Raw genomic sequence first — 113,188 nt, 5'->3', positions numbered from 1 at the left:
CCCGCCTTGGCCAGGTCATCCTCGTTGCCGTAAACCTTGGCGTGATTGAGCTCGAGCCCGAAGCCAAGCGTCTCGGTCCGCCACCAGGTTGCACGAATGCCGTAATAAGGCGGTGCCTCGCCGGATTTGCCGTCCCATTCGATCAGTTCGTCGAAATCGCCGCTCGCATTGTCGCCCTCAATTCGGCTGTGCGGAGCGGTCTGGTAGCCCAAATAGACGCTCAACTCGATCTCTGCCGCAGCCGGAGCCGCGAGGGCAACCAAGGCCGGGATAGAAAGCAGACGGTGCATGAAACCAACTTTCTGGATTGGAATAATGAAAAATTGATCTAGCTCTGACACGTATATAAGACAACTGGATAGGCGGTTCGGCACTGAATATACGCGTCCTCTAAGAGATCCGGCACTGACCCTGTGGTGCATTGTCGTCTGGACGCGCGCTACTTCGCCTTCTACATAGCCGCGAGATTGCGGAATATAACGGTTTCACGGACCGTCGCCCGCGATGCACGACAAGGACGAAAGCGATATAATGGCTCACGCAGACGATACCAGTGATACGACGCGCCGGGACTTCATTTATTACGCCACCGCAGGTGCCGGAGCGGTTGTGACCGGGGCCGCCGTCTGGCCCTTGATCAACCAGATGAACCCGTCGGCGGATGTCCTCGCGCAGTCCTCTATCCCGGTCGACGTCTCCGGCATTTCGCCTGGCACGCAGATTACGGTCCTCTTCCAGGGCAAGCCGGTCTTTATCCGTCTGCGCACCGAGGAAGAGATGGGCACGCTGAACGATGTTGATGTCTCGTCCCTACCCGATCCACTGGCGCGGAATGCCAATCTCGAGGATGGCGTCGAGGCCACCGAGGAAAACCGTGTTCTGGGCGAGAATGGCGAATGGCTCGTGATGATGGGTGTGTGCACCCATCTTGGTTGCGTGCCGCTGGCCGATGCCGGTGACTTTGACGGCTGGTTCTGCCCGTGCCACGGCTCGCACTACGATCTGGCTGGCCGGATCCGCCGTGGTCCTGCACCCCGAAATCTTCCTGTTCCTGTCGCGTCACTTATAGACGAAACGACAATTCAACTCGGTTAAGGAGTATCCCTTATGGCCGGAATTCCACACGATCACTACGAGCCGAAGACGTCGGGAGAGAAGTGGCTGCACAAGCGTCTCCCCATCGCAGGTATCGCTTATGATACGCTGATGATCCCGACGCCGAAGAACCTCAACTGGATGTGGATCTGGGGCATCGTCCTGACCTTTACTCTGGTTCTGCAGATCGTGACCGGCATCGTTCTGGTCATGCATTACGTTCCGCATGTCGACATGGCCTTTGCCTCGGTCGAGCATATCATGCGCGATGTGAATGGCGGACATATGATCCGTTACTTCCATATGAACGGCGCGTCGCTCTTCTTTGTGGCTGTCTATGCGCATATTTTCCGGTCGCTTTACTACGGCTCGTATAAGGCGCCGCGCGAAGTGACATGGATCATCGGCAACCTGATGTTCCTGCTCATGATGGCCTCCGCCTTTATGGGATATGTTCTGCCCTGGGGTCAGATGTCGTTCCATGGAACGGCTGTGATTACCGGCCTGTTCGGTGCTATCCCGTTTGTCGGAGAAGCCTTGCAGACCTGGATCCTTGGCGGACCGGCTGTCGGCCAGGCTGCGCTGAACCGCTTCTTTTCGCTACACTATCTGATGCCGATGCTTCTGCTGGGTCTGACGGTTGTGCACATCTGGGCGTTCCACACGACGGGCAACAACAACCCGACCGGTGTGGAAGTCCGCCGCAGCTCGAAAGAGGAAGCAGAGCGCGACACGCTGCCGTTCTGGCCCTATTTCGTGATCAAGGACCTGTTCGCCCTGGCGATCATCATCGCGGTCTTCATGGCGGTTGTCGGCTTCATGCCAAACTACCTTGGCCACCCGGACAACTATATCGAAGCGAACCCGCTTGCGACGCCGTCGCATATCGTTCCCGAATGGTACTTCTTGCCCTTCTACGCCATCCTGCGGGCCTTCACCCCGGATGTCTGGATCGTGATGTTCACGAGCTGGATCACCTTTGGCATCGTAGACGCCGCCTTCTTTGGGGTGCTTGCCATGTTCGGCTCGCTCGTCGTGCTGGCGCTGGCGCCTTGGCTCGACACATCGAGCGTGCGGTCCGGCCGGTATCGGCCAATGTTCAAGTGGTGGTTCGCTGCGCTCGTGGTCGATTTCTTCGTCCTGATGTGGGCCGGTGCCATGCCGGCAGAGGGGATCTATCCGATCATCGCCTTGATCGGAGCGACCTATTGGTTCGCCTATTTCTTGGTGATCCTGCCGCTTCTTGGTGTCATCGAACGGCCCCTGGCGCAGCCCCGTACGATCGAAGACGACTTCAAGGCCCATTACCGCTCTGACCAGGGATCGGGTGGTGCGACCGCGCCGACCCCGGCAGAGTAAGAAAGGACGTATCCAAGATGATCCGTACCACGTTCACAGCGGCCCTCATCGCGCTGGGCCTCTCCGCATCCGGCGCCATGGCCGCGGGTTCGTATGACACGAAAATCATAGATTATGATTTTCCGTTCGAAGGGCCGTTTGGAAGCTACGACCAGATGCAGCTTCAGCGGGGCCTTCAGGTCTATACGGAGGTCTGCGCGGCCTGCCATGGATTGAGATATGTAGCGTTCCGCAATCTGCATGATGAAGGCGGCCCTGGCCTGCCGGAGGATCAGGTCGCGGCCTATGCCGACTTCTACGAGATCTGGGATCCGACGCTTTTCGACGGAGAGGGCGACTTTCGCGCGGCCACTCCGAATGACAAGTTTCCGCAAAGCTCCCTGTCGAACGCTCCCGACCTGAGCCTGATGGCCAAAGCGCGAGCTGGCTTCCACGGCCCTTACGGAACCGGGATCAGTCAGTTCATCAACGGAATGGGCGGCCCGGAATACATCGCATCCCTGCTCACCGGCTATACCGGTGAGGACAAGGAAGAAGCGGGTGTGATCCTTTACGAGAACACGGCCTATCCGGGCGGCTGGATCGCCATGGCACCGCCGCTTTACGGGGATGATGTGATCTATGCGGACGATGCGCCGACGGATATCGACTCGGTGTCGAAGGATGTTGCGGCGTTCCTGATGTGGACGGCCGAGCCGAAGCTGAACCAGCGCAAGCAGGCGGGTCTGACTGGCGTGATCTTCCTGTCTGTGCTGGCCGTGCTGCTTTACTTGACGAACAAGCGTCTTTGGGCGCCGATCAAGCGTCGGACAAAGGACGAGTAAGGCTGTCAATCATATCTGATCAGAGGCGCTCTTCGACGGAAGGGCGCCTTTTTCTTTGGGCGAATGCAATTGGAGCGCACCCCGCAGATAGGGTCAGGCGCGGCCATGTCTTTGATTTTTCAATGACTGAGGGGAGATGGAGAGCCTAAGCGGAGGCGGTTCGAGCACGAGCTCTCATCGTTTCTACGAAACGACTGTCGCCCAGAACATTGTTTGGATGTTGCTCGCTTCTATCGAAACAATTTTGGTGCCCAGGAGAGGACTCGAACCTCCACGTCCATACAGACACCAGCACCTGAAGCTGGCGCGTCTACCAATTCCGCCACCTGGGCCGGTGTCGTGAGAGCGCCGTTTAGAAGGCTGCTGCGTCGCTGTCAACGCCTCTCGGGGCGCTTTCGCCTTGTTTGGGTTCATGCCCATCGGTAAACCGCCGGAGTGGCATCGGGTGAGGAACGCGACATGGACAAGCTGGTCACGGTATTCGGCGGATCAGGCTTTATCGGCCGGTACATCACAGAAGAGCTCGCGCATCGGGGCTGGCGTATTCGCGTTGCCGTTCGGCGCCCGAACGAGGCCGGATTTGTACGCACCTATGGAGATGTCGGTCAGGTCGAACCGGTCTTTTGCAACATCCGGGATGACGACAGCGTCCGGGCCGTGACCCATGGGGCGCGGGCAGTCGTGAACTGCGTCGGGATCCTCGCCGAAAGTGGCAAGCAAAGCTTTGACGCCGTCCAGGACGAGGGTGCGGAACGGATCGCCCGCATCGCCGCCGAGGCAGGCGTGAGCCGCATGGTGCAGCTTTCCGCCATCGGGGCCGATGCCGGATCAGAGAGCGATTATGCGCGGACGAAGGCTGAAGGCGAGGCCGGGGTTCTGAAGCACATGCCGGATGCCGTGATCCTGCGTCCGTCGATCGTGTTCGGACCGGAGGATCAGTTCTTCAACAGGTTCGCAGGTCTGTCGCGCCTTGGTCCGGTCCTGCCTGTTGTTGGAGCAGATACGCTGTTCCAGCCGGTCTATGTCGAGGATGTTGCGAGGGCCGCCGTTCTGGGTGTCGAGGGGGAGGCCGCGGGCGGTATCTACGAGTTGGGCGGGCCGGATGTGCGGTCATTCCGCGAGCTGATGCAGGAGATGCTGGAGGTGATCCGCCGGAACCGGTTGGTTGCGAATATTCCCTTCGGTCTGGCCAATCTGATGGGATGGGGTTTCGGGATCCTCGAAACGGTGAGCCTTGGTCTGGTGCAGGCACCGATCACGCAGGATCAGGTGCGCAATCTGGCGCGCGACAATGTTGTGTCGGACGGAGCGAAGACCTTTGCAGATCTCGGGATCGAACCGCTCGCGATGGAGGCGGTCCTGCCGGATTACCTGTGGCGGTTCAGACCTTCGGGTCAGTACGACGAGATCAAGGAAAGCGCCAAGAACATGCGCTAGCTGTAGGCGATGACCAGCAGCAGGGCGCCCAGGATACAGCGATAGATCACGTAAGGCGTGAAACTGATGCTTTTGAGCAGGCGCATCATGATCACCAGGGCGCCCAGAGCGGCGAGGAAAGCAAGTGCGGTTGCGATTGCGATGTCGCGTAGTTGATCGCTGGTAATTGTCGGTGCGGCCTCAAGGCCCGTGAGCGTACCGGAAGCCAGGATCGTTGGGATTGACATCAGCATGGCGAGCCGCGCGGCGCTTTCCCGGTCATAGCCTAGATGGCGGGCAGCGGTGATCGTGATGCCGGACCGCGAGGTGCCGGGGATCAGGGCCACTGCTTGCCAGAGGCCCATCCGCAGAGCGTGGCCCAGCGTCCAGCTTTGCGCAGCGCGGGTTTCGGGCTGCCGATCCGCCCAATAAAGAACGAGGCCGAAGATCAGCATGGCCCAGCCGATGACGGCCATGGATCTTAGGTATTGCGTCAGGTCGAAGAGGGTCAGAAGCGCTCCGACGATGATCACGGGGAGGGTCGCGACGATCAGGCAGAGCGCCAGAAAGGGCGGCCAGCCATCGATCCGCCCTTTCAGCAGGGACGGTAGGCCGGACAGGGCCAGCCGGACATCCTGCCTGAAGTAGAGAATAACCGCACCGAGTGTCCCGATATGGACCGCGACGTCGATTGCCAGACCCTGATCATCATATCCAGCCAGCTGCGGCAGCAGGATCAGATGTCCCGACGAAGATACGGGGAGAAACTCTGTAATGCCTTGAATCAAAGCCACAAGAATAAGCTGGAGCAGAGGCATGGATCTCACCCGAATCGTGTATAATCGGTGTAGACGGCCTTTCCGGTGGGATGAATCCCCAAGATAGGTCCGGTTCGGATATTGTTTCTCCTCTCACGGTTGGATCTTCTGCCTGTCCATCCGAAGAAATCTGTATTTAGGACAGCATAGCTGACTTTTATTCCCCGCAGGAGTTCTGTAAGCAGCAATCTCCTGACGAAGAGGGACCCCATGGCCAGCCAAACGATGTTGAAGTTCACCAAGATCGAACGAGACATGCCCGAAAAGCGAGCCGCCGACGAGCGGAACAGAGATTTTCGGGAGATCTATGCAGACTATGCCCGGCAGAAGGCGGAAGAGCAGTCTGCGCGCTGTTCACAATGCGGTGTGCCCTATTGTCAGTCCCATTGTCCATTGCACAACAACATCCCCGACTGGCTTCGCCTCACGGCGGAGGGGCGGCTGCAGGAAGCCTATGAGATCAGTCAGGCCACGAACACGTTTCCAGAGATTTGCGGGCGGATTTGCCCCCAGGACAGGCTGTGTGAGGGCAATTGCGTGATCGAGCAGTCCGGTCACGGAACGGTTACGATCGGGTCCGTCGAGAAATATATTACCGACACCGCCTTTGAAGAAGGGTGGGTCAAGCCGATCGCTCCGCATATGGAGCGGACGGAGAGTGTCGGCATTATCGGCGCTGGACCCGGCGGGCTGGCTGCTGCGGATATGCTGCGCCGGGCTGGCGTGCAGGTGACGGTTTATGATCGCTACGATCGTGGCGGCGGTCTGATGACCTACGGAATTCCTGGCTTCAAGCTTGAGAAAGACGTGGTGATGCAGCGCATGACGCAGCTTGAGGACGGCGGCGTCACGTTCCGGCTGAATTGCAATGTAGGTGAGGATATTTCGTTTGAGGAGATCCGCGAGACGCATGACGCGGTTCTGATTGCCACCGGTGTTTATAAGAGCCGGGAGTTAGCGGCCCCCGGACGCAATGCCGGCGGGATCGTGCGGGCGATCGATTACCTGACGGCCAGCAACCGCAAATCCTTTGGCGATGCGGTCGAGGCGTTCGACAGCGGGGAGCTGGATGCGAGCGGCAAGCGGGTCGTGGTCATCGGCGGCGGCGATACCGCGATGGACTGTGTGCGCACGGCCATTCGGCAGGAGGCCGCATCGGTCAAGTGCCTTTACCGCCGGGATCGCGCCAACATGCCGGGATCCCAGCGGGAGGTTGCGAATGCCGAGGAGGAGGGCGTGGAGTTTCTCTGGCTGTCCGCGCCGAAAGGCTTCACCGGGGACCTGCGGGTTACCGATGCAGGCAACCCGGCCGATGTTGCGGGTCCGGTCAGCGGCGTGATGGTCGAAAAGATGCGGCTGGGTGCTCCCGATGCGACGGGGCGCCAGGTGCCGGAAGTCATCGAAGGGTCGGACTATGTCGAGGAGGCGGATCTTGTCGTCATGGCGCTCGGGTTCGAGCCCGAGGATATCCCGACGCTGTGGGGGACCGAGGAGCTTCAGGTGACGCGTTGGGGCACGATCAAGGCTGATTTCCAGACGCATGAGACCAACCTGCCCGGCGTCTACGCCGCCGGGGACATCGTGCGCGGTGCAAGCCTTGTCGTCTGGGCCATTCGCGATGGGCGCGAAGCGGCGGAAGCGATGCTTGCGCAGTTTGCGGCTCAGACCAGCGTTGCGGCGGAATGAGTTCGGTGCGGTCCTGGGTTCTGATCGGTGCTTTGGTCGCGTCATCCGAGGCGGCGGCGTTTTCGGCGCCTGCTGGATGCGAGGGCAAGCTGACCATTCAATTCCGCAACTGTCTGATGACCAATATCTGGACTTGTGAAGCCGATCCGGACGGCGAACAGTGGATGGCCCTTTTCAACGAGACCGGACCGAGCCGCCTGCGCAAGGTCGATGCGGAGTTCCAATGGCTGGAGACCCATTACTTCAGTCCGATCCGGACCGAACGGATGGTCGTCCCGGCCGAGGATCCCGAAGATATGACCGAGCTTTTCGCGAACGGCTACGACACCTATGACTTCACGATCCGGGACGCGGACGGCAACGGTCTTCGTTACGTGGGTTACGACAAGCTGACAGGCGAAGAGACTGTCGTCGATGGAGAGGTTCTCAGGAATACTGAATACGCGTTCGATGTCATGACCGAGAATGGCATCATTCTTGAGCAGATGGAGGGCCGGCAATTCGTGAGCGAGGCGCACCGGATCTTTCTCTTCGGCGAGAGCTGGCAGCGGGATGCGCCCGATCTGGTTCGGAATTCCTCGCCTGTCGATTTCATCTATCCCGGAGAGCCCGGGTTCTTTCCGAACCGGCCCATCTATGATTGCGGAGCGATGTTGTCATCCTGGGAGGTGAGCCGATGAGATATGCGGTAGTCGGCCTGATCCTGGGCTGCGCCTCCGGTGCGCATGCCGGACAATTTGCCTTGCCCCGGGGCTGTGAAGCCTATCTGACGGTGCAATACGACAACTGCAGCCTGTCGCATCACTTTACGTGCGCGGTTGATCCCGATGGCCATCAGTGGGCCGTCTTCACCGATCGAAACGGGCGCGGCAATGCCAGCCGGATCGATCGGGAGACGCGCTGGGTGCAGAGCTTTTCGTTGCCTGCCGCCACGGCCCGGCGGACCGTGAGCGAGACGGATCCTTTTTCGTTGTCGGAGCTTTTGGAAACCGGGGAGGATCAGTTCGATTTCATGACGCGGTCCGCTGATGGGGAAGAGCTGCGCTGGACCGGCGTCGACCGGCTTGAGAAAGAGACCGAGGTGATCGACGGCGTCGAGTTCGGCGTGATCTCGTTCCAGAACCGCGTGGCGAACGGTGAGGGCGAGGTTCAGCGTATGGAAGCGGGGACGAATTTTATCTCGCGGGAATGGCGGATGTACCTGCCGCGTACGCACCAGGTCTGGGATCCCGAAGGGACCGTCATTCACGAAGAAGAGCGGCGGCCTGTTGATATCGTCTTTCCGGAGGACGACGGATTTCTGGCGCTGGAGCCGATCCATGGTTGCGCGATCGACGTCGCGTTCGATGCGGAATAATGGAGTTTGATATGCATAAGATTTCGCTCGCGCTTGCCCTTGTTCTTCCCGCGCCTGTCCTGGCGCAGGATGTGCTGGATGTGCCCGAAGGCTGCACCGCGCAGGTCACGGTTCAGCAAAAAGACTGCACAGTCTCGCATCACTTCACTTGCGAGGCGGACGAGGATGGAAGCCGCCGCCGTGCGGATTTCGACCTCGAAGGGCTGACCTATGCGGGTCTGATCGACAACGAAACGCAATGGGTCGAAAGCTACCGTCCGTTTTCGAATACGACCGACCGGTTGTTAAAATCGAAAGATCCGGCGTCCTTCTCGAACTTGGTCGAGAAGGGTGAAGACAGTTTCGACTTTACCACCGAATCGACCAACGGGACGATCACTCGCTATATCGGCTCGGACCGGCTGACGGGCGAGACGGTCGAGATTGACAATGTCGTGCTTGATCGGACGGAATATGAGGTTCGCGCGTTCAGCGAAACCGGCGAGCTTATGTGGAAAAGCGTCGGGCGCGAGTTCATTCAGCAGGATTGGCGCACTTTTCTTGGCGGTGTTTCGACGGTGTCCTCGGGCGAAGAGGATACCGAGTTTGAAGCGACGGAAGACAGCTCTCCGGTCGACTTTATCTTTCCGGGGGAGACGGGCTTTCTGTCGTTGACCCCGATCCATGGATGCGCGGTTCAGGCAATCTCTTTCAGCCTGGACACCGCGCAATAACCGAACACGATCTGCCGCCCCGGATGGGGCTTGGTAATGGGGGAGATGCCTCGTGAGATACGATGAAAACTGGGTGCGTGCGGAGCATGCGAAGCGGGATCGCCTAGAGCGGGAGGGTCTATGGAGGCCCGAAGACGAGAAGGCGAACTGCGGTGTTGGCCTTGTCGTGTCGATTGATGGCAAAAAAAGCCGGGCCGTTGTGGAGAACGGTATTTCAGCGCTGAAAGCGATCTGGCATCGCGGTGCGGTGGATGCGGATGGCAAGACGGGGGATGGCGCGGGTATTCACGTGCAGATCCCCGTGCCGTTCTTTCTGGAGCAGATCGAGCGTACCGGACATCAGCCGCGCAAGGGCGAGATGATCGCGGTCGGGCAGATCTTCCTGCCCCGAACTGATTTTGGCGCTCAGGAAAAGTGCCGGACCATCGTGGAATCTGAAGTTCTTCGGATGGGGTATTACATCTATGGCTGGCGGCACGTGCCGGTGAACACAAGCGTTCTGGGCGCTAAGGCGAATGCGACCCGGCCCGAGATCGAGCAGATCCTGATCTCGAATGCCAAGGGCGTGGATGAAGAGACGTTCGAGCGCGAGCTTTACGTCATCCGCCGCCGAATCGAGAAGCAGGCCGCCGCCTCCGCCATCCCGGAGCTTTACCTTGCCTCGCTGTCGTGCCGGTCGATCATCTACAAGGGCATGATGCTCGCCCAGGACGTGGCAGAGTTCTATCCCGACCTTCTGGACGACCGGTTCGAGTCCGCCTTCGCGCTGTATCATCAGCGGTACTCGACGAATACGTTCCCGCAGTGGTGGCTCGCCCAGCCGTTCCGGATGCTGGCGCATAACGGCGAGATCAATACGCTCAAGGGCAATCTCAACTGGATGAAGAGTCACGAAATCCGTATGGCTTCTTCGGCGTTTGGCGACATGGCGGAGGATATAAAGCCGATCGTTGCCAACGGGTCTTCGGATTCCGCCGCTCTCGATGCCGTCTTCGAAGTGCTGGTCCGCGCGGGTCGCAATGCGCCCATGGCGAAGACGATGCTGGTGCCCGAGAGCTGGTCCAAACAGGCGACCGAGCTGCCGAAGGCGTGGCGGGATATGTATTCCTATTGCAATGCCGTGATGGAGCCCTGGGATGGCCCTGCCGCGTTGGCCATGACGGATGGCCGCTGGGTCTGCGCTGGCCTTGACCGGAACGGGTTGCGCCCGATGCGCTACGTGGTGACCGGCGACGGGCTGTTGATCGCAGGTTCCGAGGCGGGGATGGTGCCGATTGACGAAGCAGTCGTGCGCGAGAAGGGAGCGCTGGGTCCCGGGCAGATGATTGCCGTCGATATGGTTGAGGGAAAGCTGTTCCACGACGAAAAGATCAAGAACCAGCTTGCCGCGACGCTGCCCTTTGGAGATTGGGTCGGTAAGATCACTGAGTTGGACACACGTCTTGCCTCAGTCACTGAAACCCCGATTTTTGCCGGTGACGAGCTGCGCAAGCGGCAGATCGCAGCCGGGTATTCCATCGAAGAGCTGGAGCAGATCCTTGCGCCCATGGCCGAGGACGGCAAGGAGACGCTGGCCTCTATGGGGGATGACACGCCGTCGGCGGTTCTGTCCGAGAAATATCGCCCGCTGAGCCATTATTTCCGCCAGAACTTTAGCCAGGTCACCAACCCGCCCATCGATAGCTTGCGCGAATACCGCGTCATGAGCCTCAAGACCCGGTTCGGGAATCTTAAGAATGTGCTCGACCAGTCCTCGAGCCAAACCGAAATCCTCGTGCTGGATTCGCCTTTCGTCGCGAACGCGCAGTTCGACGAGCTGATGCAAAGCTTCAATGCCGAGCTGGTCGAGATCGATTGTACATTCGAGCCGGGTCAGGGGGCGCTTCAGCAAGCCTTGGGCCGGATCCGGGGCGAGGCCGAGGATGCGGTGCGGTCGGGTGCCGGGCATATCATCCTGACTGATCAGCATCAGAGCGACAGCCGCGTTGCAATGCCGATGATCCTCGCGACATCGGCGGTGCATTCCTGGCTGACGCGGAAGGGGCTTCGCACCTTCTGTTCGCTCAACGTGCGCTCGGCTGAGTGCATCGATCCGCATTACTTCGCGGTTCTTGTGGGCTGCGGGGCGACGGTCGTGAACGCCTATCTGGCGGAGGATTCCATCGCCGACCGGATTGACCGGGGTCTGATTGACGGCACCCTGACCGAGGCGATGGCGCGCTATCGCAATGCGATTGATCAAGGCCTTCTGAAGATCATGGCCAAGATGGGGATCTCGGTGATCTCTTCCTATCGGGGCGGTCTTAACTTTGAAGCGGTGGGCCTGTCGCGGGCCATGGTTGCCGAGTATTTCCCCGGGATGCAGAGCCGGATCAGCGGGATCGGCATCGGCGGTCTGCAAAAACAGGTCGAGGCCGTTCATGCACTGGGCTGGCAGGGAGCGACTAATATCCTGCCCATTGGCGGCTTCTACAAGGCACGGCGCACAGGCGAAACGCATGCCTGGGAAGCCCAGTCGATGCATATGCTGCAGGCGGCCTGCAACAAAGCCTCCTATGCGATGTGGCAGCAGTATTCGGCGAAGATGAAGAGCAATCCGCCGATCCATCTGCGCGATTTGCTGGACATCAAGCCATTGGGCAAAGCGATCCCGATCGAGGAGGTGGAGAGCATCACTGCGATCCGCAAGCGGTTCGTCACGCCCGGCATGTCGCTGGGGGCGCTGAGCCCTGAGGCGCACAAGACGCTGAACGTCGCGATGAACCGGATCGGAGCGAAGTCGGATTCCGGCGAGGGCGGCGAGGATCCGGCGCATTTCGTGCCGGAGCCCAACGGCGACAACCCGTCGGCGAAGATCAAGCAAGTGGCCTCGGGTCGGTTTGGAGTGACGGCTGAGTATCTGAATCAGTGCGAAGAGCTTGAGATCAAGGTCGCCCAAGGCGCAAAGCCCGGCGAGGGCGGGCAGCTACCCGGCATGAAGGTGACCGAGCTGATCGCGCGGCTACGGCATTCGACACCGGGCGTGACGCTGATCTCTCCACCGCCGCATCACGACATCTACTCGATCGAGGATCTGGCGCAGCTGATCTACGATCTCAAGCAGATCAATCCGCGGGCCAAGGTGACGGTCAAGTTGGTGGCTTCCTCCGGGGTCGGAACGATTGCGGCAGGCGTGGCCAAGGCGAAGGCGGATATCATTCTGATATCGGGCCACAACGGCGGCACCGGGGCCTCTCCGGCGACATCGATCAAATATGCGGGTTTGCCGTGGGAGATGGGCCTGACCGAGGCACATCAGGTTCTGTCGATGAACAATCTGCGGTCGCGCGTGACGCTTCGCACCGATGGCGGGTTGCGGACGGGACGCGACATCGTGATGGCCGCGATGATGGGGGCCGAGGAATATGGCATCGGCACAGCGGCGCTGATCGCGATGGGCTGCATCATGGTCCGGCAATGTCAGTCGAACACCTGCCCGGTTGGGGTCTGCACGCAGGATCCTGCGCTTCGGGACAAGTTCACCGGCAATGCGGATAAAGTGGTCAACCTAATCACCTTCTACGCCACCGAAGTGCGCGAGATCTTGGCTGAGATCGGAGCGCGGTCGTTGGATGAGGTCATCGGGCGGGCGGATCTGCTGAGCCAGGTGTCTCGCGGATCGTCGCACCTTGATGATCTGGATCTGAACCCGCTTCTAATCACCATCGATGGGGCCGAAGAGATCTCGTATGATCGGCTGCGTCCGCGCAACGCTGTGCCCGACACGCTCGATGCCGAGATCGTGGCCGATGCCGACCGCTTTCTTGCAGATGGCGAGAAGATGCAGCTTCACTATGCTGTTCAGAACACGCACCGGACCGTTGGAACGCGCACTTCGTCCGAAATCGTACGTGCGTTTGGGATGCGCAATACGCTGCAGCCCGATCATCTGACGGTGAAACTGAAGGGCAGCGCGGGCCAGTCGCTCGGGGCCTTTGCGGCGCCTGGGCTCAAACTGGAAGTGTCGGGCGATGCGAATGACTATGTCGGCAAGGGCTTGTCGGGGGGCACGATTGTCGTGCGCCAGCCGATGGCTTCTCCGCTTGTGGCCGATGAAAATACAATCATTGGCAACACGGTCCTTTACGGGGCGACGGACGGGTATCTCTTCGCCTCTGGCCGCGCCGGGGAGCGTTTTGCGGTGCGCAATTCGGGGGCCAAGGTCGTCGTCGAGGGCTGCGGATCGAACGGCTGTGAATACATGACCGGCGGAGTGGCCGTGATCCTAGGGGGGATCGGGGCTAATTTCGGCGCCGGGATGACAGGCGGCATGGCCTATCTTTACGATCCCGAAGGCCAGACCGCTCCTTTGATGAACATGGAGACGCTGGTGACCTGCCCGGTGACGATGGAGCATTGGGAGACGCAGCTCAAAGAGCTGATAGAGCGGCATCTGGGCGAAACGGGAAGCCGCAAGGCCGAGGCGATCCTTCAGAACTGGAGCGAGGCGCTCGGCCATTTCGTTCAGGTTTGCCCCAAGGAGATGCTGATTCACCTACCCGTTCCGCTGACCGAGGAGGACATCCGGGTGCCTGCGGAGTAGCGGGTCCCTGTGACGTGCGCGCCTCCCCGCGCTCAAAACTGCCTATGAATCGAAGCGGGCGTCTTGGACAAAGGCGCCTGCTGCTTTTTATGGTGCCCAGAAGAGGCAAGAGATCGTGGCACGACAGGCAGCTAAGAAGAAACCGACGCGAAAGAAGAAGACCAAGGTCAGTTTGCGGCGGCGGCTGACCCGCTGGATTGCGCGCGGGGTTTTGGCGGTTGTCGCTGTGGTCGCTTTCTTTATCGCGCTTTACGGTATCGTGCCGCCGCCGGCGACGCCTTACATGATAGCGGAGCGGTCGCGCGAGGGTCCGCTCAAGCGTGATTGGGTTCCGATGGAGCGGATTGCTCCGGTGATGGCCCGCAGTGCGGTCGCGGCGGAGGATGCGAATTTCTGCCTGCATTGGGGGCTCGATCTCGATGCGATCCGCACCGCGCTGGAAGGTGGCGGCGGGCGCGGGGCGTCGACGATAAGCCAGCAGACGGTCAAAAACGTCTATCTCTGGCATGGTCGGTCCTGGACGCGCAAAGCGCTTGAGGCGGTTCTGACGCCCACGGTGGAGGCTGTTTGGACGAAACGACGCATCCTGGAAGTGTACCTTAACGTGGCCGAGTTCGATGCGGGTGTCTTCGGCATCGAGGCAGCGGCTCGCCATTACTTCGGCGTCTCGGCGATGGAGCTGTCTGCCGTGCAGGCCGCGCGCCTAGCTGCGATCTTGCCGGACCCCAAGGGCCGCTCTGCCTCGCGGCCATCGGAATTTGTCAGGCGGCGGGCGGCAGGGATCTTGGACGGCGCGGCGACGATCCGGGCGGATGGGAGATCGGCCTGCTTCGAGCGGTGATCCGTCCATCTGCCGAATTATCGGCGCATCACGGTTGAAAAATACGCGGGTCCACGGCATGACAAGTCGATCCCGGACCCCCAAGCAGGCCCCATGAATCGTCTTTACCATTTCCCGCTCTCCCCGTTTTCCCGAAAAGTCCGCCTGACGCTGGCGGAGAAAAAGATCGAGGTGGAGCTTGTCGAAGAGCGATACTGGGAGCAGTCACAGGAATTCCTGAGACGCAATCCTGCGGGGAAGGTGCCAATCTTGCGGATGGATGGCCGCTTCTTGCCCGACAGCCTCGCGATCTGCGAATACCTTGAAGAGACTGTGCCGGACCCTGCTTTGCTGCCCGGCAAGGCCGAAGCGCGCCACGAGGTGCGCCGGTTGGTTGCTTGGTTTGACGGGAAGTTCAACGATGAGGTCACGTCGAAGCTTTTGGGCGAGCGCGTTTTCCGCAAACTGATGTCGACCGGATATCCCGACAGCACTCGCGTCAAGGAAGGCGCTAAGGCGATCAAGTTCCATCTCGATTACATGGCTTGGCTGCTCGAGCAGCGGCGCTGGTTGGCTGGTGATGTCATGACCCTTGCGGATTTCGCGGCGGCGTCGCATCTGAGCTGTCTGGACTATATCTCGGATGTCGACTGGGACAGGTCGGAAGCGGTGCGTGATTGGTACGCGAAGATCAAATCACGCCCGGCTTTCCGGTCCTTATTGGCCGATCAGGTCTCGGGCTTTCCGCCCTCGCGCCAATATGCGGATCTGGATTTCTAGACCATCCATCAACAACAGGAGCTGTCGGTGTCCGAGGATCTCAAGGCGACGCTGACCTCTTTTGCGCTGGAGGCGGGATTTTCCGCGGTTGGGATCTGCCGTCCGACGGCGGTTCCTCAGCTTCCGGAACGGCTCAACACGTTTCTTGAGACCGACCGGCACGGTCAAATGGCGTGGATGGCCGAGCGTACCCATTGGAGGAGCGATCCGGCCGCTCTTTGGTCCGAGGCGCGGTCGGTCATCATGATGGCCGAGAGCTACACACCAGATTACGACCCGCTTGACCTTCTAAGCCTGCGCGACCGAGGCGCGATCAGCGTCTATGCGGGCGGGCGGGATTATCATGACGTCGTGAAGAAGCGTCTGAAACGGGTCGGGCGGTGGCTGCTGGAGCAGGCGCCCGGAGAGCAGATCAAGGTCTTCGTCGATACGGCACCCGTTATGGAGAAACCTCTTGCCGAGGCGGCTGGTCTAGGATGGCAGGGCAAGCATACCAACCTGTTGAGCCGGGATCTTGGGAACTGGTTCTTTCTCGGCGCAATCTTCACGACATTGGATCTGCCTCCCGATCGGCCTGGGGAGGAGCATTGTGGGTCCTGCCGCGCCTGTCTGGACATTTGCCCGACGGAGGCTTTCCCGGCGCCGTTCCAGCTCGATGCGCGGCGTTGCATTTCGTATCTGACAATCGAACATCATGGACCGGTGGACGAGGATCTTCGCCCGGCACTTGGCAACAGGATCTATGGCTGCGACGACTGTCTCGCGGTCTGTCCGTGGAACAAGTTCGCGGCCACCGCCCGGGACCAGCGCCTGTCGATGCGACCCGAATTGAAGGCGCCGTCGCTGTCCTCTCTTGCAGCACTGACGGACCCGGAGTTTCGTACGCTATTTTCCGGGAGCCCAATCAAGCGGATCGGTCGCAACCGGTTTGTCCGGAACGTGGCCTATGCGATTGGAAATTCGGGCGATGGGTCCCTTGCGTCGTCGGTCGGTCAATTGACCGACGATCCCGATCCAGCGGTGGCGGATGCGGCACGCTGGGCTGCCGTTCGGCTGGCAAAGGCCGACTGACATGATGTGATTGCCATGGACGGAACTGCTTTGGTGACACGCCGTTGCCTTATCAGATGCTGTTCAACCGGAGCTTTCCGATGTCGCTACCCCGCCTTTTGCCTCTCGTCGCCCTGTGTCTTGCCGGGCCTGGTCCTCTTCTTGCGCAGACGGGGGAGCCGGTCGTGCAGGGTGAGAAGAATGTACCCGGGTTCGAGCCCGCTTTTCCGCTTCAGACAAGAGCACCCGCGATGACCTCGGACGCAGAGTTCGAGCAAAGCGTTCTAGCAGGGCCGCTTGAGCATCCCTGGGGTATTGCCGAACTGCCAGGTGGCAGCTTTCTCGTGACGGAACGGCCCGGGCGCATGCGCTCTGTCACCGCCGATGGTACGATCTCGGATCCGATTTCGGGTCTGCCGGAGATCCATGCGCAAGGACAAGGCGGTCTCTTGGATGTCGAGGTCGGCCCGACATTCGCCGAAGATCGCCTGATCTACTGGACCTATGCAAAACCGATGGAGGGCGGCAGAAGCGTTACGGCCGTCGGGCGGGGTGTTCTGAGTGAAGATCTGGCTTCTTTGACCGAGGTGGAGGATATCTTCGTACAGGATCCCCCCTCCCCCACATCGATGCATTACGGCAGCCGCATCATCTTTGATCAGAACGGTCTGGCCTTTATCACGACGGGCGAGCATTCCTCGCTGGAGGAGCGCGTTTTTGCGCAGGATCTGGACAAGACCTATGGCAAGGTCATTCGCGTTCGTCCGGACGGATCCGCTCCGGAGGATAATCCCTTTGTCGGTCAGGCCGATGCAATCGATACGATTTGGTCCTATGGCCACCGGAATATCCAGGGGGCGGATATCCATCCAGAGACCGGAGAGATCTGGACGCTGGAGCATGGGCCCAAAGGTGGAGACGAGTTGAACCAGCCGGAGGCGGGGCTGAATTACGGGTGGCCTGTGATCTCGTACGGAGAGCGCTATTCCGGACAACCGATCGGCGCGGGCGAGACCGCGCGCGACGGGATGGAGCAGCCGGTTTACTACTGGGATCCCGTGATCGCGCCGGGCGGGTTCATCTTCTACAGCGGGGATGCCTTCCCCGATTGGCAGGGCGATGTGCTGGCCGGATCGCTTTATCCCGGGGCGCTTGTCCGGCTCGAGATGGACGGTGAGACAGTTGTCGGGGAAGAGCGGCTTTTGCGTGATATCGGACGGGTCCGGGATGTGGAGCAGACATCGGATGGCCGCGTCCTGCTTTTGACGGACGAGCCCAACGGCGAGATCATCGTTCTGGCACCCAGCTCTTCCTCGTAAAATGAGCGCTCTCAAGACACGGCTGGCGCCGGTTGCGGCCCGGCTGGAGCGAGTGATCGAGCCGCTTTTCACGTCCAAACGGACCGATGCCCCGCTGATTGAGCCCTATATCGGTTACAGCACTGCGGATACGATCGTTGCCCGGGGGCGTGTCCTGGGGTCGATCCGGCGCAAGAGCCCGCGTGCGGATCAGAGTTGGTTCACCAATCTCAGGCAGATGATTTCCCTTTTTCTGACCGACGAAGTGGCGGATGTGACGGTTAGGTCCGGCGAGCACAGCGCCGTGAGCGATGAGGAAGGGTACTTCACTCTTATCCTGCCCCGGGCGGATGTGTCTCCTGGATGGGCGGATGTGAAGGTCGAAGAGCCGGTCGAGGTGCATTTGCCGGTCTTGGTCAGCCATCCCAAGGCGGAATACGGTGTCATCTCGGATATCGATGACACGATGATGGAGACCGGGGCCTATTCGCTGTGGCGTAACCTTTGGACGTCGATGACCGGCAACGCGCTGACCCGGCATGTCTTTCCCGATGCGGTGAAGCTGATGCAGGTGCTGCATCGCGACCTTAACCCGATTTTCTACGTGTCGTCCTCTCCCTGGAACCTGCATCAGTTTCTCGAGGATATCTTCGAAAGAAACGGGCTGGTACGCGGCCCTAAGTTTCTGCGCGATCTGGGTATCAGCGAGACAAAGCTGATTACCGGCACTCACGGCGATCACAAGGGCAGTGCGGTGGATCGTATCCTTGCCGCCAATCCCGACCTGGGCTTTGTCCTGATCGGCGATACGGGTCAGCATGATGCAGAGGTCTACCTGCATGCGGTCGAACGACATCCGGGGCGTATCGTCAGGGTCATCCTACGCGCACTTGGCCCAGGGGCTGATGCAAAGGACATGGACTTTGCGCGGAAGATCGAGCGGATGGGCATCCCGGTTCATGTCGGTGCGGATTACAGCCGGGTGATTGCGGCACTGGAAGAGGGATCCGTCCTGCCGTAGATCATCCGCTATGACAGCCGCGGCCCCCACGACACACGATCAATCTCTTGGACGTGGGATCCTTCTGATGGTTCTGGCCGTGACGATCTTTACGGCCATGTCCGCCCTCATCAAAGCTGCGGGTCGTATCCCGCCGGGCGAGGCGATCTTCTTTCGGTCGGTCTTTGCGATGCCGGTGATTTTTGGCTGGCTGGCGCTGCGCGGTGATCTGGCAAATGGCATCTCGACACGAGATTGGAGGCCCCATGCCGTGCGCGGTATCGCAGGCACCTGCGCCATGGGCCTTGGCTTTGCAGGTTTGCGCTACCTGCCGTTGCCTGAGGTGACCGCGCTAAGATTCGTAACGCCGGTCTTGCTCGTGGTCTTTGCCGCCCTGTTTCTGGGCGAGCGTTTTCGCTTCATTCGTCTTCTTGCGGTTCTCATCGGTCTTGTGGGCGTTGTGGTGATTTCGCTTCCCCGATTTTCGGCCGGTGGGACGAGCGGGGAAATGTTCGGTTTGATCGTCACTCTGGCTTCAGCATGCCTTGCCGCTTTGGCGCAAACCTTTGTGAAAGCCATGTCGGGCAAGGAGAAGACGGCGGCGATCGTGTTCTACTTTTCGCTGACCTCCGCGACGCTGTCCTTGCTGACGATCCCCTTCGGATGGGTCTGGCCGGTCGGCCTTGAATGGGTCTGGCTGATCGGTGCAGGGCTATTGGGCGGGTGCGGGCAGATCCTCCTGACCTCGAGCTATCGGTTCGCCGATGCGGGTGTGCTTGCGCCCTTTACCTATGTGTCGATGATCTGGGCGCTGCTGATCGGCTATCTTGTCTTCAGCGAAGTGCCGACGCTTCCGATGCTGGCCGGGGCCACGCTGATCATCGGGGCCGGGGTCATGATCGTGCTGCGGGAACGCCAGCTGGGCCTGCGCCGAACAGCCGAGCGGAAGGTGCGTGCGAAAGGCGAGATGTGAGCGCAAACAACGGCGATCTGCGAAAGACCCGCGAATCTATTATAGTGCGTCCTGCCAACAGCGAGGGGAACCACACCATGACCCGCCATATCGTCGACCGGGGCCACGACACCCGCGCCGGGCAACGGACCCGGCACTTTCTCGAGCAAGCGCATCGCAAGACACTGCATCCGGCCACCCAGATGATCCGCCGCAAACCGCGCGGCCTGAGCGAGACGCTTCGCATGACGCGGTTCCTTGCGATCGCGCGGAGACGGGATGGCGACGCCTAGCTTCTGACCAGCGTCTCGTAGTCGTCCGAGATATCGCGCGCCATCTGACCGACTTCGAAATTGTAGTCGCCGATCTGCCCGACCGGCGTCACCTCGGCCGCTGTGCCGGTGAGCCAGCATTGCTCGAACCCTTCAAGTTCTTCCGGCATGATGTGGCGTTCGTGCACCCGGACCTGCCGATCCTCGAGCATGCCGATAACCGTCTGGCGGGTGATGCCGTTGAGGAAGCAGTCGGGTTTGGGGGTATGAACCTCGCCGTCCTTAACGAAGAAGATGTTCGCGCCGGTCGCCTCGGCGATATAGCCGCGATAATCGAACATCATCGCATCCGAACAGCCTTTTGCCTCTGCGGCATGCTTTGACATCGTGCAGATCATGTAAAGCCCAGACGCCTTGGCGAAACAGGGGATCGTCTCGGGGGACGGGCGCTTCCACTTCGAGATATCGAGCTTGGCGCCCTTGTGCTTGGCATCGCCATAATAGGCGCCCCATTCCCAAGCCGCGATAGCGAGCCGGACCGGGTTCCGGGCGGAGGCGACGCCCATATCCTCTCCCGCGCCGCGCCAGGCAACGGCGCGGACATAGGCATCGGTCAGGCCGTTGACGGTCAGCACTTCCTGCTTGGCCGCCTCAATCTCGTCGACGGTATAAGGGATCTCGAAGTCGATATAGTTGGCGGAGGCGTGCAGACGCTCTGTGTGTTTGCGGCTTTCGAAGATCTTGCCGCCATAGGCGCGCTCTCCCTCGAAGACAGACGAGGCATAGTGGATCGCGTGGGTCAGGATATGTACGTTGGCCGAACGCCAATCGACAATCTGTCCATCCATCCAGATCTTGCCGTCGCGATCATCATATCCTGCCATAGCACCCTCCATCTTTGCCTATATTGCGCAAATTGATCCGTATCTGTCATAAAATTGCGCAAAATCTGATTTGAGCTATCAGTTGAGTCTTGGAATGTCAATAACGCTGACTTATTCTCCAGTTTGAAGGACGGAGGACGACCATGCCGGACACCGGAAGTACGACTGGAGGGCAGAGCCTCCTTTTCCTGACAGACGAACAACTCAGGCAGGGCATCGAGGCGATGTTCTTTGCCTATCGCGGCTTTACGGCCGATCCGGACCGCATCCTCGCGGATAAATCCTATGGACGCGCCCACCATCGGGCGCTTCATTTCATTCACCGGTCGCCGGGGACGACCGTCAATAACCTTCTTGGGATTCTTGGGGTGACAAAGCAGTCGCTTAACCGAGTCCTGAGGACGCTGGTCGCCGACGGTCTGGTGGAAAGCCGGGTGGGGCGGCGCGATAAGCGCGAGCGGCATCTGCATTTGACCGATGACGGGCGCGCGCTTGAACAGGAGCTCAGCGATGCCCAGCGCAGCCGGATGCGCACGGCCTATCGCGCAGCGGGTCCCGATGCGGTCGCGGGCTTTCGGCAAGTGCTTGAAGCGATGATGGATCGCGACCTGCGCCGGCGCTATGATGCCCTGACCGAAGAGGGAGGACAGGATGGATGAAGCGCATCTGCTGATCGTCGACGACGATGAGCGTATCCGGGGATTGCTGCAGAAGTTTCTGATGCGCAACGGCTTTCTGATTACATCCGCCCGGAACTCCGACCATGCCCGCCGGATCCTGTCAGGTTTGGAATTCGATCTGATCGTGCTCGATGTCATGATGCCGGGCGAGGACGGTCTGACGCTCTGCCGGTCATTGCGAGAAAAGATGACCACGCCAATTCTGCTTCTGACCGCGAAGGGCGAGACCGAGGATCGGATCAACGGTCTGGAGGCCGGGGCCGACGACTATCTGGCCAAGCCGTTCGAGCCGAAAGAACTTTTGCTGAGGATCAATGCTATCCTGCGCCGGGTGCCCGCGACCGAGCCGGATCAGGCAGTGCCGAAGGTTCTTCATCTGGGCGGGATCCGGTACGATATCGAGCGCGGCGAGATGTGGATGGGAGAAGATCCTGTCCGTCTGACCGCGACGGAGAGCCAGTTGATGCGTATTTTCTCCGGCAACCCCGGCGAAGCGCTGAGCCGGGAGCGGCTTGTCGAGGAGCTCGGGCGCGACGACGGTCAGGCACAGGAACGGGCGGTCGATGTGCAGATCACACGGTTGCGCCGCAAGATCGAGGCCGATCCCAAGCAGCCGCGATATCTTCAGACCGTTCGGGGCGCGGGCTACATGCTTGCGCCGGACTGATCTGACCAAAATCCATTCCGGAAGGATCCCGCCATGGCCACCGCGCTGATCTCTCATGAGGCTTGCCTCAACCATGTCACGCCCGACGGTCATGCAGAGCGGGTCGGCCGGCTCAAGGCGGTGATGGCCGCGCTGGAGCCGCTCGAGCTGGTGCGCCGGGAGGCGCCGATGGCGGCGGAGGACGATCTTCTGCGCGTGCATCCTCAGGCGCATATCGATGCGATCCGGGCGGCTGCGCCCGAGACCGGTCTGGTCGCGCTCGATGCGGATACGTTCATGTCGCCCGGCTCGCTCGAAGCGGCGTGGCGCGCGGCGGGGGCGGTCGTCAAGGCGGTCGACATGGTGCTGTCAGGCGAGGTGGCGAACGCATTTTGTGCCGTTCGCCCACCGGGACACCACGCGGAGAAAGAAACGCCGATGGGCTTTTGCCTGTTCGGCTCTGTCGCGGCGGGCGCGAAACATGCGCTGGACCATCACGGTCTGAGCCGAGTGGCGATCGTCGATTTCGATGTCCATCACGGAAACGGCACGCAGGATCTTGTCGAGGAGGATGCCCGCATCTTCTTTACCTCCACCCATCAGATGCCGCTTTATCCGGGGACCGGCTTCGCTCATGAGACGGGGGCTCATAACAACGTTCTGAACATGCCCCTCGCGGAAGGGACTGGCGGGGCGGCGTTCCGCAAGGTGATGGAGCAGCAGGTCTTTCCGCGCATCGAAGCGTTCAAGCCTGATCTCCTCATGATCTCGGCGGGCTTTGACGCGCATCGCGACGACCCGCTGGCCGGTCTGACCTTCGAGGTCGAGGATTTCCGCTGGGCTACGGAGCGTCTTTGCGATCTTGCACAAACGCTCTGCAAGGGACGTGTGGTGTCCTCTCTGGAAGGCGGATATGACCTTGAGGCGCTGGCGGCCAGTGCCGCAGCCCATGTCGAGGTGTTGAAGGAGCGAGGCGAATGAGCGAACCGGACGTCGAGACGATGAGCTTCGAAGATGCCATGCGCGCTTTGGAAGAAGTCGTGGGCAAGCTGGAAAGCGGTAGCGTTCCGTTGGAGGAGTCGATCGCGCTTTATGAGCGCGGCGCGGCCCTGAAGGCCCGTTGCGAGACGAAGCTGAAAGAAGCTGAAGAGAAGGTGGCCAAGATCACACTGAGCGAAGATGGGCGTCCGACAGGAACGGCGCCGCTCGACGCTGAATGAGTGACGCCGCAGTGCAGTCGCCCACAGGCCTGTCCTTTCCGGATGCTCTATCCCGCGCTCAATCGCAGATAAGCCAGCATATCGAGAGGGTCTTGCCCCCGCGCGAAGACGACCTGACCCAATCGATGCGCTATGCGCTGGATGGCGGGAAGATGCTGCGGGGTTTTCTGGTCCTGGAAGGGGCGGTTTTGCATGATGTCGCTCCAGAGACGGCTCTGCCCGCTGCTCTCGCGATCGAATGCCTGCACGCCTATTCGCTGATCCACGACGATCTGCCTTGTATGGATGACGACGATCTGCGCCGTGGCAAGCCCACCGTTCACAAGAGGTGGTCTGAAGCGCTTGCGGTTCTGGCGGGAGATGCGCTCCAGACGCTTGCCTTCGATCTTTTGTGTGACCCTGCGATAGGACCGCCTGCGCGCCAGATCGCTTTGGTCCGCTCGCTGGCAAAAGCGGCGGGACATGACGGTATGGTCGGGGGGCAATGGATGGACATCCTCGCCGAAACGCGCACCGCGCCGTATAGCCTGGAAGAGATCACCGAGTTGCAGCAGGGCAAGACCGGGGCGCTCTTGCGCTGGTCCGCGATGGCTGGGCCTCGGATGGCCGGGGCAGATCCCGAGCCGCTGGATCGGTATGGATCCGCTTTGGGGCTCGCGTTCCAGATCGCGGATGACATTCTGGACGTGGAAGGCAGCGCGCACTCCGTCGGGAAGGCGGTGGGCAAGGACACGGCATTGGGCAAGGCAACTTTCGTGTCGCTTCTTGGTCTGGATGGGGCCAAGGCCCGCGCGGCGGCACTGGTGAAGGAGGCCAGTGATGCGCTAGGCTCCTATGGCAGCCGGGCTGACACGTTGAGAGACGCCGCGCGTTTCGTCGTTGACCGGGACCGATAAGACAAAGGCCAGACCATGACCGACCGTCCTAATACTCCGCTTCTCGATACCGTGCATGTCCCTGCCGACATGAAGCGGCTGAGCGACGCCCAGCTTGAGCAATTGGCTCATGAGGTTCGTGCGGAGACGATCAGTGCGGTCAGCCAGACCGGCGGACATCTAGGAGCCGGACTAGGTGTTGTCGAGCTGACGGTCGCGTTGCATGCGGTGTTCGATGCGCCGCGCGACCGGATCATCTGGGATGTGAGCCATCAATGCTACCCACACAAAATTCTCACCGGACGGCGGGACCGGATCCGCACGCTCCGTCAGAAAGACGGGCTCAGCGGGTTCACCAAGCGTTCGGAAAGCCCCTATGACCCGTTTGGCGCGGCCCATAGCTCGACCTCGATCAGCGCATCGCTGGGATTTGCCGTGGCCCGCGATCTGGGTGGACGTCCCGAACATGGCATCGGCGATTGCATCGCAGTAATCGGCGACGGCGCGATGAGCGCGGGCATGGCCTATGAGGCGATGAACAATGCCGGCCATCTGGGCAAGCGGCTGATTGTCATCCTTAATGACAACGAGATGTCCATCGCCCCTCCTGTCGGCGCGATGTCGTCCTATCTGTCGCGCCTTTATGCCGGACAGCCATTCCAAGAGCTCAAGGCCGCCGCGAAAGGCGCGGTCTCACTTTTGCCCGAGCCGTTCCAGCAAGGTGCGCGCCGGGCCAAAGACATGGTCAAGGGCTTCGCCTTTGGCGGGACGCTGTTCGAGGAGCTTGGCTTTTCCTATGTCGGCCCTATCGACGGTCACGATATGGAGCAGCTTTTGGCCGTGCTACGCACCGTCAAAGTTCGTGCGGATGGCCCGATCCTGATCCATGCGATCACCAAGAAGGGTAAGGGGTATCAACCTGCCGAGGATGCCTTGGATCGTGGGCATGGCGTCGGCAAGTTTGATGTCATCACCGGTGAGCAGAAGAAGGCTCCCTCAAACGCGCCCTCCTATACGAGCGTGTTCGCGAAGGCGCTCATCGATCTGGCTGAAACGGATCCGCGCATTTGTGCCGTGACAGCTGCAATGCCTGACGGAACCGGTCTGAATAAGTTCATGGAGCGCTACGCATCGCGGTGTTTCGATGTCGGGATCGCGGAGCAGCATGGTGTGACCTTCTCGGCTGGTCTAGCGGCTGGCGGGATGCGTCCGTTCTGTGCGATCTATTCGACCTTCCTTCAGCGCGGCTACGATCAGGTCGTGCATGACGTAGCCCTGCAGCGTCTTCCTGTCCGCTTTGCCATCGACCGTGCGGGTCTTGTGGGCGCGGATGGCGCGACCCATGCGGGCGCCTTCGATGTGGCTTATCTGGCCAACCTTCCCGGGATGGTCGTCATGGCCGCTTCCGACGAGGCTGAGCTTGTGCGCATGGTAGCCACCGCCGCGGAGCATGACGAGGGACCCATTGCGTTTCGGTTTCCCCGCGGAGAAGGGGTGGGCGTCGAGATGCCGGACGATCCTGAACCGCTCGAGATTGGCAAGGGGCGGATCGTTCGCGAGGGCTCCCGCGTCGCCCTGCTCAGCTTCGGGGCGCGCCTCAAGGAGGTGTCGGAGGCCTGCGACGCGCTTGCCCAAAAAGGGGTCACACCGACCGTGGCGGATGCCCGGTTCGCGAAACCGCTCGACCGGGATCTTATCCTGCAGCTGGCCAGCGATCACGAAGCGCTCATCACCATCGAGGAAGGCGCTGTCGGTGGATTCGGCAGCCATGTCGCGCAGCTTCTGGCCGAAGAGGGCGTATTCGACGAAGGGCTGATCTACCGGTCCATGGTCCTGCCCGACATCTTCATCGACCAGGCCAGCCCCCGGGACATGTACGAGGTCGCCGCTTTGAATTCCGAGGATATCGAGCGGAAGGTTCTGGACACGCTGGGCGTTGCCACGCTCGAGAAGCGAGCATAGATCCGGGTCACTTCATCTCGTTCAGCCGCTTTTCGATCGCTTCGAGGCGTACGAGCACCTCGTCGCGGTAGGCGTCCGTTTTCACCATGTCTTCCTCGTGGTGGGCATCCTGCATCGAGTTGACGATCAGACCCACGATCAGGTTCACAACGGTGAATGTCGTCACCATGATGAATGGCACGAAGAATGCCCAAGCCGCGGGATGAATTTCCATGATAGGCCGGACAATGCCCATGGACCAGCTTTCCAGCGTCATGATTTGGAAAAGCGAATAGGCGGACAGGCCCAGCGTCCCAAACCACTCCGGGAAAGTCGGCCCAAAAAGCTTCGTGGACATGACCGCGCCGATGTAAAAGATCATCGCCATCAGCAGAAAGACCGATGCCATACCGGGCAGCGCAGTGAGAAAACCCTCGATCACCCGGCGCAAACGCGGGGCGACCGAGATGACCCGCAAGAGCCGCAGGATCCGCATCGCGCGCAGGACGGAGATTCCCTCTGCCAGCGGCAAAAGCGAGATACCGACGATGAAGAAGTCGAAGAGGTTCCAGCCCGAGCGGAAGAACTTGAAGCCACGCGCATAGATCTTGGCCAGGATCTCGAGCGTGAAGATGCCCAGGCAGATGCGGTCTAGGGTGAAGATCAGCTCGCCTGCGGCGCCCATAATCGTCGGCGAGGTTTCCATACCCAGAAGGATCGCGTTGAAGATGATGATCGCAATGATCGCGTTCTGGACGTCCGCTCTGTCAAGGAAGGCGTCTATGCGGGCTCGAAGCGTCATGATTTTCCCAAACCTTGGAGTTGAGCCGCGATATGGTGGGCTGCTTGCTCCTTAGCAAGCGCATCACGCAAGGTCACGGCATTGAGGCTGGACTGGGATCGGCGGGTTTGTGCACTCTGCCTTAAAGGAGACCCAAGCGATGCCTTTTGTGACGATCTATCGGTGGATCACCTTTCTGCTGGCCGGCGGATATGTGATCCGCATGATCCTCTTTTCCGACTATGACGAGGGGCTCGGCCCGCTTCGGTATCTGACGATCTGGGCGCTGATCGGATCGTTCTTTTGCGCAAGCCGCATGATGGCGCTTCTGGAGTATCGCAGCGAGCGGCGGTGGGATGGCTTTATCTCGGCCGTCGCCGTCATCAATGCGATGGTCGTCATCCTGTACTGGCGTCTCTATTTCGACGATCCGACCTCCGTAACCCGCGATGGCACACGGGCGGTCTGGTATCTCGACTACTACCTCCACGGTCTTGGTCCAGCGCTGCAGATCTGCGACGCGCTTTTCATCCATCGCAGTTTTCGCCGCCCTGCCACGTCCGCGCTGTGGCTTGTCGGAATTGTCGCGGTCTATCTGTTGTGGTCGGAATTTGTTGTGCAGCCGATGCATTCGAGCCCGGCGGGCTCTGTTACCAGTGGTCTGCCCTATCCGTTTTTGAACAATCTGGCCCTCACCGATCGGCTTGGTTTCTATGCGACGAACATCGTGACGGCGCTTGTTCTTCTGGCTGTCTTTGCCGGGCTCGCTTGGGCGATCAGGCGCGCTTTGCCTCGAGGGTCAGAAGATGAGGCAGCCCCTCCCGATAGCTTGGATAGCGAAGATGCACACCAAGCTCGGTCTTGATGCGGTCGTTTCTGACCTTCTTGGATTCGCTGTAGAAGCTGCGCGCCATCGGTGAGAGATCCGCCTCTTCGAACGGGACGGCGGGCGGGACCGGGACGCCCAGAAGCTCGGCGGCATGCGCGATGACATCCTGCGGCGGGGCGGGATCATCATCGCAGACATTGTAGACTGCACCGGGGTTGGGCTGCGCTATCGAGGCGGCAAGGACCTGTGCGATATCCTCGACATGGATGCGGGAGAAGACCTGCCCGTCCTTTATGATCCGCCGTGCTGTTCCAGCGCGAACCTTGGAGAACGGACCTCGATCGGGTCCGTAGATCCCCGCCAGACGAAAGATATGCAGCGGCAAGCCGGGAACCGACGCCCAAGCCGTCTCTGCGGCGACGCGCATTTCGCCGCGTTTAGTGGCCGGTGTCAGAGCGGCGCTTTCGTCAACCCAATCGCCCTCATGATCGCCATAAACGCCGGTGGTTGAGAGATATCCGACCCATTGAAAGTTTGCGGCGCGTGCCGCGATCTCTTTGCGCAGATTCATGAGGACAGGATCGCCCTCCTCTCCTGGCGCCGCCGAGATCAATAGATGTGTCGCAGCCTCCAATGCAGGGCGAACATCCTCGCCCGGCCAGATCAGCGGCTCCACACCTCTCTCGCGAAGGCGCGCTGCACTGTCCTCGGATCGGGTAGTTCCTATGACACGCCAGCCCTGTGGCAGGAGCAGCTCATCGAGGGCTTGCGCCGAATATCCGTGACCGAAGGAAAGAAGGGTGCCGGGCATAGATCTTGTCGTGCCGGGAAACCGGTCTGCCTGCAAGCGCTCAGTCGCGGCAGTCAGGCGCGCAGGTTGCGCATCCGTTCACCTTGCTGAACGCGTCGCGGGCGTGATCCATCGCCGTTTCGCATTTCGCGTAGTCGCCGAGCGCCTTACGCTTGTCTTCGTTGGGAAGAAACTGGCACTCTTCGTTGTGCACGACATGGATGCCGTCGTCTCGCGCCTCTGTGTTGACATAGTACTTCATCGGCTTTCTCCTTTTGCCCGTTTTAACGCAGCTATCCGGCCTCAGGGTTTCATCCAGAACGGAGATTTCGCACATGCCCGACCCTTTCCCGAGCTGGCCGGATGTGGCGCCTCTCCTGATTGCGGTCGCCGCCGGACGCGCGCCGGCCGATCGCGTCATCCGGGGCGGCAAGCTGATCAACGTGCAGACGAGAGAGATCCTGGACGGCTGGCAGGTGGCCATCGCGAAGGGCCGGTTTGCCTATGTCGGGCCGGACGCCTCCCATTGCATCGGTGCCGGAACCGACGTGATCGAGGCCGAAGGGCGCTACCTGATCCCTGGCCTGTGCGATGCGCATATGCATATCGAGAGCGGTATGCTGACGCCGGCCGAATTTGCGCGGGCGGTCATTCCCCATGGCACCACAACGATGTTCGTAGACCCGCATGAGATCGCGAATGTTCTGGGTCTGGACGGCGTGCGTCTGATGCATGACGAGGCGTTGATGCAGGCGGTTTCGATCTTCGTTCAGATGCCGTCCTGCGCGCCGTCGGCGCCCGGGCTCGAAACGACGGGCCGCGAGATCACCGCAGAGGATGTCTCTGAAGCGATGTCCTGGCCGGGCATCGTCGGACTGGGCGAGATGATGAACTTTCCCGGTGTTATTGCAGGCGATCCCAAGATGCTGGCCGAGATTGCCGCGACGCAGGAGGCACGGAAGACCGTCGGTGGACATTATGCGTCGCCCGATCTTGGCCCGCCGTTCCATGCCTATGCCGCAGGTGGCCCCGCCGACGATCACGAGGGCACGACCGAAGCCGATGCCATCGCGCGGATGCGCCAGGGGATGCGCGCGATGCTTCGGCTGGGGAGCGCATGGTACGACGTCGAACGCCAGATCACGGCTGTGACCGAAAAGGGGCTCGACCCTCGCAACATGGTTCTGTGCACGGATGACTGCTTTGCGAAGACGCTTGTCGAGGACGGGCACATGAACCGGGTCGTACGGCACGCTATCGCCTGCGGGTGTGATCCGCTGGTCGCGCTTCAGATGGCGACGATCAATACGGCAACCCATTTCGGTCTGGAGCGGGAATTGGGGAGTATTGCCCCCGGGCGTCGTGCCGACCTGATCTTGACTAGCGATCTGACGGCGCTGCCGATCGAGGAGGTCTTTGCCCGGGGGGAGCGTGTGGCGAAAGACGGCGATTGCCTTGCCGATTGTCCGCATCTCGATTGGCCGGATCATGCGCGCCAGACCGTCAAACTAGGCAAGGTCCTGACGGCGGACGACTTTGATATCCCCGCACCGGACGGCGCCAATCGGGTCCGGGCCAAGGTTATCGGTGTCGTCGAAAATCAGGCGCCGACTAAGGCACTGACTGCCGATCTTGCCGTAGAGGGCGGCAAGGTTGTCCCGGAGGGAGAGATCTGCCGCATCGCCTTGGTTGAGCGGCATCGTGCGACCGGCGGCGTCGTGAACGGCTTTGTCTCAGGCTTTGAATATCAGGGGAAGATGGCGATCGCCTCGACCGTCGCCCATGACAGCCATCACATGATCATCGTCGGCACAGACACAGCGATGATGGCTCAAGCAGCCAATCGGCTCGGAGAGGTCGGCGGCGGTGTGAGCGTCTGGAAAGACGGCACCGAGGCTGCCTTGGTCGAGCTTCCGGTGGCTGGGCTGATGTCCGACAGCCCCGCAGAAGACGTCGCCAAGAAGGTCGACCGGATGATCGCGGCGATGACCGATTGCGGCTGTACGCTGAACAACGCTTTCATGCAGCATTCGCTTCTGGCCCTCGTTGTCATCCCGGAGCTTCGGATCTCTGATCTTGGCCTCGTCGATGTGACACGGTTCGAACTGACAGACCTGCTCGAGACGCCATAGCCCGCAGAGCATCCCTTGGCCGTGTCGGGCGACGGTGCTATGGCCGGATGCAATCAAGAATGGAAGAGACGAGGCGGGACATGAATATCGTAAGGGAAAGCATGGATCCCAACCTTCCCATCGACAGTCCCGATCTGGGCCCGCCCCGCGCCTTCAGCGATCCCGCCGATGCGGTGGATCATCTGGCGGAGCTTTATGAAAGCGGCACGCGGTTCCTGCGCGATCAGTTTTCAGACGTCGTGGTGAATGGCAAGCCCGACCGCAGATACCGCGCCTACTATCCGGAGATACGGATCACAACGACGACGTTTGCCAAAACCGACAGCCGCCTCAGCTTTGGTCATGTCGCCATGCCGGGAACCTATTCAACGACGATTACGCGGCCCGATCTGTTCCGCTCTTATTTGATTCAGCAGATTGGCCTTCTGGTCGAAAATCACGGTGTGCCGGTCGAGATCGGTCTGTCGCTAACGCCAATCCCGGTTCATTTCGCCGTTACCAACGATGCCTCCATCAATATCCCGCAGGACGGGGCGATGGCCTTCCCGTTGCGGGACATCTTCGACGTACCGGATCTAAGCACGACCAACGACGATATCGTCAACGGCATGGAGTACGTGAACGAAGACGGATCAGGCCCGCTTGCCCCGTTCACGGCCCAGCGTGTGGACTATTCGCTCGCACGGCTGGCGCATTACACCGCGACCGATCCCTCGCATTTCCAAAACCACGTTCTTTTCACGAACTACCAGTTCTACGTGGACGAGTTCGAAGGCTTCGCCCGAAAGGTCCTCGCAGATCCCGAAAGCGGGTATACGAGTTTCGTCAGCACCGGGAATGTCGAGATCACGGACCCCGAAGCCTCGATCGCGCCGGTCGCGAAGATGCCACAGATGCCAACCTACCATCTCAAGCGGGAGAATGGGGCAGGCATTACCCTTGTTAATATCGGTGTCGGACCATCGAACGCGAAGACGGCCACTGATCATATTGCGGTTCTACGGCCCCATGCATGGCTGATGGTCGGACATTGCGCAGGGCTTAGAAACTCCCAATCGCTTGGGGATTTCGTTCTTGCCCATGCGTATCTGCGCGAGGATCACGTCCTCGACGACGATCTTCCTGTCTGGGTGCCGATCCCCGCTCTGGCCGAAATTCAGATCGCACTGGAGCAGGCGGTTGCAGAGATCACACAGCTTGAAGGCTACGAGCTCAAGCGGCTGATGCGCACGGGCACTGTAGCCACCATCGACAATCGAAACTGGGAGCTGCGCGATCAGTCCGGGCCCGTCAAACGCCTCAGCCAATCGCGCGCCATCGCTCTCGACATGGAAAGCGCAACGATTGCCGCGAACGGGTTCCGGTTCCGGGTGCCCTACGGGACGCTACTTTGCGTCAGTGACAAGCCGCTTCACGGAGAGCTCAAGCTGCCCGGAATGGCGTCTGACTTCTATAAAACGCAGGTCTCCCGTCATCTGGAGATCGGAATTCGGGCGATGGAGAGGCTTCGCGAAATGCCGCTCGAGCGCATTCACAGCCGGAAATTACGCTCTTTCGAGGAGACCGCCTTCCTCTGATTAGTAGAAAACCCATACAAAATGGGGTTTTCGCGCCACAGATGTGTCACTAATTGTTGTGTGCCTCCGCTAGATACCGTTAGAAATAGCCATCTGAGGCCCTAAGCGGGCAGATCAAGGAGACCAGAAAAATGGCAACCAAGCCTATGACCAAGACCCAACTCGTCGCTGCGCTGGCCGAAGAGATGGATACTGACAAGAAATCTGCAGGCGCTGCGCTTGACGCAATCACCGGCATCATCACCAAGGAAGTCTCCGATGGTGGCGCCGTGACCCTTCCAGGTGTCGGCAAGATCTATTGCCGCGAACGCCCCGAGCGCATGGTCCGCAACCCGGCCACCGGCGAGCAGATCAAGAAAGAGGCCGACAAGGTTGTAAAGATGACGATTGCCAAAGCGCTGAAGGACAGCGTGAACGGCTGATCACCAGTTTTTGAACGAGAAGGGCCGCCTATTGGCGGTCCTTTATTTTTTCGAGCTTAGCGGACGCGTCGTCTCGACAAGAAAGCTGACAAGGTCCTTCCGGTTCAGTCCCGGTGACAGACGCGCCGCGAGATCTTCGAAATTCCCAATCCCGAATGGGTTCGCCTGTCCGAGATACTTCTCGAACACCGGATCATAGAGAGGGCAAAGCGTCTCCAAAAGGTGCCGCAATGTCTCCACCGTAATCGCCGGCAAGGCTGCGCGGTCCGTGAACCAGCCCGCAGCTAAGTTCTGCGCACGCTCGCAATCCTCTTGGGAATAGCCAGCCAGCCTGGCAAGGCGGACAAGTTCGACCGCGCGAGGGTCCAGCGCTGCATTGGCCAGAGGCGCGGGGTCCTCCCTGAGAAGGCCGGGATCGATCCCGATCTCCGCGACGATATCCGCAACAATGTTGCCCTTTCTGTACGGAACCAGTTTCACCGAGCTGTCGCCGAACCGGGTCGCCCAAGCAGCAAGCCATCTGTCCATGTCTAACCCTGCGACCCGGGACAGAGCATTTGCGGCAAATGTCTCAACGTTTTGCTTGAAGGTGCTGTCTGGCTTGATGATGCGGTGGATATAGGCCGAGAAGAGCAACTCGACCGGGTGCCGCACAACAGCGACGATCTCTGGCGTCTCAAGATCGAGCGTCTCCGCGAGACGTGCGATATGGTCCGACCTTAGAACGGAAAACTCTTCACTGGACAGGATCAGAAGATCCGGTTTGGTCCGTTCGATTTCATCTTTCAGAGCAGCCGCCTCTGCCGAAAGGTCGGGAACATCGCCCCGATGTGGATCGGTCCGATCCAACAGGGCGAACGGAAGCCTGTGCTGCCCGAAGATGAAACTGCCCGAGACTGGGTAAAGGATGCCCGCCTTGGCCAATCCATCGCGATTGGCGTGGAGACGGTGCTGAAACGAGGTTGTGCCGGTCTTGTGCGGCCCAATATGCAGAACAGTCCTCATTCGGCGGAAAACGAACCTATTTTACCGCGCTGGCCTCCGGTTTGAGCCCTATCTAGGAGGAAATGGTCGAGCAGCACACAGGCCATCATGGCCTCGGCCACTGGAACGGCCCGGATACCGACGCAGGGGTCGTGACGGCCTTTCGTAACGATCTCGGTTTCTTCGCCTGTTTCGGTAATGGTCTTGCGTGGCGTAAGGATGGATGAGGTGGGTTTGACGGCGAAGCGAACCAGAAGTGGCTGGCCGGTGGAAATGCCGCCGAGAATCCCGCCCGAATGATTATCGCTGAAAACGGGTCCTTCGGAGGACATACGGATCTCGTCGGCATTGGCTGTGCCGCGAAGCTGGGCGGCCTTCATTCCCTCGCCGATCTCAACGCCCTTGACCGCATTGATTGACATCATGGCAGCGGCCAGATCGGTGTCGAGCTTGGCGTAGACAGGCGCGCCGAGACCCTGGGGAACTCCGGTCGCAGTGACTTCTATCTCAGCGCCGACCGAGTCCCTTGATTTGCGGATTTCGTCCAAATAACCTTCCCATTCCTGCGCGGATTTTGCATCCGGCGTCCAGAACGGGTTGCGGTCGATTTCGGCCATGTCAATCCTGCTGCGATCGATCTTATGTTCTCCGATGCGGGTCATATAGCCCTTGATCCTGAGATCGGGAACGAGCGCTTCCAAAACTGCGCGAGCAAGGCCGCCGGCGGCAACGCGTGCGGCGGTTTCCCGCGCCGAGGAGCGCCCGCCGCCGCGATAATCGCGCAATCCGTATTTCTGGTGATAGGTGATATCGGCGTGACCGGGGCGGAAGGTTGTCGCAATCTCCCCATAATCCTTCGATCTCTGATCGGTGTTCTCGATCATCAGCTGGATCGGCGTGCCGGTCGTCCGGTTCTCGAACGTCCCCGACAGGATGCGCACCAGATCGGCCTCGCGCCGCTGTGTCGTATGGCGCGACTGGCCCGGTTTGCGCTTGTCGAGCCAGTGCTGGATCGCCTCTTCGGTGATCGCGATGCCCGGCGGACAACCATCGACCGTCGCGCCCAGCGCGGGGCCGTGGCTTTCGCCCCAGGTGGTCACGCGGAAGACATGGCCGAAGGTGTTATAGGACATCGCGTTCTCCTTGCGAGAGGGTTGGTAAGGGGCGGGGTTGCCGCGGGCAAGAGGCCGGATTAGGTAAACGTCATGAACCTCGGGGTGCCCATCAGGGCTGAGATGCGACAGCGAACCCGTAGAACCTGACCCGGCTAGGACCGGCGGAGGGAAGGTGACGGCATCCTCATGCCCCCCTTTCGTCCGGGCGTTTTGGAGGATGACATGCGTCTGGCTTTGACTTTGACCCTGTATGCGGGAGCCGCTGCTGCGGACTCACTGACCGTTTATGTGCCTGACTATTTTGGATCCGAATGGGGACCAACCCCGGCGATCAAGGCGGCGTTTGAGGAAACCTGCGACTGCGAGATCGAGTTCGTCGCCGGTGAGGTGTTGACGCGTCTGCGCCTTGAGGGAGAGCGCACAGAAGCGGACGTTGTCCTTGGTTTGAATACGGATGTCGCCGCAGAGGCGCGAGAGCTTGATCTTTTTGCGCCGCATCGGCTGGACACAACGGATCTGACATTGCCGATCGACTGGACCGACGAGACGTTCCTGCCATTCAACTGGGGCTATACCGCGTTCGTTTACGATACCGATGTCATATCAAATGCGCCTGGCAGTTTCGCCGAGCTTCTTGAGATGGACGATGATATCCGCATCGTCATTCAGGATCCGCGTTCCTCAATCTCCGGTCTTGCGCTGGCCTATTGGGTCGATGCTGTCTTTGGTGATGGCGCGACTGAGGCCTGGACGCAGCTTGAGCCGAAGATCCTGACGGTCACAAAAGGCTGGTCGGAGAGCTACGGGCTTTTCACCAGCGGCGAGGCCGACATGGTTCTGAGCTATACGACGTCGCCAGCCTATCACATCAGCGCGGAAGGCGATGAGACAAAGGTCGCTGCGATCTTTGAAGAAGGACATTATTTCATGGCCGAGGTCGCGGCCAAGGTAGCTGGCACCGACCAACCTGAACTAGCAGATCAGTTCATGGCCTTCATTCTGACACCCGCCTTTCAGGAAATCATCCCCGAGGGCAATTGGTCCTACCCGGCAAAGTTGCCACGGGACCAATGGCCAGAGGTTTTCCGTAATCTTCCCGAGCCGTCGACTGCGCTTTTCTATACCGAGCAAGAGGCCGCAGAGCGCCGGGATGATGTGATCGAAACCTGGCGATCCGCGCTCACGCAGTGAGACGTCTTGCAGGATGGAGCGCTGCGTTTCTAATCGTGGCGCTCGTATTCGGAACATTGGGGGCCATTGCTTGGCGCGCCGACTGGACCGGAGGACTGCGACCTGCGGACTGGCTGGTGATCCGCTTCACGGTCTGGCAGGCTGTCCTGTCGGCGATCTTGTCGGTTGTTCTCGCCATTCCCGTTGCACGCGCTTTGACACGGCGCCGCTTCGTCGGTCGCGGTCTTTACGTCGCGCTTCTTGGCGCGCCGTTCATCCTTCCGAGTATCGTAGCGATCTTCGGTTTGCTAACCGTTTTTGGCCGGTCCGGTTGGGTGAACGATCTTCTGGGTATCCTCGGCCTATCTGACATCTCGATATACGGGCTTCAGGGCATCGTTCTGGCGCATGTCTTCTTCAACTTGCCGCTTGCGGTTCGTTTCCTGCTTCAGGGATGGCAGTCGATCCCGCTCGAACGCTTCCGGCTGACGGAAAGTCTCGACGGATCGATCTGGACCCTTCTCGAACGACCGATGCTTGTACGGGTAGTGCCGGGAGCGGCGGCCGTCATCTTTCTGATCTGTCTAACCAGCTTTGCCGTTGCTTTAACCCTTGGCGGAGGGCCTCGTGCCACGACGGTGGAACTCGCGATCTATCAGGCCTTCCGGTTCGATTTCGACCTCGGACGAGTGGCCCTCCTCGCCATCGTGCAAGTCGCGCTTTGCCTCGTAGCGCTTGGTTTAGCGGCCGCTGTTCCTGTCGGCGACGGTGTTGGAATCGGACATGACAGGATCATACCGCGGCGCGACCGGTCTGCGCTTGACTGGATCTGGATCGGTTTCGGAGCGGTCTTTCTCGGTGCGCCTCTTCTGGCGATCGCCTTTGCGGGACTTGGAGGACTAACTGATCTGCCCAGTGTTGTCTGGCCCGCAGCGCTGCGCTCAGTGGTGGTTGCCCTAACGGCCACCGCTCTGTCGCTTGGCCTTGCCATGGCCCTGATCCTTTGGTCACACGGCGCGCGCTGGATCGAGGCGATGGGCGCGCTTCCTTTGGCGGCCTCCGGTCTTGTCATGGGAGCCGGTCTGTATCTTTGGCTGGCGCCTCTCGCGCCTCCGGCCGCGCTTGCCCTACCGCTAACGACCATCGTCAACGCAGCGATGGTTCTGCCTTTTGCAGTACGGGTCTTGGCCCCTGCCTATCGCGATATCGAAAACGGCTATGGCCGCCTCGCCGACAGCCTGTCTTTGACATCCTACGCTCGTCTCAGGTGGCTGATCCTCCCACGGATGCGCCGGCCAATCGGTTTTTGCGCAGGATTGGCGGCGGCTCTCTCTATCGGAGATCTTGGTGTCATCGCCCTGTTTGCAGGTACCGAACAAGCAACACTTCCCCTCGCGATCTACCAACTGATGGGAAGTTATCGGATGGAAGGCGCTGCCGGGGCCTCTCTTATTCTGGTGGCCTTGAGCTTTGGGCTCTTTTGGCTGTTTGACCGAGGAGGACGCATCGATGCTGACGTTTGATGCAGTCACCGTTGACCTCGGCGATTTTCGCCTGACGGCGACGCTTGCCATAACCGAAGGCGAGCGGGTCGCAATTATCGGTCCTTCCGGCGCGGGAAAGTCCACTCTTCTTGGGGTTGTCGCGGGTTTTACGCCCCATACCGGGCATATCTCGTGGAAAGAGGACAGAATTGATCGTATCGCACCCGGTCAAAGGCCGGTTGCGGTTCTCTTTCAGGACAACAACTTATTCCCCCATCTGACAATTCTGCAGAACGTCTCGCTGGGCATACGGACTAAAGGGAAACTCGCATCCAGCGAACAGCAGGCAGTCCGTCAAGCCATCGCACGCGTTGGATTGTCCGGCTACGAAGATCGCAAGCCTGCTGCTCTCTCAGGTGGACAGCAAAGCCGAGCAGCGCTTGCTCGTCTTTTCGTTCAGGCCAAGCCGGTGTTGCTTCTCGATGAGCCGTTCTCGGCACTGGGCCCTGCCCTCAAAGACGAGATGCTCGACCTCGTGTCAGAGGTGGCCGATATGTCCGGTGCCACTGTTCTGATGGTGACACATGATCCTGTTGACGCGTTGCGTTTGGCAAGCCGTACGATTGTGGTCAGCGACGGCCAAGCGGCGCCGCCTGTCCCGACGAAAGCTCTCCTGAAGTCCCCCCCCGAACACCTCGCGTCCTATCTAGGCCGACGCATTGCTCTGGGAGAGGGACAAGAAACATAAGGTTCAGATGAAACTCTCCTCGAATGACGCAGTTCTATCTCGGCAAGGTGGGCCACTTCCTGAACGCGACCCGCCCATTGACTACGCAAAAGGAGATATCCGATGCCCGAAGCCTTTGTCGAAGGGCTCGACGCCCAGGTTCGCACGAAGATGGCCACGCTTTTGAATGCGCGACTGGCTGATGCCGTGGATCTTACCCTTGCCGTTAAACAAGCGCACTGGAACGTCAAAGGACCTGGCTTCATCGGGTTTCACGAGCTGCTGGACGAAGTTGCCGACCGCCTACGTGAACATGTGGACCTCATGGCCGAGAGAGCCGTGATCCTAGGCGGCCACGCTCGCGGAACGCTCAACGTTGCGGCAAAGGAGACGACCCTCGAAGCGTACCCCGTCGAACTTCAGGACCTGCAAGGCCATGTCGACGCTCTCAAGGCGCGGTTCATGGACCTTGGCGAGAAGATCCGCAAAGCGATGGACGAAGCCGGAGAGGCAGGCGACGAAGACACGGCAGACCTTTTCACGGAAGTCAGTCGTGCAATCGATAAAGACGCCTGGTTCATCGGCGCCCACGGCGCGCAGACCTGAGCCAGCGCTAAAAGTATTTCATATCAAATGACAGATGGCGGAGCATGAGAAAGCGTACTGGTTTGCTCATGCTTCGCCAATTGAGCAGAGACGTCATCAGTATTAATCGATCCCGTATACCTTCTCTTGCATCGCGGATCTGGGAGAAGAGATGACATCGGACAAGCTTACGTTCCGCGTCACATAAACAGTGCTGCCATAGATAGCTTCTGCCCTCCAAATACCCCTGAGCCAGCTACAATTTGCAGAGCTGGGCGAGTGCAGCGCGCTGGTTTGCCTCTGCACAGAGGGGAGGGCCCGCTCCCCCAATTCTGTGTCCAACCCAAAGGACGTTTCGCTCGTATCAGGCTTAGCTCCACACCGGTCTTCCAATATCACAGAAGCCGTCGCAGTCTGGTTCCACGCAAACGAACGAAGGACAGGCCGTCACCCGACCCCTGTCCTCCGGGAAAGAAAACAGAGATGAACAATCCTGTCCGCCTTGATCTAGAGAACGGTATCGCTGTCGTTACGATCGACAATCCACCGGTCAACGCGCTCTCGCATGCCGTTCGCGCCGGTCTGCTCCGCATGATCGACACAGCCGAAGCGGGCGGCGCACAGGCAATCGTTCTAATCGGCGCAGGTCGCGACTTCATCGCGGGAGCGGATATCAGCGAGTTCGGCAGTCCGCCGAAGGAGCCCTATCTCCCCGATCTTTGCCGCCGGATCGAAAAATCCTCCTGCCCGGTGATTGCCGTTCTGCATGGAGCGACCCTTGGTGGCGGCCTGGAGGTCGCTCTTTCCGCTCACTACCGTGTTGCAACACAGACCGCTCGGATTGGCCTGCCAGAGGTGCTTCTTGGCATCATTCCAGGCGCCGGAGGCACCCAACGTTTGCCGCGATTGACAGGAGCGGAGGCAGCGCTCGATCTGATCACGACAGGACGCCACGTGACTGCCAAGACTGCGCTAGAGCTGGGCATTGTCGACCATCTTGCCAATGCGCCGCCCAAGGAGGCCGGACTTGCTTTTGCGGAAAATATCAAAGGACAGGGGCAAAGACCCACATCTGATCTTCCGCAACCGGATGCCGCGGATTTCGACGCCTGGTACAGCCGCATGGAACAAGTACATCGCGGCCAGAGCGCGCCAAAGACCGCCGTCCGTGCTATCGAAGCAGCCTCTTCTCTTCCGTTTGAGGAAGGTCTCCTTCGCGAACGTGACCTCTTCCTCACCCTGATGGACAGCCCTCAACGCGCGGGGCTGATCCATGCCTTCTTCGCTGAACGCGCCGTTTCGAAGCTTCCCGAGCTGAAGGAGACCAATCCCCGCGACATCCACACCATTGGCATTCTTGGCGGTGGTACGATGGGCGCCGGGATTGCGGCGGCTTGTCTGCTGAAGAGCCTTCCTGTGACGCTTGTCGACAGGACTAGGGCTGCCGCAGATGCCGCCCGCGAGCGGATCGCGCAGAGCATCCAAGGCGCTGTCAAACGGGGGAAGCTGGAAGATGCCGCGCCTGTCATGGACCAGCTTGTGACCACGGCGGAGGACCTCGATCTGGCAGATGCAGATCTGATCATAGAGGCTGTTTTCGAAGATATGGAAACCAAGCACGAGGTTTTTGCCCGGCTTGACGCCATCTGCAAACCGGGCGCCATCCTTGCGACAAATACCTCCTACCTCGATATCAACGTCATCGCAGCCCGGACCTCGCGGCCCGAGGATGTGATCGGACTGCATTTCTTTTCACCCGCTCATATCATGAAACTGCTCGAGATCGTTGTCGCCGACAAAACGGCTCCGGACGTCATCGCGACAGGTTTCTCGTTTGCGAAGCGATTGGGTAAGACGGCAGTGCGGGCTGGAGTATGCGATGGCTTCATCGGCAACCGAATTCTGTCACGCTATCGAATGGCTATGGATAACCTCGTTCTTGACGGGGCGAGCCCATACCAGATCGATAACGCTTTGACCGAGTTCGGCATGGCGATGGGGCCGTTCGCAGTGGCGGATCTGGCGGGCCTCGATATTGCGTGGGCCGCAAGAAAGCGTAAGGCCGCAAGCCGCACTCCCTATGAGCGCATTCCGACCTTTGCCGACCGGCTCTGCGAGATGGGCCGTTTCGGCCGGAAGACGGGACAGGGGTTTTATCTTTATTCCGAAAAGGCACCGCAAGGCATTCCTGACCCGGAGGTAGAGGCGATCATCGCAGAGGAACGCGCCAAGGCCGATATCATCCCGCGCGACTTTCGCGACGACGAGATCGTCCTCCGGTTCATGCTCGCGATAGTAAACGAGGCGGCCTACATCCTTGACGACGGCATTGCCCGCCGCCCGCTTGATATCGATGTCACCCTTGTCTACGGCTATGGATTTCCTCGCTGGCGCGGGGGTCCCATGCATTGGGCAGACCAGGCAGGACTAGGACGTCTTCTCGACAGCTTGCACACGCTCCAAGACGAAGACCCTCATTTCTGGGCCATCGCTCCATTACTCAGCCGCCTTGCCCAGAGCGATCAAAGCTTCGCCGACTTGAATAAGGGGATGTCCCGATGAGGGAAGCCGTCATTCTTTCAACCGCCCGGACCGGCCTTGCCAAGGCACATCGCGGAACGCTGAACCGAACGCATGGCGCAACTATGGGAGGTCATGTCATCCGTCATGCTGTCGACCGGGCGGGAATTGATCCAAGCGACATTGAAGATTGCGTGATGGGCTGCGGCTATCCCGAAGGCGCAACCGGTCGCAACATCGCGCGCCAATCCGCGATCAGGGCCGGGCTGCCGGTCACTGTCGCCGGTATGACGGTCAACCGGTTCTGCGCTTCAGGTCTTCAAGCGATTGCCATGGCAGCCCAAGCCATCACGTCCGACGGCGCTCGGGCCATGATCGCGGGAGGCGTCGAAAGCATTTCGCTCACTCAACCGCCGCCTGTCGATCCGCGCGAAGACTGGATCGACGGGAACAAGCCAGAGCTTTACCTGCCTATGATCGAGACAGCCAATATCGTCGCGGAGCGCTACAATGTGAGCCGAGAAGATCAGGACATTTACGCTTTGCGCAGCCAGACACGTATCGCTAAGGCGCAGGATGCCGGTCTTTTCGACGATGAGATCGTTCCGATGGATGTGACGATGGCCGTCAAGGACCGAGAGACCGGGGAGATCACGGAGACGCAGGCGACGCTTGTCGGCGATGAATGCAATCGCCCGGGCACAACGCTCAAGGGTCTCGCATCTCTCGATCCCGTACGCGGCCCCGGAACGTGTGTAACCGCAGGCAATGCAAGCCAGCTATCAGATGGAGCCGCCGCCTTGGTTCTAATGGATGCAAAATCAGCAGAGCGGCGAGGGCTCGAGCCTCTCGGCGCATTTCGCGGCTTTGCCGTCGCTGGCTGCGAGCCGGACGAGATGGGGATCGGTCCGGTCTTTGCGGTTCCGCGCCTTCTGGAGCGGCACGGTCTGACAGTGTCCGATATCGATCTATGGGAGCTGAACGAAGCCTTCGCATCTCAGGCGCTGTATTGCCGTGACAGACTGGGGATCGACGATGCGATCTGCAATGTAAACGGCGGTTCAATAGCGATTGGCCACCCGTTCGGTATGACAGGAGCCCGGATGACCGGCCATCTCCTGCGCGAGGGCCACCGACGCGGCGCAAGACTCGGCGTCGTGACCATGTGCATCGGCGGCGGTATGGGGGCCGCTGGCTTGTTCGAGATCTACTAGGAAGAGCAGTCTTATCAGTTCAGGTTGCGCACACCAGAAGTTGTCTTTCGGAAAGCAGACCAACACCCTTACCGGAAAGTGATGTACGACGCTTTTACGCTAGTCATATGGAAGCGATCGGTTCTTAGTGATCAACCTGAAGATATCAACTATCCGAAATCTTATAATGTCTAACATCATCCTTGATATGCTCTTTATATAACATGTTCTTTTTATAATTGTAATATTCTAATCTAAAATCATATGATAACCATAAAGAATATCTATAGGAACACAAAGAGTAGGAAATTATTCATAAGAATAAATATAACTATAAAAAATTCTTTTCTTGAGATATACCCATTAAAAATAGACGGCTATAAATAATAAAGTAAATAGACCCCTTATTAATGTGCTAGATTGAAAAATATTATTTAAATAATTCGTGTAATTAAGCTAACTATGATATATCCTTTAAATTTTACCCGGTAAGGTAGAAGTAGTAATGATTTACAACATGAACCATGTTGTAGATATTAATCTTCTACATGTTTCTTTACAAACTATTTTAATTAGTATGCGCCATACCGCAGAGTAATTTTCTAAATATATATCAATATAACTTCCTAGGTATGCTTACGTACAAATATAGGTAAATAATATTATATCGGAGTAGTGTTTTATTCATTGCTTGCGATAATATATACTACTAAACAATAAGCAAAAACCTGGTCTTTTCACAGCGGCTTAAGGGTCGATCGTAGACGCCGGCGTATGAAGTTATAACGCCGTAGATTATTGGAGACGATTGCGATGTCCGATATATTTAATAGTAGCAGTCTATCTTTCGATCCCGCATCTCAAGAAATTATCGATGAAGATGATCCGCTCGCGATAGAGTTTGCTTTAACTGATAGGAAAGTCTCACGATCTCAGCGTCGCCCACCAGCAATGAGTGAGAATGAGGATGATATCGACAATGGTGAAGATGAGTTGATCGAAGATATTACTGCCGCAGTAATTGACTCACTAGAAACACAGCTTGATAGTGACCAAGGTAGAGAGAACCTTGCAAATGATATTGATGGCTTGCAATCAAACGAGCGGAACGATCTCGAAACTCAAGCCATTGAGAGAACGCTCCAGGAGTTCGATAATGCGAATCCTTTAATCTCTAAGATTATTTTTATTGAAAGAGATCAACGAAATAAAATTATCTCCGATTCTGGTCAAGAGAGAATAATAGAACTAGGTCATTCAAAGGATTCACAGACTTTCAAGATGAAAAATAGAGACACCGTTCTTGTTGTTGCAGGGGATCTGACTCTATCGGAAGCTCTAAACGAAACGATAGATACTCTAATACTTATAATTGAGGATATAGCAATCGCCAACGGCGTGAATACGAATGAGTCTAATTTAAGATATTCACTCGAGAGATCAGTGGCGCTTCTCGCTCTTGATTACGTATTATCTTATAACGGTCCGAAATTCGATTTTCTTATTATTAAAGAGGAAATACAGAGCTTATTAAAGGTTCCACTTCTTGACCTAGATTCTCACTAGATATGCCTACTGCTCAATAAGTAGCTTACTTCGAAGATGGAGTTGTTCCAGTGGCGAAGTAAGCTCTCCAGACAGGAGCTCGATTTTATCTAAGGCACGAAGGCAGTCCTGATAGTTCTTTAACCGCGAGGCTACAATAGCACTTAACTCAAGCGCTTTGATACTCTCAGGATTAATCCAAAGCGCGAGAGCGAGAAGCTTCCGACAAGACTCGAAGCGATGAAAGGTGTAGTGAGTCGCCGCCAAAGAAATCAGGAGCTTCAGATCAGTGAGGTCACGGACGGAAGCAGGAGAAACGGCGTCCTCTTCCGAAGTCTGATGGACAAGCATTTGCTAGCTGACCCCGCTATTTGGAGATGTGATAAAGAGAAATTCCATCATTCTAGCGAGATCTGCCATAAGGGCATGACCTTCCTGTGCGCTAGGATCGCAGGATGCACTAACTTCCGCCTCCCGCCGAACGACAAACTCTGCGATGGCATATGCCATATCGAGCGTTCCGCCATTCAGCGTCGGTTCAATCTCACCCAGCATGATAGCGTCAAGCGGAGCGTTCTCCTCCGAAATATCTCTGAAAAATTGAAGCTCAGGAGGGCGACGGACAGTAGAAGAAATCGTCGGAAGCGGCTCTGGCATGAGGATGCTGAGAGCTGATGTCAGTCCAGCTCCCGCTTCAATGTCCCGAGCTGCCCTTTCCGATGCAATCCCACTGAGATCCTGATGACCTCGCTCAACCCGGCTCATAGCTTATCCACTCTCCAAAGCTTAGATCAATAGCCAACTGTCATTTGCTCGCCACGTCGAGCAAGCATCAATCCGTCAGGTGTGATTTCCTTTATGACCCACTCATCGATGATTTTATCACCAACGCGCAAACGCTCTCCACTTGATAGAATCAACTGAGGTTCGCCGCTTAGCTTTACGAGCGAGATCGCAGGCAAACCAATCAAGTCACGGCTTACCGATACCGCAGAGAGAATGAAATCGTCGAACCCCTGACGATCATAATTCGCACGAAGATCGTTCCATTCATCGATACGCGAAGGAGGGAGTGTTCCGGTTACAGAGATTGAACCTGGCCGTTGCTGAACGATATCAACGTAGTCGGAAAGACCCGCCCGCGTCACAAGGTCATCCAAGACAGTGAGAGCGCTCTGCTTCATAACGGTCTCATGGATAAGTGACGGGTCGGGTTCAGACGAAATTTCACGGACGAGAGCATCGCCGGGCCACGATGTTGTTTGCCAAATGAAGAACCCCATCGCAACACAGCTGATGACTGCGAGGCTGCCGAAGAGCGCTGCTTCGCGATGATCTTTCTTCAAAGAGGTATCGGGGTCGAAAAGCTCAACTTCAACGCCACCAAAAAAGAGACGAGCCGGAAGACACACCTCAGTTTCTGATTTTAGCGGCTTTCCGTTGAGCTTTGCGTCGGCACGGTATGTCGATACACGAACAATCGTGCCGAGATATGACGCCTCGCATTCTACGCGTATCTCAGGCCCAACTACCTCTTCGTCTACGAGCATCACATCGTAGATCGGTTCGCTTCCTATACGAAATCTTTGAGTGTTGAGTACGGTTTCGCTTCCTTCGTGAAGTCCAGAATGGATACGTACCCCGATAGCGCAATTGACCGAGATACGCTCGACTAGATCGCCACGCATCTCTGCCAGTTTTATGCCGACAAATGATCTATAGGTGCTGAGCGCTGTCATTAGATTATTAATTACCTCGGAGAAGCTGAGAGACATCTTGTTGTGTTCGACGCGCGATCGCCCAAGCGACCTGGAAGTTTGTTAGTTCCAGATAGAGCTTCTGAAATCGATCTTCGATCTCTGCAGTTTCTTCGCCTGGCGTTGCTTCCTTTGACGGCGTACCAGGACGGGTCACATCAGACATCATCTCGTTCTTGACCTCTCCAACCGATCCCTGACGCAGTTCATCCATAAGGTTTTGATTGGACGCTTCGGTTCCCGGCGGCACAGCGACCTTACTTGCCGCCAACTCCATCGCACTATTGAGATGACCTATACTTTTCGCCTCACGTGAGGCTTCGCGGGTCAGATCGGCAAGTTGTGTTTGTGTCGCGGAAGGATCAGATTTACTTGCTCCATCGATCGAATCAACATTTCCGTCCATGATATGCCCCTATTCATTCATCTCATTGATCGTGTCCCACATAAATTCGTCAACAACAACGATCTGAATTATAGCTAACAAAGCCTCCTCCAAGATAATTTCATCTTCGGGTGTAAGCTGATTATTTTCCGAGTTCTCAACCGATAGCGGTGACATTGAAGCGTCCTTTCAAGGCATCGAGTCGCTTGATGCATAGAGGCGAGCTTACGACCCACATCTAGAGATCTACATCCGTCGTAGTCCGTAATTCTCTACGTAGTCACGGTCTATGTCGTTAAGGACGCGAGTCTGTTTTCAGAACGTTGGCGCACGATCGTGGCGCCCGTTTCGCATACCAGAGCAGTGGCATCTCTTCTTAATATGAAGCAGCAGCCAAATTTCTTGAAGGCGAGAGATGTTAAGACAAGTTTCAAAAGCATTTTCAACCTGTGCCTATGGTCTTTTTGGCATCAACAGCGTCGTACAGGCGGAGGGTATACCTGCATTTCAAATTCTAGACGACACACCTTATACCTATGATACGATCGGTAATCTCCCAGACAAAGGGAACATCTTTACGGTAATTCAGAACGAAAGCCTTACACAAAAAAACGAGCGATATGAGTTTCAAAACTTAGGTGTTCGATCACCCGATGTGAATGGTTCCGATAATAGTAATTCTAGCTTAACGAACACTACTTTCATTGTAGAAAGCCAACTGACTGACCCAAATGACTCCACAGCTTACAAGGTAGACGAGAATATCGCACGTGAAGCAGAAGCCCAACAACCTCATGATTACTTTGTCGTCAATCAGTCATTGAAAGACTTTATCTCTATTTTAGCTGGAAGTACGAGTAGCCGGATAAATGTCAGTGAGAATATCCGAACTAAAATTTTCAATAGCCGCGTCACCGGAAATCTAGACGAGATTATGAGTTGGATTGAGGCGCGTCATGACGTTGACTGCTTCGAGTTTAACGGCACCTACTATCTCTCTGCTCGCAGTGAAGCAAAGACCCGCGTTGTGCATCTTGGAGACATGACGGCAGAGGATGCACGAGCATCACTGACCGATGCCGGCCTCAACGATACAGATTACGCACTTCACATCACCGCAGGAGGAAGTGCGGTTGCCCTATCGGGGCCGCCTCGGCTGCTAGCAGTAGCAGAAACCATCATTGAGGCCTTTCCTGCTGCGAAAGACGGACCGCCTGGTCCCAAGATTCGGGTTCGTCGTGGAATTGAATTGTCTCTCGAAAGTATTCTAGATCCAGACAGTTAACTTCGAGGAGATCGATCTTCGTGAGACCGTATATCTTACGAAATGCCCTAAATATAAAAGGGCGTAATCGCCGGATTAAATCCGGCACATTCGGCCAAAAGGCCTAACTAAGGAGAAGACCATGGGAACCGTTACCTCACCAGAGCACAATGCTGGAAGCCCCGAGGAAGTAAACGATGCAGCTGCCCAAGATCTTGAGGATCGGGCGAATACGCTGTACCTCAAAGTCATGGATATGAATATGGATTTTCAGGAAGCCACCGCTGGCGCTAAGGTTGCGAAGGATCAATCCGGTAAGGTTCAAGGCTAAACTGAGGAGTATGGAGCGCATTATTGCGCTCCATATATCGCCGGAAAGATATGGCAATCGCTGCTCTGGACTGGATTTATGGTCCACGCTTTCAGGGCACATAACATCTGGCCTGATGATGTTGAAGTTGCGTCATCCCCAGAATTAGATGATGGAGTTCAAAATGAGTGAGGCCCACCCGATTGCTGGGAGTCCAGAGCCAACCACTAACCATGATTATGATAACGCTGAACAGATAGTTCAGGCTCTTGTCGATGGCACAGACCTTCAAGGTGTCATTAATTTCGAGGGCTTGAGCAATTTTGTTGAATTGATCCGGCCTAACGTTGATACGCTGCAAGGAGAATCCTTAAAGGCTCTTGTGACACCAGGTCAGAATGTCGGGAACACGCTGACAAACGGAGTCCTTCTTGCCGGTGATTACCTCCTATCTGACAACGGCCAATACAAAGTAGTTTTTCAGGAAGACGGTAATCTCGTTGTGTATAATACCACGACAGGGGAGGCGACATGGAGTTCTGGAACACACTTCAACGCTATTGCTGGACAAATGGTAGTTCAATCAGATGGGAACCTCGTAGTTTATGACTACTCCGGTGAAGCTGAGTGGAACAGCGAAACCTATAGCAGTGAGGGGAACGTGAACCGCAGTTTCACGCTCGCTATGCAAGATGACGGAAATCTAGTTGTCTACGACGATCCGGGAGTTGCTCTATGGTCGAGTCAGACTGGAAAGATTGGTGAGGCGGCTATCAAATCGGACGATTGGTCCGATCTCCAATCGCTGGAATATATCGCCAGTTACACTGACCTTATGGATGCTTACGGCGCCGACTCCGACATGGGCCGGACCCACTATAGCTCCAGCGGCGAAGTCGAAGGACGGGAGACTACCTTCTCGAGCGCAGACTACCTCGCTGCCAACCCTGACGTTGACGAGTACTTCGGCGGCGATCTTGAGGCGGCGGCTCGTCACTATATCGATACCGGCCGAAACGAAGGTCGTGACATAGCTCTGCCCGAGGCAGAAACTGCTGAAGTCGACGAGGGGACTGTTGATTCACCTGAACACAACTCTGGATCCCCAAATGAGGTCAACGATGCAGCTGCCAGCGATCTCGAGGACCGAGCGAACAAACTCTACCTAAAGGTCATGGATATGAACATGGATTTCCAAGAGAATACTGCAGGCGCTAAGGTTGCAAAGGATCAATCTGGTAAGGTCCAAGGCTAAAACTAGAAGGCAACGAGAAGGGGGCTATACGCCCCCTTTTTCTTTTTCCAACCGTTCATCTCGGGGGAGTTAAGATGCGCAAGGACCTGCTTCTGATTGCCATCATCGTCGCTACGTTGACACTGATGGTCATCCCACTCAGTCAGGACATAATCGATGTTCTTCTGGCGTTGAACATCTCGATTTCCGTTCTTCTTCTCATGGTCGCTCTTTACCTGAAGCATCCCTCTGACTTTTCCACCTTTCCATCGGTTATCCTGATCGGAACGGCGTTTCGCCTGGCCTTATCCGTCGGTACAACACGTCTTATTCTCAGCGAAGCGGATGCTGGACAGATCATCGAAACGTTCGGTGATTTCGTCGTTAGCGGATCTGTGGCCATTGGCCTGGTCATTTTCCTGATCATTACGGTTGTCCAGTTTCTGGTTGTCACCAAAGGCGCGGAAAGAGTCGCCGAAGTGGGCGCGCGTTTTGCTCTCGATGCGCTACCCGGCAAACAACTGAGCATCGATGCCGAGCTTAGAGCCGGAAATCTCGAGGCCGATGAGGCGACCGCCATGCGTCAGCGCCTCGATAAGGACAGTCAGTTCTTTGGCGCTATGGATGGTGCGATGAAGTTCGTTAAGGGTGATGCCATTGCAGGCCTCATCATCATCTGCATCAATCTTCTTGGCGGCATTGCCGTTGGCATGAGCTTGCACGGATATGGCTTTGGAGAAGCTGTAGGCGTTTTCTCACTGCTTACTGTCGGCGACGGACTTGTAGCACAAATTCCGGCTCTCCTCATGTCTCTGTGCGCAGGTATCATCGTTACTCGCGCTGCGGGTAAGGACAACGACGATCTGGGTACAGATATCTCGAAGGAGCTTGTCTCTGATCCCAGAGTTCCGTCGGTTGCCGCCATGGTCGTGCTGGCCATTGGCTTTATTCCCGGCTTCCCGACTATGGTTTTTACAGTGATGAGTATGGTCCTTGTGATAGCGGCCGTTCTCTTGCGGCGTCGCCTTGCTGCGATCGAGCCAGACGGGACAGAGGCTCTCGACGGAGAGATCGAGCTTCAGGACGATCCAGGATCTGCGGCAGCCACGGACGAAGTGTCATTGTCTGTAAGCGATCGTTTCAAGCTTATTCTCTCAGAGGATGCAGCTGAGACACTCGATCTCGCCAGCTTGGAGCGTCAGCTGTCCGATGCCTTTCAACGTCTCACCGCGACGAGAGGCGTCCCCTTCCCCCGCGCCGCGGTCACGACATCTTCGATTATCGGAGGGACCGGTTTCATTATTGAACTCGATGAAGTTCCCATTTTTCAGAACAGCTTGGAGCCAGACTGCATTCTCGTTCAGGGTGGCAATGACGTGCCGCGGCTCTTGAATAGGGATCCGGCTAGCGTGGTCGATGTCGATTGGCCAAGCTTTCACGGCGTTTGGGTTGCCGATGCCTTCAAAAGCGAACTGGAAGGACTCGGTGTCGAGGTCGAGTCTGTCGAACCGGTTCTGGCTCGACTGACCTTCCGCCTCTATGAACGCAATCTCGGAACGCTCTTTTCGCAAGCTGTTTTCTCGGAAGTTGTCGAACACGCTCGTCTGGCGGAGCCGGGTCCAATGGAAGAAGTCGAAGCAAAGCTCGCCCGGCCTGCGCTCTATCAGGTCCTGCGTTATCTCATTGAGGACGGGATACCCATCCGCCCAATCGGCCTCCTCGTTACGTCGCTGCACTACTGGCTTCATGCCGATAACAACAATCCGACACCGGTTATCCTTGCAGAATGCCTTCGGGGTGCCATGAAGCGTCAGCTTTGCTTTAGAATCTCCGGGCCTGACCGGATCTTAGGCGTGGCCCTTCTGGATCCGAGCATCGAGACATTGGCGCGGCAGGGCCTTGCCCAAGCGAAGCGTACCGAAACCAATAGCGTGGTGAACGACGGTCTTATCTTCGAGCCTGAAGTAAATGACGAGCTTTTGACGCAGTTTCGGGCGCTGATCCCATCCGAGGGTGAAGGTGGTCGCCATATCGCTATCGTCGCTGCGGCAGACTTGCGCCGCAGGTTCCGGAACTACCTTGCCTCGCATAACCTACACATGTCGGTTCTAGCCCCACATGAACTTTCGTCGGAGATAACGACCTACCCGGTAGAAGTAATAAAGCTCGAACGCACTCGTCGGCGCGTGTCAGGCGACTTGAAGAAGTCGGCATAAGCGACTAGCGCTTCGAAAAGAGAGCTCGAAGCGCTAGTGCAAATTCCTCGAAGATCTCTGAGTCGATCGCATCGCCGGGAGATTTCTTGAGGCACGTCTTTACAATGAAGTCATGCTGCATCTCGGGCATTCCGCGCTCCCGAACATTCTCTCTGAGATCGCGAACCTTCTCAGAGCTCGTTCCCTTTGCGGTCACCCTGGGAAGCGGCGCATGCTCCGGATGATATCGGATAGTGACCGCTCCCTCGGGAGAGAAGAAGCACATATTTGCCCGCCCTGGACCAATGGCATCTGCAGACTTGCTGTCCTCGGATGCACGCCGACGGCGCTCCTTCCGGATCTCGGGTGTTCCACCTTGCTCCTTTCGCTCTTGCTTGACCTCACTCTTGGTCATCATCTGCTCCGATAGAAAGAGTGAGCGCTGAACAATCATATCAGCTCCAGCAGATAACAAAAAAACCATCACAGCTCCCAATACATAGAACCATGCAAGTGGTTCGACTACTTTTGTACTGCAGCCGATTGAACAGCTAAAAAGGCTGAAGAGATCTGGAATAATGAGGTATGCGCAAAACGACGCGAAAGTTAGCCAAATGACAAGACGAACAGACGAGATACCGGTTTCAACCCAACCACGCTTTCCATAGATTCGCTTCAAACCGGTCATTGGCGAAATACGATCGATTTGGGGAGTCACTGGTTTAAATGCAAATACGATTCCTTTGTTGTAGATAATGGCAACTATAACTGAAACAAAGATACTCAAGCCAAGTATTGGTCCGAGAATGAGCGTCATCAGCCTCGAATATGTAGATGCTGCAGAATCTAGAGCATCAAGAAAGTTCTCCTGCATCATCTCGAAAGGAAATCGATAGAAATCAAGAATTCGCCCAAGAAAAACAGCCGCCAAGCCAGCTAGGACAAGAAGACCGACTGCAGCACCTACAAGACCAGACAGCTCTTGCGAGCTTGGCACTGATCCATCTTCGCGCTGCTTTCTTAGCTTTCGAGCACTTGCCTTCTCCGTCTTTTCTTCACTTTCGCTCATTCGATAATCGCCTCGAACATGTTTTGAAGGATAGAAAGATCAACGACACTCGTTTCAGAGAATGACGACACAAACCATGCTACGATAGGCAGGGTAAGTATGGCGGCAGTATTCTTGATAGGGAAGGCCATATCATAAAACCCGAACTTCCGAGCCAATCTTGCTGCAACAGAAATAGCAATCTCAATAGTAACAAGAAGAGCTAAAAGAGGGATTGAAATTTGTATCGCCGTTACGAGGGTTATTTGCAGAAGATCGACCATAACCAAGCCAGCCTCCATCGTGAAAGCCGGTAAGGCACCCGATACTGGCCATACGCCATAGGTTGCATAGAGAAGACCAACGAGGTCCCATAGTCCTCCCATGGAAAAGAAGACTGAGAACCCGATAACGAGATAGAGAACAGAGAATGTCTGTAGCGTGCCGCCCGTCGGATCGGTTTGCCCTCCATCGCTCTCTCCCCTGAAAGAGTCTGTAATCGCGCCGGCATACTGCAGTGCGAAGAAAGGCAATGACGCAAGAAAACCAATTCCGTACCCTACTCCAAACTCCTTTACGGCGGCAAGCGCCGACAATAGTGGAAGTGTCGCTTGGATAATCTCCTCGACCCCCGGCGCATTCACGACAAACATTGGAAGGCCCAATGCCAGAGCGATAGACATCCGAAGCAAAACTGCCTGCCCCACACCCCAACTGATTGGCAAAAAACCGAAAAGAAATCCGAGTGGTCGAAGGACTGTATAAAGTAGCATCGCATAGAACCCCTCAAACCCATTTCGAGTGAGGATATCCACAATCTCTTCGTTCATAGCGAGCTATCGAACAATCATATGGAAGTCATTGAAGACGGTTCGAGTTGAAGTCAAAAGAGGACCGACAAGAGCACTACTAAAAGAGATCAGAATAATCGCGATGGCGGCAATCTTCACCGTCTGAGATAGTGTTTGATCTTGTATCTGCGTGATGGCCTGAAAGAACGCCACAAGCAGTCCACTTACTGTCGCAACGGCGAGCGGAATACCTGCCAGAATCGCCACATCCAACATGAACGCGATCAAGAGAGTCGCGAAAGACTCTTCAGGCACGGGTCAGGCCGTATAGGTCAACACGAGACCCTCCACTAAACGAGCCCATCCGTCCACAAATACAAAAGTCAGCAGTTTAAAAGGAACAGCAATGATATTGGGTTGTACCATCTGCATACCTAGAGCCATGAGGATGCCTGTAACTGCGAGATCAATCGCAATGAACGGGAGATAGAGTAGAAACCCGATTCGAAAGGCTTCTGTGAGCTCTGAAATCATGAATGCGGGGACCTGTATGACAAAGTCGTTCTCCGACCCTGTGATACCGGATCCGCTCCAGACTTCGTTTGAGATATCAACGAAGAAACCAAGGTACTCGGCATCTATGTTCGCCACCAAAAACCGCTGAAAAGGAGCGACCCCAGCATTCCAAAGGTCGAACATCCCCTGAACTGTCTCGATACTGGCATCGCTTTCGATAACGGCTCCAAGAGAGGCCGAAAACACAGGCATTGAGATGAATATCGAGATAAAGAGGGCAAGAGCGAGCAAGATGATGTTCGACGGGACTTGCTGTAGGCCCAATGCCTGCCGGACTACCATCATTACAATCGAGATTTTTGCGAAGGACGTAAGGGTCACTATTGCAAGCAGAAAGAAGCCCGCGACGAAACCAAGTATGAGAGGGCCGGAAAACTCCATGTTCAGACGAAACGAACCACACGAACACCGAACCGGTCATCTAGTTGGACAAGCTCGCCGACCGCGATCGCGGATCCGTTCACCATCAGCGTGACTTCGCTTGGGAGATCGGTCGAGAACGGTAAAACTGCTCCTTCTGTGAGCGCGCGGACCTCCGCCAGGTTCATCTCCTTTCGGTCAAGCTCCACTGAGATCGTAACGGGCAGATTTTCGATAGGGCTAGCGCTGTGCTGAGCCGGGGCCTCCGCTAAGGTCGTCATATCCATTGTTTCCTTGTTGTGTGATGTCTTGTATTCAAACGGCCCCTTTTGCCGGAGCTTTCCGTCTTTCGGTTCAATGGAACCCGTAAGAAAATCCGCAACACGAAGGCGAAAGGCAGAGGGCTTGCGCCAAGCTGGATCGAGCGTAAGGGCGTCCCCGAGCTCGAGAGCCTCGTAGTCTCTGACCGACAAGGTCAGATCGGGAGCCATGAGGCTGACAGAAAACTTCGTGTCGTTGAGCGCTTTGGGAATGGGCAGGTCTCTACCGGTAGGAAGTAGGTTCGAAATCCTATCAATAAGAGCGTCATCGCATTTTAGAAGGACCGGAATTTGCGGACGATCTGGGATCTCCACAAACATCCCGAATCCTTTTTTTGGTCTCTTACCGACCGACACCTCCGTCAATGTGATTGGAAGATCCAGCAATGATTCAAGACGGGAAATCGGAAGCGAGAGCAGGTGTTCTAGCACAAGAGCCAAACGCTTTTCGCAAAGGACAGCAATATCCTGATCGCAGCCGTATACTTCCAGCAAAACCTGCAGGAAATCTTCCGGCATAGCGATGGTGAATGATCTGTCGCCAACACTCCCCGCGACCTTGAGACAGCCTTTGGAGGTCCACGTCACCTCCCCCGCTTTCAAAACCGATCCAGATGTACCGAGTTCGACACTCAATCCCTTCAGACGAGCTTGAACATCGTTTCTCTTTTGATCCGCAGAGGTAACCCGCTTGAGTTTTGGCCAACGAAAGCCCCGTATACGCTGCTCCGCTTTGTCGATCTCCTCGTGAAGTCCCACTATGACATCCTCCAGCCGGCCATTTCCGCGACTTCATCCTCTGCAGCCAAATTCAATCGGCGCTCGAGAATGCGTTTCTCTTCAACCGATAGACGTTCGAGCCGATCTCTCCGATTGCTCAATGCTTGGCATATTCGAGCGGCACTGGTGCGCTCGCCTTGCGCTTCCTTCACCCGGGTTTGCGACCGAACGGCGGTGAGCTCGGCGCTAGCGGCGACCTTCCGTGCTTCAGAAGCACCTGCAATTATGCCCGTAAATGCATTTGCTGGATCGGTCGTCTCACCCATGTCGAGGAAGCGCTCGCTGACATAGCTATCCGCACGCTCGGTCAAGCTGTCGAAATCCGCTTCTGCCTGCTTTGCTGTATCTTGGCGCTGTTGGTAAAGCTGATGGGCCACGGACAGTTGCGCTTCTGCTCGTTTGAGACGCGCTTGAGCCAATGCCTGCAGACGTTTAATTTGTCCGATTTTTCCGGTGGTCATATCGCCCGCCCCAGTTGCTCGATAAGCTCGCTAGGCACCGTTTTTTCGTCAGCACTCTGCCTTAGAAATGCGTCGATCCGAGGTTTTGCGGAAACTGCCGCATCTGCATCTCGATCCCCTCCAGCCTTATACTCACCAACCTGAAGCAGGATCTCGATTTCCTTATATTTCGTCAGATGGCGACGTAATTTGATCGCCATATCCTGATGATCCTTAGCGGTGACCGCAGACATGATCCTGCTCAGCGATGCAGAGATATCAATCGCCGGGTAGTGCCCCGCGGCTGCAAGCGCAGGGCTAAGCATCACGTGTCCATCTGTGAGACTTCGTACCTCTTCGGCAATTGGATCGCCTTCACCGTCCCCTTCAATCAACACCGTGTAGATTGCGGTGATATCGCCAACCTCGCTTCGTCCCGCTCGTTCAATCAGGGCGGGTAAAGCGGGGTAAACCGACGCCGGATATCCACGCCGTGTCGGGGGCTCGCCAGCGGCTAAACCGATCTCCCGTAACGCTCTTGCTGTCCGGGTCAGGCTGTCGATGAGCAGAAGGACCGACTTTCCCTCATCTCTGAACCGCTCGGCCACCGCAGTTGCGCTTTGCGCGCAAAGGGCTCGCTCGACAGGAGACCGATCAGACGTCGCAGTGACCACGACAACCTTTCTCCTTTTATCAGCCGGAAGCTCTCTCTCGGTAAACTCGCGCACTTCCCTGCCGCGCTCACCGACCAAACCGATCACGATAACATCTGCCTCTGAGTATCTCGCGATAGCCGCCAGAAGCGTCGACTTACCAGCCCCTGGGGGACCAAAGAGCCCAATGCGCTGACCACGACCCAAAGTCAGGATCCCATCGATGGCCCGTAGTCCCGTTGCAAACTTGGTATCGATCAGAGGGCGCGATGCCGCGCATGGTGCTGCGGCACGTACTGCTTGCGCCTTCGTGTCGCCAGTTACAGGGCCGCTTGCATCGATTGGCTCGCCAAATGCATCAATCACTCGACCAAGAAGGCCAGATCCGACCGGAATTGTCAGCGCGCTGTCCTGAAGTCTTACAGGTGCATGAGCTTTAAGACCTTCCATCGAACTGAAGGGACTTAGGATCGCATGCGGACCGGACACTCCGATTACCTCTGCCAAAAGCTGTCCATCGCCTTGGTCGATCTTGCACAGCGCGCCGATACTAGCATTCTGAAGAGCGGCTCGAATGATCGGACCAGATATTTCGATCACTTCGCCAAAGATCTGTCGAAGGGTCGCTCGTGGGACAAGCGTTGTCATCCGTTCGACTGCCTGCACAACTTCGGAAGTCATTTGGGCGTATCCGAGTCACGATCAGCTTCATCCGGGATTTGCTCTTTGATCCATCGGGTCAGCGCAGATAGCTGGGTTTCGAGATCGATCTTAACTGAGCCCCCACCTCCATTCAGAATTAGAGACCCTTGCGCGATCGACCCATCAAAGCAGACTTCTTTGATCGCTTCGAAATGGTTTGGAAACTCATCCATTGCCGCGCGTGTCACATCACTGTCATCAGGATGAATACGCAAAGCAAGACCGCCATCGCTCTGTAGATCTCCAACGCCTTGCCGAACAATCCGCGCGATCACTTCAGCATCCGACAGCGTGCCGATGATCCGCCGGACCGAGCTTTCAACGAAATTCTCAAGCCAAGGAGTGAGAGCCTCGAACTCACGGCGGAGATCGGCGGCTTGCTCAAGCGCGGCGGCAAAAGCTTGAGCGCTGCGGGTGATCGCTTCCTGATCCATGAATTTCTTGAGCTGATCATCCGAAATCGATCTGATAAGTTCGGATTGCTCCTTTCTGGTCGCTTCAGCCCTTCGCAAAACGTCTTGAGCCTTGGCCTTTGCATCAGCGATGATGCGGTCGGCTTCTGACTTAGCAGCCGTTACGGTAGAGTTTGCGGCATAGATCTGATCCACCTCTTCCTTCGAAAGGCGGACTGCATGAAAGGCCTTCGACTCGCTCATGTTGCTTTCACTTCTTCAAGCTTGAGCTCAGAGATAACCGCCTCGAAAATCTTCGCACGCGCAACGGAAAGCGTTTGATCTTCTGCGGGCCCTACGACGCGCGGGAGGCGCAGAACACCATATTCCGCAAGAGGAGATGGAAACTGGCGCACCCAAGCGAAAAGACATAGACGCCCTTCCTCTTCGATCTCTGTCATCGTGCTTGGGGCGTTGATCAGGTTTGGCGACAAATGGTTGCGGTAGGAAAGCACCATCTGCAGGTCTTGCTTGTCGAAGGAGAACGGAGTGTCCGCTCGCCCTGGTCCGAGCACATTTTGAGCTAGTACCGGGGAACACCATGCTCTGCCGATAGCAAGGAAGACATGTTCATCGACACACCGGAGAATACGGTCCAACTGATTTACTTCATCGGAGTCGCATTCGCCCTCCAGGACGGTGCTGATCTCCGCCTTAACGAGATCACGCTCGATCCTTGACCAGAGCCGCCTATTCGCCCTGATCTCTTTCCTTAGTTGGGGATTTACGATTTCGGGAGCCCAACTTTGAAACCAAGTGCCGTGTATAGGTGTTTCGAGCTGCATTACTTTAGCTCCGCTTCGCGCGCGCCATCCATTTGCGCTCTGCTCGTACGTTGCTGACAGATCGCGAAGTGCGTGAGATCAAGCTGATAGTAAGAGTAAGTAGAACGATGAGCGGAAGCAGGAATTTTATGATAGGACCAAGATCCGTGCCGCCCCAACTGAGCGCCGACAGGATAGACATCTGCTGACTTTCTGTCTGAGGACCCATCGACGGAAGCTCAGTGGCCTTCACCTGAGGTCCTCCTGCGAGGAAGGACGCGACCGCCACATCATCATAGCTCAGATTGGGCATAGCATATGCCACGATCAGCTTGATCGAAGGAACATGCTCCTTGATATCAAGCTCGGGCTCATAATGAACCGTTACTGATGCCCGGGCTTTCGGCAGCTCTCGGTCATATCGTCCGCGAGGTGGTGACGTGACCAGAACACGTGCGTTCCGAATGCCATCGATCGATGTGATGGTGTTCGATAGCTCTTCATTCATCGCGTGCAGATATCGAGCTTGCTGCTCAAAGGGCGTGCCCACGATCCCCTCGGTGCTGAACACATCACCTAGCGAAAGAAACTGAGCTTTCGGATACCCTGCGTTTTTTAAAACTGTGACCGAGACAGGAACCTGGTCAGCCGATACAAGTATCGAGTACGCGCCTTTCTTTGTACGTTCCCGAGACGTATCGATGTTGACCGCAGCAAGCACGGCAACCATTTCGTTTGCTTCTCTTTCACCAAGATCCGAATACAGGACCTCTTTGCATCCAGATATGAACAGAAGGGAGAAGCCGACAAAGAAAACTCGTATCAAAGACTTGATTGAGGTTCGCACTATGGAATGCCCTCTCCTGCTCTAGATCTCGCCGAGATGGCGACTCTCCTCTAGAGCTTGAAAGAGGCAGGGACAAAATTCATTAGCGAGCAATACGTAGGGAAAGAGAAACTACGTAGACCGTTAAGTAGAAATTACATGTTGTGTTTATCTAAAGACCGCGTCGAGCAACTCTCCTTCCATCAGAATCTCTCCACGAGGTCGATTTCCGCCATGTTCAACTCCGGCGATGCCGCTCCCAAGCCTCAGGCTTTCCGTCAGTCTTGCCCCAATATCACCGCTGGCAAGCTCTACCCCAACGGTCTCGGCATATCCGGCTATCGCATCTGCATAGGCCTCTTGAGAAATAAGTAGCGTGTCCTTAAGCCCTAGACCTGACGCGACGAGGATTTGCGCGGGTTTGTTTTTCGGGAATACGATTGCCGCGCGGATACCGCTTGGAAGGCTTGCGATACCGTCCGCTACATTCGCGTCCGATGGAATCAAAATGAACTCCGGTTGGTGAAATGTCGTCTCCGCGGTCACTTCGACGTTGTCAGGCCTCGCAAGGTCACCAGTGATTTGATCGATAACAAGCTGTGCCTCCGGCGATCGGCCTTCACGCAGGTTCCCGTCGAGAACGTAGCCTATGATTTCGGCACCTTCCTCGGTTGCTGCAAAGTGTCGGAAACTGCGTCGCGCCAGTTGCGCCGCCTCCGAAAGGTCTTCCATTTCTTCATCGAATTTGGTGGCAGCTTCGCTGCTCGAGAAGTCCAGATGAGATAGATCAAACGGATCCAGATCGGTCCTGCCGTTAGACCTCATACGAAGGTCGCTATCCTCAAAGGAGAGGAAAATCTTACTGTTATCACTGCCACCGATTGTCGACATATCCGAGTTTCCCAGTCCCGTCATATGACGAGCAGCCTAAGCTGCTTGCCTGTTCAAGACTGCAGTTGACTACGATTTGCCGATTAAGTCTACGATTTAGACTACTCAAATCTATCGGTGCGCACCCGAGATTTCCCAGGAGCGGCGCAATTTAGTTCTGTAAAGGTACTGGAGCGAGCAATAAATTTGGCCTACAGCTGGTTCACTATTCGTGAAAGATCGCTGAGGCTACGGCTGTTCGTCTTGCGGTAGATAGAGTTCCGATGCGTCTCCACCGTCCGTACGCTGATCGATAGGTTTTCGGCAACTTCCTTAGTCTTCTGTCCCGATGTGCAGGCTTCAAGGATCTCGATTTCGCGCGGGGACAGACCGTAGATATTACCCGTACGGGTTATATTGCGTCGCAGACTAACGAACTCTGCAAGGTACTCGGTCGGTAGTAGAGTGTACCCCTCTGAAGCGGCTCGGATCGCATTCACAAAGTGAATACCCCGTGCCTGCTTCGGCATGAATGCGACGGCTCCTGCAGCAAGCGTCGAAAACGCGTCCGATGTTGTCGCATCCGAAGATAGGACGACAATCTTCATGTCCGAAAGAGTGCTACGAAGCTTCGATAGGGTCTCTGCACCTGACGGACGCTGCAACGAAAGATCCATCAGTAAGATATCTGGACGACAGCTCCGACAGACCTTTATGGCTGTGTACCCATCGGAAGCCTGACCGACAATTTCAACATTGCAGCTTGCAACAAGACGATTTGCAATACCTTCCCGAACAATCTCGTGGCTGTCTGCAATTACGACGCGAATGGCTGATTCTTCCGACATTTTCCCCCTCAAGTCAGACCGTGACACAGAAAGAAAAAACTCTCGATTCTGCGCATCCGTTAAGACACGATAACCATTCAATCACTTCTTACTTTCGTCAAGACCGGTCATAGTTCCGCCTAGAGTTAGACACGAAGACTGGCCCCTTCTCGCCGAAAGTCGCTCTGTATCGATCTGACGCTTTACGGGGAATCTTCTATATTTCAGAAACTTTATTGAGACTTGCGAGTAGTAAAGCACATCTTGGAGAAGTAACGCTCCCTAGCGAACACCGCATATCAATCGTGGATACTGATTAATTAATCAGATTTCTTAAGTGTCGAAAATAAGGCGATCTTCGAATCGACCAGTGGAAAATTTTGCCTTCATTCTCGCATACCGGTTATCGATGTATCGCCGCCCCTCCGGTCGGCATCTTGGCTCTCATGCCGCGGAGCATATCTCTCACCCCCACGAACTTCGCATCCCTTCACCGGTCTTTGCGCGCGACAATTTTAGGCCAGGCATGTAAAGTTCAAAACAGCTAAGATCCGTACCGTACTACGAAGGGAAACGAGAGCCCGTGTCCGACCCGAAGATCAAAAATATGGAGCACTTCGCCGAGATCAGCGGCCTTTCCCGTCCTACCGTTTCGAAGTATTTTCACGATCCGAAGAGCGTTCGCGCCAGTACTCGCGCTCGTATCGAAGCGACGCTCGAACGGTATGACTATCGCCCAAATATCTTCGCGATGAACCAGAACCGCCAGCTCACCAAAAACGTGGGCATCGTCGTCCCCTACCTCGCCGATCCTTTCTTTGCCGAAATCGTCCGTGTCATCGAACGCCGTTGTGTTGAGGCCGGGCTGTCGCCCTTCCTCTTCAATTCCCACGGTCAGCGCGATTACGAGATCGACATCCTGAACACCCTTCGGTCGATGAAGCCTGCCGGAGTTCTACTGGCGCCATTGGGACGCCAGTCCGACAAATCTGCGATCGAGGCGTTTTGCAAGGATGTCCGGACGGTTCTTTTCGATAGTAATCTCTATGACCTCGGACAGGCGTTCGTCGGATCGGATAACCGTAGCTTCGTGTCACAGACTGTGGAGTATCTGACGCGGACCGGTGAACCACCTTGCTTTTTCGAGATGGAAACCCCTGCAAACCCCAACGCGAACAAACGCCGCCTCGCCTATATCGAACTGATGGAGGGCCTGAATGTCGAACCACGCTTCGTCCGGGTCAAAGGTAGCGGCTGGGCATTCGAGGAGATCGGTCGCCAGGGCGCGCTAAAGGCTCTGGACGAGCGAGCCTTCACCACAGACACGGTCCTTTGCAGCAACGACCGCCTCGCAATCGGACTGCTATCGGCCTGCTTTGAGCGAGGCATCAAGGTCGGACGCGGGAACGATTGCGACCTGCGTGTCGCATCCCACGACGACCACCCGTTCTCTCGCTTTACTTGTCCGGCGCTCACGACGGCGGCTCATGACTACAGCGCAGTCTCGGACGAAGCCGTCGCAACCCTTTTTCGATTGATCGAGAATGGATCGCGAGAGGATCAGCGAACCGAGACACTTTTCCCGGCCAGACTTGTCATGAGAGAGTCCGCCTGACTTTTGGCTTCAGCTATAACTTTACGCGCGTAAAATATTTAATTGACGCGGCGATCCATCAGCTTCTACGCTGATGGATATAGCATCCAATGTCAGGGAGGATTCGGATGTCTTTGAGGAACGCACTTCGTGCGGCCACTGCGGTTGTCACTTTGACCGCGACCGGCGCACTTGCTGAGACACTTACTATAGCGACGGTGAACAACGGCGACATGATCCGCATGCAGGGTCTGACCGACGATTTCACCGAAAAGACTGGCCATGAGGTTGAGTGGGTTACGTTGGAGGAAAACGTCCTGCGTCAGCGGGTCACGACCGACATCACGACCAATGGCGGTCAATTCGATATCATGACGATCGGCATGTACGAGACCCCAATCTGGGGCGAAAACGGTTGGCTGGTACCGCTCGATGATCTGTCGGACGAATACGATGTCGACGATATCCTGCCGGCCATGGCGGGCGGTCTAAGCTTTGACGGTACGCTCTATGCTGCACCGTTCTATGGTGAAAGCTCGATGATCATGTACCGCACCGATCTGATGGAGCAGGCCAGTATGGAAATGCCCGAAGCACCCACCTGGGAGTTCATCGGCGAAGCTGCCCGCGCCATGACGGATCGCGACAACGAGATCTATGGCATCTGCCTGCGAGGTAAGGCAGGCTGGGGCGAGAACATGGCCTTCCTGACTGCGATGTCGAACGCCTTTGGCGCACGTTTCGTGGATGAAAACTGGGCGCCTCAGTATGACAGCCCAGAATGGAACGAGACGCTGACCTTCTATCTCGACCTGATGAACGATGCGGGCCCTCCGGGTGCGTCAAACAACGGTTTCAACGAAAACCTGTCGCTGTTTCAACAGGGCAAGTGCGGTATGTGGATCGATGCCACCGTCGCTGCGTCCTTTGTGACGAACCCCGAAGATTCGACCGTTGCTGATAGCGTGGGCTTTGCTCTGGCTCCGAATACCGGACTGGGTAAGAACTCCAACTGGCTCTGGGCCTGGGCCCTGGCGATTCCCGCCGGAACCGAGAAACAGGACGCCGCAAAAGAGTTCATCGAATGGGCAACTTCGAAAGAATATATCGAGCTTGTGGCTGAGAACGAGGGCTGGGCGAATGTACCTCCGGGTGCCCGTCAGTCTCTTTATGAGAACGCCAACTATAAAGACGTTCCGTTTGCGCAGATGACGCTAGAGTCGATCCTTTCTGCAGATCCGAACAATCCGACCGTGGAGCCTGTGCCGTATATCGGCGTGCAGTTTGCCGCGATCCCGGAATGGGCAGGTCTTGCCGGTCAGATTGGGCAGGAAATGTCCGCTGCGCTTGCCGGTCAGCAAACTGCCGAAGAGGCTCTTGAGAAAGCTCAAGCCATCGCGACCGAAGAATTGGAAGCCGCAGGCTACTAAGCCGCGCGTCCAACGAGGGCGGCAGCTTGCCCTGCCGTCCTCATCCCAGACCGAAGTTTTGCACGATTGCTCAACCACCGAACGCGATAGCGCGCTCATAGGAGAGGTGCACTTCCATGGCGACGAAAGCCTCACGTTCTGCCGCTCGTCTGATGATGGCCCCTGCCGTCATCCTGCTCTTGGGCTGGATGCTAGTGCCGCTGACCATGACATTGTGGTTCTCTTTCCGGCGCTACCTGCCGCTACGCGGAGGGGATCAGGGATGGACCGGCTTCGACAACTATGTCCGGTTTGTCACCTCATCCGCGTTCTGGCCTGCCGTCCAGGCAACGCTAGTCATTGTCGGTGGTGTGCTGATCATCACGGTCTGCCTCGGTATATTGCTCGCCATTTTGCTGGATCAGCCGATGTGGGGTCAGGGCGTCGTCCGCATTCTCGTCATCGCACCGTTCTTCGTTATGCCGACCGTGTCGGCATTGGTCTGGAAGAACATGTTCATGGATCCTGTGAACGGTCTTTTCGCACATATCTGGAGGTTCTTCGGAGCTGAACCTCTATCTTGGCTCAGCGAAGCTTCCATGCCATCGATCATCCTGATCGTTTCCTGGCAGTGGCTTCCTTTCGCGACACTGATCCTACTAACGGCGATCCAATCGCTCGATAGCGAACAGCTTGAAGCCGCCGAGATGGATGGCGCACCTAAACTCAAGCAGTTCTGGTTTATCATCCTCCCGCATCTGTCGCGCGCGATCACCATCGTGATCTTGATCCAGACGATTTTCCTGCTGTCGATCTTTGCCGAGATCTTCGTGACCACCGGCGGCGCCTTCGGAACGCGAACGCTGACCTACCTGATTTTCCAGCGTGTGCTCGAAAGCCAGAATGTGGGTCTGGGATCGGCAGGCGGTGTCTACGCTATCATTCTCGCCAATATCGTTGCGATCTTCCTGATGCGCATCGTTGGCAAGAACCTGGATAACTGAGGAGGATCGCAGATGGCACGCGCAGTCACGGCAAAACGCAAAGCGATTAACACTGCCATCGCCTGGACGATTGGTCTTCTGATCTTCTTCCCGATCCTTTGGACGATCCTGACCAGTTTCAAGACAGAGGCCGAGGCAATCGCCAGCCCGCCCTCGCTTCTGTTCTTCGACTGGACGCTAGAGAATTATGCCGTGGTGCAGGAGCGCTCGAACTACATGCGGTTTCTCTGGAACTCAGTCATCATCGCGGTCGGCTCCACACTTCTTGGCATTATCATCGCGGTCCCCGCCGCCTGGTCCATGGCCTTCGTTCCGTCCAAACGGACAAAGGACATCCTTCTCTGGATGCTGTCGACGAAGATGCTACCGGCTGTCGGTGTCCTGTATCCTATCTACCTGATCTTCATTCGGATGGGTCTGCTCGACAGCCGGGTGGGTTTGGTCGTTGTCCTGATGCTGATCAATCTGCCGATCATTGTCTGGATGCTTTACACCTACTTCAAGGAAATCCCCGGCGAGATCTTGGAAGCCGCCCGGATGGACGGCGCCACGCTCAGATCAGAGATTATCTACGTGCTGACGCCCATGGCGATCCCGGGCATCGCATCAACCGTGCTGCTCAATATCATTCTCGCCTGGAACGAGGCCTTCTGGACCTTGAACCTTACGGCGGCAAATGCAGCTCCACTAACCGCCTTCATTGCAAGCTACTCAAGCCCCGAGGGTCTTTTTTATGCCAAGCTCAGCGCCGCCTCGACCATGGCGATCGCACCGATCCTCATCCTTGGCTGGTTCAGCCAGAAGCAACTCGTCCGGGGTCTGACCTTCGGCGCGGTGAAATAGGACGCAGACATGGGACGTATCACACTCGATAAAGTGACAAAGAGCTTCGGCGACGTAGAGGTGATCCCTCCACTGGACCTGACGATCGAGGATGGCGAATTCACCGTCTTCGTCGGGCCGTCCGGCTGCGGCAAGTCGACATTGCTGCGCCTGATCGCGGGGCTTGAAGACATCACGAGCGGCCAGATCCGCATCGACGGCAATGACGCAACGAATGTGCCTCCGGCCAAGCGGGGTCTGGCGATGGTGTTTCAGTCCTATGCGCTTTATCCGCATATGTCGGTCCGCAAGAATATCGCCTTTCCCCTTCGCATGGCGAAGATGGATCAGGCCGAGATAGACAGACGCGTGGACGGAGCCGCCAGCGTCCTGAACCTCGCCGACTACATCGACCGCAGGCCGGGTCAGCTGTCCGGCGGCCAGCGCCAGCGGGTTGCCATCGGGCGGGCGATCGTGCGGGAACCTGCGGCGTTTCTCTTTGACGAGCCGCTCTCGAACCTCGATGCCGCGCTACGAGTGGGAATGCGTCTGGAGATCTCGGAGCTGCACAAGCGGCTCGAGACCACGATGATCTACGTCACCCATGATCAGGTTGAAGCCATGACGATGGCCGACAAAATTGTCGTGCTGCGCGCGGGTCATATCGAACAGGTGGGCTCTCCGCTCGAGCTTTATAAAACGCCGCGCAATCTGTTTGTCGCGGGCTTTATCGGCTCGCCGCGCATGAACCTGATTTCAGGGCCTGAAGCTGAGAAGCATGGGTGCCAAACGCTTGGTATTCGTCCTGAACATATCGAGGTGTCAGCCGATGGTGGACCCTGGAGCGGCGTGGTCGGTGTGTCCGAACATCTCGGCTCCGATACGTTCTTCCATATTCATGACACGGGCCTGGACGACATCATCACCGTCCGTGCCGATGGTGAGGTGGGCTTTCGCCACGGCGACCGGGTTTCGCTGACGCCACGCGAAGATGTCATGCACCGGTTTGGCGCAGACGGACTGCGCATGGCATGAAGCGACTGGACGGAAAATCCGCCCTCATCACTGGGGCGGGGCGCGGGATTGGGCTGGCCTTCGCCGAGGCTTATGTCGCCGAAGGCGCCCGGGTGGCCGTTGCGGATATCGACATGGATCGCGCTCAGGCAGCTGCCTCCGAAATCGGAGACGCTGCGATCGCCGTCGAGATGGATGTCACCGATCAGGCCAGCATCGACGCTGCGGTCACTACGACCGTGGAGGCTCTTGGACAGATCGACATTCTCATCAATAACGCTGCCATCTTCTCAGCCGCCCCGATGGTCGAGATCGAGCGAACAGACTACCGAACCCTCTTTGACATCAATGTCGGAGGTACCCTTTTCACCCTTCAGGCCGTCGCGCGACACATGATCGACCGGGGCATCAAAGGGCGGATCATCAACATGGCCAGCCAGGCCGGACGGCGGGGAGAGCCACTTGTCGCGGTCTACTGCGCGACCAAGGCCGCTGTGATCAGCCTCACGCAATCGGCAGGGCTTAACTTGATTGAGCATGGGATCAACGTGAACGCAATCGCTCCGGGTGTTGTGGACGGCGAGCATTGGGACGGTGTTGATGCCTTCTTCGCGAAATACGAGAAAAAGCCTTTGGGCCAGAAGAAGAAAGAGGTCTCTGCGAGTGTCCCCTATGGACGCATGGGACGTCCTGACGATCTGACCGGGATGGCCATTTTCCTTGCCAGCGATGAGGCTGACTACATCGTTGCGCAATGCTATAACGTGGATGGCGGGCAATGGATGAGTTGAGGTCAAATGCGCAGGAGCATCCTGCGCTAATTCCGCTTCGCGATGGGACGCTGAACGAGCTTTCAGCGCCTTTAGACTGCCCGACCTATGACCGAAGCCGTCTGTTGCCGGGCATTGTTCATATTGGAGTCGGCAATTTTCACCGCGCCCATCAGGCTTGGTATCTCCACCGTCTTATGCAGGCTGGCAAAGCGCTCGACTGGGCCATTATAGGGGCAGGCGTGCGCCCGGCCGATGCAGCCCAACGCGAAAGACTTCTGGCGCAGGATTGCCTTACGACCCTGGTCGAACTTGATCCCTCCGGAAAGTCTGCGGAAGTCATCGGGCCGATGATCGATTTCCTGCCCGTCGAGGCTGACAACGCGGCGCTGATCCGGCAAATGGCCGATCCCTCCACGCGCATTGTGTCTCTGACCGTCACGGAAGGCGGATATTACCTTCATCCCGCATCTGGCGGGTTTGATGCCGACCATAAGGATATGCAGCACGATGCGGCGCATCCGCAGGCTCCGCGCACGGCATTCGGCGCTATGATCGCGGCCCTGCGCTTGCGTCGCGATCAGGGGAACGGACCGTTCACGGGCCTGAGCTGCGATAACCTACAGGGCAACGGCGCCATCCTGCGCCAGACGCTCGTCTCCCTCGCCCGCCAGTCCGACCCGGAACTTGCTGACTGGATCGATACCAATTGCAGCTTTCCCAACGGAATGGTCGATTGCATCGTGCCGGCTACTGGTCCCACTGAGATCGCGCTCGCCCAGAGTTTCGGGATCGAGGATGCGGCGCCAGTGACCCATGAGAATTACCGTCAATGGGTGATCGAAGATAAATTCTGCGCAGGTCGCCCGCCTTGGGAGGACGTTGGCGTGACCATGACGGACGAGGTTCACGTCTTCGAAGCGATGAAGCTTAGAATACTCAACGGTGGACATCAGATCATTGCAGATCCCGCCGAGATCCTTGGCATTCACACCATCGCCGCGTCGATGACGAACCCGCTGATCCGGGCGTTTCTGCGGAAGGTTGTTACCGATGAGATTGCGCCGCATGTAAAGCCCGTGCCGGGTATGACGCCGGACGGCTATCTCGATTTGATCGACCGCAGGTTCTCGAACCCTGATATCAAGGACACGACCCGCCGTGTCGCCTATGACGGATCTAGCCGCCATCCCGGATTCCTCATACCCTCCATCCGGGAGGGCATATCAGCTGGTACGCCCGTGAGCGGGCTCGCCCTCGCCTCCGCTCTTTGGGCTCGATATTGCCAAGGAACGCGGGAAGACGGATCGGCGATCGCTCCGAACGATCCCAATTGGGACGAGTTGCACGCTGTAGCCCAGCGCGCGCAGGCAAGACCGGCTGCCTGGCTCGAGATGCGTAAGATCTACGGGGATCTGTCCAAAGAGAGTTCATTCGCGCAGGCCTTCTCGGTATGGCTGGACACGATCTATGCGGAGGGGGTCGAAGAGGCCCTTCGGCGCTATCTAAACTGACTTCTAGTGCCGAGTTATGCGACGTTGGGAGACAGGATGCCCGGCGATCGCGTCACGCTCGTTTCAAAGGCTTTGTAGAAACAGGATGAAACCCTTACGAGGTCTTTGAAGAGCTGCGGCTCTCTTGACTGGAAGGGTGAACATCATGCCCCCTGAAACCACTCTTATGCGCAAGGAAATCCTTGAGATCCCGAACGCTGTGGAACGCCTGCTGACGCATGGAGAGACTGCAATCCACGCAGCCGCAGAGGCGGCTCGCGCGGCGGATCCAAGGTTCTTGATGTCGGTTGCGCGCGGATCCTCGGATCACGCCTGTACGTTTCTGAAATATGCCAGTGAGTTGCTGCTGCGTCTGCCGATGGCGTCGGTCGGACCATCGGTCAAGTCGATATACGACGTCGATCTGCTGTGCCGAGATGCCCTCGGCCTCTCGGTTTCACAATCGGGAATGAGCCCAGACATTGTTCGAATGACGGATGCGATTTCCCGTGTAGGCGGACTGACAATCGCGATCACAAACGATCCCGGATCCGATCTTGCTCGGGTCGCGTCGCGCGCTTTACCGCTTCATGCCGGGCCGGAGTTGAGCGTTGCGGCCACCAAGACGTTTGTCACGTCGCTGGTCGCGGGACTTTGGCTGATTGCGAAGATCAAGAAGGACGACGCCCTGATAGCCGCGATAAGACACCTGCCCAAGCATCTGGCGGCGGCCATTTCCTGCGATTGGTCGGAAGCGGCCAAAGCCATGACCAAGAGCTCACTCTTCACGCTCGGTCGGGGGCCGTCTTGGGCCATCGCGAACGAAGCGGCCCTGAAGTTCAAGGAAACCTGTCTGATCCACGCCGAAAGCTATTCCTCGGCGGAGGTTTTGCATGGTCCCGTCTCGATCGTAGAGCAGGACTTTCCGGTTATCGGCTTTGCGGCCGGTGACGCCGCCGAAGAGAGCCTGGCGAGCGTTGCCGATGCGCTGGCGGACAAGGGCGCGACGGTGTTCGCGACGACACGCCTCGTCAAAACGGCGACCGCGTTGCCTCATATTCGGACGGATCACTGGTTGACCGACCCGATCGCAACCATCGTGTCCTTCTACGGCATGGTGGAGGAGGTCGCGCTGTCGCGGGGCATCGATCCGGATAGACCGCGGCATCTAAAGAAAGTCACCGAAACGGTATGAGCGGGGCGGATCGCATCTTTATCGGTGGACGGATCTTCGATGGCAATCGGCTTCGGGATGGGATCGCGGCCTGCTTTCGCGACGGGGTTTTTACCGAATACCTTGCAGCAGAAGACGTCCCGCAAAGTGCGAGCTGCGTTGATCTGGACGGCGATCTTCTGTCTCCCGGCTATGTCGATTTGCAGGTCAATGGCGGCGGCGGGATCATGTTCAACGACGATCCGTCGACGGCGACGCTCAAGCGGATTGCCGATGCGCATCGCCGCCTTGGAGCGGTCACGATCCTGCCGACCCTGATCACGGATACGCGAGAGAAGACCGAAGCGGCCATCGATGCTGCAACCTCTGCCATCAGCGAGGGTATTCGTTGGATTGGCGGCCTTCACCTCGAAGGCCCTCATCTTTCGGTAACGAAGAAGGGGGCTCATGACACCGCGCTCATCCGTCCGATGGATGACGCCGATCTGGAGGTCCTGCTCGAGGCAAAGCGCGATATCCCCGTACTGAAGGTGACGATTGCGCCGGAGGCAGTAACATCAGAGCAGGTCACCACCATGGCTCGGGCGGGCATCCTCGTGTCGCTCGGTCATACGAATGCGGATTTTGAGACCTGCTTGAGCTATGCCCGCGCCGGAGCGCGCTGCGTGACGCATCTGTTCAATGCGATGAGCCAGCTTGGAAGTCGGGAGCCCGGCCTCGTGGGGGCTGCCTTGTCGTCCGGGACCCTGTCTGCCGGGCTGATCGCGGATGGCGTCCATGTGCATCCCGCCTTAATGCGGATGGCATTGGCGTCGAAGGCGAAGCCCGGCGGGCTGTTCCTTGTTAGCGATTCAATGGCAGTTGCGGGGACCGAGCAGACGGAGTTCTTTCTGGACGGGCGCCGGATCTCCCGCAAATGCGGGCGACTTACGCTCGACGACGGAACTCTGGCTGGGGCAGATCTTGACCTCACAACAGCGATCCGGGTGCTGACCGAAGAGGCCCAGGTCCCTCTTGATGCCGCGTTGCGGGCCGCGACGACTGTTTCCGGAGATCTGATTGGCCTGCCCGCGCCGATGGCGCCGGGCAGGACCAGGATCTCGGATATGATCCGCATTTCATCCTGTCTGAGAAAGCTGACGCCTCTGGATCATTTTCAAGCGGCGAGCGACTAGGCCGACGGCCTTCTTAATCATTCCGCGGCTTCAGCATACTCTTCCATCGGAGGGCAGGTGCAGGTCAGGTTGCGGTCGCCCCAGACATTGTCGACTCGGTTGACCGGAGGCCAGTATTTGTCGACCCGGAACGCGCCCGGAGGGAAACAGCCGATCTCGCGGCTGTAGGGGCGATCCCAGTCCTTGACGAGATCCTCCATTGTGTGAGGCGCGTGTTTGAGAGGATTATCTTCGGGGTTCATCTCTCCGCTTTCGATGGCGCGGATCTCTTCACGGATCGAGAGCATGGCATCGCAGAACCGGTCCAGCTCAGCCTTGGTTTCGGATTCCGTCGGTTCGATCATGAGTGTTCCGGCGACAGGCCAGCTCATTGTCGGAGCGTGAAAGCCATTATCGATCAAACGCTTGGCAACATCGTCGACCGTCACACCCGCGCTATCACTGAAGGGGCGCGTGTCGATGATGCATTCATGCGCAATCCGGCCCGAGGGCCCTTTGTAGAGTACATCAAAGGCACCCTCGAGGCGTTTGGCGATGTAGTTGGCATTGAGAATGGCGACGCGCGTGGCCTGGGTCAGGCCCTCCCCGCCCATCATCAGGCAATAGGCCCACGAGATCGGCAGGAGCGACGGCGAGCCATAGGGCGCGGCAGAAACAGCGCCGTCGCCGGCATTCGGGTCCCCTGGCAAATGCGGGATAAGGTGCGACTTAACCCCGATCGGACCCATGCCGGGACCCCCGCCGCCATGGGGAATGCAGAATGTCTTGTGCAGGTTCAGGTGGCTGACATCGCCGCCTAGATCACCGGGGCGCGACAGACCGACCATCGCGTTCATATTGGCGCCGTCGATATAGACCTGCCCGCCGTGATCATGAGTGATCTTGCAGACCTCTGTCACAGTCTCCTCGAACACACCGTGGGTTGAAGGATAGGTGATCATGCATCCGGCGAGCTTCTCCGAATGATGTTCGGCCTTGGCGCGAAAATCCTCCACATCGATGTCGCCGTTCTCGGCGGATTTCACAGCGACGACCGTCCAGCCGACCATCTGCGCAGAGGCGGGGTTCGTGCCGTGTGCGGACATGGGTATGAGGCAAACGTTACGATGACCCTGACCCTGCGCACGGTGGTAGCCCGCGATGCTCAGAAGGCCGGCATATTCGCCCTGCGCGCCGGAATTGGGCTGCATCGAAATGGCGTCGTAACCGGTGACGTCGCAGAGCTTGGCGGAGAGATCGTCGATCATCTGCGCATAGCCCTGCGCCTGATCGGCAGGGCAGTAGGGGTGGAGCGATGAGAATTCGCGCCAGCTGACCGGCATCATCTCGGCGGCGGAGTTGAGCTTCATCGTGCAGGAGCCAAGGGGGATCATCGCACGGTCGAGGGCTAGATCGCGATCAGCGAGGCGGCGCATGTAGCGCATCATCTCGGTCTCGGCCCGGTTCATGTGAAAGACCGGATGCGTGAGGTAGGCCGAGCGTCGGGCCAGTGCGTCCGGGATGCGGTATTCGGCGGTCAGATCGGTGTCGCGCCCTTCGATGCCGAAGGCGCGCCAGACCTTCTTGATCGTCTCGGGCCGGGTGCATTCGTCCAGCGTGATGCCGACCTTGGTTTCGCCGACCGCGCGCAGGTTCACGCCTTCATCGACCGCCGATTTCATTACCGCAAGCTGGAGCGGGCCAACCTCGACGGTGATCGTATCGAAGTAAGATTTCGGCTCGACGCTAAAGCTCGCCTCTTCCAGCCCGCGCGCCAAGCGGACGGTCTTGCGGTGGATGCGCTGGGCGATGGCCTTGAGTCCCTCGGGGCCGTGGAACACAGCGTAAAAGCCTGCCATCACGGCCAAAAGCGCCTGCGCGGTGCAGACGTTGGAGGTGGCTTTCTCGCGGCGGATATGTTGCTCGCGCGTCTGGAGCGACAGGCGATAGGCGCGGTTGCCGTGGCTGTCGATGGAGACGCCGACGATCCGGCCGGGCATGTTGCGCGCATAGTTGGCCTTGGTCGCCATGTAGGCTGCATGCGGGCCGCCATAGCCGAGTGGGACGCCGAACCTCTGGGTGGAGCCAACGGCGATGTCGGCGCCCATCGCGCCCGGCTCCTTAAGAAGCGTCAGCGACAGCGGGTCGGCGGCGATAATGCCGATCGCCTTGTTTTCATGGAGCTTGGAGATCTCCTCTGTCACGTCCCGCAGGTGCCCGTGGGTGCCCGGGAACTGGAAGATCGCGCCGAAGACCTGCGTCGGATCAAGCGTGTCCGGATCGCCGATCGTGATCTCGATCCCCAGCGGGGCGGCGCGGGTCTTCATCACAGCGATGTTCTGCGGATGGCAGTTTTCGTCGATGAAAAAGCCCTTGAGCTTGGACTTCGAAATGCGCTGCGCCATCGTCATCGCCTCGGCGCAGGCGGTGGCCTCGTCAAGAAGTGAAGCGTTCGCGATGTCGAGCCCGCTGAGGTCGGACACCATTGTCTGATAGTTCAGGAGCGCCTCGAGACGACCTTGGGAGATCTCAGGCTGATAGGGAGTATAGGCTGTGTACCACGCTGGATTCTCGAAGATATTTCGCTGGATCGCGGGCGGCGTGACCGTCCCGTGGTAGCCCTGACCGATCAGCGAGACGAGGACCTTGTTCTTGGCTGCCGTCAGCCGCATGTGGTGCAGAAGCTCGCGCTCCGACATGGCTTTGCCGAACTCGAGCGGCTCTTTCTGGCGGATGTTTTCGGGCAGCGTATCGTCGATGAGGGCGTCCAGATCCGTAGCTCCGACAACGGCCAGCATCTCGTCCATCTCGGCCGGAGACGGGCCTATATGGCGGCGGTTGGCGAAGTCGTAGGGCAGGTAGTCGGTGGGGGTGAAGGTCATCCGGGCGCTCCTCGTCGGATCAGTCGATCATCGCTTTGTAGGCGGCTTCGTCCATGTAGCCGTCCATGGGGCTGAGATCGGCGGCCTTTATCTTGAAAAACCAGCCTTGGCCGGTCGGGTCCTCATTGGCGAGGGCGGGATTTTCGGAGAGGGCCTCGTTGACCTCGACGATCTCTCCGGCCAACGGAGACAGGATATCGGAGGCCGCTTTGACGCTTTCGATGACGACCGCTTCGCCGTCTTTTTCGACCTCGGTGCCGGTGTCGGGGAGCTCCACAAAAACGATATCGCCCAGCTGCGTGGCGGCGTGTTCGGTGATGCCCACGACGACGATATCGCCGTCGACGCGGAGCCATTCATGTTCTTCTGTGTATTTCATCGGGGTCTCCTCAGCGTTTGAAATTGGCGGGGGTGAAGGGCAGCTTTGTTACGGTCAGAGGCAGGCGTTTGCCGCGCAGATCGCCGTAAAGCGTGGTGCCCGGAGCGGTATGGTCGGCGGTGACGTAGCCCATGGCGACGGGGTGACCGACCGTGGGACCGAAACCGCCGGATGTAATTGATCCGATTGGGGTTTCTGACCTTTCGGAGACGTAGATCTCGACGCCCTCGCGCATGGGAGCGCGGCCTTCGGGTTTGAGGCCGATGCGTTTGCGCGATGCTGTGCCGCCGATCTGGGACAGGATGATATCGGCTCCGGGAAAGCCGCCTTCGTGGTCGCCTCCGGTGCGGCGGATCTTTTGGATCGCCCATGTGAGGGCCGCCTCGACAGGCGTGGTTTCTGCCGTGATATCATGGCCGTAGAGGCACAGACCCGCCTCGAGCCGGAGGCTGTCGCGCGCGCCGAGGCCGATGGGTTCGACGTCGGGATGATCGAGAAGGCGGCGGGCGAGGCTCTCGGCCTGATCGGACGGAACGGAGATCTCGTAGCCGTCCTCGCCTGTATAGCCGGAGCGGGAAACCCAGGCCTCGACACCGCCCAGAGAGAGGGTTGCGACGTCCATGAAAGACATCTGCGCGGCGCTTGGATCAAGGGTGGAGAGGACCGCTTCGGAGGACGGACCCTGAAGTGCGAGCAGCGCCCGGTCCGGGAGGGGGGTGACGGTCAAGCCCTTGTTCAGGCTGGATTTAAGGCGAGCGATATCCGCGTCCTTGCAGGCCGCGTTGACGACGAGGAAGACGTGGTCGCCGCGATTGGCGAGCATGAGGTCGTCTTCGATGCCGCCGGCGTTGTTGGTGAAGAGACCGTAGCGCTGGCGATTTTCGGGGAGGCCCAGGATATCGACGGGGATCAGCCCTTCGAGGCCGAGCGCAATGGTCTTGTAATCGGGGCCGTCCACGCGGATCTGACCCATATGGCTGACGTCGAAGAGGCCCGCCTTATCGCGCGTGTGCTGGTGTTCCTTCATCACGCCGAGAGGGTATTGGACGGGCATGTCGTAGCCCGCGAAGGGGACCATCTTTGCCCCGAGCTCCAGATGCAGCGCGTGCAGCGGCGTGTGTTTCAGTTCGGACATCCGGCCCTTTAACCCCCTGACCGCGCTGCGTTTTACAGGCTTGCGGCATCACGTGTGTTTCAGCGGCTGACCGCTGGAGTGATGCCCCCTTCTGTCCTTTCGCCTGAGATCGTTATCCCTTCGGCGGACGCTTTTGCGCCTCTCTCCAGATCTGTCGTCGGATCGGCGGTCCTTGAGGCCTGAGAGTTTCCGGGGGCGGTTGCTCCTTCGGCACCGGTTGCCCGGTTCTCCCGTCGATCTGCGCCTGAACGTAGGACCGGATGGCGCGGGAGGCAAGCGTTTAGGAGGCCGCATTCCGGCGCGGCGACTCGAAGGTTAATACGATGCCGACGGGCAAATCGGGGTTTCGGTATCCGGTCGGTATCACGTCGGTATTTGGTCGGTGGATTTTCGGTACGACTCGAAGTTAACGGAGCGCGCGGCCTTTGTTGCGCGAGATCCCAGATAGCGAGACGGTCGACCTTTGGGAGGCCCCGAGCGGGAGGTCCCGGCTCGGGGCCGGGACGGCGTCGCGCGTCGGACCTCAGGTGAATTTCCGGAAGAGCTTGGTCCGGTCGAACATGTCTTCAAGCGTCTCCATCCGGGGGCGGGTGTCGTCCCAGTTGAGGGTCTGGACGGCGGAGATCATCGTTTCGATCAGGAGCAGGATCGTAACGTTCGAATCCCAGGCGGAGGGAACGACGATGCGGCTGCTCAGACAGATCTCGGACAGGGTATGGACCGGGGAGCGCCACTGGTCGGTGACGAGGATGATCCGGGCGCCGCGCTCGCGAGCCATGCGGGCGAGCTTGAGCGTGTTCGCCTCGTAGCGACGGACGTCGAAGATGGCGACGACATCGCCTTCGCGCAGATCGAGAAGGTCGTGCGGCCATGTGTTGGAGGTCGAGCGGATATGCGTCACGTCGCGCCGGATGACCTGCATGTGCAGGAAGAGGTATTCGGCCATGGTGTGAGTGATGCGCCCGCCGACGATATGGAGCCGATGATCGGTATCCGCGAGAAGGGCGCAGGCGGCATCGAAATCGGCGGTGTCGATCTGCGCCAGAGAATGGCGGATGTTGTCGATCACCGCATCGGTGAACCGGTTGAGCACATGGGCGGAGGGAGCGCCTTCGGCCCAGGTGTCGTGTTTGGCTATGGGGGTCGTGCCCTTGGCCTTAAGCTCTTCGCGCAGGTCGGACTGGAAGTCGGGATAGCCCTTGAAACCGAGCTTTTGCACCATGCGCGCCACGGTGGGTGCCGAGACGCCCGCATCGCTGGCCAAAGCCGAAAGCGGCCCCAGACCCGAGGCCGGGTAGTTGTCGAGGATCGACTGGGCCAGCTGACGTTCGGCCCGCGTGAGCCGGTCGAGCTGACTTTGGATGCGGTCGGCGATGGTCAGCGGGCTGTCGGACACGGGATGCCTCTTTTTTGAAGAGTTTTGTTTCAGGCGCGGCCACTCTGAACGGAATCTTACACTATTTTGTTGACAGCGGGGCGTCAGGCAAGACCTTTGTTCCTTAAGGGGATCATGATGACGCCAGGGCACCGCGCAGATTACGAGCCTAGATCGGGGGCGGCGGTCTATCGATCGACGGTCGATGGACGCTCTTCGGTGCTGCTGGTCTGCGAGCATGCGAGCCGGTTCATCCCCGAAGATCTGAACGGGCTAGGACTGCCCGAGAATCTGCTCGAGGCGCATATCGCCTGGGACCGGGGCGCGTTCGGGGTTGCGGCGCGGCTGTCGGAGCGGCTGGACGCGCCGCTTTTGTCGGGCGGGATCTCGCGGTTGGTCTATGACTGCAACCGGCCGCCGACGGCGGAAGATGCTATCCCGGTTGTCAGCGAAGTGCATGAGATTCCCGGAAATAACGGGCTGCTGACGGAGGCGATCCTCGAGCGGATCGACGAGATCTACCGTCCGTTTCACGCTGGCGTCGAGGCCGCTTTGGAGGAGCCGGGGCGGCGGGTTCTGGTGACGGTTCACAGCTTTACTCCGGTTTATCGGGGCGTGCCGCGGGCGGTGGAGATCGGCGTGCTGCACGGGGCGGATGCGCGGCTGGCCGATGCGCTGCTGGATCTGGCGCCGGAGGATCTGCGAGTGGAGCGGAACGCGCCTTATGGGCCCGAGGACGGGGTGCTGCATACGCTGGAGGAACATGCCGGACCGCGCGGTTTGCTCAATGCGATGATCGAGATCCGGAGCGATCTGATCGAGAGCCCGAAGCAGCAGGACGAGATGGCGGGACGGCTTGCGGATTGGCTCGAGGCGGCTTTGGCACGCTGCGAGGTGCCTGCATGCTAGGGGCGGTGCGAGGCTATGTGCGGGCGGTGGATGCGGTGAATTACCGGATCGGGCGGATCGTGATGTACGGGATCTTCGTGCTGATGGGGATCCTGCTGTGGTCGTCGGTGTCGAAGACGTTCTTTGTGCCGTCGCTCTGGACGCTGGAGCTCGCGCAGTTCGCGATGGTCGCCTATTACGTGCTGGGCGGTCCTTATGCGATCCAGATGGGATCGAATGTGCGGATGGATCTGCTCTATGGCGGCTGGTCGTTGCGGCGGAAGGCCTGGGCGGATCTGATCACGGTGCTGTTCCTCATCTTCTATCTGGGCGTGATGCTTTATGGGGCTCTGGGCTCGACCGCCTATTCGCTGGGCTATTGGGGCAGTGAGCCGCTGTCCTTCTTTGCCGGGTTGGTGACCGGCAGCGAAGAGGTCGGGCGGATGGAGCAAAGCCCGTCGGCTTGGCGTCCTTATCTCTGGCCGATCAAGGCGGTGATGGCTTTGGGGCTGTTCCTGATGCTGCTGCAATGCCTGTCAGAGCTGGGCAAGGACGTGCTGCGTCTGAAGGGCGAGGCGGTCTGATGCCCTATGAGCTGATCGCGACGCTGATGTTCGCCTCGATGATGCTGATGCTGATGACGGGGCAGCGGGTTTTCGGGGCCATAGGGTTTGTCGCGGTGGTCGCGGCTTTGCTGCTGTGGGGGGATCGGGGCGGGTATGACCTGGGCTTTGCGGCGGCGATGAAGCTGATGAAATGGTATCCGCTGCTGACGCTGCCGATGTTCATCTTCATGGGCTACGTGCTGTCCGAGAGCCGGATCGCGGATGATCTTTACCGCATGTTCCATGTCTGGATGGGCGGTCTGCGCGGCGGGCTTGCGATCGGGACGATCGGGCTGATGGTGCTGATTTCGGCGATGAACGGGCTGAGCGTTGCGGGGATGGCCATTGGGGCGACGATCGCGTTGCCGGAGCTGCTCAAGCGCGGATACGACAAGCGGATGGTGACGGGCGTCGTGCAGGCGGGATCGTCGCTGGGGATCCTTGTGCCGCCGTCTGTGGTGCTGGTGCTATATGCGATGATTGCGCGGCAGCCGGTGGGGCAGTTGTGGCTGGCGGGCGTGATCCCGGGGCTGATGATGGCGGTGCTGTTCGTTGTCTATATCGTGGTGCGCTGCCGGGTGAACCCGGTGCTGGGACCCGTTCTGAACGAGGATGAGCGCAACCTGCCGCGCGCGGAAAAGCTGCGGCTGCTCAGGGCCGGGATCCTGCCGATTGTGATCTTCGCGACGATGATGGTGCCCTTCGTCAACGGCTGGACCTCGCTGGTGGAAAGCTCGGCCATCGGGGCGCTGGCGGCGTTTATGGCGGCCGTGCTGAAGGGGCGGATGACGCGGGAGGTGTTCGAGAACTCGGTGCGCAACACGCTGGGGATCACCTGCATGTTCATGTGGATCATCCTGGCGGCGTTGGCCTTTGGCGCCGTGTTTGACGGGCTGGGCGCGGTGAAGGCGATCGAGGCGCTCTTTACCGAGCAGCTGCATCTGGGGCCGTGGACGATCCTGATCCTCATGCAGTTGAGCTTTATTATCATGGGCACGTTTCTGGATGACACGGCGATGCTGGTGATCGTCGCGCCGCTTTACGTGCCTTTGGTCGGAGAGCTGGGCTTCGATCTGATCTGGTACGGGATCCTTTATACGATCACGACGCAGATCGCGTATATGACGCCGCCCTTCGGCTATAACCTGTTCCTCATGCGCGCGATGGCTCCGCCGGAGATCGGGCTGCGGGATATCTATGCGTCGATCACACCGTTTGTCCTCGTGATGGTTCTGGCGCTGGCGCTGGTGATGAGCTTTCCGGGGCTCGCGACATGGCTGCCGGGATATGTCTATGGGAATTGAGAATTTTGGCAGCACGATGAACGAAGGGCAGCCCCCGTCTGCGGGTGTGGGTGAAGCCCCCGCCCATGGGGGCGGTCGGGGCTGCCCGGAGGTGCCGGGCAAAGCAGTAGGCACGAGCGCCCACCCAGGGTCGGGCGCGTCCCTCATCACGAAGCAGATGACCAAGATCCGCACTTAAGCGGGCATTCCATTCAGCAAGGAGAAGATCCATGACGACAAGACGCAAGTTTCTGACCGCCGCGGCGGCGGTGCCGGCGGCGGGCCTCGCGGCGCCTGCCATTGCGCAGAACAAGATCACCTGGCGGATGCAGACCTATGCCGGTGCGGCCTTGGCAGCCGAGGTGATCGATCCGGCGATCCGGATGTTCAACACCATCGCGGGCGACCGGATGGAGATCGAGCTGTTCTATGCCGATCAGCTTGTGCCCACGGGCGAGCTGTTTCAGGCGCTTCAGCGCGGCACCATCGATGCGGTGCAGTCGGACGATGACAGCATGGCCTCGCCCACCGAAGTGACGGTCTTTGGCGGGTATTTCCCGTTCGCCAGCCGCTACAGCCTTGATGTGCCGGTGCTGTTCAACCGCTACGGGCTGAACGAGATCTGGGACGAGGAATATTCCAAGGTCGGGGTCAAACATGTCTCGGCGGGGGCGTGGGATCCGTGCCATTTCGCGACCAAGGATCCGATCCGGTCGCTTGCCGATCTGGAAGGCAAGCGGGTCTTTACGTTCCCGACAGCGGGCCGCTTCATGAGCCAGTTCGGCGTCGTGCCCGTGTCGATCCCGTGGGAGGACGTGGAGGTCGCGCTGCAGACCGGGGAGCTGGACGGCATCGCGTGGTCTGGCATCACCGAGGATTACACGGTCGGCTGGGCGGATGTGACCAACTATTTCCTGACCAACAACATCTCGGGCGCGTGGATCGGGCATTTCTTCGCCAACATGGAGCGCTGGAACGAGTTGCCGGAGGATCTGCAGACCCTCTTCCGGGTCTGCTGCGAGCAGTCGCATTACTATCGCCAGCACTGGTATTGGGGCGGCGAGGCGGATCTGCGCGTGAACGGGCCCAAGATGGAGCTGACCTCGATCCCCGACGAGGAATGGGCGACAGTCGAGGCGAAGGCCCGCGAGTTCTGGGACGAGATCGCGCAGGAAAGCGAGACCAAGGCGCGGGTCGTGCAGATCTTCAAGGACTACAACGCGCTGATGGAGTCCGCCGGGCGGCCCTACCGCTACGGCTGAGACGACGCTATCCGGGGGCGGCGCGCTGCCCCCGGCCCTTTGACGAATTGGACGATCCCCATGCCCGGCACATTGAGTTTTGACGATCTTTCGGCCCGCGTTCTGGAGGGCAGCATCGATACGGTGCTGGTCTGCCTTGTGGATATGCAGGGCCGCCTGATGGGCAAGCGCTTTCACGCGGCCAATTTCATCGAGCATTCCCATGCGGAGACGCATTGCTGCAATTACCTGCTGGCCACCGACCTCGAGATGGCGACGCCGGATGGCTATGCGGCGACAAGCTGGCAATCGGGCTATGGCGATTATGTGATGAAGCCGGATCTGTCAACGATCCGGCCGATGCCGTGGCTGGAGGGGACGGTGATGGTCCTGTGCGATGTGCTGGATCACCATACGCATGAAGCCGTGCCGCATGATCCGCGCGCGGTGCTTAAAAAGCAGATCGCACGGCTTGAGGGGCTGGGCTTTACCGCGATGATGGCGACGGAGCTGGAGTTTTTCCTCTTTGAGCGGTCCTTTGATGATCTACGGCGGGACGGCTATCGCGATCTGGTGCCGATCTCGGGGTATAACGAGGATTACAATATCCTTCAGACGACGAAGGAAGAGGCGGTGATGCGCCCCTTGCGTAACCATCTTTATGCCGCCGGGATCCCCGTCGAGAACACCAAGGGCGAGGCGGAGGCAGGGCAGGAAGAGCTGAATATCCGCTATGCCGAAGCGTTGGCCTGCGCCGATCATCACACGATTGCCAAACATGCGGTCAAGGAGATCGCCTGGCAGCAGGGGCGCGCGGCGACGTTCCTGCCAAAATGGGATCCGGCGCGGGTCGGCAGTTCGAGCCATGTGCATCAGTCGCTCTGGCAGGGCGATGCGCCGGCCTTCTACGACAAGGGCGCGGATCATGGCATGTCGGATCTGATGACGCGCTATATGGCGGGGCTGATCGCCTATGCGCCTGATTATACGGCGTTTTTGGCGCCTTACGTGAACAGTTATAAGCGGTTCCTGAAGGGGACCTTTGCGCCGACCAAGACGGTGTGGTCGGTGGACAATCGCACGGCGGGGTTCCGGCTGTGCGGTGAGGGGACCAAGGGGGTCAGGGTCGAGTGCCGGATCGGCGGGTCGGACATGAACCCCTATCTGGCGCAGGCGGCGATGCTGGCGGCCGGGATCAAGGGGATCGAGGACGGGCTGGAGCTGGCTGCTCCAACGCGCGGGGATGTTTATGACGAGGCGGCCGCGACAGAGATTCCGAGGACATTGCGGGCGGCGACGGAGACGTTGCGGGGATCGAAGATGCTGCGCGACGCGATGGGGGACGATGTGATTGATCATTATACGCGGGCGGCCGAATGGGAGCAGGACGAGTTCGACAAGGCGGTGACCGATTGGGAAATCGCCCGCGGTTTCGAGAGGGCGTGAGATGATCCGGTGTGTGTCTCCGATTGATGGCTCGGTTTATGCCGAACGTCCGGTTCTGTCTGCCGAGGCGGGTTTCGAGGCTGTTGCAAAGGCCCGGGCGGCGCAGGCGGATTGGGCGGCGCGACCTTTGGCGGAGCGGGTGGATCTGGTTCTGGCCGGAGTCGCCCGGGTGGGCGAGATGAACGACGAGATCGTGCCCGAGCTGGCCTGGCAGATGGGGCGGCCCGTGCGCTATGGCGGGGAGTTCGGCGGGTTTACCGAGCGGGCGAGCCATATGGCCGAGATCGCCGGGGAGGCGCTGGCCCCGATCGAGGTAGAGGACAGCGGGGCGTTCCGGCGGCGGATCAAGCGGGTGCCGCATGGTGTCGTTCTTGTGATCGCGCCGTGGAATTACCCCTTTATGACGGCAATCAATACCGTGGCGCCTGCTCTGATCGCGGGCAATGCGGTGATGCTGAAACATGCCTCGCAGACGCCGTTGGTGGGCGAGCGGATGGCGCGGGCGTTCCACGAGGCGGGGGTGCCGCGGGAGGTATTTCAGAACGTCTTTCTGGATCATCAGACCACGAGCGAGCTGATCGGGGCGCGCAGTTTCGGGTTCGTGAACTTCACCGGGTCGGTCGGGGGCGGGCAGGCCATCGAGCGGGCGGCGGCAGGCACGTTTACCGGGCTGGGGCTTGAGCTGGGCGGGAAGGATCCCGGCTATGTGATGGAGGATGCCGACCTCGAGGCGGCGGCGGAGACGCTGATCGACGGGGCGATGTTCAATTCGGGCCAGTGCTGCTGCGGGATCGAGCGGATTTACGTGGCTGAGCCGCTGTTTGACGCGTTCGTGGAGAAGGCGGTGGCGATTGTGGAGGGCTACACGCTGGGCAATCCGCTGGATCCCGAGACGACGCTGGGGCCGATGGCTCAGGCGCGGTTCGCGGAGGAGGTGCGCGCGCAGACCGCCGAGGCGGTGGCAGCGGGCGCGACGGCTCTGATCGATCCGGGGCGCTTCCCGCGCGACGGCGGGGCCTATCTGATGCCGCATATCCTGACGGGCGTGGATCATTCGATGCGGGTGATGCGCGAGGAGAGCTTTGGGCCCGTTGTCGGGATCATGCCGGTGAAGGACGATGACGAGGCTGTGCGGCTGATGAACGATAGCGATTATGGGCTGACGGCGTCGCTTTGGACGGCGGAGACGGACCGGGCCGAGGCAATTGGCGACCGGATCGAAACCGGGACCGTGTTTCAGAACCGCGCCGATTACCTTGATCCCGCGCTTTGCTGGACCGGGTGCAAATCGACCGGGCGGGGTGGCGGTCTGTCGGTGATCGGCTATCACAACCTGACCCGCCCGAAATCCTATCATCTGAAGAAAGCCTGAGCCGATGTCCCTGACTGCCAACTGGTCCTATCCCACTGCCATCCGGTTCGGGGCGGGCCGTATTTCGGAGATTGCGGAGGCCTGTGCGGCGGCGGGGATCAGCAAGCCCTTGCTGGTGACGGATCGGGGGCTGGCGAGCCTGCCGATCACGACGGGCACGCTCGATCTGCTGGAAGCCGCGGGTCTGGGGCGGGCTTTGTTTTCGGAGGTCGATCAGAACCCGACCGAGATCAACGCCGAAGCCGGGATCCGCGCGTTTCGCGAGGGCGGGCATGACGGGGTGATCGCCTTCGGCGGTGGCTCGGGACTGGATCTGGGGAAGGTCGTGGCCTTCATGGCCGGGCAGACGCGTCCGATCTGGGAGTTCGAGGATGTGGGCGATTGGTGGACCCGCGCCGATGCAGACGCCATCGCGCCCATCGTGGCGGTGCCAACGACGGCCGGGACAGGCTCGGAGGTCGGGCGGGCCAGCGTCATCACCAACAGCCAGACGCATGAAAAGAAGATCATCTTTCACCCGAAGATCCTGCCGACGGTGGTGATCTGCGATCCGGAGCTCACGGTCGGGATGCCGCCCGCGATCACGGCGGGAACGGGGATGGATGCCTTTGCCCATTGCCTCGAGGCGTTTTGTTCGCCGCATTACCACCCGATGAGCCACGGGATCGCCCTGGAGGGGATGCGGCTGGTCAAGGAGAACCTGCTGAAGGCGTTCACGGACGGCAGCGATATCGAGGCGCGGGCGCATATGATGTCGGCGGCAGCGATGGGGGCGACGGCGTTCCAGAAGGGACTGGGCGCGATCCATGCGATGTCTCATCCAATCGGGGCGGTTTACAACACGCATCACGGAACGACCAATGCGGTCGTGATGCAGCCGGTGCTGATGTTCAACAAATCCAAGGTGCGGCGGTCCTTGGCGCGGGCGGCGAACTACCTGAGCATCGCGGGCGGGTTCGACGGGTTCTATGCCTATGTGGGCGAGCTGAATACGGCGCTAGGGATCCCAAAGACGCTAACCGAGCTGGGCGTGGCCGATCCGGATCTGGATGCGCTGGTGACGTCGGCCCTGGCTGATCCCAGCTGCGGGGGCAATCCGGTGAAGATGACCGCGAAGAACACGCGCGAGCTGCTTGAGAACTGTTTTTAGGGCGCTCCCTTTTTGCATCACCGGTCCGAGGAAGCGTTTGGGACGCTCGACGGGCGCGCGGCGGGGCGGCTAGAACGCGTCAGGGCAGGACGGTGAGGATTGGTGTGTTCGGAGAAGGAACGGCAGCGCGCGGCGCCGCGGCATCGATTGCGGGCCGGTTTCTGGCGGGGTTTGCCAAATTCGTGACGGCTCCGCGGATCGAGTGGCGCGGCGTGGCGCCGACGGCGCGGCAACGGATCTATTTTGCGAACCATTCCAGCAACGGGGATGCGGTTCTGATCTGGGCGTCCCTGCCCGGTGCGGCGCGGCGGCGGGCGCGGCCCGTGGCGGCGGGGGATTACTGGCTGACCAGCAAGCTGCGCACGTTCATTGGGCGGGACGTCTTTCGGGCGATCCTGATTGAGCGGCGCCCGGACGAGCGGACAGAGGATCCGCTTGAGCTGATCGGGGAGGCTTTGACAAAGGGGGATTCGCTGATCCTCTTCCCTGAGGGGCGGCGCAACGACACCGAAGAGCGGCTGCTGCCGTTCAAGTCGGGGATCTACCATCTGGGGCAGGCGCATCCAGGCGTGGAGCTGGTGCCGGTCTGGGTCGCCAACCTCAACCACGTGATGCCGCGCGGGGAGGTTGTGCCGATCCCGCTGATCTGCACGGTCGTCTTCGGCGCGCCGATCGAGGCGCGGGAGGGTGAGGAAAAGGACGCGTTTCTGGAGCGGGCGCGGGAGGCGTTGCTGGCGCTGGCGCCGGAGCGGGAGGGAGCATGACGACGCCGCCCGAGCTATTCACGCTGCTGCTGTGGCTTTTCGGGTTCCTGGCGGTGGCGACGCTGATCGGAGAGGGTCTGGCGCGGCGGATCTCGCCCGACGGCACGCATCCGACGATCGAGAACCTCAATGCGCGGATCCGGTCCTGGTGGAATATGGTGATCCTGATCGGACTGGCCTTGCTTGCCGGGCGGACGGGGATCGTCGTTTTGGCGGCGATCTGTTCGTTTGCGGCGCTCCGCGAATTCCTGACGCTGACAACGAAGAACCGGGGCGATCACTGGGCGCTGGTCGTGGCGTTCTTTGTCGTGCTGCCGATCCAGTATGTGCTGATCTGGCTGGAATGGTACGGGCTTTATTCGATTTTCATCCCGGTTTACGGCTTCCTGTTTCTGCCGATCATCGCGGCGTTTCGCGGGCATTCGGAGAATTTCCTGCACCGGATTTCAGAGACGCAATGGGCGCTGATGGTCTGCGTCTTTTGCCTGAGCCACTTGCCTGCGCTGATCTCGCTTGAGATCGAGGGCTATGAGGGGCGACAGATCATGCTGGTCGCGTTCCTGATCGTGGTCGTGCAGATGAGCGACGTTCTGCAATATGTGTGGGGCAAGCTGCTGGGGCGGCACAAGATCGCGCCGAGCCTGTCTCCGTCCAAGACGTGGGAGGGGTTCATCGGCGGGATCCTGAGCTCGAGCCTGATCGGGGCGAGCCTGGCCTGGATGACGCCGTTTTCGGCCTTGGAGGCGGCGGCATTGTCGCTGGTCATCACGATGATGGGGTTCTGCGGCGGGCTGGTCATGTCGGCGATCAAGCGGGACCGGGGCGTGAAGGATTGGGGGCATCTGATCGAAGGGCATGGCGGGTTCCTCGACCGGCTGGATTCGGTGATCTTTGCGGCGCCGATCTTCTACCACCTCGTGCGGTTCTTTTATTGAGCCTATGACCGATCCCGCTCGCAGACCGATCAAGACGAGAGATGCCGGATGGGTCCGGCGGATTGCGCGGCGGCTGTCGGCGTCGGACGTGACGCCGAACCAGATCTCGAAGGCGAGCATGGGGTTCGCCGCTTTGGCCGGGGGCGCCTTTGCGGCGGCGGGATGGCTTGGGGCCGGGTGGCCTCTGCTGGTGGCGGCGGTCGGGATCCAGATGCGGCTGCTGTGCAACCTGTTCGACGGGTTGGTCGCGGTCGAGGGCGGCAAGGCCGAACCCGACGGGCCGCTTTGGAACGAGATGCCGGACCGGGTTGCGGATCTGCTGATCCTTGTCGGGGCCGGGGTCGCGGCTGGAGCTTTCTGGCTGGGCTGGGCGGCTGCGGCGGGGGCGCTGCTGACGGCATATATCCGGGCGATGGGCGTGGCTCTTGGGGCGCCGGAGGATTTCGGCGGGCCGATGGCCAAGCCGCAGCGGATGGCGGTGATGACGAGCGCGGCGGTGCTGGGCTTTGGGGAGTGGCTCTGGACCGGGAGCGGTTATGTGCTGCTGGCGGGACTGGCCGTGGTCGCTGCAGGGTCGGGTGCGACATTCTGGCTGAGGACGGCGCGGCTGCTGCGGCATTTGCGAGACACCGGTTAGATCAAACGGGCGCGCCACGGAATTGCCAATCTGTCGAACCGTGACAGCCTTAGTCGAGCGGATATAAGTGGCGCATTGGGACAAGAGACTTGAGATATGACCACTATTCCTGCGCCATCCGATTTTCCCGCTCCGCCTGTTCCGCTGGGGCGGCATCTGATCGTCGAGTTTCATGACGCCGCAAATCTGGAGGACCCCGTCGCCATCGGCGCGGGTCTGGAAGAGGCGGCGCGTGCGGCGGGCGCGGTCATTCTGCAGACCAAGCTGCATAATTTCGGCGAAGAGATGGGTGTGACCGGCGTCGTGCTGCTGGCCGAGAGCCATATCAGCATCCACACCTGGCCCGAGCATAACTATGCCGCCATCGATGTGTTCATGTGCGGCGATGCGCGCCCGGATCTGAGCGTCGAGCACCTTAAAACGGTGTTCCGGCCCGGACGGGCGGAGGTGATGGAGATTGCCCGGGGGGCCGCGATCTCTGCCGTGGCGCCTGCCTGACGGGTGCCTGCCCGCGCGGAGGTTCAGCTATCCGACTATCTGATTACAGGTGTCCTGCTGGTGACCGCCTGCGCGCTGTTCTCGGGCCTTGGGCCGGGGAAGTTTCCGGTGCCGGACGAGGGTCCGGCGCGGCTGGGCTGGGCCTTGGCGAATATTCTGCGGCACGGCGATGCCGGGCATCTGTTCGGCAATGTGGCGCTGGTCGGGATCGCCGGGTATCTGATCGAGCCGGTGATCTCGCGGGCGCGGTTCATCGCTTTGATCGTGCTGTCGGGGATGGTGGGCACGACGCTGGAGCTGGCGTTGGTCGATGCGCGGTTTCTGGGGCTTTCTGGGGTCGCTTATGGCATGGTGGCTTTTGCCGCGCTGGGACCGGCGCGGGCGCGGATTGGGCTGGTGGGGACGCTTGTTCTGATCGTCTTTGCGGTGGCGGAGACCGCTTATCTTTGGCCTGATGTCGCGCTTTACGCGCATTTGGGCGGTGCAGTGACAGGAGGAAGTCTGGCCATGCTTGGCGGATTATTCGGACCCAAGACCCCGCAATTGCGGCCCATGGAATTCAAGCACCTCAAGCGGGTGATCGAGATCATCAACGAGACCGATGAGGACGACGCCGAAGAGGCCGAAGAGGACCTGCTGGAGAGTAAGTTCGAGGACATGTTCGTTCTGGTGAAGGGCAATCAAGTGCTGGGCGTCACCGGGGCCAGCCCGGCGGAAGATTCCGACGACATCATGTGGCTGTCCTGGACCTATCTGGCCGAAGAGGCGCAGGGCGACGGGCTGGGGCGGCAGATGATCGAGGATCTGCTGCACATGCTGAACGACCGGCAGGTGCGCAAGATCTTCATCGCGACTAGCGATTACCGCGAGGGGGGTAAGCGGATCTACAACGATGCGCATAAGCTTTATAAAAAGCTGGGCGCCGAGGTGGAGCTGGAAGTGCCCGCCTATCATTCGCCTTTCGAGGGTAAGATCGTCTACGGCTTCGACAACCCGAATGTGACGCCCGATCCCGTGACGCTTGGCAAGGCGACCGGGCTGCGGTTCACCGGCACAACGCGGGCGCCCGAATCCGAAGGCGGGGCAGCGCTGCTCTGGACCGAGGACGGCCTGGATGTGAGTGGTCTGGACGATGTGCTGAACGAGGCAAAGAGCAAGAAGGCGCGGGCGGTGTTCACGTCACTTCCGGCGGATCTGTCGGCGAGGGCCGAAGAGGCTCTGACGGCGGCGGATCTCAAGAAGGTCGGAACGCTCAAGGACTATTACGCGGTCGGGGTCGATCAGGTGTGGTGGGCCCGTCACATGTAGGGCACGTGGATGCCTCAATGTAGTTGCATTGGGGCGGTAGTCGAGGCACGACGAAACCACTGATACGTTAAATTTTCGGGACGGACCTATGGGTAACCTTAAGACGCTTATTTTCCTCGGTGTGGCTGGATATATCGGCTACACATTTTTGATGGACGGCACCGGTACGCAATCTGCCGATCTGGGCCAGGTGCTGGATCGCACGGAATTCGCCATCAATGAATATCAGGGCTATCTTGCCGATAACGGCATCGAAGAGGTCGGCCAGGAGAACCTCGACGAGTTCACCGGCTTCATGGTCACTATGATGAACGTGGATCCGCGTTTCTACGATGAGACGCTGGGCGTGGACCTGATGCAGGATGCCACGTTCCTCGGCTATGCCGACACCAATGCTAACGGCGTCAAGGATGCAGGCGAGGACAAGGTGTTTACCGTCGAGATCGACGAAGAGAACCAGCGCCTGATCGCCACCGATGTGGCCGGCAACTCCTCTGGTTTGCGCTTCTCGGCGACCGGGTTCCTGGCCGGTGCGCTGATCGGCAACCTCATCAGCCGTCAGCGGTCTGCCGGTGTCAGCAAGGCGTCGTTCAACAACCGCAACGTCACCCCGCGGTCGAGCTATCGTCCGCCTTCGAGCGCCCGCACCCGCGCGCGGTCCGGCGGTGTCGGCGTCGGCAAGTAAGCCCGACCAACCGACGCTTCAGTCAGCCCCGGAGCGCCTGCGCGCTTCGGGGATTTTTGTGAGCTTCCCCATGCAAACCTCCGTTACCACCGACACCTATAAAGACCTTCCCGCCGCCAAGGCGACGATCCTGCTGCTGTCGATTATGGTCGTGGCCTCCTGCGGGATTGTCTACGAGCTGATTATCGGGACCGTGTCGAGTTATCTGCTGGGCAATTCGGTCTACCAGTTCTCGCTGACCATCGGGTTCTTCATGTTCGCGATGGGCATCGGATCGCACCTGTCGCGCTACGTCGAAAGCCGCCTGATCGAGGCGTTCATCTATGTGGAGCTGGTGCTGGCGCTGATCGGCGGACTGTGTTCCATTGCGCTGTTCCTGATGTTTCCCTTTGCGCCGTGGATGTATCAGGTCGCGAAATTCGGCTTCATCCTGTCGATTGGCGTTCTGGTCGGGCTTGAGATCCCGATCCTGACGCGGATCCTGGCCGAGCGGGGCGGAACGCGGACCTCGATCGCCAATGTCATGTCGCTGGATTATATCGGCGCGCTGGTCGGGTCGGTGGCGTTTCCGCTGCTGCTGCTGCCGTCGCTGGGGCTGATCACGGCGTCTTTCGCCATCGGGCTGATCAACATCTCGGTCGCGGCGCTGAATGTGATCTGGCTGAAGGATTACATCCGCAACCTGCGGATGGCGCAGATCGCGGTGGGTACGATCTTTGTGCTGCTTCTGGTGCTGACGGCCACGGCGACGCGGATTACGGCCTATGCGCAGCAGCATCTGTATTTCGATCAGATCGTCTGGCAGCAGCAGACGCCCTATCAGTCGCTGGTCGTGACCAATAGCTGGCCCCGGTCGGACTTTCGGCTGTTCATCGACGGGCATCTGCAGTTTTCGGAGTTCGACGAGCATCGCTATCACGAGGCGCTGGTGCATCCGGTGATGGGCTGGACCGGTGAGGCAAAGAACGTGCTGGTGCTGGGCGGCGGCGACGGTCTGGCGGTGCGCGAGATCCTCAAGCATCCTGGCGTGGAGCGGATCGATCTGGTGGATATCGACCCCGCGATGACCGATCTGGGCGCGACCTTTCCGCATCTGGTGCGGATGAACGGCGGGAGCCTTGCTTCGGAGAAGGTGAAGATTTTCAACGCGGATGCCTTCGTCTTCATCAAGGAGACGGAGCGGATCTACGACAAGGTCATCATCGATTTTCCCGATCCCCATAACGAAGCGATTGCGAAGCTCTATTCGGTGGAGTTCTACGCAATGCTGTCGCGCAAGATGAGCGACGGGGCAACGCTGGTGTCGCAAAGCAGCTCTCCGTTCTTTGCGACGAACACCTATTGGACGATCGCGGCGACGATGGAGGAGATCTTTCCGGCGACGACGTCCTACACGCTGGATATCCCGTCCTTCGGGGTTTGGGGCTTTCATATGGCGCATAAGGCGCCGGGCGGGATGATGACGGGCGTGCCGGAGGATCTGCGGTTCCTCTCGGACGAAGTATTCCAGGCGATGCTGACCTTCCCGCGGGATATCGCGCGGCCCGAGAAGCTGGAGCCGAACTCGATCTTCGAGCCGTCGCTTTACGAGGTTTACCTCAAGGATCTCGGCTGAGCCCGCCCTTTACGGCGGTTTAATGCGATAGGTCTAGTCTGCCGGTATCCGTCGCTGTTGTTCCCTTTCGCATTCGGGGATACATCGCCGGAGATCCGGGTGGAGAGTTCATGACCAATCATGTGTATAAGCGCGATCTGCCGAGTGGGCTGGATCTGGGGTCCGTGGTGGCCATCGATTGCGAGACGATGGGGCTGAACCCGCATCGCGATCGGCTGTGTGTCGTGCAGCTGTCGGGGGGCGATGGCGATGCGCATCTGGTGCAGATTGAGCAGGGGCAAACCGAGGCGCCGAACCTTGCAGCTTTGCTAGCAAATCCCGATGTGCTGAAGCTGTTTCATTTCGGGCGGTTCGATATCGCGGCGATGCTGAATGCGTTTGGCGTGCTGACAGCGCCGGTTTACTGCACGAAGATCGCCTCGAAACTGATCCGGACCTATACGGACCGGCATGGGCTGAAATATCTTCTGTCCGAGCTTTTGGGCGTCGATATTTCGAAGCAGCAGCAAAGCTCGGACTGGGGGGCGGCGACGCTGAGCGAGGCGCAGGTCGCCTATGCGGCCTCCGATGTGCTTTATCTGCATGATCTGAAAACCGAGCTGGACAAGAGGCTCGAGCGGGAAGGACGGATGGAGACGGCGCAGCGGTGTTTCGAGTTTCTGCCGGTTCGGGCACGGCTCGATCTGGAGGGCTGGCCCGACATCGATATCTTCGCGCATTAGTGGCCCGTCAGCGCGACAATCCCTATTCGCGGTTCGTCAACTGGGCGAAGGTCGTTCTGCCACTGGCCGCATTGGCGCTTTTGTCGACGCTGTTCTTGATCGCGCGGGGTCCCGATACGAGCGCGGAAATCCCCTATGCCGATCTTGATGTGGAGGATCTGGCGCGCGATCCCCGGATCTCGGACGCCTATTATTCGGGGCTGGCTGCGGATGGCACGCGGATCGCGATCTCTGCCGGCACAGCCCGACCGGAAGGGGATGGCTTCGAGGTTCAGGGCCTTAGCGCGCGGCTGGAGCGGGATCTTGGGCTGGTTCTGGATCTGGAGGCGGAGACCGGGCAGCTTGACCGGGACAGCGAGACGGCGCGGCTGGCCGGACCGGTCCGGATCGTGACGTCAGACGGCTACCGGATGGTCACATCGGCCCTGACCGCGGATCTGGCGACCGGAGCGGTTCTGTCGGACAGCGACATAGAGGCCGAAGCCCCGTTCGGCACGATCACGGCGGGGCAGCTGGAGATTGAAGCCGCGCCGCCGGTGGGATCGGGCCGGATCGTCTTCAAAGATGGCGTGAAGCTGATATACCAGCCTCCGACACCTGAGGAGTCCCGCCCGTGAAACGCCTTGTCCTTTCCGCTATTCTGTCGGTCCTTGCGGCTGCGGCCTTTGCCCAAGGCACCAATATCGCGCTTGGCGGGATCGATGCGGATCCGGACGCGCCGGTTGAGATCAGCGCGGAGAACCTGGCGGTCGATCAGGAGAGCGGGGCGGCGGTCTTTAGCGGGAATGTGGTGATCGGTCAGGGCGAATTGCGGATTTCGGCCGGTCAGGTGGAGGTCGTCTATGGAGAGACCGGAAGCGATATCGACCGGCTGACGGCGACGGGCGGGGTGACCTTCGTGACGCCCGAGACCGCTGCGGAGGCGCAGCGTGCGGATTACAATCTGGCCGATCAACAGCTTGTCCTGACGGGGGAGGTTCTGCTCACGCAAGGTCAGAGCGCCATTTCGGCGGAGCGGATGACCGTCGATCTGGAAAGCGGCAATGCCGTGATGGAAGGCCGGGTGCGCACCGTCCTGCAACAGGGGCAGTAGATGGCGCGACCGGATCTGACCGTCGCGGACAGCACGCCGGGGCTTGAGGTCACGAACCTGCGCAAGAGCTATCGCCGCCGTCCGGTGATCCGGGATGTGAGCCTGACGCTGAACCGGGGGGAAGTCGTGGCGTTGCTCGGTCCGAATGGATCGGGGAAGACGACCTGTTTTTACTCGATTGCCGGTCTGGTGACGCCCGAAGGCGGGACGGTCAGCATCGATGGGACGAACGCGACGAACCTGCCGATGTACCGGCGGGCCAAGCTGGGGATCGGCTATCTGCCGCAAGAGATGTCGATCTTTCGCGGGATGACGGTGGAGGACAATATCCTCGCCATCCTCGAGATTGCGGAACCGGACCGAAAAACGCGGCGCACGCGGCTTGAGACTTTGCTGTCGGAGTTTTCGATCGAACATCTGCGGCGCGCCCCTGCCCTGGCGCTGTCGGGAGGAGAGCGGCGACGGGCGGAAATCGCGCGCTGTCTGGCGGCGGGACCGAAATATCTACTGCTGGATGAACCTTTCGCCGGTGTGGACCCGATTGCGGTGGGCGAGATTCGGACGCTGGTCTCTGACCTGAAAGAGCGGGGGATCGGGGTTCTGATCACCGATCACAATGTGCGGGAGACGCTCGAGATTGTGGATCGGGCCTACATCCTGCATGACGGGACGGTCCTGATGAGCGGGACAACCGACGAGGTTGTGCAGGACGAGAATGTCCGGCGCGTCTATCTGGGGCAGAGCTTTCGGATCGGCTAGGTCTGGACCGGGATGCCGGTCGGGATGACATTGACAGCGTCGCCGGTTTCAGCGCCAAATACACGGTATGGATGCAGAACCGACCAGTGTCTTGAGATCTGCCGACCTTTGGCGCGGTCTCGTCGCGGTCCTGCCTCAGTTTCCCTGAAAACTGCGCAGACCGGCCCAAGCCGGATGCCGATGGGAATCGCACAATCGGTAGAGAAGGAGACCCGATGAAGTATCAGATCAGCGGAAAACAGATCGATATCGGTGAGGCGCTTCAGACGCATGTCCGGACTGAACTGGATGATATTGTCGGCAAATATGCGGGCCGGCCGACCGATGCCTCTATCACTTTTTCAAAGAGCGGGCATGAGCATGTCTGCGAGACCACCGTCCATCTGTCGACCGGACTGACCTGTCAAGCCAAGGGTCAAGCCACTGAAATCTATGCCGCTTTCGACGCCTGCGCCGAGAAGATGGAGAAGCAGTTGAGGCGCTATAAGCGTCGGTTGAAGGACCACCACAGGGAGCGCCCGCAGCCTGTTGAACTTTCCGATGCGGGGTCCTATATCCTCGCCACACCGGACGACTTGAATGGCTCGGAGCCGGAAAACCTTAACTCCATGATCGTAGCCGAGATGGAGACGAAGATACCGTCTTTGTCTGTAGGCGAAGCGGTTATGCAGATGGAGCTCGCTGATCGGCCGCTCCTGGTTTTCCGCAATGAGCGCCATAGCGGAGTAAACGTCGTGTATCGCCGTGAGGACGGCAATATCGGGTGGGTGGACCCCCGCAACACGAGTAGCTAGGCCGCGATACAAGCGGTCAGATCGATCAGGAGCCGTCATGCGTCTATCGGAGATCCTTGCGCCTCAGGGCGTCCGATACATCACTCAGGTGACCAGCAAGAAACGGCTGTTCCATGACCTTGGAGCGCTGGCCGAAGATGCGTTTGCGATCCGCTCCAGTCTGGCGGTTGAAGCGCTGATGGAGCGCGAGGCGCTGGGGCCGACCGGGGTTGGTCACGGCGTCGCCCTGCCCCATGCGCGGCTCGATTGCATCGACCGGGTCTGCGGGCTGTTCGTGCGGATCGAAAAGGCTGTCGATTTCGATGCGGTCGACCGGCAGCCGGTCGATCTTCTTTTCGCGCTGTTTGCTCCGTCCGATACGGGTGTGGAGCATCTCAAGGCGCTGGCGCTGGTGTCGCGGACGATGCGCGATCCCGGCGTCTGCTCGAAGCTGAGGGCGAATACCGATACGGCGTCGCTGCATGCGATTCTGACGGAAGGCCCAGCGAGCCAGGCGGCCTAGAGGGGCACCCAGCCCTCGAACCCGAATTCCAGATAGTCCTGTTCGTAGGCTGCACGTGTCGCGGCTTCGATTTCGTCGTCGTAGATTTCGGCCAAGCGGCCTCTATGCCTGTCGGTGGTGCCTTCAAACGCCGGGGCATCTGTCCGGCCGATCTGCGCGGCGAGGGTCGTAAGATCGCCCTGAAGGGTGCGTTCATTGGCAAGATAGTGGAGCACATGCGCGGTGGTCGCGGCGCGGAGGATCTTGTGCTGCGAGGCCCAGTTGGCATCGATGCGGATGCTGGTCTGGCCTGCGAGGTTTGGTTTGAGGAAGTCCAGAAACGCCAGGAACGCCTTGCGGTGGGCCGCGGTGCCGTAGCTGTCCATCTCGTCCAGTTTCGGGAGGGGCAGGCCGTAGCGGTTGATGAGCCGCTGGCGCAAGCTGGGGAACTTGTTGGTCAGGATGAAATCGCAGAAGGCGGCATGGGCGCGGGCGACGGGGTGGCGCAGGACGGAAAAGGAGCGGTATCCGGGATGGGCGGCCATCCAGTCGCGCAGGCTGGACGGGTCGAATTTGCTGGCAAGCTGGTCCCTGTCGATACCATCGAGCGCAGCCATCCATTCGACGATCTTGGGGTTCGGGCCGGACTGGATCGGAACGAAAAGGAGCGGCGCATCCCGGCAGGCCTTGAAGGTGTTGAGCGCCGGTTGCCGGTCTGCCTCGAGCTGGCGGGGCAGATCGAGGCCGTAGATATCTAGCTTTGACAGAGCTTCCCGCATCTCGTCGTAGTTCGAGACCTGATCGCGGAGCGTGCGCCGGTTCTGTTTCTTGAGCTTGCCGTCGAGGGCGTCGATCCGCCTATCGGCACCGAGCCAGTCCAGGAGGCCGTTCAGCACATCGACATCGCGCAGGTCGTTGTAATCGATCCGGAAGGCGGTCTGCCCGGTGATCTTGAGAACCCGCTCGATCCGGTCGCGCGCGGTCAGGACTTCGGAAAGATAGGTTTCGAAATCCTCGGGGTCGAAGGTAATCTCGACATCCTTGTGGTGGTTGGCATTGGTGAGCATCCACTGGCCCGTCGCCTCGGCGATCTTGAGCGAGACATAGCTGTCGAGCATGTTGCGGGTCAGGATGATCTTGGCGCAGGCGGGATCGCGCAGCACCTGATCGCGGATGCGCGGGTCGTGATCGTGAAAGAAGCGGAAGCCATTGAGACCGTCGGCTGACTTCACATCCTCGAGAAGGCCGCCCGGGGCCTTTTCCCGTTCGTTGAGGTCGATGTCGAAGACGGTGTCCTTATTGGGGTAGCCGACGAAATGCGGATTGAAGAGCTCTCCGTGGCAGGCAATGCCGCTGACGGCGTTGAGATTGGCCTCGAGAAAGTTCGAGCCGGTTCTCATATCGGCGAGAATCGCGAAATGATTGAATTTGGTCATTTAGATTTGTCCAACTTTCGAAGGCTGTGCGGGGTGGACCAGCTGCAGGCTTTGATCGGCTGGGATGTCGCCGGTCAGATAGGGGTGCATCCCGGCATTCCTGAGCTCTTGCAGGAAGTCCCGGAGGCCGGTCAGGTCCACCATGTCGGGGAAGTCGTAGGATTTGGAGTTCGTACGAGGAGCGATCTCGTCGATGACGGGTTTAAACTGGGAGTGCGGGTTGCCGAGGAAATCGGCGAGCGTCCAGATCCGGATCCGTGCCTTTGCATAGTAGGATTTGAGGACGGCGAGATGTTCCAGTTCGGCCGTTTGCAGGCGAGAGGCGGCCGAGCGGATCTCTTCGATCGGGGCGCCGGACTGGAAGAGAGGGATCGCCCATGCGCCTGAGATGATCGAGATCTGGGCGTTGGCGTCTTTTGCGACAAGCCAGCTGATTTCGGGATTGTCATCGGGTCCGTACTGGAAGCACTGGCGTTCACCGCGCAGGTTCCAGATCAGATTGCGCAGGAACTGCTCGGGGTCGTAATCGCGGACAGCAGGCGCGGAGGGGAGCGCACCGGCATAGGTCGCCTCGTCCAGCTCGAACGCGACACGGTCCGGTGCGAAGAGATGGCCATGCACTTTGCATCCGGTCAGATTTGCAAGCCACGGTTCGAAATCGACGAAGAGTTCGGTGAAGCCTTCGAAGATGGAATAGGGGGCAGCGGTCAGGCCGTTTTCCCAGCCGTCGCGGGGATGCCTGCTTTGCATGACAAGGCCAGGGCGGCCCCGGGTCCGGCGGAGAACGGCGTCTTCAAGCGTCCGGATCAGGCGTCGGGGGCGCGGATCCTCGATGTCGGGGTCGGTCCCGTCGGGCGCGAGGAATGTGTCATAGAGCAGGTCGGCGCGGTTCCAGATCTTGCGCGCCACGAAGCATCGGGAGGTTTGCAGGGCTTTGAGATGGTCGTTGTAGAACATGTTGGGTTTGCCCTGAAAGTCGAACTTGGAGAGGGTCAAGGAGCGGCTTTCGATCGTCTTGGAATGACGACGCGCGAGGGTCTGGAAGTAGCTTTCGTCGGGGATCCAGACATGGCGGAAGAAGCGGTCGTACTCGTCCAGTTTGGGATCGGCGAAGATCGCCTCGAGCGTCTGCCGGGTCAGGCACCACCATTGCGAGCCCAGATGCGGTTCGATCCCGTCCGGGCAGCGGCGTTTGAATTTGAGGCGCCGCTGCAATTTGACATAGGCGTCGAAGAGGCGGCGCTGTTTGCGCCATGAGAACGGGAAGCGGAAGGTGAAGCGTTCCGCGTCGAGCCCGCCGATGGCCCAGCGCACGTCGGCGGAGGTGGCACTTTCGATGAAGTCGGTGGCGGGATGCGCGTCGAGATAAGCCTGAAGATCCCGGATCGGGCGCAGGGGCAGGCAGGAGCCGGAGCATAGATAGACGCGGCTGGCCTCGGGGAACTCCGCCAGAAGCTGGGCGGCTGCGGCCTTGGTCGCCCGAACGAGGCCCCAGCTGCCCCATTCGCAGCGGAAGCGCTTAGAGAAACGGACGTCCTGAAGGTCGCTCAGGGCGGTGACGAGGTTGTCGTAAGTCTTGGCGGGAACATGCTCGTCGATATGCAGGACGACGGGGCAACCGGCCGCGGACCAGTGGCGCACCACCTGTTCGACGCGGTCGAATGCGGTATGGGCCAGCATGACGACGCCGAGGGTCATACCCAGTTCCCCTTGGACATAAGACCCAGAACCTCGAGTTGGCGCCAATCGCGGTATTTGTCGGACCACGGGCACCAGAGGTCGAGTTCTTCGTCCAGGCCCTCGGCATAGGCGCGGTATTCGTGGCTGCCCGCATAGTGCTGCTTGCGCTCAAGCTCTTCGGTGGCCTTGTCGCCGAACGTGTCGAGAAACTTGGTGTGGAGCAGGACGCCGGAGGCCTTTTCCCCTCCGTATTCGTCATAGACGAGGTTCAGGCCGCGCGGGAGCAGCGTGTGGGTGGAGCTGATATAGACGTAGGCCTTGTTCCACTTGACCAGCGGGATCTTGTTCAGCGCGGGGGCGCGTCCCGGCAGGTCGGTGAAGAACTTGCGCATGCGGGGGCCGCCCTGGATCCAAAGGTTGCCGTAGCGCTTGTTCTTCTTGACCGTGTAGTTGCCCGCATCGAACCAGTTGGCGACCTCGATCGGGTTCTGGCCGCGCTGGTAGGGATGCGCGTCGAGCCGACCCTTGGGGTAGAGATCCAGCAGCATCGCGCTGAAGGAGCGGATCGAGGAGGCGTCGAGCCAGTCGGTGAGCGCCCTCATGGGGCGGGTGTCGCAGAACGGATAAACGAAGAGCTCGTCGGGATCGACGGTGAGGCACCAGTGGCCTTGGGCGTGGCGGATCTGGAGCCAGGTCAGCCAATCGACCCCGAAGCGCGCGCGCTTGTAGCTGGCCGTCGTGGTCCAGAGCGAGACGTCAGGCTGTTCGGCGAGATATTCGCGTCCGCCATCGGTGCTGTCATTGTCGACCATCAGGAAGTGCTGGACGCCAAGGTCGCGGTAATATTGCAGGAAATGCGGAAGGCGCACATTCTCGTTCCGGAAAGTGCTGAAGACGAGGATGTCGCCTTTGGCGATCTGCCCTGTCTTGTCCGAGACAGGTTTGAGGTCGCGCCCTTTGCGATAGGCGCGGATGCGCCATCGCTTGCGCTGAAGCCGTAGCTTGTAGGATTGGATCACGCCCAACCTGTTACCTCGCCCTACACCTGACCGCTTGTTTGTGAGCCGCCTGCTGCGTCCAAGACAAGCGCGAAATGGCTGTCCCAGTCTGGCGGGGTGACCGGATCGGGGCGATCTGCCCTTTTCATCTGCGCAAGGCGGCGGATTTCGGCCCGCCACGTATCGAAGTCCGAGAGGTCCGCGTAGATCGCGACGTCCCCGAGCAGCTCTTGCGTGACGGGAAGCGGTGCGCAGAGAACCGGCGTGCCGCGCGCAGCCGCTTCAAGCGGGGGGAGACCGTAGCCTTCGGCGAGGCTGGGCCAGAGGAACGCGGTGGCCCGTTCGAGGATCGCGGCGACGGCGCCGTCAGACAGATCGGGGCATTCGAAGACAGTGCGGTTCATCATCGGGGAGGTGTCCAGGCGAACGAAGACATCCTCGTTCCGCCAGCCGCGATGGCCGCAGATGAGGAGCGTCGGGGCGTCTTCGCCGAGCTGCTCCCACAGATCGAGGAGGAAAGCATGGTTCTTGCGGGGTTCGATGGTTCCGAGTGTGACGAAGACCGGACCGTCCATGGGAAGATTGGCGGGGATGTCGTTCGGGGCCGGATCGGGAAGGTCGACGCCAATGGGGGCGACAAGGCCGGGCGGGATAGGTCCCGTGGCATGGCGGGCGACGTCGGTGCGGGTCTGGTCGGAGATGTAGATCAGACGGTCTGCGTGTTTTACGGCAGCGCTGAGTTTGGCCTCGAAGATCTCGGGCGTGCCCTCTTTTTGCAGATCAGGCAGATCGAGGGGGATCGTGTCGTGGAGCAGGATCGTGATCGTGCAGTCCTTGAGGGCCGTGAGGTGCCGGTCGGTCAGATTGGTGTGACCTACATTGAAGTAGCGGCAGCCTTGCGGCATTGCGCGCCGGATCGTCCAGGCAAGGGCAAAGCGCGGAGCTCGCGCCTTGGCGAGACGGCGTAGGGCGCTGGTGTCGAGAGGTGCAACGGGGTCGGTGAAGGCCTGAAGGACATGGCGCATCCCGGCGCGGTCCAGCAGGAGATATCCCAGCCGCGTCCGGACCAGACCAAAGACGCTTTCGGGGCGATCGCAAAAGGCGCGCAGGTAGGCGCGTTCGACCCGGTCGATCCCGGTCAGTACCTTGCCCGACCGCGAGACAAGCCGCGTCAGGTCGAGGCACAGAGCCGGATCAGCGATCGTATCCTCCGTTCTGGTGCCAGCGCCATGCGTCTTTGATCATCTGGGACATCACCGAGCGGTCCGGCTCCCAACCGAGGAGGGATTTGGCCTTTTCGCTGCCCGAGACCAGTTTGACGCAGTCACCCGGCCTGCGGTCACCTTCGGTTACGGGGACGGCGCGGTTGGTGACTTCGGCGGAGCGGTCGATGACCTCGCGGACCGAGAATCCCGTGCCCGTGCCAAGGTTGAAGACCTCGCTGTCCTTGCCGTCCTGAAGCCATTTGAGGCCGAGGACATGCGCCTCGACCAGGTCCATGACGTGGACGTAATCGCGGATGCAGGTGCCATCGGGCGTATCGTAATCGGTGCCGTAGACCGTGAGCGCGTCGCGCTTGCCGTCGATTGCATCGAGCATTAGCGGGATGAGATGGGTTTCGGGCTGGTGGAATTCGCCCACCTCGCCGTCCGGATCGGCGCCAGCGACGTTGAAATAGCGGAAGATCACCGATTTGAGCCCGTAGGCCGTGCCGAAATCGGTCAGCATGTCCTCGATCGCGCGTTTGGAGCCGCCATAGGCGTTGATCGGGCGTTGCGCGCTGTCTTCGTCGAGGACGACGCCGTCCTGATCGCCATAGGTCGCGCAGGTCGAGGAGAAAACGAAGTTCTTGCAGCCCGCAGCGACGGCCGCTTCAATCAGGTTGAGGCTGCCAAGGACGTTGTGGCGCCAGTATAGGCCGGGATCGGACATGCTTTCGCCGACCTGGCTGAGGGCGGCGAAATGGAGGACGGCGACGGGTTTATGCTTGGCGAAGACCTCGTCCAGGCGGGCGCGATCAGCCAGATCACCCTCTTCGAACGGGCCGAACTTGACCGCGTCGCGCCAGCCCGTGAGCAAGTTGTCGAAGGTGATCGGCTGATAGCCCGCGCGGGCCAGAGCCTTGCAGGCATGCGAGCCGATATAGCCGGCTCCTCCTGTGACGAGAACCGGCGTCATGGGCGTTACTCGGCGGCCTGGCGCGAGCCGACCGTGCCTTCGAGATACTGCATCAGCTCGTCGCGCAACTCGTCCCGGGCGAGGCCGAAGGCGACTGTGGCTTGCAGATATCCGGCCTTGTTGCCGCAATCGAAGCGCTGTCCCTGGAAGCGGAAGCCGTGCACGCCTTCATCGCCCCCGATTTCAGCGGCGATCGCATCAGTGAGCTGGATCTCTCCGCCCGCGCCGGGTTTGAGCGTGCCGAGATTGCGCATGATGGCCGGGGTCAAGATGTAGCGGCCGATCACGGCGAGGTTCGACGGAGCTTCGCCCGCGGGGGGTTTTTCGACCATTTCGCTGACTTCGAAGATCTGGCCGTTCTCCTGCTTGATGCCGAGTACGCCGTAGGACGAAGTCCGTTCGGGGGCGACTTCCATGGCGGCGACCACGCTGCCGCCGGTTTCGGCATGCGCCTCGACCATTTGCTGGAGACAGGGCTTTTCGGCGGCGATCACGTCATCGGTCAGGATGACGGCGAAAGGTTCGTCGCCCACGAGCCGACGGGCGCACCAAACGGCATGACCAAGGCCCAGCGCCTTGTGCTGGCGAATATAGGCGATGGCGCCGTCTTCCATATTCGTGGCCTTGAGCGTCTCGAGCAGCTTGGTCTTGTTCGCATTGGCGAGCGCTGTCTGAAGCTGTGGGGCGTGGTCGAAATAATCCTCGAGCGCGCCCTTGCCGCGGGATGTCACGAAGATGAACTCTTCGATGCCAGCGGCGCGCGCCTCGTCGATCGCATACTGGATCAGCGGTCTGTCCACGAGCGTCATGATTTCCTTGGGGATCGATTTGGTCGCCGGCAGGAATCGGGTTCCGAGGCCGGCGACCGGAAATATCGCCTTGGTTACCTTACGCGTCATAACAAAACCTTTCTCAAAATGTGCCGGTCGTCGCGGCATGTCATACTCAGTTTCTGCACATGCGAAAAGGTGCCACGACCGGCGGGAACAGATTTCAGCCTAGACCAAGCGGAGCTCTGCCGCACCCCTGACTTCCGCCACGCGGTCGACTTCCTGTTTTGCCCGTTTCTTGCGCGATTTCAGGATAAGCCGGGGGCCGCTGCGTTTGACCCGGCCAAAGAGGCCGCCGGTCTGGAGCCAGTATCCCTCTGACGTGAAACGAAGTTTATGCGGTCTCATGGTTGGTTTCATTACGTAGACGGTGACGATATGGCCCTCTTCGACCGCCGTTTTGGCCTTGGGGCTCAGCTTGCCATGACGCCGTCCCGCGAACGCAATGGAGGTGCCGGTGCTGGCCTTACGTTTCAGGGGGCGGAAGGAGGTGGCGTCCTGCAGGATCGGGGAGAGCGGCAAGAGCGGGCGCTCCAGACCGGCCTGCCAACCCGCATCAAAAGAGCGCATCAGCCGTCTGACATCGCGCGGCTCGAGCGCGCCGCTGACAAGTGCGCGGTCAATGCGGGCTTTTTGCTCGGCCCTGAACTGGGCGCGGCGCGGGGCAGGATCGAGGCCGGGTTGATGGCGGTTGAGAAAGACGGCCTGGCTCGCCGCGATCTCGAAGAGATCGAGCGGAGTGCGGTCGCTGCGGCGGCGGGCGCTTTGCCGGTAGCCGTGATGGACCTCGGCCAGAGGGACGATGGCGGTCAGCGCGTTGAGGGCGCCGAGCCGGAGATTGAGATCGCTTTCGTCGAGAAAGAAGTGATAGGCCGGATCGAAGCCGCCCAGATCCGAGATCATCACTCGGCGATAGGCCATGTTGCAGCCTTCGGTCTTGATGCCATGGCCCGGCGTCGGCTCGAGAATGACGGGATCCGATCCGGCGAGGATGATCGGAGCGGACACGCCATCGGGGCCAATATCGCGCGCTTGCCATTGGTAGCTGATCCCGTTGCGCCCTCGGACGAAGCCGCCCGCCGCCGAGATAGTGGGGCTGTCGAACGGGTCCGTTAGATGGGCGAGCCAATAGGGTTCGGGAACGGCGTCGTCGTCGATGAAGGCGACGATCTCTCCGGCGGAGGCAGCGATGCCGCGATTGCGGGCGGCGGCGATATTGGCCTCGTCGAAGGGGATGACCTTGATGCGATCGGTCCAGCCCATCGATTCGATGGCCTCGACCCCTGCCTGATCGGTGACGACGACAACCTCGAATGCGGGATAGATCAGTTGCTCGAGACCGGTCAGACACAGACGCAGGGCGTCCGGTCGCTCGCGGGAGACGACGATGACGCTGACCGTCTTTGCCGTCATTCCATCCCCATCTCGGCCATCATGGCCTCGATCTTCGGGATATCCTCGGGGTTGTTCAGCTCCCAAAAGAGACGGTCCCGCGCCTCGACCTCGACGCAGGCGATGCGGCGGCCGTTTTCAAGAAAGCGCAGCTGTTCGAGCCCTTCGAGCCGTTCGAGCGGACCGGTCTGCCATTGGGGGTAGGAGGCCAGCACATCGGCGCGGTAGGCGTAGACGCCCACGTGATGAAAGACGGGAGTGGGATCGGCGGGGCCGTAGCTGTCCGGCAGGAAGGGGATGACTTCCTTAGAGAAGTAGAGCGCGTTGCCTTGCGCGCCGAAGACAGCGGTCGTTCCGCCGACGCGCCCTGCCCTGCGATCGGCCAGCAGATCCGAAAGCGTCTTGCCGTCGCAGCGCAGAACCGGGGTGGCGAGTTGCGCCTCGGGATCGGCTTTGAGGGCGGCGACCAGATCTTCGATGAACCAACTGGGCGTGAGCGGCGCGTCGCCTTGCAGATTGACGACAATCTCGTGGCTGGCGCCGAGGACCTGATGCGCTTCGGCGCAGCGTTCGGTTCCGTTGCGGCAATGCTCTGACGTCATGACGACATCCGCGCCGAAGCCTTCTGCCGCCTTGCGGATCCGGTCGTCATCGGTGGCCACGACGATGCGGTCGATGCCCTGCACCTCGCGCGCGGCGCGCCAGGAGCGTTCGATGAGGCTACGCGACCCGCCACCCGCGCCGCGCAGAGCCGCGAGCGGTTTTCCGGGGTAGCGGGACGAGGCGTACCGGGCCGGGATGACGATGAGGACCGACATCATTCAGGTCTCTTGAGATCGACCCCGGGCGCATGAGCGATAAAGAAGGGATTCGCGAAGTCGGATTTTCCGTAACGCAGCGGGGTATGGTCGTCGAAACGGATCACGTCGCCGCCTGCCCCGGCAAGGACGGCGTGGCCCGCTGCGGTGTCCCATTCCATCGTGCGGCCGAGGCGGGGATAGAGGTCGGCCTCTCCTGTCGCGACGAGGCAGAATTTGAGCGAGGATCCGGCGCTTTTGGTTTCGTCGCTTTTGTAGTGCGAGAGGTAATCGTCAGTTGCCTGATCGCGGTGCGATTTGGAGGCAACGATCCGAAGCGCATCATTGTCAGGGGCCGAAACCTTGATCGAGTGCGTGGTGCCGGGCTTCGCGGCGTCAAATGGGCCCTCTTCCTCGACCGAGGTGCCATTCGCATCGGTATAAAAGAGGCGATCCTTGGCGGGCGCATAAACGACGCCGCGAACAGGAGCGCCGTCCGCGACATAGGCGATGTTCACGGTAAAATCGCCGCGCCGCTTAATGAACTCTTTCGTGCCGTCGAGAGGATCGACGATCAGGAAGGTCGCGGTGTCGAGCGCGTGGGTCTTGGATTGTTCTTCGGTGACGAGGTCCACATCCGGAAAGGCTGCGCGCAAACCCGCCGAGATGATCCGGTCGGCGGCTTTGTCAGCTTCGGTAACGGGGCTTTCGTCGTCCTTGAGATCGACGCCGAAATCGTCTTTCCCGTAGATTTCCATGATTTTCTCGCCCGCCTCGATCGACAGGCGGCGGCAGACGGTCATCAGTTTCTCGAAATCCATGCGGAGCGGCCTCTCGTCAACGTGTAATTGTCAGATCCGAACCAAGTCCTTATGGTTGGGCGTCAATGGTTCAGCAAGATCTCGATGCGACCATGGTCCAACAGCCGCCGATTGCAGGATAACCAGCCGCCGTGTTCGAACAGACCAGGCCAACTTCGAAGACACGTTCCGCATGGGCGTTGCTGGAGCTGATCTATCACGCGACGGTGCGCGAGATCCGGAAGGATTACAGCAACGCGCTGATCGGGTTGATCCTGAATATGGTGCAGACGGTGACGCTGGTCTTCGCGTTCTTCCTGCTATTTGTCGTGATCGGGATCAGGGGATCGCCGGTTCGCGGCGACTTCTTGCTTTATATCATGTCGGGGATCTTCATCTTCATCGTGCATGTGAAGACGGTTTCGTCGCTGATCACGGCGGAGGGGCCATCGTCGCAGATGATGAAACATGCGCCGATGAACACCATCGTCGCTATTCTGGCGGCGGCGTTCGGTCAGCTTTATATCCAGATCCTGTCGGTGCTCGCCGTTCTTTATATCTACCACATCGCTTTCACGCCGATCACGATCCACAATTTCGCCGGGGCGGCGGGAATGCTGTTTCTGGCCTGGTTCACGGGCGTTGCGGTCGGGGTGGTCTTTATCGCGATCAAACCCTGGGCGCCCCAGTTCGTGACCGTGGCGTCGGCGGTTTATAACCGGGTCAACATGATCGCGTCGGGCAAGATGTTTCTGGCCAATTCGCTTCCGAGCGCGCAGTTGCAGCTGTTCGACTGGAACCCCCTTTTCCACATTATCGATCAGGCGCGGGGCTATACGTTTCTCAACTATAACCCGCATTATACATCGGTGAGCTATCCGCTTCAGGTCGGGATCGCGCTGATTATGATCGGGCTGATGGCGGAATTCTATACCCGCAAGACCGCGTCCCTGTCCTGGGATGCGCGCCGCTAGGGAGGCCTCAGGCTATTTCGGCGGATGGGCGCGCCGGATAACGGGGCTCGCGATGCGGTCGTTAATAGGGATGTCCCAAACGGCGGCGGTTCCGGAGGCGGTGAACACCTTTACCAGGTCGGGGAGGGTCGAGAGGTCGGCGACGGTCTCTCCGCCGAGGCCGAAGCCGCGCGCGATGGCGGCAAGATCGGTACGGCCAAAGACGGCGCCCTCGTCGGACAGACCCTCGGCGCGAAGCTTGTGGATCTCGGATCCGTAAGCCCCGTCGTTCAGGGCGACGATCAGGATGTTCAGGTTGTGGCGCTGGATCGTCTCGAGCTCCTGGATGTGCATCAGGAGGCTGCCGTCTCCGTCGAACATGACGACCGGCACGTCGGGGCGGGCAAGGGCGACGCCCATGGCAAAGGAGATGCCGTTGCCGATAGCGCCGAATTCGCGGATCGTGAGGAACTCTTCGTAGGGGCGGCGCGGCATATGGGCGGCGTAGTAAGAGCAATGGCCTGATGAGTTGACGAGCTGCCAGCCGTCCGGCAATGCGGCATCGAGAGCCGCGATTGCATCCCGTGGATCGTGGGTGCCGGGGCGGGAATCGGCAGGGGCGCTGTCCGAGACGCGCGTTGCGATGGCGTTGGCAAGATCGGGGTTGCGGCGTTGGATCTGGCGCGGCGGCAGGACATCGAGGAGCGCTTCGACGCCGAGGCGGGCATCGGCGCGCAGATGGGATTGGGCGGCGATGCGGCCTTGGCTGACCGCGACCGGATCTGTGTCGATCTGGAGCACATCGGCTTTGGGCCAGAGCTTGCCGCCATCGGAATTGTGTTTGGAGAGCGAGCCGCCGACGGCGATGATGAGGTCGGCCTCGGCGCAGACCTCCCAGGCGAGGTCGGTGGCGAAACCGCCGAGGATGCCAAGGCTGAACGGCTCGTCATGGAAAAGACCGCGCGCCGGAAGGGTCGTGCCGAGCGGCGCGTCGCAGCGTTCGGCGAGCGCGCGGCAAGCCTCGGCGGCGTGGGTGGCGCCGAGGCCTGCCATGACGACGATCTTCTTCGCCGCGGCGATCGTCTTGGCGGCCTCTACGACATCGTCCGGATGGGGCGGCATCGGGGAGGGTTTCGGCAAGAGCTGGTGGGATGGGATCGGCAGGGCTGCGTCCCGGGCTTCGAGATCCTGAAGGTCGAAGGGAATGCCGAGGACGACGGGACGCCGTTCGCGGCGGGCCTGAAGGAAGGCGTCGCGGGTCGCGGTGGCGATCCGTCCGGGCCAGTGGATGGAGTGATAAGCCGCGCCGGTGGCAATGACGAGGGGAGCCTGGTCGATCTGCTGGTTGTACCAGGCGGCCTTAAGCGGTGGTTCTCCGGCGATGACGACCAGCGGCAGGCGCGCGCGGACGGCGGCGGGAAGGGCGGTCATCAGCTGGGTCAGGCCCGGGCCGCAAGTGACGGTTGCGAGGCCCATATCGCGGGTCTTGCGCGCATAGGCCATGGCGGCAGCGACGGCGCAATGTTCGTGCCGAACGTAGATCATGGTGCAGCCCGCCTCGGACAGGCGGGTGGCGAAGTTCATGTTCGCGTCGCCGAGAAGGCTGAAACAGGTGCCGATCTTTTCCTGGGCGACAACGTCGGCGAGCAGATCAAAATTGTGTCTCACGACAGGATGTCCTTTGGGATCATGACCTCTCCACGCGCGATGAGGCGGGCGGTACGGGTCACGCCGGCGGAGATGAAGTCGAAGCCATCGGTGGCGTCGTAGTGGACGTGGACCTCCATGAGACCGGAGGGATGCTCGATTTGCACGGTGAGGGGGGAGGGGCGCGGCGTCATCAGACCCTCGGCCACGGTGCCGGGGGCCAGCGCGCAGGCGGCGAGGCATTGACCGCCGGTGATGGCGAGCGTCGGGTGGGTCGTCCATGGCATGAAGTAGCGAGCGGCGAAATCGCCACCGGCTTTGGCGGGCGTGACAAGGCCGATCTTGGGGATGACGGAGGCGCTGACATCGCCAAGGCCCATCCGCTCTCCGGCCTTAAGGCGGAGCGCTTCGAGGCGAGTGAAGAGATCTGCGCTGGCATCGAGATCGGCCTGGCTTTCGTAGCCGGTGATCCCGAGATCGGAGGCGCGGGCGATCATCATGGGCATGGCGACGTCGATCAGCGTGGTGTCGATCCCGTCGATGACGTCGACAGGAGAGCCGGTGGGAAACATCTTGCCGGTGCGCGCGCCGGTGATCTTGGTAAAGGTCATCGCGACAGGCGCGGCGGTGCCGGGAACACCGTCGATGGCGGTGTCTCCGTCATAGGTAACGGCGCCGTTTGGGGTCTGGATGTCCACGTGGACGATCGCTCCGGTATTGACGGCGCGGATACGGACGGAGGTGACGTCACCTGCAACGGGAACGAGGCCCATTTCGATGGCTGCGGGTCCGACGCCGACGAGGACGTTTCCGCAGGTGGGTTTGTAGTCCACCTCGTGCTTTTCGACGGCGACCTGCGCGAAGAAGTAGTCGACGTCCGCCTCGGGATCGTCGGAGACGCTGAGCATTCCAACCTTGGTTGTCGTCGCGTTGCCGCCGCCGAGGCCGTCAATATTGCGAGGATGGCCGCCGCCCATAGCCGAGATGAGAACTTTGGACAGATGGTCGAGATCCTCGGGCAGATCGGAGCGGTGGAAGACCGCGCCGCGGGAGGTGCCGCCGCGCATAAGGAGAAACGGGATCGGGGTCTGGGTCATGTGAAGGGCCATGGAAGATCGAGGAACGATTGCAGAAGTCCCGGCGGGAAGTCGCGGTTGAGCACGTAGGCGAAGCCGAGGATCGCGGCGATCCCGAGGGTCGAGAGGATGAGTGTGCGGGCCCAACCAAGCCCCACACGGATGCGGAAGAAAGCGAGGAAGAACAGGCCCAGCGCAAGAATGAAGCCAAGGAGCGAGGAGAGAAGCAGAAGGCCGCCGAACCAGCCGAGCGTGGACCAAAGGCCATGGGGGGCGTTTGCATCCTCTCCTGCCGCCTCACGGTCGGCGAATACGTCATCGCCTTCGGGCGCGCGGATCATGCGGAGCAGAACAAGGCAGAGTGCGATGATTCCGACGGTCGCGATGGTGAGCGGGAAGATTTTGTCGGAGGTCAGACGGATCATATAGGCGTTGACCCAAGCCGTAACGGTGTAGGCGAGCAGGACGAGTAGGAAGATCAGCGGAGCACGCTTGGCGCCAGTTTCCACTTCACCTTCCGAACGGATTTGCTTGGCCTGTTTGAGGCCGAGGAAGATGGAGATCAGCGTGAAGACAAGGATCACGATGACGATGGGCGAGGCGACGTAGGCGAAGCCCGCTTCGAAGCTGTCGCGGAAGCGGAAGCTTGCAATCTGGTGGGCCTGATTGGCGAATTTCTCGGCCGGGTGGGACAGGACGAAGCCGATCAGGAAGGCCGGGCGCGACCAGTCGAAGCGGCGCAGGAAGATGCCGAGAAGCCCGATGGAAAAGAGCGCGACGAGATCCCCGAGGCTTTGACGGGATTGGAAGGCCGCGAAGGCGATCATCATGAAGAGGAACGGCGCCAGAAGGGAGAAACGGATCGTCGTCAGCTTGGCGATGCCGCCGGAGAGCGCGATGCAGAGGCCAGCGCCAAAGACGTTGGCGAGCGCGAGGGACCAGACGACGGTGTAGGTGATGTCGAGGTTGTTCTGGATGAGCTGCGGGCCAGCGTCGAAGCCAAGAAGCCCAAGCCCCCCGATGAAAACGGCCATCGAGCCGGAGCCGGGGATGCCGAAGATGAGGGTCGGGACGAGGCCGCCACCTTCCTTGGCGTTGTTCGAGCTTTCGGGGCCGATGACGCCGCGGATCTCGCCCGAGCCAAACTGGCTTTTGTCCTTGGAGCTTTGGACGGCGTGGCCATAGGCGATCCAGTCGACGACAGAGCCGCCAAGGCCGGGGATCACGCCCACGATGACACCGATGACCGAACAGCGGACGGAGAGCCAGATATTGGCCCACCAGTCGCGCACACCTCTGAGCCAGCCCGCGCCGAGAGAGGCCTCTCGCGAGATGGATTGGTCTTGCCGCAGAAGGCTGAGGATCTCGGGGATGGCGAAGATGCCGAGACCGACGATGACAAGGCGGATGCCATCGGTGAGGTAGGGGATGTCGTAGGTCGCCATGCGCAGGCTGCCGCCCGCGCCCGCCTCGCCGATTGTGCCGACGAGCAGGCCAAGGCAGGCGGCGGCCAGACCCTTGAGCGGCAGGCGACCTGCGAGGATCGCGACCATGGACAGGCCGAGGATCGTGATCGCCAGCATCTCGGGCGTGCCGAAGGCGAGGACGAGCGGGCGGGCGATCAGGATGAAGAAGGTGAGAACGGTCGCGCCGAGGAGCCCCCCGAAAAGCGAGGAGGCGAAGGCGGCGGAGAGAGCGCGGGCGGCCTCTCCCTTGCGGGCGAGCGGGAAGCCGTCGAGGACGGTGGCTTGCGATGAGGAGGAGCCGGGGATGCCCATCAGGACACTGGCGAAGGTGTCGGAGGTGGGAACGACCGCGATCAGGCCGACCATGAGGGCGAGGCCTGAGACAGGCTCCATCCCGAACATGAAGGGCAAGACCAGGCTGAGGCCCGCGATCCCGCCGAGGCCGGGAAAGACCCCGACCGACAGTCCCAGAAGGACGCCCGTCATCAGAAAGAGGATCTGGCTGGGCTGCAGGATGAGCGAAAACGCCTCGTGCAGGGCCGGGAGCGCCGTGGTCAGGATGTCCATGGGATGTCTTTCGAAAGGGGACCCCCGCCTAAAGTGGCGGGGGTCATGGCGCCTAGTTCAGGGAGACGCCGTAGGACTCTTCGAGCCAGTTGACGACGAACTCTTTCGCCGCGGGATCGACATTTGTGCCCGACGCAAGCGTGGCTTGGGCGCGGTCGCCGGTCATCTGGGGATAGACGCCAAGACGGGCGGCCGAGAGTTCGGCGAAATCATCGCGCGCGATGACGTCGTTGAACGCCTGCGTGTAGGTCACGATCTCGTCGTTTGAGGCACCCTTGGGCAGGAAGACCATCTTTTGCGCGGGAAAACCCGCGATCATGAAGGCTTTCCAGGCTTCCCATGCGGGGCCGGATGTTTCGCAGGCCGGGGTCGCTTCGCAGACTTCCTTGAAGGACGGGATGTCGGGGAAGGTCGGGTCGCGGACGATGTTGCCGTCCTCGTCCAGTGCGCCCCAGGTCATCATCGGAACGGCCTGACCGGCCTCGACCAGAGGGGTTACGGAGGAGAGATAGGCCGAGGAGGTCTGGTAGTCGATATTCGCCTCGCCGCGTTCGAACATCAGGCGTCCGTCGCCGCGTCCTTCGATTCCGAAGACCGGTTCGACCGACATGCCCAGCATCTCCCAGGCCAGAAGCGGCACGAGATCGAGGCGGGTTGCGCCCTGCGAGCCGTAGATGAAGTCGGTGTCCTGAAGGGCCGTCACGTCGAGGCCGTCCATCTGGGACGCAAGATCGGGGGGAAGATAGGCCACGCCGCCGGTGCCGGAGGCGAGGACGACGTTCCAGTCGCTGTATTCATAGCGCACCCGGGGATCGTCGAGCAGATAAGGGAATTGCGTCGAGCCGGACGAGCCGAAGATCAGCGTGCCGTTGTGGTCCTCGGCATCCTGTTCCTGAAACCAGTTGGCGCCTCGGGTCGAGCCTGCGCCGGGCATGTATTCGACGACGACCGTCGGATTGCCGGGAAGCGCCTCGCTGAGAAGTGGGGCGTAAAAGTTGGCCCATTTGGCCGAGCCGCCGCTTTCCGAGAACGGAATGATGAAGCGGACGGTTTCGTCCGTCAGGTCGATGCCGTGGCCTGCGGCATTGGCCGATGTCGAGAGTGCTGCCACACCAGTGGCTGCGGCCAGGGCCATGCCCCGAGCCGTTTTCGAGATGGTCATTCAGTTCCTCCCATAGGTGACACGCGATTTTGCGCGTCTTAGTGTCAGCGGTGATCAACCGCGTGATCCCGCAACGATGCGTTGTGAAACTTGCGTGAACCTTTCGGAGATCAAAATTGCGTATTGCCATCGTCGAGGACAACAGAGCGGTCGCGCGCGGGATCGCGTATCGGCTTCAGGATCGAGGGCATGCCACTGATGTCTTGCATGATGGGGGGGATGCGGATGATTTCCTGAACGGGGATGGCAATGATCTGATCGTTCTGGATGTGAACCTGCCGACGCTGAGCGGTATGCAGGTTTTGCGCAACCTCAGAGCGCGGGGCGATGCGCGGCCCGTCCTGCTGCTGACAGCAAACGATCAGGTGGCCGACCGGGTCGCGGGGCTGGATGCCGGTGCGGACGACTATCTGGTCAAGCCGTTTTCCATGGAAGAGCTCGAAGCGCGGCTTCGTGCACTCGCCCGGCGTGAAGCCACGGCGCCGACGAAAATGCTCGAGCAGGACGGCCTTGTTCTGGATCCGACCGGCCTCTCCGTGCGCATCGGAGGGACGGATCTTGATCTGCCGCGGCGGGAGTTGATGCTGCTCGAAGCTCTGCTCCGACAACGGGGGCGTACGGTCTCGAAATCGGCGCTGATGGACCGGATCTACGGGACGGGTGCCGATATCGACGCCTCTGCCATCGAGGTGCATGTCTCCCGGCTTCGCAAGCGGCTGAAGCCGCATGGGTTCGAGATTCAGGTCAGCCGGGGGCTTGGCTATCGTCTGGCCCGGCAAGAGATCAGCTGATGTCGCTGCGGCTGAGGCTTTTCCTTATCATTGTCTGCCCGCTATTGCTGGTTGCGCTGGCCCTAGGCTTCTGGAGGGTCGCGCAGGCTGAAGCAACGGCGGAAGAGCTGTTTGACCGCGATCTTCTCTTTACCGCTGTTGCGGTGGCGCGGGACGTTGCGCTGCTCGACGGGGATGCGGTGTCGCGGGAGACCGGTGCGTTGCTGAGCGATGCGGCAGGCGGACCGATACGTTATCACGTCTACGCGCCGGATGGCG

General features: G+C 59.5%; 110 protein-coding genes, 1 tRNA gene and 2 riboswitches (2 of these 113 cut by a window edge). Of the genes, 70 read left to right on the top strand and 41 right to left on the bottom strand.

The window, feature by feature from the left end; genetic code table 11:
* Positions 1 to 290, bottom strand: the beginning of a protein-coding gene (locus tag AAD018_RS01670; protein WP_367313870.1) for an outer membrane protein. The gene continues 352 nt to the left of window position 1, outside the view; the window shows 290 of its 642 coding nt (coding positions 1-290); its start codon is at positions 288 to 290; its stop codon lies beyond the left edge, outside the window.
* Positions 291 to 531: 241 nt separating this feature from the next.
* On the opposite strand from AAD018_RS01670, the gene petA reads away from it, so the two are divergent.
* The 3 genes from petA to AAD018_RS01655 are packed head-to-tail and all read left to right on the top strand — an operon-like array spanning position 532 to position 3,278.
* Positions 532 to 1,095, top strand: coding sequence for a ubiquinol-cytochrome c reductase iron-sulfur subunit (gene petA, locus AAD018_RS01665; protein WP_367313871.1), 564 nt, complete (start codon positions 532 to 534; stop codon positions 1,093 to 1,095).
* A gap of 12 nt (positions 1,096 to 1,107) precedes the next feature.
* Positions 1,108 to 2,454, top strand: a complete 1,347-nt coding sequence (locus AAD018_RS01660; RefSeq protein WP_367313872.1) for a cytochrome b — start codon at positions 1,108 to 1,110, stop codon at positions 2,452 to 2,454.
* A gap of 17 nt (positions 2,455 to 2,471) precedes the next feature.
* Entirely contained in the window at positions 2,472 to 3,278 is an 807-nt protein-coding gene (locus AAD018_RS01655) for a cytochrome c1 (RefSeq protein WP_367313873.1), read from the top strand.
* A gap of 245 nt (positions 3,279 to 3,523) precedes the next feature.
* On the opposite strand, the gene AAD018_RS01650 is transcribed toward AAD018_RS01655, so the two are convergent.
* Positions 3,524 to 3,610: transfer RNA gene (locus AAD018_RS01650), tRNA-Leu, on the bottom strand.
* A 127-nt stretch (positions 3,611 to 3,737) separates the two neighbouring features.
* Between AAD018_RS01650 and AAD018_RS01645 the strand changes: the two genes are divergently transcribed.
* Entirely contained in the window at positions 3,738 to 4,715 is a 978-nt protein-coding gene (locus AAD018_RS01645; protein WP_367313874.1) for a complex I NDUFA9 subunit family protein, read from the top strand.
* Here AAD018_RS01645 and AAD018_RS01640 read toward each other — a convergent pair.
* Positions 4,712 to 5,512, bottom strand: coding sequence for an undecaprenyl-diphosphate phosphatase (locus tag AAD018_RS01640; protein ID WP_367313875.1), 801 nt, complete (start codon positions 5,510 to 5,512; stop codon positions 4,712 to 4,714). The two genes, AAD018_RS01645 and AAD018_RS01640, sit on opposite strands and share 4 nt — an antisense overlap.
* 210 nt (positions 5,513 to 5,722) lie before the next feature.
* Here AAD018_RS01640 and AAD018_RS01635 point away from each other — a divergent pair, with 210 nt between their 5' ends.
* From AAD018_RS01635 to AAD018_RS01580, 12 genes are all read left to right on the top strand, one after another.
* A complete protein-coding gene (locus AAD018_RS01635) occupies positions 5,723 to 7,198 on the top strand; it encodes an NAD(P)-dependent oxidoreductase (protein ID WP_367313876.1) in 1,476 nt (491 codons plus the stop codon).
* Positions 7,195 to 7,878, top strand: a complete 684-nt coding sequence (locus AAD018_RS01630) for a hypothetical protein (RefSeq protein ID WP_412005160.1) — start codon at positions 7,195 to 7,197, stop codon at positions 7,876 to 7,878. Before AAD018_RS01635 ends, AAD018_RS01630 begins: the two co-directional genes overlap by 4 nt.
* Complete coding sequence (locus AAD018_RS01625) at positions 7,875 to 8,555, top strand: hypothetical protein (RefSeq protein ID WP_367313878.1); 681 nt, start codon at positions 7,875 to 7,877, stop codon at positions 8,553 to 8,555. Before AAD018_RS01630 ends, AAD018_RS01625 begins: the two co-directional genes overlap by 4 nt.
* 11 nt (positions 8,556 to 8,566) lie before the next feature.
* Entirely contained in the window at positions 8,567 to 9,268 is a 702-nt protein-coding gene (locus AAD018_RS01620) for a hypothetical protein (protein WP_367313879.1), read from the top strand.
* 52 nt (positions 9,269 to 9,320) lie between these two features.
* Positions 9,321 to 13,850, top strand: coding sequence for a glutamate synthase large subunit (gltB, locus tag AAD018_RS01615; RefSeq protein ID WP_367313880.1), 4,530 nt, complete (start codon positions 9,321 to 9,323; stop codon positions 13,848 to 13,850).
* Positions 13,851 to 13,965: 115 nt separating this feature from the next.
* The gene (gene mtgA / locus AAD018_RS01610; protein ID WP_367313881.1) at positions 13,966 to 14,691 is read left to right on the top strand and encodes a monofunctional biosynthetic peptidoglycan transglycosylase; all 726 of its coding nucleotides are present in this window, start codon (positions 13,966 to 13,968) and stop codon (positions 14,689 to 14,691) included.
* A 93-nt stretch (positions 14,692 to 14,784) separates the two neighbouring features.
* Entirely contained in the window at positions 14,785 to 15,450 is a 666-nt protein-coding gene (gene fzlA, locus AAD018_RS01605; RefSeq protein WP_367313882.1) for an FtsZ-binding protein FzlA, read from the top strand.
* 27 nt (positions 15,451 to 15,477) lie between these two features.
* Positions 15,478 to 16,521, top strand: a complete 1,044-nt coding sequence (gene queG, locus AAD018_RS01600; RefSeq protein WP_367313883.1) for a tRNA epoxyqueuosine(34) reductase QueG — start codon at positions 15,478 to 15,480, stop codon at positions 16,519 to 16,521.
* A gap of 80 nt (positions 16,522 to 16,601) precedes the next feature.
* Positions 16,602 to 17,819, top strand: coding sequence for a PQQ-dependent sugar dehydrogenase (locus tag AAD018_RS01595; RefSeq protein ID WP_367313884.1), 1,218 nt, complete (start codon positions 16,602 to 16,604; stop codon positions 17,817 to 17,819).
* A gap of 1 nt (position 17,820) precedes the next feature.
* Positions 17,821 to 18,819, top strand: coding sequence for an App1 family protein (locus tag AAD018_RS01590; protein WP_367313885.1), 999 nt, complete (start codon positions 17,821 to 17,823; stop codon positions 18,817 to 18,819).
* A 10-nt stretch (positions 18,820 to 18,829) separates the two neighbouring features.
* Positions 18,830 to 19,771 (top strand): DMT family transporter, encoded by a 942-nt coding sequence (locus AAD018_RS01585; protein WP_367313886.1) that lies wholly within the window; start codon positions 18,830 to 18,832, stop codon positions 19,769 to 19,771.
* Positions 19,772 to 19,848: 77 nt separating this feature from the next.
* The gene (locus AAD018_RS01580) at positions 19,849 to 20,043 is read left to right on the top strand and encodes a hypothetical protein (RefSeq protein WP_367313887.1); all 195 of its coding nucleotides are present in this window, start codon (positions 19,849 to 19,851) and stop codon (positions 20,041 to 20,043) included.
* Here the strand turns inward: AAD018_RS01580 and AAD018_RS01575 are convergent.
* Positions 20,040 to 20,906, bottom strand: coding sequence for a branched-chain amino acid aminotransferase (locus tag AAD018_RS01575; protein ID WP_367313888.1), 867 nt, complete (start codon positions 20,904 to 20,906; stop codon positions 20,040 to 20,042). The two genes, AAD018_RS01580 and AAD018_RS01575, sit on opposite strands and share 4 nt — an antisense overlap.
* 143 nt (positions 20,907 to 21,049) lie before the next feature.
* Between AAD018_RS01575 and AAD018_RS01570 the strand changes: the two genes are divergently transcribed.
* The 6 genes from AAD018_RS01570 to dxs are packed head-to-tail and all read left to right on the top strand — an operon-like array spanning position 21,050 to position 26,289.
* Positions 21,050 to 21,565 (top strand): MarR family winged helix-turn-helix transcriptional regulator, encoded by a 516-nt coding sequence (locus AAD018_RS01570; protein ID WP_367313889.1) that lies wholly within the window; start codon positions 21,050 to 21,052, stop codon positions 21,563 to 21,565.
* Positions 21,558 to 22,253 (top strand): response regulator, encoded by a 696-nt coding sequence (locus AAD018_RS01565; protein WP_367313890.1) that lies wholly within the window; start codon positions 21,558 to 21,560, stop codon positions 22,251 to 22,253. The genes AAD018_RS01570 and AAD018_RS01565 overlap by 8 nt, the downstream gene beginning before the upstream one ends.
* Before the next feature lie 33 nt (positions 22,254 to 22,286).
* Positions 22,287 to 23,213: a histone deacetylase family protein gene (locus tag AAD018_RS01560; RefSeq protein WP_367313891.1), complete on the top strand. Its 927-nt coding sequence runs from the start codon at positions 22,287 to 22,289 to the stop codon at positions 23,211 to 23,213.
* Entirely contained in the window at positions 23,210 to 23,452 is a 243-nt protein-coding gene (locus tag AAD018_RS01555; protein ID WP_367313892.1) for an exodeoxyribonuclease VII small subunit, read from the top strand. The genes AAD018_RS01560 and AAD018_RS01555 overlap by 4 nt, the downstream gene beginning before the upstream one ends.
* Positions 23,449 to 24,348: a polyprenyl synthetase family protein gene (locus AAD018_RS01550; RefSeq protein ID WP_367313893.1), complete on the top strand. Its 900-nt coding sequence runs from the start codon at positions 23,449 to 23,451 to the stop codon at positions 24,346 to 24,348. The genes AAD018_RS01555 and AAD018_RS01550 overlap by 4 nt, the downstream gene beginning before the upstream one ends.
* A 15-nt stretch (positions 24,349 to 24,363) precedes the next feature.
* Entirely contained in the window at positions 24,364 to 26,289 is a 1,926-nt protein-coding gene (gene dxs, locus AAD018_RS01545; protein WP_367313894.1) for a 1-deoxy-D-xylulose-5-phosphate synthase, read from the top strand.
* Between the two features lie 7 nt (positions 26,290 to 26,296).
* Here dxs and AAD018_RS01540 read toward each other — a convergent pair whose 3' ends face one another.
* On the bottom strand, positions 26,297 to 27,070 hold the full coding sequence (locus AAD018_RS01540; RefSeq protein WP_367313895.1) for an ion transporter: 774 nt from the start codon (positions 27,068 to 27,070) through the stop codon (positions 26,297 to 26,299).
* Between the two features lie 139 nt (positions 27,071 to 27,209).
* Here AAD018_RS01540 and AAD018_RS01535 point away from each other — a divergent pair, with 139 nt between their 5' ends.
* Positions 27,210 to 27,914 carry an androgen-induced gene 1 family protein gene (locus AAD018_RS01535; protein WP_367313896.1) on the top strand — a complete coding sequence of 235 codons (705 nt, stop codon included), beginning with the start codon at positions 27,210 to 27,212 and terminating at the stop codon, positions 27,912 to 27,914.
* Here AAD018_RS01535 and AAD018_RS01530 read toward each other — a convergent pair.
* On the bottom strand, positions 27,826 to 28,689 hold the full coding sequence (locus AAD018_RS01530; protein ID WP_367313897.1) for an SDR family oxidoreductase: 864 nt from the start codon (positions 28,687 to 28,689) through the stop codon (positions 27,826 to 27,828). The two genes, AAD018_RS01535 and AAD018_RS01530, sit on opposite strands and share 89 nt — an antisense overlap.
* A 40-nt stretch (positions 28,690 to 28,729) precedes the next feature.
* A complete protein-coding gene (locus AAD018_RS01525; RefSeq protein WP_367313898.1) occupies positions 28,730 to 28,930 on the bottom strand; it encodes a hypothetical protein in 201 nt (66 codons plus the stop codon).
* A gap of 73 nt (positions 28,931 to 29,003) precedes the next feature.
* Here AAD018_RS01525 and ade point away from each other — a divergent pair, with 73 nt between their 5' ends.
* The 3 genes from ade (at position 29,004) to AAD018_RS01510 (ending at position 32,799) form a co-directional block, all read left to right on the top strand.
* Positions 29,004 to 30,800, top strand: a complete 1,797-nt coding sequence (ade, locus tag AAD018_RS01520; protein WP_367313899.1) for an adenine deaminase — start codon at positions 29,004 to 29,006, stop codon at positions 30,798 to 30,800.
* Between the two features lie 101 nt (positions 30,801 to 30,901).
* Positions 30,902 to 32,377 (top strand): AMP nucleosidase, encoded by a 1,476-nt coding sequence (locus AAD018_RS01515; RefSeq protein WP_367314223.1) that lies wholly within the window; start codon positions 30,902 to 30,904, stop codon positions 32,375 to 32,377.
* 131 nt (positions 32,378 to 32,508) lie between these two features.
* A complete protein-coding gene (locus AAD018_RS01510; RefSeq protein ID WP_367313900.1) occupies positions 32,509 to 32,799 on the top strand; it encodes an HU family DNA-binding protein in 291 nt (96 codons plus the stop codon).
* Between the two features lie 42 nt (positions 32,800 to 32,841).
* Here the strand turns inward: AAD018_RS01510 and AAD018_RS01505 are convergent, their stop codons facing one another.
* Positions 32,842 to 33,804: a hypothetical protein gene (locus AAD018_RS01505; protein ID WP_367313901.1), complete on the bottom strand. Its 963-nt coding sequence runs from the start codon at positions 33,802 to 33,804 to the stop codon at positions 32,842 to 32,844.
* Positions 33,801 to 34,916, bottom strand: coding sequence for a chorismate synthase (gene aroC / locus AAD018_RS01500; RefSeq protein WP_367313902.1), 1,116 nt, complete (start codon positions 34,914 to 34,916; stop codon positions 33,801 to 33,803). Before aroC ends, AAD018_RS01505 begins: the two co-directional genes overlap by 4 nt.
* Positions 34,917 to 34,986: 70 nt before the next feature.
* Positions 34,987 to 35,085, top strand: a riboswitch (TPP riboswitch).
* Here aroC and AAD018_RS01495 point away from each other — a divergent pair.
* From AAD018_RS01495 to AAD018_RS01465, 7 genes are all read left to right on the top strand, one after another.
* Entirely contained in the window at positions 35,085 to 36,089 is a 1,005-nt protein-coding gene (locus tag AAD018_RS01495) for a thiamine ABC transporter substrate-binding protein (RefSeq protein WP_412005159.1), read from the top strand. Its footprint overlaps the riboswitch before it by 1 nt.
* Positions 36,086 to 37,591: a thiamine/thiamine pyrophosphate ABC transporter permease ThiP gene (locus tag AAD018_RS01490; RefSeq protein WP_367313903.1), complete on the top strand. Its 1,506-nt coding sequence runs from the start codon at positions 36,086 to 36,088 to the stop codon at positions 37,589 to 37,591. Before AAD018_RS01495 ends, AAD018_RS01490 begins: the two co-directional genes overlap by 4 nt.
* The gene (locus AAD018_RS01485; protein ID WP_367313904.1) at positions 37,578 to 38,300 is read left to right on the top strand and encodes a thiamine ABC transporter ATP-binding protein; all 723 of its coding nucleotides are present in this window, start codon (positions 37,578 to 37,580) and stop codon (positions 38,298 to 38,300) included. Before AAD018_RS01490 ends, AAD018_RS01485 begins: the two co-directional genes overlap by 14 nt.
* 102 nt (positions 38,301 to 38,402) lie before the next feature.
* The gene (gene dps / locus AAD018_RS01480; RefSeq protein WP_367313905.1) at positions 38,403 to 38,885 is read left to right on the top strand and encodes a DNA starvation/stationary phase protection protein Dps; all 483 of its coding nucleotides are present in this window, start codon (positions 38,403 to 38,405) and stop codon (positions 38,883 to 38,885) included.
* A gap of 462 nt (positions 38,886 to 39,347) precedes the next feature.
* Entirely contained in the window at positions 39,348 to 41,426 is a 2,079-nt protein-coding gene (locus AAD018_RS01475; RefSeq protein WP_367313906.1) for a 3-hydroxyacyl-CoA dehydrogenase NAD-binding domain-containing protein, read from the top strand.
* Entirely contained in the window at positions 41,423 to 42,598 is a 1,176-nt protein-coding gene (locus AAD018_RS01470) for an acetyl-CoA C-acyltransferase (RefSeq protein WP_367313908.1), read from the top strand. Before AAD018_RS01475 ends, AAD018_RS01470 begins: the two co-directional genes overlap by 4 nt.
* Before the next feature lie 792 nt (positions 42,599 to 43,390).
* Positions 43,391 to 44,143 carry a hypothetical protein gene (locus AAD018_RS01465; protein ID WP_367313909.1) on the top strand — a complete coding sequence of 251 codons (753 nt, stop codon included), beginning with the start codon at positions 43,391 to 43,393 and terminating at the stop codon, positions 44,141 to 44,143.
* 333 nt (positions 44,144 to 44,476) lie between these two features.
* Here the strand turns inward: AAD018_RS01465 and AAD018_RS01460 are convergent, their stop codons facing one another.
* The 3 genes from AAD018_RS01460 to AAD018_RS01450 all read right to left on the bottom strand — a co-directional run bounded on the left by AAD018_RS01460 (position 44,477) and on the right by AAD018_RS01450 (position 46,285).
* Positions 44,477 to 44,779 carry a hypothetical protein gene (locus tag AAD018_RS01460; RefSeq protein ID WP_412005158.1) on the bottom strand — a complete coding sequence of 101 codons (303 nt, stop codon included), beginning with the start codon at positions 44,777 to 44,779 and terminating at the stop codon, positions 44,477 to 44,479.
* 134 nt (positions 44,780 to 44,913) lie between these two features.
* On the bottom strand, positions 44,914 to 45,897 hold the full coding sequence (locus AAD018_RS01455; RefSeq protein ID WP_367313911.1) for a SctD/MshK family protein: 984 nt from the start codon (positions 45,895 to 45,897) through the stop codon (positions 44,914 to 44,916).
* Positions 45,869 to 46,285 carry a hypothetical protein gene (locus tag AAD018_RS01450; protein WP_367313912.1) on the bottom strand — a complete coding sequence of 139 codons (417 nt, stop codon included), beginning with the start codon at positions 46,283 to 46,285 and terminating at the stop codon, positions 45,869 to 45,871. Before AAD018_RS01450 ends, AAD018_RS01455 begins: the two co-directional genes overlap by 29 nt.
* A 394-nt stretch (positions 46,286 to 46,679) precedes the next feature.
* On the opposite strand from AAD018_RS01450, the gene AAD018_RS01445 reads away from it, so the two are divergent.
* From AAD018_RS01445 to AAD018_RS01430, 4 genes are all read left to right on the top strand, one after another.
* Positions 46,680 to 47,549 (top strand): hypothetical protein, encoded by an 870-nt coding sequence (locus AAD018_RS01445; RefSeq protein ID WP_367313913.1) that lies wholly within the window; start codon positions 46,680 to 46,682, stop codon positions 47,547 to 47,549.
* A gap of 121 nt (positions 47,550 to 47,670) precedes the next feature.
* Positions 47,671 to 47,859 (top strand): hypothetical protein, encoded by a 189-nt coding sequence (locus tag AAD018_RS01440; protein ID WP_367313914.1) that lies wholly within the window; start codon positions 47,671 to 47,673, stop codon positions 47,857 to 47,859.
* Between the two features lie 148 nt (positions 47,860 to 48,007).
* Positions 48,008 to 49,093 carry a hypothetical protein gene (locus tag AAD018_RS01435; protein ID WP_412005157.1) on the top strand — a complete coding sequence of 362 codons (1,086 nt, stop codon included), beginning with the start codon at positions 48,008 to 48,010 and terminating at the stop codon, positions 49,091 to 49,093.
* Between the two features lie 74 nt (positions 49,094 to 49,167).
* Positions 49,168 to 51,288 carry an FHIPEP family type III secretion protein gene (locus tag AAD018_RS01430; protein ID WP_367313916.1) on the top strand — a complete coding sequence of 707 codons (2,121 nt, stop codon included), beginning with the start codon at positions 49,168 to 49,170 and terminating at the stop codon, positions 51,286 to 51,288.
* A 4-nt stretch (positions 51,289 to 51,292) separates the two neighbouring features.
* Here AAD018_RS01430 and AAD018_RS01425 read toward each other — a convergent pair whose 3' ends face one another.
* The 12 genes from AAD018_RS01425 to AAD018_RS01370 all read right to left on the bottom strand — a co-directional run bounded on the left by AAD018_RS01425 (position 51,293) and on the right by AAD018_RS01370 (position 60,697).
* Positions 51,293 to 52,336 (bottom strand): EscU/YscU/HrcU family type III secretion system export apparatus switch protein, encoded by a 1,044-nt coding sequence (locus tag AAD018_RS01425; RefSeq protein WP_367313917.1) that lies wholly within the window; start codon positions 52,334 to 52,336, stop codon positions 51,293 to 51,295.
* Entirely contained in the window at positions 52,333 to 53,145 is an 813-nt protein-coding gene (locus AAD018_RS01420; protein ID WP_367313918.1) for an EscT/YscT/HrcT family type III secretion system export apparatus protein, read from the bottom strand. Before AAD018_RS01420 ends, AAD018_RS01425 begins: the two co-directional genes overlap by 4 nt.
* A gap of 6 nt (positions 53,146 to 53,151) precedes the next feature.
* Positions 53,152 to 53,382, bottom strand: coding sequence for an EscS/YscS/HrcS family type III secretion system export apparatus protein (locus AAD018_RS01415; RefSeq protein ID WP_367313919.1), 231 nt, complete (start codon positions 53,380 to 53,382; stop codon positions 53,152 to 53,154).
* A gap of 42 nt (positions 53,383 to 53,424) precedes the next feature.
* Positions 53,425 to 54,063 (bottom strand): EscR/YscR/HrcR family type III secretion system export apparatus protein, encoded by a 639-nt coding sequence (locus AAD018_RS01410; RefSeq protein WP_367313920.1) that lies wholly within the window; start codon positions 54,061 to 54,063, stop codon positions 53,425 to 53,427.
* Between the two features lie 2 nt (positions 54,064 to 54,065).
* Positions 54,066 to 55,121, bottom strand: coding sequence for a type III secretion system cytoplasmic ring protein SctQ (gene sctQ, locus AAD018_RS01405; protein WP_367313921.1), 1,056 nt, complete (start codon positions 55,119 to 55,121; stop codon positions 54,066 to 54,068).
* Positions 55,121 to 55,603, bottom strand: coding sequence for a hypothetical protein (locus AAD018_RS01400; RefSeq protein ID WP_367313922.1), 483 nt, complete (start codon positions 55,601 to 55,603; stop codon positions 55,121 to 55,123). Before AAD018_RS01400 ends, sctQ begins: the two co-directional genes overlap by 1 nt.
* Positions 55,600 to 56,883, bottom strand: coding sequence for a FliI/YscN family ATPase (locus tag AAD018_RS01395; RefSeq protein WP_412005156.1), 1,284 nt, complete (start codon positions 56,881 to 56,883; stop codon positions 55,600 to 55,602). Before AAD018_RS01395 ends, AAD018_RS01400 begins: the two co-directional genes overlap by 4 nt.
* A 29-nt stretch (positions 56,884 to 56,912) precedes the next feature.
* The gene (locus AAD018_RS01390) at positions 56,913 to 57,593 is read right to left on the bottom strand and encodes a FliH/SctL family protein (RefSeq protein WP_367313924.1); all 681 of its coding nucleotides are present in this window, start codon (positions 57,591 to 57,593) and stop codon (positions 56,913 to 56,915) included.
* Positions 57,590 to 58,174: a glycoside hydrolase family protein gene (locus AAD018_RS01385; protein WP_367313925.1), complete on the bottom strand. Its 585-nt coding sequence runs from the start codon at positions 58,172 to 58,174 to the stop codon at positions 57,590 to 57,592. Before AAD018_RS01385 ends, AAD018_RS01390 begins: the two co-directional genes overlap by 4 nt.
* Before the next feature lie 4 nt (positions 58,175 to 58,178).
* Positions 58,179 to 59,000: a type III secretion system inner membrane ring lipoprotein SctJ gene (gene sctJ, locus AAD018_RS01380; protein ID WP_367313926.1), complete on the bottom strand. Its 822-nt coding sequence runs from the start codon at positions 58,998 to 59,000 to the stop codon at positions 58,179 to 58,181.
* A gap of 147 nt (positions 59,001 to 59,147) precedes the next feature.
* Positions 59,148 to 59,894: a hypothetical protein gene (locus AAD018_RS01375; protein ID WP_412005155.1), complete on the bottom strand. Its 747-nt coding sequence runs from the start codon at positions 59,892 to 59,894 to the stop codon at positions 59,148 to 59,150.
* A gap of 167 nt (positions 59,895 to 60,061) precedes the next feature.
* Positions 60,062 to 60,697: a response regulator gene (locus AAD018_RS01370; protein ID WP_367313929.1), complete on the bottom strand. Its 636-nt coding sequence runs from the start codon at positions 60,695 to 60,697 to the stop codon at positions 60,062 to 60,064.
* A gap of 562 nt (positions 60,698 to 61,259) precedes the next feature.
* Here AAD018_RS01370 and AAD018_RS01365 point away from each other — a divergent pair.
* The 9 genes from AAD018_RS01365 (at position 61,260) to nagA (ending at position 71,131) form a co-directional block, all read left to right on the top strand.
* Positions 61,260 to 62,291 carry a LacI family DNA-binding transcriptional regulator gene (locus AAD018_RS01365; RefSeq protein ID WP_367313930.1) on the top strand — a complete coding sequence of 344 codons (1,032 nt, stop codon included), beginning with the start codon at positions 61,260 to 61,262 and terminating at the stop codon, positions 62,289 to 62,291.
* 107 nt (positions 62,292 to 62,398) lie between these two features.
* Positions 62,399 to 63,700 (top strand): ABC transporter substrate-binding protein, encoded by a 1,302-nt coding sequence (locus tag AAD018_RS01360; RefSeq protein WP_367313931.1) that lies wholly within the window; start codon positions 62,399 to 62,401, stop codon positions 63,698 to 63,700.
* Between the two features lie 116 nt (positions 63,701 to 63,816).
* A complete protein-coding gene (locus AAD018_RS01355) occupies positions 63,817 to 64,683 on the top strand; it encodes a carbohydrate ABC transporter permease (RefSeq protein WP_367313932.1) in 867 nt (288 codons plus the stop codon).
* Between the two features lie 12 nt (positions 64,684 to 64,695).
* Entirely contained in the window at positions 64,696 to 65,526 is an 831-nt protein-coding gene (locus AAD018_RS01350; RefSeq protein WP_367313933.1) for a carbohydrate ABC transporter permease, read from the top strand.
* Positions 65,527 to 65,535: 9 nt separating this feature from the next.
* Positions 65,536 to 66,540, top strand: coding sequence for an ABC transporter ATP-binding protein (locus AAD018_RS01345; protein ID WP_367313934.1), 1,005 nt, complete (start codon positions 65,536 to 65,538; stop codon positions 66,538 to 66,540).
* Positions 66,537 to 67,310: an L-iditol 2-dehydrogenase gene (locus AAD018_RS01340; protein ID WP_367313935.1), complete on the top strand. Its 774-nt coding sequence runs from the start codon at positions 66,537 to 66,539 to the stop codon at positions 67,308 to 67,310. The genes AAD018_RS01345 and AAD018_RS01340 overlap by 4 nt, the downstream gene beginning before the upstream one ends.
* Positions 67,298 to 68,803 carry a mannitol dehydrogenase family protein gene (locus AAD018_RS01335; RefSeq protein WP_367313936.1) on the top strand — a complete coding sequence of 502 codons (1,506 nt, stop codon included), beginning with the start codon at positions 67,298 to 67,300 and terminating at the stop codon, positions 68,801 to 68,803. Before AAD018_RS01340 ends, AAD018_RS01335 begins: the two co-directional genes overlap by 13 nt.
* Positions 68,804 to 68,948: 145 nt before the next feature.
* Positions 68,949 to 69,977, top strand: a complete 1,029-nt coding sequence (locus tag AAD018_RS01330; protein ID WP_367313937.1) for an SIS domain-containing protein — start codon at positions 68,949 to 68,951, stop codon at positions 69,975 to 69,977.
* Positions 69,974 to 71,131 carry an N-acetylglucosamine-6-phosphate deacetylase gene (gene nagA, locus AAD018_RS01325; protein WP_367313938.1) on the top strand — a complete coding sequence of 386 codons (1,158 nt, stop codon included), beginning with the start codon at positions 69,974 to 69,976 and terminating at the stop codon, positions 71,129 to 71,131. The genes AAD018_RS01330 and nagA overlap by 4 nt, the downstream gene beginning before the upstream one ends.
* Positions 71,132 to 71,148: 17 nt before the next feature.
* Here the strand turns inward: nagA and gcvP are convergent, their stop codons facing one another.
* From gcvP to AAD018_RS01305, 4 genes are all read right to left on the bottom strand, one after another.
* A complete protein-coding gene (gcvP, locus tag AAD018_RS01320) occupies positions 71,149 to 73,992 on the bottom strand; it encodes an aminomethyl-transferring glycine dehydrogenase (RefSeq protein WP_367313939.1) in 2,844 nt (947 codons plus the stop codon).
* A 19-nt stretch (positions 73,993 to 74,011) separates the two neighbouring features.
* Positions 74,012 to 74,371, bottom strand: a complete 360-nt coding sequence (gene gcvH / locus AAD018_RS01315; RefSeq protein WP_367313940.1) for a glycine cleavage system protein GcvH — start codon at positions 74,369 to 74,371, stop codon at positions 74,012 to 74,014.
* Between the two features lie 10 nt (positions 74,372 to 74,381).
* Positions 74,382 to 75,506 carry a glycine cleavage system aminomethyltransferase GcvT gene (gene gcvT, locus AAD018_RS01310; protein ID WP_367313941.1) on the bottom strand — a complete coding sequence of 375 codons (1,125 nt, stop codon included), beginning with the start codon at positions 75,504 to 75,506 and terminating at the stop codon, positions 74,382 to 74,384.
* A 156-nt stretch (positions 75,507 to 75,662) separates the two neighbouring features.
* Positions 75,663 to 75,749, bottom strand: a riboswitch (glycine riboswitch).
* A 280-nt stretch (positions 75,750 to 76,029) separates the two neighbouring features.
* Positions 76,030 to 76,902: a MurR/RpiR family transcriptional regulator gene (locus AAD018_RS01305; protein ID WP_367313942.1), complete on the bottom strand. Its 873-nt coding sequence runs from the start codon at positions 76,900 to 76,902 to the stop codon at positions 76,030 to 76,032.
* A 117-nt stretch (positions 76,903 to 77,019) separates the two neighbouring features.
* Here AAD018_RS01305 and AAD018_RS01300 point away from each other — a divergent pair, with 117 nt between their 5' ends.
* From AAD018_RS01300 to AAD018_RS01200, 21 genes are all read left to right on the top strand, one after another.
* The gene (locus tag AAD018_RS01300) at positions 77,020 to 77,790 is read left to right on the top strand and encodes an N-formylglutamate amidohydrolase (protein ID WP_367313943.1); all 771 of its coding nucleotides are present in this window, start codon (positions 77,020 to 77,022) and stop codon (positions 77,788 to 77,790) included.
* On the top strand, positions 77,784 to 78,353 hold the full coding sequence (locus AAD018_RS01295) for a TRAP transporter small permease subunit (RefSeq protein ID WP_367313944.1): 570 nt from the start codon (positions 77,784 to 77,786) through the stop codon (positions 78,351 to 78,353). Before AAD018_RS01300 ends, AAD018_RS01295 begins: the two co-directional genes overlap by 7 nt.
* Positions 78,353 to 79,678 carry a TRAP transporter large permease gene (locus tag AAD018_RS01290; protein ID WP_367313945.1) on the top strand — a complete coding sequence of 442 codons (1,326 nt, stop codon included), beginning with the start codon at positions 78,353 to 78,355 and terminating at the stop codon, positions 79,676 to 79,678. The genes AAD018_RS01295 and AAD018_RS01290 overlap by 1 nt, the downstream gene beginning before the upstream one ends.
* On the top strand, positions 79,668 to 79,856 hold the full coding sequence (locus tag AAD018_RS01285; RefSeq protein WP_367313946.1) for a hypothetical protein: 189 nt from the start codon (positions 79,668 to 79,670) through the stop codon (positions 79,854 to 79,856). Before AAD018_RS01290 ends, AAD018_RS01285 begins: the two co-directional genes overlap by 11 nt.
* Before the next feature lie 31 nt (positions 79,857 to 79,887).
* Positions 79,888 to 80,919, top strand: coding sequence for a TRAP transporter substrate-binding protein (locus AAD018_RS01280; protein WP_367313947.1), 1,032 nt, complete (start codon positions 79,888 to 79,890; stop codon positions 80,917 to 80,919).
* Positions 80,920 to 80,979: 60 nt separating this feature from the next.
* Positions 80,980 to 82,344 carry a glutamine synthetase family protein gene (locus AAD018_RS01275; RefSeq protein WP_367313948.1) on the top strand — a complete coding sequence of 455 codons (1,365 nt, stop codon included), beginning with the start codon at positions 80,980 to 80,982 and terminating at the stop codon, positions 82,342 to 82,344.
* A gap of 1 nt (position 82,345) precedes the next feature.
* Entirely contained in the window at positions 82,346 to 83,716 is a 1,371-nt protein-coding gene (locus tag AAD018_RS01270; RefSeq protein ID WP_367313949.1) for an aldehyde dehydrogenase family protein, read from the top strand.
* A gap of 4 nt (positions 83,717 to 83,720) precedes the next feature.
* Positions 83,721 to 84,866, top strand: coding sequence for an iron-containing alcohol dehydrogenase (locus AAD018_RS01265; RefSeq protein ID WP_367313950.1), 1,146 nt, complete (start codon positions 83,721 to 83,723; stop codon positions 84,864 to 84,866).
* Positions 84,867 to 84,958: 92 nt separating this feature from the next.
* Complete coding sequence (locus tag AAD018_RS01260; protein ID WP_367313951.1) at positions 84,959 to 85,630, top strand: lysophospholipid acyltransferase family protein; 672 nt, start codon at positions 84,959 to 84,961, stop codon at positions 85,628 to 85,630.
* On the top strand, positions 85,627 to 86,565 hold the full coding sequence (locus AAD018_RS01255) for a phosphatidate cytidylyltransferase (protein ID WP_367313952.1): 939 nt from the start codon (positions 85,627 to 85,629) through the stop codon (positions 86,563 to 86,565). Before AAD018_RS01260 ends, AAD018_RS01255 begins: the two co-directional genes overlap by 4 nt.
* A gap of 4 nt (positions 86,566 to 86,569) precedes the next feature.
* Positions 86,570 to 87,202 (top strand): CDP-alcohol phosphatidyltransferase family protein, encoded by a 633-nt coding sequence (locus tag AAD018_RS01250; RefSeq protein ID WP_367313953.1) that lies wholly within the window; start codon positions 86,570 to 86,572, stop codon positions 87,200 to 87,202.
* 96 nt (positions 87,203 to 87,298) lie between these two features.
* Positions 87,299 to 87,700, top strand: coding sequence for an adenosylmethionine decarboxylase (speD, locus tag AAD018_RS01245; protein ID WP_367313954.1), 402 nt, complete (start codon positions 87,299 to 87,301; stop codon positions 87,698 to 87,700).
* 3 nt (positions 87,701 to 87,703) lie between these two features.
* The gene (locus AAD018_RS01240; protein WP_367313955.1) at positions 87,704 to 89,008 is read left to right on the top strand and encodes a rhomboid family intramembrane serine protease; all 1,305 of its coding nucleotides are present in this window, start codon (positions 87,704 to 87,706) and stop codon (positions 89,006 to 89,008) included.
* 151 nt (positions 89,009 to 89,159) lie between these two features.
* The gene (locus tag AAD018_RS01235; protein ID WP_412005154.1) at positions 89,160 to 89,693 is read left to right on the top strand and encodes a hypothetical protein; all 534 of its coding nucleotides are present in this window, start codon (positions 89,160 to 89,162) and stop codon (positions 89,691 to 89,693) included.
* A 70-nt stretch (positions 89,694 to 89,763) separates the two neighbouring features.
* Positions 89,764 to 91,308, top strand: coding sequence for a polyamine aminopropyltransferase (locus AAD018_RS01230; RefSeq protein ID WP_367313957.1), 1,545 nt, complete (start codon positions 89,764 to 89,766; stop codon positions 91,306 to 91,308).
* 110 nt (positions 91,309 to 91,418) lie between these two features.
* Complete coding sequence (locus AAD018_RS01225; RefSeq protein ID WP_367313958.1) at positions 91,419 to 92,030, top strand: ribonuclease D; 612 nt, start codon at positions 91,419 to 91,421, stop codon at positions 92,028 to 92,030.
* Positions 92,030 to 92,647, top strand: coding sequence for a hypothetical protein (locus tag AAD018_RS01220; RefSeq protein ID WP_367313959.1), 618 nt, complete (start codon positions 92,030 to 92,032; stop codon positions 92,645 to 92,647). The genes AAD018_RS01225 and AAD018_RS01220 overlap by 1 nt, the downstream gene beginning before the upstream one ends.
* A complete protein-coding gene (gene lptA / locus AAD018_RS01215; protein ID WP_367313960.1) occupies positions 92,644 to 93,123 on the top strand; it encodes a lipopolysaccharide transport periplasmic protein LptA in 480 nt (159 codons plus the stop codon). Before AAD018_RS01220 ends, lptA begins: the two co-directional genes overlap by 4 nt.
* Positions 93,124 to 93,882 carry an LPS export ABC transporter ATP-binding protein gene (gene lptB / locus AAD018_RS01210; RefSeq protein ID WP_367313961.1) on the top strand — a complete coding sequence of 253 codons (759 nt, stop codon included), beginning with the start codon at positions 93,124 to 93,126 and terminating at the stop codon, positions 93,880 to 93,882.
* Between the two features lie 215 nt (positions 93,883 to 94,097).
* On the top strand, positions 94,098 to 94,676 hold the full coding sequence (gene hpf, locus AAD018_RS01205) for a ribosome hibernation-promoting factor, HPF/YfiA family (RefSeq protein WP_367313962.1): 579 nt from the start codon (positions 94,098 to 94,100) through the stop codon (positions 94,674 to 94,676).
* 37 nt (positions 94,677 to 94,713) lie between these two features.
* Entirely contained in the window at positions 94,714 to 95,178 is a 465-nt protein-coding gene (locus tag AAD018_RS01200; protein ID WP_367313963.1) for a PTS sugar transporter subunit IIA, read from the top strand.
* Here AAD018_RS01200 and AAD018_RS01195 read toward each other — a convergent pair.
* The 9 genes from AAD018_RS01195 to cysQ all read right to left on the bottom strand — a co-directional run bounded on the left by AAD018_RS01195 (position 95,175) and on the right by cysQ (position 105,289).
* Complete coding sequence (locus AAD018_RS01195) at positions 95,175 to 96,593, bottom strand: sulfotransferase family 2 domain-containing protein (protein ID WP_367313964.1); 1,419 nt, start codon at positions 96,591 to 96,593, stop codon at positions 95,175 to 95,177. The genes AAD018_RS01200 and AAD018_RS01195 overlap by 4 nt on opposite strands.
* Positions 96,594 to 98,291 carry a DUF5927 domain-containing protein gene (locus AAD018_RS01190; protein ID WP_367313965.1) on the bottom strand — a complete coding sequence of 566 codons (1,698 nt, stop codon included), beginning with the start codon at positions 98,289 to 98,291 and terminating at the stop codon, positions 96,594 to 96,596. It abuts the gene before it with no gap.
* A complete protein-coding gene (locus AAD018_RS01185) occupies positions 98,288 to 99,298 on the bottom strand; it encodes a glycosyltransferase family 2 protein (protein ID WP_367313966.1) in 1,011 nt (336 codons plus the stop codon). The genes AAD018_RS01190 and AAD018_RS01185 overlap by 4 nt, the downstream gene beginning before the upstream one ends.
* Positions 99,299 to 99,312: 14 nt before the next feature.
* The gene (locus AAD018_RS01180; RefSeq protein ID WP_367313967.1) at positions 99,313 to 100,296 is read right to left on the bottom strand and encodes a glycosyltransferase; all 984 of its coding nucleotides are present in this window, start codon (positions 100,294 to 100,296) and stop codon (positions 99,313 to 99,315) included.
* A gap of 169 nt (positions 100,297 to 100,465) precedes the next feature.
* Positions 100,466 to 101,449: a UDP-glucose 4-epimerase GalE gene (gene galE / locus AAD018_RS01175; RefSeq protein WP_367313968.1), complete on the bottom strand. Its 984-nt coding sequence runs from the start codon at positions 101,447 to 101,449 to the stop codon at positions 100,466 to 100,468.
* Positions 101,450 to 101,454: 5 nt separating this feature from the next.
* Positions 101,455 to 102,348, bottom strand: a complete 894-nt coding sequence (galU, locus tag AAD018_RS01170; protein WP_367313969.1) for a UTP--glucose-1-phosphate uridylyltransferase GalU — start codon at positions 102,346 to 102,348, stop codon at positions 101,455 to 101,457.
* 99 nt (positions 102,349 to 102,447) lie between these two features.
* Positions 102,448 to 103,692, bottom strand: a complete 1,245-nt coding sequence (locus AAD018_RS01165) for a glycosyltransferase family 2 protein (protein WP_367313970.1) — start codon at positions 103,690 to 103,692, stop codon at positions 102,448 to 102,450.
* Positions 103,689 to 104,489: a 3-deoxy-manno-octulosonate cytidylyltransferase gene (gene kdsB / locus AAD018_RS01160; protein WP_367314225.1), complete on the bottom strand. Its 801-nt coding sequence runs from the start codon at positions 104,487 to 104,489 to the stop codon at positions 103,689 to 103,691. The genes AAD018_RS01165 and kdsB overlap by 4 nt, the downstream gene beginning before the upstream one ends.
* Entirely contained in the window at positions 104,489 to 105,289 is an 801-nt protein-coding gene (gene cysQ / locus AAD018_RS01155) for a 3'(2'),5'-bisphosphate nucleotidase CysQ (RefSeq protein ID WP_367313971.1), read from the bottom strand. The genes kdsB and cysQ overlap by 1 nt, the downstream gene beginning before the upstream one ends.
* Before the next feature lie 131 nt (positions 105,290 to 105,420).
* On the opposite strand from cysQ, the gene AAD018_RS01150 reads away from it, so the two are divergent.
* Positions 105,421 to 106,242 (top strand): ABC transporter permease, encoded by an 822-nt coding sequence (locus AAD018_RS01150; RefSeq protein ID WP_367313972.1) that lies wholly within the window; start codon positions 105,421 to 105,423, stop codon positions 106,240 to 106,242.
* A gap of 12 nt (positions 106,243 to 106,254) precedes the next feature.
* Here AAD018_RS01150 and AAD018_RS01145 read toward each other — a convergent pair whose 3' ends face one another.
* Genes AAD018_RS01145 through AAD018_RS01130 form a run of 4 tightly spaced genes read right to left on the bottom strand, consistent with a single transcriptional unit; the run spans position 106,255 to position 112,139 of the window.
* Entirely contained in the window at positions 106,255 to 107,889 is a 1,635-nt protein-coding gene (locus AAD018_RS01145) for a thiamine pyrophosphate-binding protein (protein WP_367313973.1), read from the bottom strand.
* Complete coding sequence (locus tag AAD018_RS01140; RefSeq protein ID WP_367313974.1) at positions 107,886 to 108,965, bottom strand: 4-oxalomesaconate tautomerase; 1,080 nt, start codon at positions 108,963 to 108,965, stop codon at positions 107,886 to 107,888. Before AAD018_RS01140 ends, AAD018_RS01145 begins: the two co-directional genes overlap by 4 nt.
* Positions 108,962 to 110,977, bottom strand: coding sequence for a tripartite tricarboxylate transporter permease (locus AAD018_RS01135; RefSeq protein WP_367313975.1), 2,016 nt, complete (start codon positions 110,975 to 110,977; stop codon positions 108,962 to 108,964). Before AAD018_RS01135 ends, AAD018_RS01140 begins: the two co-directional genes overlap by 4 nt.
* 52 nt (positions 110,978 to 111,029) lie before the next feature.
* Positions 111,030 to 112,139, bottom strand: a complete 1,110-nt coding sequence (locus AAD018_RS01130; RefSeq protein ID WP_367313976.1) for a tricarboxylate transporter — start codon at positions 112,137 to 112,139, stop codon at positions 111,030 to 111,032.
* Between the two features lie 116 nt (positions 112,140 to 112,255).
* Here AAD018_RS01130 and AAD018_RS01125 point away from each other — a divergent pair, with 116 nt between their 5' ends.
* On the top strand, positions 112,256 to 112,930 hold the full coding sequence (locus AAD018_RS01125; protein ID WP_367313977.1) for a response regulator transcription factor: 675 nt from the start codon (positions 112,256 to 112,258) through the stop codon (positions 112,928 to 112,930).
* Positions 112,930 to 113,188, top strand: partial view of an ATP-binding protein gene (locus tag AAD018_RS01120; protein ID WP_367313978.1) — the start only. The gene runs 1,112 nt beyond the window's last position; 259 of the gene's 1,371 nt are visible here — the first part of the coding sequence; it begins with the start codon at positions 112,930 to 112,932; the stop codon falls past the right edge of the window. Before AAD018_RS01125 ends, AAD018_RS01120 begins: the two co-directional genes overlap by 1 nt.

Origin of the sequence: Aestuariibius insulae (assembly GCF_040783535.2) — a bacterium.
GTDB lineage: Bacteria > Pseudomonadota > Alphaproteobacteria > Rhodobacterales > Rhodobacteraceae > Aestuariibius > Aestuariibius insulae.
This window is presented reverse-complemented; position numbering and strand designations above follow the sequence as displayed.

What these genes read in the sequence shown, in the direction of transcription:
- AAD018_RS01475 (WP_367313906.1), top strand. Translation starts at nt 39,348, where the DNA reads ATGAACAATCCTGTCCGCCTTGATCTAGAGAACGGTATCGCTGTCGTT.
- AAD018_RS01280 (WP_367313947.1), top strand. Translation starts at nt 79,888, where the DNA reads ATGACGACAAGACGCAAGTTTCTGACCGCCGCGGCGGCGGTGCCGGCG.
- AAD018_RS01270 (WP_367313949.1), top strand. Translation starts at nt 82,346, where the DNA reads ATGATCCGGTGTGTGTCTCCGATTGATGGCTCGGTTTATGCCGAACGT.
- lptB (WP_367313961.1), top strand. Translation starts at nt 93,124, where the DNA reads ATGGCGCGACCGGATCTGACCGTCGCGGACAGCACGCCGGGGCTTGAG.
- AAD018_RS01265 (WP_367313950.1), top strand. Translation starts at nt 83,721, where the DNA reads ATGTCCCTGACTGCCAACTGGTCCTATCCCACTGCCATCCGGTTCGGG.
- AAD018_RS01660 (WP_367313872.1), top strand. Translation starts at nt 1,108, where the DNA reads ATGGCCGGAATTCCACACGATCACTACGAGCCGAAGACGTCGGGAGAG.
- AAD018_RS01345 (WP_367313934.1), top strand. Translation starts at nt 65,536, where the DNA reads ATGGGACGTATCACACTCGATAAAGTGACAAAGAGCTTCGGCGACGTA.
- AAD018_RS01455 (WP_367313911.1), bottom strand. Translation starts at nt 45,897, where the DNA reads ATGTCTCTCAGCTTCTCCGAGGTAATTAATAATCTAATGACAGCGCTC.
- AAD018_RS01450 (WP_367313912.1), bottom strand. Translation starts at nt 46,285, where the DNA reads ATGGACGGAAATGTTGATTCGATCGATGGAGCAAGTAAATCTGATCCT.
- AAD018_RS01330 (WP_367313937.1), top strand. Translation starts at nt 68,949, where the DNA reads ATGCCCCCTGAAACCACTCTTATGCGCAAGGAAATCCTTGAGATCCCG.
- galE (WP_367313968.1), bottom strand. Translation starts at nt 101,449, where the DNA reads ATGACGCCGGTTCTCGTCACAGGAGGAGCCGGCTATATCGGCTCGCAT.
- AAD018_RS01505 (WP_367313901.1), bottom strand. Translation starts at nt 33,804, where the DNA reads ATGAGGACTGTTCTGCATATTGGGCCGCACAAGACCGGCACAACCTCG.
- AAD018_RS01530 (WP_367313897.1), bottom strand. Translation starts at nt 28,689, where the DNA reads ATGCCCGGCACCCTTCTTTCCTTCGGTCACGGATATTCGGCGCAAGCC.
- nagA (WP_367313938.1), top strand. Translation starts at nt 69,974, where the DNA reads ATGAGCGGGGCGGATCGCATCTTTATCGGTGGACGGATCTTCGATGGC.
- AAD018_RS01565 (WP_367313890.1), top strand. Translation starts at nt 21,558, where the DNA reads ATGGATGAAGCGCATCTGCTGATCGTCGACGACGATGAGCGTATCCGG.
- AAD018_RS01200 (WP_367313963.1), top strand. Translation starts at nt 94,714, where the DNA reads ATGCGTCTATCGGAGATCCTTGCGCCTCAGGGCGTCCGATACATCACT.
- AAD018_RS01640 (WP_367313875.1), bottom strand. Translation starts at nt 5,512, where the DNA reads ATGCCTCTGCTCCAGCTTATTCTTGTGGCTTTGATTCAAGGCATTACA.
- AAD018_RS01390 (WP_367313924.1), bottom strand. Translation starts at nt 57,593, where the DNA reads ATGAGCGAGTCGAAGGCCTTTCATGCAGTCCGCCTTTCGAAGGAAGAG.
- AAD018_RS01295 (WP_367313944.1), top strand. Translation starts at nt 77,784, where the DNA reads ATGCTAGGGGCGGTGCGAGGCTATGTGCGGGCGGTGGATGCGGTGAAT.
- AAD018_RS01395 (WP_412005156.1), bottom strand. Translation starts at nt 56,883, where the DNA reads ATGACAACGCTTGTCCCACGAGCGACCCTTCGACAGATCTTTGGCGAA.
- AAD018_RS01250 (WP_367313953.1), top strand. Translation starts at nt 86,570, where the DNA reads ATGACCGATCCCGCTCGCAGACCGATCAAGACGAGAGATGCCGGATGG.
- AAD018_RS01230 (WP_367313957.1), top strand. Translation starts at nt 89,764, where the DNA reads ATGCAAACCTCCGTTACCACCGACACCTATAAAGACCTTCCCGCCGCC.
- AAD018_RS01440 (WP_367313914.1), top strand. Translation starts at nt 47,671, where the DNA reads ATGGGAACCGTTACCTCACCAGAGCACAATGCTGGAAGCCCCGAGGAA.
- AAD018_RS01465 (WP_367313909.1), top strand. Translation starts at nt 43,391, where the DNA reads ATGTCCGATATATTTAATAGTAGCAGTCTATCTTTCGATCCCGCATCT.
- AAD018_RS01355 (WP_367313932.1), top strand. Translation starts at nt 63,817, where the DNA reads ATGGCGACGAAAGCCTCACGTTCTGCCGCTCGTCTGATGATGGCCCCT.
- AAD018_RS01400 (WP_367313922.1), bottom strand. Translation starts at nt 55,603, where the DNA reads ATGACCACCGGAAAAATCGGACAAATTAAACGTCTGCAGGCATTGGCT.
- AAD018_RS01410 (WP_367313920.1), bottom strand. Translation starts at nt 54,063, where the DNA reads ATGGAGTTTTCCGGCCCTCTCATACTTGGTTTCGTCGCGGGCTTCTTT.
- gcvT (WP_367313941.1), bottom strand. Translation starts at nt 75,506, where the DNA reads ATGTCCGAACTGAAACACACGCCGCTGCACGCGCTGCATCTGGAGCTC.
- AAD018_RS01625 (WP_367313878.1), top strand. Translation starts at nt 7,875, where the DNA reads ATGAGATATGCGGTAGTCGGCCTGATCCTGGGCTGCGCCTCCGGTGCG.
- fzlA (WP_367313882.1), top strand. Translation starts at nt 14,785, where the DNA reads ATGAATCGTCTTTACCATTTCCCGCTCTCCCCGTTTTCCCGAAAAGTC.
- AAD018_RS01335 (WP_367313936.1), top strand. Translation starts at nt 67,298, where the DNA reads ATGGATGAGTTGAGGTCAAATGCGCAGGAGCATCCTGCGCTAATTCCG.
- AAD018_RS01370 (WP_367313929.1), bottom strand. Translation starts at nt 60,697, where the DNA reads ATGTCGGAAGAATCAGCCATTCGCGTCGTAATTGCAGACAGCCACGAG.
- AAD018_RS01485 (WP_367313904.1), top strand. Translation starts at nt 37,578, where the DNA reads ATGCTGACGTTTGATGCAGTCACCGTTGACCTCGGCGATTTTCGCCTG.
- AAD018_RS01190 (WP_367313965.1), bottom strand. Translation starts at nt 98,291, where the DNA reads ATGACCCTCGGCGTCGTCATGCTGGCCCATACCGCATTCGACCGCGTC.
- AAD018_RS01385 (WP_367313925.1), bottom strand. Translation starts at nt 58,174, where the DNA reads ATGCAGCTCGAAACACCTATACACGGCACTTGGTTTCAAAGTTGGGCT.
- cysQ (WP_367313971.1), bottom strand. Translation starts at nt 105,289, where the DNA reads ATGGATTTCGAGAAACTGATGACCGTCTGCCGCCGCCTGTCGATCGAG.
- AAD018_RS01570 (WP_367313889.1), top strand. Translation starts at nt 21,050, where the DNA reads ATGCCGGACACCGGAAGTACGACTGGAGGGCAGAGCCTCCTTTTCCTG.
- AAD018_RS01510 (WP_367313900.1), top strand. Translation starts at nt 32,509, where the DNA reads ATGGCAACCAAGCCTATGACCAAGACCCAACTCGTCGCTGCGCTGGCC.
- AAD018_RS01375 (WP_412005155.1), bottom strand. Translation starts at nt 59,894, where the DNA reads ATGACGGGACTGGGAAACTCGGATATGTCGACAATCGGTGGCAGTGAT.
- speD (WP_367313954.1), top strand. Translation starts at nt 87,299, where the DNA reads ATGACCACTATTCCTGCGCCATCCGATTTTCCCGCTCCGCCTGTTCCG.
- gcvP (WP_367313939.1), bottom strand. Translation starts at nt 73,992, where the DNA reads ATGACCTTCACCCCCACCGACTACCTGCCCTACGACTTCGCCAACCGC.
- AAD018_RS01535 (WP_367313896.1), top strand. Translation starts at nt 27,210, where the DNA reads ATGCCTTTTGTGACGATCTATCGGTGGATCACCTTTCTGCTGGCCGGC.
- AAD018_RS01235 (WP_412005154.1), top strand. Translation starts at nt 89,160, where the DNA reads ATGGACGGCACCGGTACGCAATCTGCCGATCTGGGCCAGGTGCTGGAT.
- AAD018_RS01550 (WP_367313893.1), top strand. Translation starts at nt 23,449, where the DNA reads ATGAGTGACGCCGCAGTGCAGTCGCCCACAGGCCTGTCCTTTCCGGAT.
- AAD018_RS01580 (WP_367313887.1), top strand. Translation starts at nt 19,849, where the DNA reads ATGACCCGCCATATCGTCGACCGGGGCCACGACACCCGCGCCGGGCAA.
- AAD018_RS01595 (WP_367313884.1), top strand. Translation starts at nt 16,602, where the DNA reads ATGTCGCTACCCCGCCTTTTGCCTCTCGTCGCCCTGTGTCTTGCCGGG.
- AAD018_RS01555 (WP_367313892.1), top strand. Translation starts at nt 23,210, where the DNA reads ATGAGCGAACCGGACGTCGAGACGATGAGCTTCGAAGATGCCATGCGC.
- AAD018_RS01255 (WP_367313952.1), top strand. Translation starts at nt 85,627, where the DNA reads ATGACGACGCCGCCCGAGCTATTCACGCTGCTGCTGTGGCTTTTCGGG.
- AAD018_RS01590 (WP_367313885.1), top strand. Translation starts at nt 17,821, where the DNA reads ATGAGCGCTCTCAAGACACGGCTGGCGCCGGTTGCGGCCCGGCTGGAG.
- AAD018_RS01360 (WP_367313931.1), top strand. Translation starts at nt 62,399, where the DNA reads ATGTCTTTGAGGAACGCACTTCGTGCGGCCACTGCGGTTGTCACTTTG.
- AAD018_RS01225 (WP_367313958.1), top strand. Translation starts at nt 91,419, where the DNA reads ATGACCAATCATGTGTATAAGCGCGATCTGCCGAGTGGGCTGGATCTG.
- petA (WP_367313871.1), top strand. Translation starts at nt 532, where the DNA reads ATGGCTCACGCAGACGATACCAGTGATACGACGCGCCGGGACTTCATT.
- AAD018_RS01430 (WP_367313916.1), top strand. Translation starts at nt 49,168, where the DNA reads ATGCGCAAGGACCTGCTTCTGATTGCCATCATCGTCGCTACGTTGACA.
- AAD018_RS01290 (WP_367313945.1), top strand. Translation starts at nt 78,353, where the DNA reads ATGCCCTATGAGCTGATCGCGACGCTGATGTTCGCCTCGATGATGCTG.
- AAD018_RS01435 (WP_412005157.1), top strand. Translation starts at nt 48,008, where the DNA reads ATGATGGAGTTCAAAATGAGTGAGGCCCACCCGATTGCTGGGAGTCCA.
- kdsB (WP_367314225.1), bottom strand. Translation starts at nt 104,489, where the DNA reads ATGTCGGTCCTCATCGTCATCCCGGCCCGGTACGCCTCGTCCCGCTAC.
- hpf (WP_367313962.1), top strand. Translation starts at nt 94,098, where the DNA reads ATGAAGTATCAGATCAGCGGAAAACAGATCGATATCGGTGAGGCGCTT.
- AAD018_RS01420 (WP_367313918.1), bottom strand. Translation starts at nt 53,145, where the DNA reads ATGAACGAAGAGATTGTGGATATCCTCACTCGAAATGGGTTTGAGGGG.
- AAD018_RS01655 (WP_367313873.1), top strand. Translation starts at nt 2,472, where the DNA reads ATGATCCGTACCACGTTCACAGCGGCCCTCATCGCGCTGGGCCTCTCC.
- AAD018_RS01140 (WP_367313974.1), bottom strand. Translation starts at nt 108,965, where the DNA reads ATGACCCAGACCCCGATCCCGTTTCTCCTTATGCGCGGCGGCACCTCC.
- gcvH (WP_367313940.1), bottom strand. Translation starts at nt 74,371, where the DNA reads ATGAAATACACAGAAGAACATGAATGGCTCCGCGTCGACGGCGATATC.
- AAD018_RS01575 (WP_367313888.1), bottom strand. Translation starts at nt 20,906, where the DNA reads ATGGCAGGATATGATGATCGCGACGGCAAGATCTGGATGGATGGACAG.
- AAD018_RS01515 (WP_367314223.1), top strand. Translation starts at nt 30,902, where the DNA reads ATGGATCCCAACCTTCCCATCGACAGTCCCGATCTGGGCCCGCCCCGC.
- AAD018_RS01415 (WP_367313919.1), bottom strand. Translation starts at nt 53,382, where the DNA reads ATGTTGGATGTGGCGATTCTGGCAGGTATTCCGCTCGCCGTTGCGACA.
- ade (WP_367313899.1), top strand. Translation starts at nt 29,004, where the DNA reads ATGCCCGACCCTTTCCCGAGCTGGCCGGATGTGGCGCCTCTCCTGATT.
- aroC (WP_367313902.1), bottom strand. Translation starts at nt 34,916, where the DNA reads ATGTCCTATAACACCTTCGGCCATGTCTTCCGCGTGACCACCTGGGGC.
- AAD018_RS01285 (WP_367313946.1), top strand. Translation starts at nt 79,668, where the DNA reads ATGGGAATTGAGAATTTTGGCAGCACGATGAACGAAGGGCAGCCCCCG.
- AAD018_RS01350 (WP_367313933.1), top strand. Translation starts at nt 64,696, where the DNA reads ATGGCACGCGCAGTCACGGCAAAACGCAAAGCGATTAACACTGCCATC.
- dps (WP_367313905.1), top strand. Translation starts at nt 38,403, where the DNA reads ATGCCCGAAGCCTTTGTCGAAGGGCTCGACGCCCAGGTTCGCACGAAG.
- AAD018_RS01195 (WP_367313964.1), bottom strand. Translation starts at nt 96,593, where the DNA reads ATGACCAAATTCAATCATTTCGCGATTCTCGCCGATATGAGAACCGGC.
- AAD018_RS01525 (WP_367313898.1), bottom strand. Translation starts at nt 28,930, where the DNA reads ATGAAGTACTATGTCAACACAGAGGCGCGAGACGACGGCATCCATGTC.
- AAD018_RS01340 (WP_367313935.1), top strand. Translation starts at nt 66,537, where the DNA reads ATGAAGCGACTGGACGGAAAATCCGCCCTCATCACTGGGGCGGGGCGC.
- AAD018_RS01300 (WP_367313943.1), top strand. Translation starts at nt 77,020, where the DNA reads ATGACGCCAGGGCACCGCGCAGATTACGAGCCTAGATCGGGGGCGGCG.
- AAD018_RS01470 (WP_367313908.1), top strand. Translation starts at nt 41,423, where the DNA reads ATGAGGGAAGCCGTCATTCTTTCAACCGCCCGGACCGGCCTTGCCAAG.
- AAD018_RS01620 (WP_367313879.1), top strand. Translation starts at nt 8,567, where the DNA reads ATGCATAAGATTTCGCTCGCGCTTGCCCTTGTTCTTCCCGCGCCTGTC.
- AAD018_RS01585 (WP_367313886.1), top strand. Translation starts at nt 18,830, where the DNA reads ATGACAGCCGCGGCCCCCACGACACACGATCAATCTCTTGGACGTGGG.
- AAD018_RS01425 (WP_367313917.1), bottom strand. Translation starts at nt 52,336, where the DNA reads ATGAGCGAAAGTGAAGAAAAGACGGAGAAGGCAAGTGCTCGAAAGCTA.
- AAD018_RS01130 (WP_367313976.1), bottom strand. Translation starts at nt 112,139, where the DNA reads ATGACCATCTCGAAAACGGCTCGGGGCATGGCCCTGGCCGCAGCCACT.
- AAD018_RS01540 (WP_367313895.1), bottom strand. Translation starts at nt 27,070, where the DNA reads ATGACGCTTCGAGCCCGCATAGACGCCTTCCTTGACAGAGCGGACGTC.
- AAD018_RS01180 (WP_367313967.1), bottom strand. Translation starts at nt 100,296, where the DNA reads ATGCGCCATGTCCTTCAGGCCTTCACCGACCCCGTTGCACCTCTCGAC.
- AAD018_RS01165 (WP_367313970.1), bottom strand. Translation starts at nt 103,692, where the DNA reads ATGACGGCAAAGACGGTCAGCGTCATCGTCGTCTCCCGCGAGCGACCG.
- galU (WP_367313969.1), bottom strand. Translation starts at nt 102,348, where the DNA reads ATGACGCGTAAGGTAACCAAGGCGATATTTCCGGTCGCCGGCCTCGGA.
- AAD018_RS01560 (WP_367313891.1), top strand. Translation starts at nt 22,287, where the DNA reads ATGGCCACCGCGCTGATCTCTCATGAGGCTTGCCTCAACCATGTCACG.
- AAD018_RS01645 (WP_367313874.1), top strand. Translation starts at nt 3,738, where the DNA reads ATGGACAAGCTGGTCACGGTATTCGGCGGATCAGGCTTTATCGGCCGG.
- AAD018_RS01445 (WP_367313913.1), top strand. Translation starts at nt 46,680, where the DNA reads ATGTTAAGACAAGTTTCAAAAGCATTTTCAACCTGTGCCTATGGTCTT.
- AAD018_RS01495 (WP_412005159.1), top strand. Translation starts at nt 35,085, where the DNA reads ATGCCCCCCTTTCGTCCGGGCGTTTTGGAGGATGACATGCGTCTGGCT.
- AAD018_RS01275 (WP_367313948.1), top strand. Translation starts at nt 80,980, where the DNA reads ATGCCCGGCACATTGAGTTTTGACGATCTTTCGGCCCGCGTTCTGGAG.
- dxs (WP_367313894.1), top strand. Translation starts at nt 24,364, where the DNA reads ATGACCGACCGTCCTAATACTCCGCTTCTCGATACCGTGCATGTCCCT.
- AAD018_RS01630 (WP_412005160.1), top strand. Translation starts at nt 7,195, where the DNA reads ATGAGTTCGGTGCGGTCCTGGGTTCTGATCGGTGCTTTGGTCGCGTCA.
- AAD018_RS01635 (WP_367313876.1), top strand. Translation starts at nt 5,723, where the DNA reads ATGGCCAGCCAAACGATGTTGAAGTTCACCAAGATCGAACGAGACATG.
- AAD018_RS01135 (WP_367313975.1), bottom strand. Translation starts at nt 110,977, where the DNA reads ATGGACATCCTGACCACGGCGCTCCCGGCCCTGCACGAGGCGTTTTCG.
- AAD018_RS01460 (WP_412005158.1), bottom strand. Translation starts at nt 44,779, where the DNA reads ATGCCAGAGCCGCTTCCGACGATTTCTTCTACTGTCCGTCGCCCTCCT.